The sequence below is a fragment of the Vibrio sp. J1-1 genome, assembly GCF_021728395.1.
Taxonomy (GTDB): Bacteria; Pseudomonadota; Gammaproteobacteria; order Enterobacterales; family Vibrionaceae; genus Vibrio.
This window is the reverse complement of the sequence record NZ_JAKKCM010000011.1, coordinates 57672-148142: the sequence shown is the minus strand read 5'-3', so window position 1 is coordinate 148142 and position 90471 is coordinate 57672. Positions and strand designations below refer to the sequence as shown.

The following is a 90471-nucleotide window of genomic DNA, read 5'->3' as shown; positions in this document are numbered from 1 at the left end:
TAATACTGCCAGAGAAGAGGAAGCGTAAAGCGTATCCAAGAGCAGTACTTAAGAAAGCCGCTAAATATCCCACGCGTTCGCGTTCAAGGAATAAAAACGCCACTCGCTCTTAAGCGAGTGGCGTTAAGTATGGCACTGAGCTTTTCGGTGTCCGACTAAAGAGCAACAGGTTAACGTTTGTTACGTAAGTAGCGTTTACGTCGCTCTTCTTTACGCTTGGCTTTTTCTTCTTCTTTACGCGCGGTTTCGATTTCCACTTCGATAAGCTCTTGCGTAATCATTTCTGGGCGCTCTAACGTGATCTGTCCTAATGTACCCTGACGCAGCTCATGAAGTAGAATCTCAGATACTTTATGTAGGTCAACACGGCCACCCGCTCGCAATGCGCCACGGCGACGACCAATCTCTTCCATAATTTCTATATCAGATTCTGGAAGCTCATCGATTTGATAACGTTGTTTCAGTTTTTCAGGATATTGAGCGGCTAGGTATTCGATGGTGTAAAATGCCACTTCATCATATTCCATCGCTGTGTCTTTCACTGCACCTGTCGCTGCAAGACGAAAGCCACTGTGCGGGTTTTCTACTTTTGGCCACAAAATTCCAGGAGTATCAGATAAAACAATGCCGTTTTGAAGATTGATGCGTTGTTGACGGCGTGTTACCGCAGGCTGGTTACCCGTTACTGCGATCGTACGGCCTGCGAGTGTATTGATGATGGTTGATTTCCCCACATTTGGGATACCCATGATCATGGTACGAATGTTTTTACCAATTTCTTCGCGGTGAGGCGCAAGCTTACGGCAAAGTTCCATAATTTTATGAACTTCCTGAGGTTCAGAGGTTGTGACAGCCATGGCTTTCACATTCTGTTCTTGCTCAAGATGATCAATCCAGAGTTGAGTCAGTTCTGGGTCAGCCAAATCGCGTTTGTTCAATACCTTGACGACCGGTTTTTCACCACGAATCTGGGAAATCAAAGGGTTTTCGCTACTAAAAGGAATACGGGCATCCAGTACTTCGATGATCACATCCACCTGTGGGATGGCTTCTTCGATCTCTTTACGTGCTTTGTGCATGTGGCCAGGAAACCACTGGATTGAGTTGTTAACCATTTGAGTTACTACCTTAAATTCTATTGCTCATAAGGGGTACGGTTACTAACCTGAATATTAGGCTACTCAATATGATGAGGCCAGCATACTGGTTATTCGAGGTATCTTTCCAATGTACCGCAGAGTTGAGCTTCATTCTGCTGTTAATCGTGTAGTTTATCACGTAATACTAATGAGCACCCAAGATGATGGAGAAAAACCGTTTACTCAGTATCAAGTGTCGAATATTTGAGCCTACGCTTGTACTATTTATCTTGCTCAAATATGTAGGGTGCAATGTAGTTAAGATGACTTGCTGAGGTGTTGAGCGCAAATAGAATGTAGTCAAAGGTGGAATAGTCTGTAGGAATGTGCCTACGGATTTTTTAATAAGTCAATAATATCAGTGCTTTATCAGCATCCTCATGGCTTCTTGATATTTGACTTTTGAGTCCTTCAGATTAGTCTGACTTCCCAATTAGAGGAAGTCTTTATGTTCAGCATTCTAAGAAAAAAATTCTTGTTATCCGTTATGCTTTTTAGTGTCGCGGTTTCTTTTGATGCATCAGCGGTAATTACTAGCAAAGAACAAAAAGAAACGGTCGTTGTTGGTGTGATTACTCAGCATAACGAAGAAAACTCAATACGCGACAATATTGGTCCCTTTTATGACATTAACCTTGATTACCTGACCAACATTTCAAAAGCGCTTAATCTCAAGCTTGAACTTCGTCCTTATAAGCATATTCCTCCTCTGTTAGCCGACGTAGAGAACGGTGTTATTGATGGTGCAGTAGGGTTTAGTAAAACAAGTGACAGAGAAAGTCGGTTCCTGTTTTCACAGCCATTCTTTTTCAGCACCATTGCTGTTTGGTACCAAGATGCCAACTTTAAGGGACGCGACCATCAAGACATCCATTGGATATGTGTTGAGGGCAGCTCATATTGTGACAACCTTAAAACTCAGGGGTTCGGCAACATCAGTTATGCGAAAACCCGTTCAGAGGCTTTTGATAAGGTTCGTTCCGGCAAAGCTAACGCGCTAATTTCTACTTATGTTGCGATCAACCAGTATCTCGATCAGCACAATATCGTCAAAGGGTTGGTAGACATACCAGAGTGGCTGAGTCATGAAGAGGTGAGCTTCATTACTTCGCATGATAATCAAAACCTGATTAATCAGTTCGATAAGATTCTGAAATGGGAAAAGAGTGGCAAAAATATTCGCTCTGTTGCTTCTCAAAACCTTTACCACATTAACGACAAGTTGTTAGCTGAGTATCGCAAACAGCTAGGCGCTGATCACAAGATTACTTACAGCAGCAGTGAAGAGGCGTATCCGTTTTTATTTAAGAATGCACACACTGATCGTTTGGACGGTTTTCTTCCGGATTTCATTGCGTTAGTTCAATCTCGAACAGGCTTATCCTTTGAATTTGTTAAGCCCAACCCTAGCTTAAGCAGTGGATTGACCGCGTTTAACTCTGACCTTGTGCCTGTTGCTTATGTTGATGAAGCACCAGTTTCAGACTGGTTATTAACTAAACCTTTTATGCGCAACGATTTCGTGTCTATTCGAACGGAAGAGCGCAATGTCGATGTAACCAAAAGTTCGAAGCTCGGCATTTTAATCAGTTTAAAAAAGCAAGGGTTAGTGCACTTAGATTCATGGCAGCATGAGCGATTTTCTCGCTACGATGATCCTAGGCAACTATTGATGGATCTGAAATCAGGTAAGTTGGATATCGCTTACGTCCCTGATGATATTGTCCACAGCCTGATTACAAAGGATCAGGTCGATGACTTAGTCATTAATGAACATGACGTACTGACATTCTCAATCGCCTTTGCTGTGTCTAACCATAATACACAGCTAAAAAATATGCTCGATAGTGTTATCGAAACGATTGACTCAAACGAGATAGAAAAACTGCTTCGTTCACACCGAAATTTCAACTTGGTCTATGGCTATAAAGACGAACACATTACAAGAATCGTAGTGTTGGGAGTGATTGCGTTTTTTGTGTTGTTAGTTGTGGTGTACTTTGTTTTGGCCCACTTGAAATTAAAAGTGAATCTGGCTGAGTTGAATGCCAACAACGAAGAAAAAGAAAAGCAGTGGCTCATGGAGATTATTCAGCAAATCAATAGCCTGGTATTTATCCATGACGAGAACAATCACTTGGAGATAAGTAACTGTGCGCAGCACAAACATGGCCAGTGCCAAGGTTGTAGTCTTCAGCGCGCTTCAACAGGGATACGTCTTGTCGATAACGAAGATGAGTTGAGCAAAATTATTGAAGGGGAACGAATTACAGAAGAAGTGGCGTCATCAGGCTGTAAATTAGGTATTAATCATCTTTACCGTGAGCGTAAGTCTATTTCATCGCCGAGTGGTAAGAAACAATTCGTACTCACCGTCATTCAAGACATTACGCATCAGAAAGATCGAGAACAAGCACTCATCGATGCGCAAGAGAAGGCACAAACGGCGGTACGTGCACGTGAAAACTTTTTGGCAACCATGAGCCATGAGTTGAGAACGCCTCTGTCCGCAGTGCACGGTATTCTCGACATACTCCAGCGCCAGATAGAGGATTCATCTAACTTAGAGCTTACCTCTCAGGCGATGCATGCACTTAATCATTTAAATACGCTTGTTGACGAAGTCCTCGATTTTTCCAAGTTGGAGGCAGGGCAGTTAACCGTTGTGCCCGAAAAAATAGACTTACTTTCAACGCTCTGTGGTGTTTTACGTAGCTTTGAGCCTAAAGCGCTGGATAAGGGCTTGGACTATAAGGTAACTGTGAAGCCTTTCAGACATCGTCTTGTTGAAATTGACTCGTTAAGGCTAATCCAGATCATCACTAACTTATTGTCTAATGCGGTTAAATTTACCTCTGAAGGTGAAATCGCGATTAGCGTGATTGTGCATGAGTCTCAACTGATTTTAAAAGTGGCAGACACTGGTATCGGGATGACAGAAAGCCAGCTAAAAGGTGTTTTAGACCCTTTTGTTCAGGCCGATGACACCATTACTCGCAAATACGGTGGAACAGGTTTAGGGCTCAGTATAGTCGACCGCTTAATCCAATGTATGGGTGGAAATCTCGCGATTGATTCCCAATATGGCCTCGGCACGACGATGGCAGTCAAGCTTCCAGTTACGCTGTGTGAACTCAGCGGCGAATACTTTCCAGAGCTGACATACAGTGACGCATTACCATTGAGTGTTCGTCAGTGGTGTGAAACCTGGAATATGAAAGCATCTAATGAAGCGAACACGGTAAACCTATTACCTAAACGAGATCGGGAAGGCCGTTGTAAAGGTGTGTTGTTTAGTCAGCATGATATCGCGCCAACTTATCTGTCATTACGTGAGGTCCAGTACCCTGACACCTTATTAAGTCTGTTTGACCAAAGCCATCAAAATGTGATTTCAACAGACTTAGAGCAAGAAACGCTCTCTTGGGTTGAGGGAACGGTTTTGATCGCAGAAGATAACCCGATCAACCAAAGCATCATTTTGATGCAGATGCGCGAGCTTGGTATTGAGCCAGTGATTGTCGATAACGGCCGTGAAGCATGGGAGTATCTGCAGCGAAATCAACAGGTCACTGCACTTCTAACGGACTTCCATATGCCAGAAATGGACGGTTTTGAGTTGGTTAAGCGCGTGCGTTCTTCACCGGTATTTGAAACGCTCCCGATAATCGGGGTTACGGCTGAAGACTCCCGCTTGGCAAGTGAGAAAGCGAACGAACTGGGGATGGATAATGTGCTTTATAAGCCGTATGACCTGGATAAATTGCAATCCATCTTGGTTCCTTTTCTAGGACATAAAGAAAAAGTTCCATCAATAAACTGGATTGATAAGTTTACCTCTCAAGATGCGAGAGAGATTGCCCAAGTGTTCAGTCAATCGATGGCAGCGGATGTGTCTAAGTTGAAGAAAGCAACCACTGACAAAGACAAAAAACGAGTGATTCACGGGATAAAAGGAGCGGTAGGTGCGATAGGCATTTCACTGTTAACCGATCTGTGCATTGAGGCAGAGAAGGTCAGTGCGACAGAATTGGATAAATTTGCAGCGGAACTCATTATACATATCGAAAAGGAGATCGAGAATGTAGCGAACTGGAAAGAAATACATGAACAGAACATTTAGCGCGATGGTGATCGACGATCATCCTCTTCAAACTACTTTACTGAACCATGCCTTACGCAAGCATGGTGCTTACGTCGCGCCATTCAATTGCGTAGATGAGGCCATTATGTGTGCAGAAACCACGCAATTTGACGTGATATTTTGCGATATCATGATGCCGGGGAGAGATGGCGTCGACATGATGGAGTTACTCGATCAGATCAATTTTCAAGGCAAAGTGGTGATAGTTAGCGCGATGGATCTCACCATTATTTCTGCGGTCAAAGCCATGTGTAGTGATTTTAGTTTCGAGGTGGTTGGTAAATTACAGAAACCTTACGACCAGATTGAAGTCTCTGATATCGTTGCAAAAATGCAGCAAGAGACACATAAGAAAGCGACATTTACTCAACCGATCGAAGTTGAAGACCACGAGTTTATTTGTGCGTTAGATGAAGGGCGCGTAAAAAACTACTATCAGCCGTTGGTTGGTACGAAAAGTGGAGAGGTGTTAGGTTATGAGGTACTGGCTCGCTGGTATCACCCAATACATGGTGTATTGTCGCCTTGCCACTTTTTGAACATTGTTGAGCGCTGTGGTCTATCGAAAGCTCTTTTTGATGCGGTATTCAGCAATGTTATCTATGACATCAAAAACCGTGGCTTAACGCAAAAAGTATCTATCAATGTTGATCACGCAAACCTACAAGATGCTCAGTTTGCCAGCCGATTTCTTCAAATGTGCCATGACAACGACATTGAGCCTGAACAAATCACTATAGAAATCACCGAGCGAGATACGTTTCAGGCTAGCGCTTCGATTTATAAAAACTTACTCAAGTTGCGAATGAATGGTGTCACGGTATCTATCGATGACTTTGGAACTGGCTCGTCGACGTTTGAAAAACTCGCGCAACTGCCTTTCAACGAACTCAAAATAGATCGTTCTTTTGTCCATGGTATCGAAAGTGATCCCAAAAAAAGAAATATCGTCGTTGCCATTCGTTCATTAGCGAAAAGTTTAAATATTCCTGTTGTCGCAGAAGGTGTTGAAGACGAAGCGACGATGAAAGTCATGCGTGAATACGGTATCGACCTTTGCCAGGGTTTTTACATCAATAAACCAATGCCCTTAGAAGCCATAACCATACTGAGCTAAAAAATGAATAAATTAAACTGCTTAATCTTTGACGATCATCCACTGGTTTGTGTTGCCATTAAATATCTTCTCGAAGAGTTAGGTGTCGCAAGTGAAGTGATTACAGCCACTTCTTCGAGAGCAGCACTGACAGCGATAAAAGAATGTGACATCGAATTATTAATATTAGATGTGAACTTATCCGACTGTGACGGCTTCGACTTCTATAAACGCATCAAGTCACACGGTTATTCAGGGAAAGTTATCTTTTTCTCTGCTGAAACAAGCCAAATGTACAGCCAAATGGCATTTCGGTCGGGCGCAGATGGTTATGTATGTAAATCTGAAAACCATGAAATACTCAAAGATGCCATAGAAGCGGTATCGAAAGGGTACTCATTCTTTAAATTTAAGCAGGTCGCAAGTGAAGCAAAGGCGGCACCGCAGCTTTCGAGCAGAGAGAGCGCGGTAATGAAGTATCTGTTACAAGGTAAATCGAATCGCGATATCGCAGAGGTATTATCCATCAGCGATAAAACCGTTAGCACGTATAAACGTCGTGTGTTAGACAAATTTAACGTTGACAATATTGTTGAGTTGACAAGGATTGCGGGCGATTTAAAGGACGTAATATGAACGTGAATCTAAGAAATATCTCTTGGTCACTCTTCATCGCTACCTTACTGTTTGTTACGTCGGTCGTTACTATTGGTGCGGTAGTTTTCTCATATGAGAACAAGCAGTTCCACTCATATGTAGAGCGGTTATCTAAGGTAAAACAACAAGTAATTCTGTTAGGCTTACTGACAGAATCTCAGCTTGATCAGCACCAGAATAGCAGCGCTGAAAGTATAGAATCGAAAACGAACTTGAGTTTTCGCGATGCAATATATTCTTTAGACTCCAGTAAAAAACTCAATTATGTTGAAGCAGTTGCACGTAAAGTGTTCCATGAGGCGGAAGAATATTTACTGAGTGTTTATAAAGATACTGAATCAGTATTGTATTTTCGTTCTTATACCGGAAATAAACTGATCGTTGAGCGTCCGGTTGAAGGGCTGGAAAATAATAAAAGTGCATTCGATGTAGAGGTGTGTAAAGAGAATATTTCTTGCGTTAAAGATGCATGGAAAGGCCAATTAACGGATCGTGTGCTGTTCTCTAAGCCGTTTAAGAGCAGCTCTACAGGTGAATATGCATTGTGCGTGATGAGTCCGGTTTATCATCATGGTGAATTGGTAGGGGAATTTTCTACTCAGATGTATTTGACTGCGCTTTACGAAGAAGGAAAAGCGGTAAAGTCGATCATCAACAATGGTAATAAGCAGCTGAACATCTACTTTCCGGATTATCCATGGGCGCATTTTGCCTATACCCAATCTTACATGGCAGATAACAATAACTTGGTCGTTTACCAATATCCTTTCAGCAAATTGCTCGTGGATTATAGCTATCTATACATCATCTTTTTTATTGTTGCGTTCGCCTACTTCTCCAAGGCTCACGAATCAAGTCAGAACAAAATGCAACTTGCTAACGCATTGACTGATGTAACAAAAGATGAACTTACCGGCTTATATAATCGAAGGCTGTTTAAGGATAGCACCTTTAAAAACCGCTTAGCTGAAGCTACTTACTCGGTGATGGCGATAGACGGCAACCGAATTAAGAAAATTAACGATTGCTACGGGCATCATGTTGGTGACGATGCTATCACTATCATTGCAGAGTCGATGAAGAAAGTATTCAGAAACAGCGATTATCTTGTACGCACTGGGGGAGATGAGTTTTTGGCTATTCTGCCTAGTTGCAGCCAAAGCCAGGCGTCTATGCTTGCCAAAAAATTACAGGGTGTCGTAAAGGACAATCGTCTAAAAGCGCTCGATATCGAAATTAGTGTTTCTACAGGATTAGCCACCAGCGAAGCGCATGAAGTGCTTGATGATGTGATTATACGTGCGGACGAAGAGCTGTATGAGATGAAAAAGCAACGAGATTAGTACAGCAGGGCAGGTGTTATATTGTGTGTAAAAGAACATACAAACAGTATGGTGACATAACCATTTGATAAATTTGACCAAACGAGAACTTTAGTCTTTTATATTAGAGCCGCCACTTGTAGAAAGTTGGCTGCCTTACTTTTTCTGCTAAAGAATATCCGACGTAAGTGGTGTCTCGTTTTGAATAAAGATCTCGATCTCAATCTCTTGAAAATTTTGGTTTTGCTAGAAAAGCATCGTCAGCTTAAACCGGTGGCTAAAGCATTAGGGAAAAGCGAAGCATCGATCAGTAAATATCTCGCCCGTTTACGAGAGCAGCTCAACGATGAGCTATTTATTCGCCATCCTCACCGTTTTGAGCCAACAGACTATTTAGTGCGCCAATTACCGCAAATTACTGAAGCGCTTGACCAATTGGAAACATGTTTACTGCATTCGGAGTTTCAGCCAGAAAACTACGAGAAAGATATCATCATCTCTTTGCCTCAAGTCGCACAGTACTCTTTCGGTCACCTGCTTGCGATGGAATTAATGTCGGTGTTTCCTAAAGCACATATTACGATAACGACCAATAACGAGCATACGGTTGAAGATATACTACTTGGCAAAGTAGATGTTCAACTGCATTATTTTAACGATGAGCTGCCAAAGTCCATATACCAGCACTTTGTTGGTTATGCACCGGCGGTTGTGGTAGTTGCAGAGGAATCGGGCATTACTACTTTGAGGGATGCTGCTCAATTACCTTTTGTGATGCATGGACTAGTTGGTTGGAAGGATCGTGAACAAATTGTTAAACGTGGAATGGAGGAGAAAGGCTTGACGATCAACAGGGTCGCAACCTTTGATAACGTAAGTGCGGTACTCAAACTCGTAAAAGAGATGGGCGCTGCAACGGTATTGCACGAATTTCAATCACCAATAGACGGTTATCGATTTATACGGGTTCCAGAATCCTATTATATAAATGGCTGGCCAAAAGTCGTTTTGCAGATGAAGCAAAGTCATCGCTATGATGCAATGCACCAGCTTTTAACTGGTGCAATTGCTAAATATATGGCGAATTAACCGAAAACCTGAGTGTTTTCTGACTGCGGAAGTGTATGCAGTAATTCTATCAACGAGGTCGCGTGGTACTTTTTCAAAATTCTTGTTTTATAAGTACTGATGGTTTTCGCACTCAGTGACAGCTGCTCAGAAATTCGTTTATTTGAGTAGCCCTGAGCTAAATAGTGGAACACCATTGCCTCCCTTTTCGATAGAGCAATGCTGTTTGAAGATTGTGTGTGTTTCAGTTTAAATATCGAATAACCACGAGAAACACCGACAATAGCGTCCATAATGGTTTGTTTGCTCTCGTTTTTGTTCAAAAAGCCATTCGCGCCAAGCTCATAAGCGGCTTTTGATAGGCTCGAATAGTCTTTTGAAGAGATAAAAAGAATCTTACCTTGGTACCCGGTCGCTAAAATATTCTTTGCTAAACGCATACCATCTCGATCGCCAACAACTACATCTAAGATAATTAAATCAATCCATTGATTTCGAACTAAGTCCATGACTTCTGCGCTGCTTGTCGACTGTTTTACGTCTGCAGTATTCATTACATTGTTTACAAGAGTCGCAAGTGCATCACTGTAAAGCGGTTGAGCATCAATAATAAGAACGTTTTTCACAGTGGACCTCATTTAATTAAAGTTAATTGTTTGCCCGCATATAACCTTATCGGATTGATTAGGATTGTAGGAAAATTCTTGATTAATTGAAGGAAAATGACATTTTCGAAAAACGAAATTCACACAAAAAATTGGTTTATCAAGGTTAAGACAAACCTTGTAATCGAGGCTCCTGGCGATAATTTTCTAATTACAACTCATTGATGTAATTACCTTTACAGGACCAAATGTCTGAAGGTACGAATCAGTATGCGAGTTAACTCTCACAATTAGTGAAGATGAAATACGAGTAAGTTTGCATAATAAGTTTCAGAACAATTGTCTTTGAGTTATAGAGCATGCATTGTGCTTCGGGAGTAGAAATGACAAAACATCGTGTTTGGGTAGAAAGTGGGGCTATTGTTAGTAAAAACAGCCCTAAACCATTAGCAATTTCCAAAGTCATCAGCATTTACGTTAAAGAGTACGATAGTAAAAGCAAAGTAAAGCGCGCTGCGCTTATAGCGGTTGTATTTAGTTTTGTCGTTGCTTTGCTACATCCAATACTGTGGGTCGTTGTATTTACGATTGTGTTTGGTTCAAGTTATGTCCTGACTAAGAAATATGAGCTTCGTGTTTCTGTTTACAATAATGAAGAGATAGGAGTCGTTGAGTCAGGGTTGTGTTTGAGTAATGATCGCGCGGAGTTTGATGAAGTCGTTACCCAGGTATCTGAGCTAAAAGCAGTACAGCAAGGAGCTTAAGTACAGGCAAGCACGTTAGACAGCTGTTTTGTTATTGAATCGCCGATTCACTCAACCAGATTACTCGGGGTTAATTGGGATAAATACGTTGTATTTTCATTTACTTTAATGAATGCTACACAAGGTTACGCGAACCACGTACGTAAGATACTTGGTGACGCTATCGTTGTCTCATTAAAAATAAGAATGGTCTCGATGGAATTCGATTCGATAAACTTGGTTGCGTTAGGTCTGATCTTTCTGGGTTCCTACGTTCAAACGGCAATTGGCTTTGGCTTAGCGATTGTTGCTGCTCCTTTGCTTATTATCTGGTCTCCAGAATACGTTCCTGCGCCTATCTGTTTAGTCGCTTTATTTATCTCTTTGCTGAATGCTTTTAAACACCGCAGTAGCGTTGAGATTGGTGGTTTGAAAATGGCATTGATTGGGCGTATTCCGGGCTCTATCGCCGGTGGAGTAATGCTGTTTTTTGTAACAACAGAAGCACTTACGCTGTGGATTGGTATTCTAGTACTGTTCGCCGTGATTGTGAGTGTTTTGCCGTTTAGAATTGAACCAACGCCAACGCGTATGACATTTGCGGGTTTCTTTTCTGGCTTGTTTGGTACCAGTTCAGCGATAGGAGGGCCGCCAATGGCACTCTTGCTGCAACATCAAGAGGCTAATCAGTTACGCGGTAACCTATCGGCTTTCTTCGTCGTCAGCTCTATCATTTCATTGATTGTTCAGATACCCGCTGGCTTTTTCACATGGAATCATTTACTTATCACTATTCCTCTGCTGCCTGCAGCGGCGCTTGGCTATTGGCTAGCGATTAAAACGACTCAGTCTTTACCAAAAGAAAAAATCCGAATTGGTGCACTGACACTTTGTTTTGTAAGCGGCTTTACGGCTATTGTACAGGGAGTGACTTTATAGGTTGTCTGAAGCTGCTTCGTGAATTAACTTTAGTGATAAAACGATAAATCAAAAGGAATGGATATGATTACGGCTCTCTACGCTTGTATTTTGACAGTACTACTGATTTGGCTGGCAATTCAGGTTATTAAACTGAGACGCAAGAATAAGGTCGCTTACGCAGATGGTGGGGTTGAAGCGCTTCAAATAGCGCGAAGTGCGCAAAGCAATGCGAGTGAATACATTCCCATTACATTGATACTAATGGCGCTATTGGAGTACAACGGCGCGCAACCAGTTTGGATACATCTCACCGGTATTATCTTCGTGATTGGGCGTATTATTCACGCGCGAGGTATTTTGCAAGAGAGATTCAAAGGGCGGGTTAAAGGGATGCAGCTGACTTTTCTAATCATGGCTGCGTTGGTTGTTTTGAATTTGATTTATCTACCTTACGACAAGATTTGGTAACAAGCCCAGCATGGATGTTGTCTGCCGGGCTTGTTACTTTGACTAATCTTTTTTAAGCACTTCTGCGAGCGAAGGGTAATCGAATGTGTCGACCAAACGCGTTAATCATCGCACCTGTGACGATTAACCCTGCACCAATGTACGTCCATACTGACGGTAGCTCACCAAAGACGACAATACCTATCAGGCCAGAAAAGACTATCTGAATATAAGAGTAGGCTGAGGCTTTGCCTGCTTCTTGAGTCTGCATCGCTTTCGTCATACCAAGTTGACCAATTTGCGTGAAAACACCAATTAAAACCAACATGATAGTCAGATAAAGATCAGGCACAACAAAGTTGTCTCCCATCAATATTATCGACGCTGGCAGGGCGACAAGAGGGAAGTAGAAAATAATGACTGAACTGTCTTCTGTCCGGCTCAATTTTCTGACGATTACATACGCGATAGAGCTACCAAACGCGCCTAACAATGCCATCATGACGCTAAATGGAGGCAGTGCATGTTCCGCTGATGCACCGGTTTCGGGGCGCACCATCACATAGATACCCAGTAAACATAAAGCGATACAAACCAATGTCGATGGTTGAATCCGCTCTTTTAAGAAAAATACCGCGAGCAAAGCGGTAAATGCTGGATGAATATATTGGAATATGGTCGCTTCTGCCAAAGGTAGTGTAGTGACCGAGTAGTAAACACAGACCAACGCAACGGTACCGACAGCGCCACGTAGGAGCAATAAAGGTTTGTTGTTTCCCCAGATAGAAATTCGTTTACGCTTCACGTCTAAGTAACTAATCACTAAGGAAACCAGAGCCCTTGCTGCGACGATCTCAAAAACGGGGATACCGTATAAACTGACGTGTTTAACCGTCGCGGACATCAGTGCGAAACCAAAGGCAGAAAGAACCATAAAGCGAACACCAATGGGAATCATGGCGCTTAAAGAATTAGACATGAGAATGCTCGATTGTTGCGTGAGATCTCACTTTAACATACTAAGTGGTTAAAATAAGCCACTAGATAAAATGAAATTTGCCGATAAAATGAGATTGCACTTTGATATCTATCCGCTTCGCCAATCAATAGCAATGCATCGATACATTACGTTTTATGGTTGGTATAAATTAGCCTAACTCACAAGGAAATAACATGATTCCAGTACAAGCAACCCACGTGTCAGGTGTCGTCATTTCTGAGATTGATGGCGTGATGAAAATGTTGCTCTTAAAACGCGTGAAAGGCGGCTACTGGTGCCACGTTGCAGGCGGCGTCGAAGAGGGGGAGTTAGGATGGCAAACCATCTTAAGAGAACTTAAAGAAGAAACACAGATAACCGATGTAGAGCTGCATACCGCCGACTTTCTGGAGCAGTTTTATGAAGCGAAAAAGAACCGAATCATGGTTATCCCTTGTTTTGTTATGTTCTGCCAGCCCAATCAAGGTGTCACGCTAAACAACGAGCATACTGAATATTGCTGGTGTACATTAGAAGAAGCGAAACAATTGGCGCCTTTTGCAAATCAACACAAACTTTATGAACACGTGTGGATGCATTATGTTGATAAGTCCAAACTGACTCCTTTCACACTCATAGAACAAGACTAAAGGAAGATAATGCTTCAAGCCGATGATTTACAACAACGCTTTGCGATATCTGACAGAGTATCGATGGAGCCGTTAGCGTCGAAACACACCTTAGAGCTGCTAGAAACCGTCAATGCCAATCGTGAAAGGCTAACGGTTTATTTACCCTGGCCTGAGTTTGTGACCAACAGACGAGAAGCTCGCCACTACATTTCACAAAGAGTGGATAGCAACGCAGTCGATGCGTATTGGTTTGCTATTTACTTTGACGACCGATTTTCCGGCGTGATTGGCTCAAAAGGGGTCGATCCAGAGACGCACGCGACCGAAATCGGTTATTGGCTTGCGGATTATGGCAGAGGTAATAAATTGATTGATCAGGCTCTTTCGGTTCTCATCCTTCATCTTAAAAAGAGAGGCAATGCTAAATCTGTCCAATTCCACTGCTTGGAAGAAAATATAGCGAGTATCAAAATTGCCGAGCGAACCGGGGCGAAATTGAAACACTATCTGGATCATGAGTTTGATATGTTGGATCGTTCTCAGCGGTTGGGAGTCTATGAGTTGCCTCTGAGATAAAGTATTTAAAAAAACCGCCTTAATGGGCGGTTTTTTGCTTTTCGAAAAGGCCTTCGCAAGACTTACCAAAGACCAAGTAATTTCCACCATGCGCCGCCCACGAAGATAAATACTGGGATAACGATGAGAGAGAAGATAAAGCCGATTTTCCACCAGCTTTGAAGGCTATGAAATCCTGCGCCAAATAGTATTGGTGCTGGGCCAGAAGAGTAGTGGGTCGTTGACATGTACAGGTTACTGAAAATACCTAAAACGATTGCAGCCAGCATTGGTGGTGCCCCCGCTGAAATAGCGATCGCCAGGAATGCAGAATACATTGCGCTAATATGTGCCATTGCACTTGCCATTAAGTAGTGGCTGTAATAGTAAACCAGCAGCAGTACAACAACCGTTGTAACCCAGCCAAATCCAGACAACGATTCGCTCATAGACTGACTGAACCAGCCGATAAAGCCCAGGCTGTTAAGTTGTGCCGCCATCATCACCAGAACGGCGAACCAAGTGATGGTATGCCAGGCTTCTTTTTCACCGAGTACCGCGTCCCAGGTAATGGTGCGTGTCATAAGCAAGAACACCAAGCCCAGTAGCGCAGTGACCGTTGAATGAATGCCTAACGTGGGGCCAAGAACCCAAAGTGACACCATACCAACGAAGGTGATACCAACCATGATTTCATCACGTGTCATCTTGCCCATTTCTGCCAATTTCTTACGAGCGATTTCGCGCATCTCTGGGGTTTTCTTTAACTCCGGCGGGAACACAAAGTACATCACAAGTGGAATCAGGAACAAACAAAGCAAGCCCGGTACAATTGCCGCAGTTGCCCAGCCAGCCCATGTAATTTCTACCCCTTGTTCTTTTGCGAAGTTCGCGGCCAGAGGGTTACCTGCCATTGAGGTCAGGAACATAGCACAAGTGATGGCATTACATTGGAAGATACACTGAACCAAGAAAGCGCCGATGCGGTTTTCTGTTCCTTTTTCTGGATCAGAATCGTATGCGCTGGCGACAGAACGGAATAAAGGAGAGATGATGCCGCCACAGCGTGCTGTTGTACTTGGCGTTGCTGGTGCAAACAGCAAATCTGTTAAAACAAGGCCGTAAGCAAGCCCAAGCGAGTTATGGCCTAATTTTGCAATAAACCAGTAACCCACGCGTCGTCCAAAACCGGTTGTGATAAAGCCACGCGAGATAAAAAACGCAGCGGCGATCATCCAGATTGTCGGGTGAGCAAAGCCAGTGAGTGCGGTTTTAATCGGTAACACACCAAGTAAAGTCGCCACAGTTAAAGCCGTTAAGGCCATTGCGCCAAGAGGTAAAGGGGCGAGAATCAAACTCAGTACAGTCGTGACAAAAATTGCCATCATTTGCCAAGCTTGGTCGGATAGTCCTTCAGGTGTTGGGATAAACCACAATATACAGCCTATCGCGACCAGCAATAGCATTTTCATTTTGGAATCATACATACATCCATCTCCAAGTTAAATTTTGCTCATAATAGGGTCTGGATCGTAAAGAAAACTGAGATAAATCAATTTGATGGGGAAGTTGTTTTTGCACTTATTTAACTTGGGTACTGAGGCAGGTTCGGGCTGCAAACTCATTGAGAATAAACTCATTAAATTAATAAAAATCATAAAATTTATCATTGAGATGTGAGTCAAGTTTTAGTGCGTATTGCTCAATCATTCGTTCAGACTTACGGTAAGCTTGGGCTAGGTAACTTTTAGGAAATCTGACGTGTCTCTCACCTCTTTTACCTTCACTAAACAACTGGCCGCTTTACTGAGTGGCGTGATGCTATTTGGTATGTTGAGCTGGTGGAGTTACAGTGCGTATCAATTGGATGAAATCCTCACACATCAAATCAGTTTGCGAGCACAAGTACAGTCTCAGCAGTTATCTCAGTTACCCAGCCTCGTTATCGCAGTTTCATCTGGTAAAGCCGAAGCTGTTTCAGAGATTATCACAGCAGTTCAGGCGGTAAGCGATGCGGATTTTATTACCGTTAGCGATAAAAACGGTATCAGGCTGGCACATCCCGTAGAGGAACGCATTGGTCTTCATGTCACTGGTGGCGATATTGAAAGAGCATTAAGCAGTGGAGAATCATACTTATCCTACGGTATTGGTTCATTAGGCCCTTCTATTCGTTATATTTCGCCAATTTTGCTAGACGATGGCAGCGTGATCGGCATGATTAAAGTCGGATATCTTATTGATACATTGGATTTATGGACCAGCGAACGCCTGTTACCTTTGATTGTTTTCGGACTTGGTGCTGTTTGCATTTGTATTTGGTTGTCTTGGAAGTTTTCACACTATGTCAGAAAACAGATGCAGGAGATGGAACCCTGGCAGCTTAGGCAAGCATTAAAAACGTATCAAGGCGTTTTGGAAGCGACTTATGAGGGATTGGTCGCGATAAACTCTAAAGGGCATTTATATCTTATTAATGATTCGGCTCGTTCGATGCTGAACTATAACAAAGAGCATGGTGACGAATTCATTGATGGTGTTGATGACCCAACCTGTTTTTCTCTCGATGGGGAAGACTACATCAATGGCTTAACTCGCGTGAACGGTAAAAACTTGGTGGTTAACCGAGTGACTTTACGTACCTCTGGCGGAGAGCCTTACGGCGCTGTGTTTAGCTTGCGTGACCAAAATGAGATGCACGTACTCTCGGAGAAAATCAGTCAGGTAAACCAGTACATGGAAAACATGAGAGTGACTCGGCACGAATATCAAAATAAACTCTCGACCATTTCGGGCTTACTTCAGATGGGGGCTTACGAAAAAGCATTAGCGGTGTGTTTATCGCAAGCGAAAGCTAGCCAGTCACAATTGGATTCATTGCGTGCTCTTCATAACCTGCCAGCCTTGTCTGCGTTGATTCTGGCTAAGGCAAGTAAAGCGAATGAGCTGGGTGTTGCGTTGAGTATTGATTGTCAAAGTGATTTGAGTCGGCTCTCTAAGCGTTTATCGGAAGAGCAGCTGTGTGGTTTGATAGGCAATTTGGCACAAAACTCGCTGGACGCAGTGAAAGGGAAAGAAACAGGTTATATCGATATTCATATCTCAGAATCTGACTGCGAGTACACTATCCAAATAGTGAACAATGGGCCTGTGATTGAAAGTGAACTCGAAACCTTGTGCGAGCTGGGTTTTACCAGTAAACAAAGCAAGTCGGAACATGGCGTAGGAATGCACATTGTACGTTCGATAGTTGAGCAAGGACTAGGCCATATAGAACTCGATAGCGACGAGTTAGAAACGGCATTCACCGTGTATTTTTCTAAGGAGATGGCATGATAAGCGTTGTGATTGTAGAAGATGACCCCAGCATTGCTGAGTTGCATCACCACTTTGTAGAACAAGTCGAAAAATATCAGGTGGTTGGCATTGCTGGTAACATCCATATCGCTCGCCAATTAGTAGAAAGAATCCAACCAGATTTAGTCATTGTCGACAACTATCTTCCCGACGGCCTGGGCGTTGATCTGGTTTATCAGTGGCTCAATAGTGAACATAAACCAGAGTGTATTTTGGTTACGGCGGCCAACGATGCCGATACGGTTCAAAAAGCTCACCGATTTGGCGCGTTTGATTACTTGGTTAAGCCAATGGATTATTCACGTCTTACCGAAAGTTTACAGCGATTCTCGAAAGTGAAAAATCACACAAGCAGCCAAGGCACATTTCGCCAATCGCAGTTAGATGATCTTTTTCATTCTGGTAAGTCTAACAAGGTTGAGCTGAGCCAGATCGAGTTAGCAGGTCTCGATCCTTTTATGTATCGACAGGTTATAGATCTTTTCACTAATGGCCATGTTGAACACACCGCCGCCAGCGTACCGGAACTATTGCCAATCAGTAAAAGTACATCTCGCCGCTATCTGGATAAAGCGGTAGAGCAGGGGGATTTGGTGGCATTTCTAGAGCATGGGAAGGTAGGTCGTCCAGCACGGGTTTATCGCAATAAACATGTTTCAGAAAGTTAAGTCATTTTGATAAAAAAGGCTCTTAACGAAGTTCGAAAAGAGCCTTTGTCGAGGTTTAGGGGAGCATCAATGTAGAACCTCACTACTGAACCTTAGGTATTTACAGTCGCTCATCAATTCTTTAAACGACTCTTTGTCTAGCTTGATCAATGTTTCATGGTCACCCGCTTCTAGATAGACATGATCCAGGTTTGCTAATCTTTCATCGCACACCGTTGCCATGTGATAAGGGCTACCAATTGGCGGAACTGCTCCATGTTCGCAGTCGGTAAAAAGTTGATAAACCATGCTTTCTTTAACTAAATGGAAAGAAGCGTTGAACTCATCGTTTAGTCTCGACAAGCTGATTTTATTGTTGGCTGGTAATACCGCCATCATATGATGACCTTCATGATCTTCAAGGATCACGGCTTTTGCCAAATTCATCAAAGGTATACCTGCAGATACACCACTTTGAAGCGAGCTATGACTGTGGCTGTGATTCACTGTTTGAAAGTGAATATTATGATCAGTCAGGTATTGATCTAATCGGGTTGCAATCGTCATAAAGCCTCCACGTGTATTCACCCTTAAAAAGTATAGGAGAGATGTGAAGCAAACGCTTATTTTCTCTATGTTCAATGACGCTTATACGCACCTGTCCTACGCTTACGTTAAATCCTGCGACACTGACAGGTGGTAACAGAACTGGAGGCAACATGAGTAAATCAATTATCGCCGATAACAAGCCAATCAAAGTCAACTTGGTGGAAGGGCAGGAATATTATTTCTGTCGTTGTGGTCGCTCTAAGAGCCAACCCTATTGTGATGGTTCACATTCAGGGACTGGCCTGAAGCCGATGAGTTTTGTCGCCGAAAAAGATGAAGAGGCTTACTTATGTCGCTGCAAACAGACTTCAAATGCTCCGTTTTGCGATGGTACCCATAAACAATTTACGGCAGATCAGGTAGGGCACGAAGCACCGGAAGTTAAGAAAGAGAAAAGCGGAAAACCTGCGGCTACGTCGACACAAGAAGAACCCACGCTGGAGTTTATTCACCAACTGGCGAGGGAAGGGTTATCTAAACGAGGGAATCATGGCCCCATGGCAGCAATGGGGGTACCAAGACACCTTCTACCACATTGGGACGCAATACAAATTATGGTTGCTCAGTTGGCCACGCAACCTTTGATGGAAGATGTGCCAGTAGCGACCGAGTTAATCGTTGGACCAAACGCACGTAAGCCTCTCAAGTTAGCGATCCCTTTATTAGTTTCGGACATGAGCTTTGGCGCACTATCGGAGGAGGCAAAAATTGCACTTGCTAAAGGCGCGGAATTAGCAGGAACAGGAATTTGCTCTGGTGAGGGGGGGATGCTGCCTGAAGAGCAAGCCGCAAACTCTCGTTATTTTTATGAGCTTGCTAGTGCACAATTTGGCTACGCTGAGTCAAAATTACATGGCGTACAGGCTTTCCATTTTAAAGGCGGACAGGGCGCGAAAACGGGAACTGGAGGACACCTGCCGGGAAGTAAAAACGTAGGTAGAATAGCGGAAATACGTGGCATTCCTGAGGGCGAGCCTGCGATATCGCCTCCGACATTTAAAGATCTCCATTCTGCACGTGATTTCAGGAAGTTCGCAGATAGAGTGCGTGCCATCACTGGAGGTATACCCATTGGTTTTAAGCTTAGCGCAAATCATATTGAACAAGATATTCAGTTTGCTTTGGATGCAAGTGCGGATTACATCATTCTAGATGGCCGTGGTGGTGGTACTGGTTCAGCACCATCAATGTTTCGTGACCACATTAGTGTTCCAACCATCCCTGCTTTAGCTCGTGCTCGTAAATATTTGGATCAAAAAGGTGTTAGTGACAATGTCACGCTGATTGTAACTGGTGGATTGAGAGTGCCAATGGACTTTGTTAAAGCCTTGGCATTAGGGGCGGATGGCGTAGCAATTGCAAATAGTGCAATGCAATCTATCGGGTGTGTCGCAGCACGAATTTGTAACACCAACAACTGTCCCGCGGGCATTGCCACGCAAAAATCCGATTTAAGGCAGCGTCTTGATATCGAAAAATCATCCAAACAATTGAAAAACTTTTTCGATGCGTCTGTAGAGCTGATGCAGGTTATGGCTAGGGCGTGCGGGCACGATGCCCTAAGTCAGTTCAACATAAATGATTTAGCGACATGGGATAGAAATATGGCGCAGTTATCTGGAGTGAAGTATGCGGGCGTGACGGATATTTACCGTTGATGGAAGTTAACGATAAATGGGTACATGTTTAGTTGCAAATACCCATTTCATACGTAACAAAATATTGACCAAAAAGTCATCAGCAATCTGGTGTATAGACTACGCTGTTATTAATGAATATTTTCTATTCATTTGATCAAGTGAACATTTTTATTAGCGGCTTATGTGCCCCTAACAAAGGAGTTTTTATGAGCAACACAAGCGGCGGTTCAGTAGGTAAATGTCCGGTTATGCATGGTGGGCAAACATCTACAGATAAGTCAGTGATGGACTGGTGGCCAAATGCGTTAAATTTAGACATCCTGCATCAGCATGACTCCAAAACAAATCCATATGGTAACGACTTCGATTACAAAGAAGAATTGAAAAAATTAGACGTTGATGCGCTTAAGAAAGATTTGAAAGACCTGATGACAGACAGTCAAGATTGGTGGCCAGCAGACTGGGGCCATTATGGCGGCTTAATGATTCGAATGGCATGGCATGCCGCTGGTAGTTACCGTATAGCAGATGGTCGTGGCGGTGGTTCTACTGGTAATCAACGTTTTGCACCTCTCAACTCGTGGCCAGATAACGCTAACCTCGACAAAGCAAGACGACTCCTTTGGCCAATTAAAAGAAAATACGGTAACAAACTAAGTTGGGCGGATTTGATTCTTCTTGCTGGTAACATGGCTTATGAATCGATGGGCTTCAAAACCTTCGGTTTTGGTTTCGGCCGTGAAGATATCTGGCATCCTGAAAAAGACACGTACTGGGGCTCGGAAAAAGAGTGGCTCGCACCGAGTGGTGGAGAAGGAACGCGTTACTCAGGTGAACGTGACTTGGAAAACCCACTTGCGGCAGTAATGATGGGCCTTATTTACGTTAACCCTGAAGGTGTGGATGGCAATCCTGATCCATTAAAAACCGCGGCAGACATGCGTGTTACTTTCTCGCGTATGGCGATGAATGATGAAGAAACTGTTGCACTTACGGCTGGTGGTCATACCGTCGGTAAATGTCACGGCAACGGTGATGCCGAAAATGTTGGCCCGGAACCAGAGGCTGCAGATCTTGAAGAACAAGGTCTTGGTTGGATGAATCACACTACGCGTGGTATCGGACGTGATGCAGTGACCAGTGGTTTAGAAGGCGCGTGGACCACGAACCCAACCCAGTGGGATAATGGATATTTCCACCTGTTGTTTAAGTATGACTGGGAACAGAAAATGAGCCCTGCTGGCGCTCATCAATGGGAGCCTGTCAATATCGATGAACAAGATAAACCCGTTGATGTTGAAGACAGCTCGAAACGATACAACCCAATCATGACCGATGCCGATATGGCACTGAAAATGGATCCTGAATATCGTAAAATTGCAGAGCGCTTCAAAAATGATCAAGCCGCTTTCGAAGACGCGTTTGCTCGTGCTTGGTTTAAGCTAACACACCGTGATCTAGGGCCGAAATCTTGCTACTTAGGGCCAGATGTCCCAGCGGAAGATCTGATTTGGCAAGATCCAACGCCTGCGGGTAGCACAGGTTATGATGTTGATTTGGTTAGAACCAAGATCGAAGCGAGTGGTCTAAGCATTGGTGAGCTGGTCAGCACGGCTTGGGATAGCGCACGTACATTCCGCGGTTCCGATCGTCGTGGTGGAGCAAACGGCGCTCGAATTCGCCTCGCCCCGCAAAAGGATTGGCAAGGTAACGAGCCACAACGTTTGAGTAAAGTGTTAACGGTTCTTGAAAAAATTGCTTCTGAATCAGGATGTAGTGTAGCAGATGCTATCGTTCTTGGTGGTAACGTTGGTGTTGAGCTAGCCGCACGTGCAGCAGGTTACAATGTCACGGTTCCGTTTTCACCTGGCCGTGGTGATGCGACTCAAGATATGACTGACGTTGAGTCTTTTGAGGTGCTTGAACCTTTGGCAGATGGATACCGAAACTGGCTGATGAAAGATTATGTCGTTAAACCAGAAGAATTGATGTTAGATCGCACTCAGTTAATGGGTCTGACTGCGCCAGAAATGACCGTGCTTGTCGGCGGTATGCGTGTAATGGGCACCAACTATGGTGGTAGCGCAGATGGCGTATTTACCGACCGCGTCGGCACCTTGTCTAATGACTTCTTCGTTAACTTAACCGACATGGCATACCAGTGGGTTCCGAAAGGTGAGAACCAATACGAAGTCGTCGATCGCAAATCGGGTGCAGTGAAATGGACAGCAACCAGAATTGACCTTGTTTTCGGTTCTAACTCCATTTTGCGCTCTTATGCGGAAGTGTATGCGCAAGATGATAATCAGGAAAAATTCGTTCATGATTTTATCGCTGCTTGGGCAAAAGTGATGGATGCTGATCGCTTTGATCTCTAGCGAAACAAGAGAATACGGTTATTAACTGGCTTACAATAAACACAGGCGGACATGATGTCCGCCTGTTTTTTATAAGTGATATCGGCGATCTCACCACGCAATCAAACCCGTTTTGGACGTTAACCATCTAGAAATCAAAGCAAGCGTAATGAATAGCAATTAAACTGCGTTGAACGGCCAACCTAAGTGCAGAATTATGACTCAAAATGCTATTCAAGAAAAAATCGCTAGCTTCTCTCGCATAGAAGAGGCCTTGAATTATTTCGAGATCGAGTTCGACAGCCAATTTATCGAGAGTAATCGCACCGAACTAGTAAAGCGATTTAACGGCTACTTAATTTTGACCAAACCCGATGATTGGTTTTCAGCACGTCGAGCACTCAAGAATGCGTACTGCAAAGTGCAACGCAGTTTGCTGGACAAAACTACCCGTTCAGCATGCCGCGGCTGTACTAGCTGTCAAAGACGCTAAGGCTGTTGTTCGCCGTTGAATGTCTACATACTGCAAACATAGATTACTCGCGACTTCCGCCAGAGTATTTGGCATATGCTAAATACACATTTTTAGACCGTGTAAAGTGCCACTATGCTAACAGATACTGAACATCATCAACCTCATCAGTCCCACGACCATTGCGCAGTGTGCGCACCAATTGCAAACAATCCCCACTCTTTATCCGTCCATTACCAACAGCTATCGGATCATTCCATTTTTGGCGAATTCGATGTGCTTAACCGTCATCAAGGTTACACAGGACTGTTGCATGGTGGTATCGCCAGTTCACTACTCGATGGCGCGATGACCAATTGCTTGTTGTCGATGGGTGTCGAAGCACTGACGGCTCAGCTCGATGTCCGCTATCACGCGCCTATTGCTTTAAATGAACATATTGAAATTACCGCGCATTGCGAAAGGGAAAAGCGGGGTGTTTATCAGTTAGTCGCTCAGCTAATAGTAGATGAAGAAGTCAGAGTGAGTGCAATAGGAAAATTTATTCGCCCTAAAAGTTAGCTAACCGTATACTCGTAGCTAATGACTATTCCATGGAGGGAATATGAAAGAATTTGATGAATTACTCTCAATTGCGACGAGGAAGTCAGAGTTTGATCTGACCAATACCTGGTTTAAAGGTGTCGAGACCTATCTGGTTGCAATTGGTAAAGAAGTGGAAGAGGTACGTGAAGAAATAGCCGAAGATCGTCTCTGTTATCTGGAAGACGAACTTGGCGATGTACTGTGGAATTATTTGAATGTGCTGAAAGCGTTGGAAAGAGAGAAAGGCATTGACCCTAAGAAAGTTCTGGATAGGGCTTGTAAGAAATACGAACAACGCGTGTCAGCTATCGAATCAGGCAGCAGTTGGGAAGACGTCAAATTGAAACAAAAAGAAGCGTTAAGTATCGAGTTGGCAGAACATCCAGAAAACAAGCGGAGCGTCATCTAACGATAGAGATACGTACCGGTCTATAAATGGCGTAAGTCTTACTATAAACAGACAAAACCAGATGCTAAACTACGCGTCTGTTTTACTTAGTGATTAAAGGTAATTTGATGAACCCGATTCTTGCAATGCTGAAAGAAAACAATATCAGTGATGCTCAGATTAATGAGCTATTTCAGGCGTTGACGCAAAACCCTCTTGCAGCAATGGCAACTATCAGCCAGTTGGGTCTACCTCAGGAGCAGCTTCAAGCATTGATGGCGCAAGTGATGCAAAATCCTGTGTTAATTAAAGAAGCTGTTGAAGAGTTAGGTTTGGACTTTTCAAAAGTTGTTGAAGCAAAAGAAAAACTTCAGCAATAACAAAGTAAACTCAAACAACGATAAAAAGCCGCTAAAACATTAAGTTGTTTTAGCGGCTTTATTTTTCAGCACTTTTTGTTCGCTTGTCAGCTAGCTCGGTTAACCATATGCAACACTAGGGAACCACAACACCAATTGTGGCCATACGACCAGACAGATTAATGCGACTAACTGGATAGCGATAAACGGCATCACGCCGCGATAGATATCCTTTAGGGAAACCCCTTCAGGGCAAACACCTTTTAAGTAGAACAAAGCGAAGCCAACTGGTGGTGTAAGGAAGCTGGTTTGCAGCGCCATTGCGACGAGCATAACAAACCATACCAGACTTGGGTTATCCACCACGCCATGACCGTCAAGTTCAATTCCTAAGCTTGCCACCACTGGTGCTAACAACGGCAGTGCGATAAGGGTGATTTCTATCCAGTCGAGGAAGAATCCAAGCAGGAATACGATCAACAGAATAAACGCGATAATGCCGTATTGACCGAAAGGTAAGCCACTCAGGAATGACTCAATCAGTTCGTCACCACCTAACTCCCTCAGAACCAAGGCAAAACAGGATGCACCCAAGAAGATCATGAATATGTAGGCGGTTGTCCCATAGGAAGAGAGCAGAACTTCTTTCAGAACTTTTAAGTTGAGCTTCTTGTTATAAGCCGCAAGTAGTGTCGCACCTAAAGCGCCTATGCCAGAAGCTTCTGTTGGTGTTGCAATACCTGCGAAAATTGAACCTAACACACAGAAAATTAGGATAACTGTCGGTGTGATAGCCTTGAATACTTGCAAGATTAGGCTCCAATCAACAGGTTCTACATTTTCTGGAATCGGCGCTTTGCTTGGTGTCATTTTACCAACGGTAAGGATATACATAATGTATAAGCTACCCAGTAACAGTCCCGGCATAATCGCGCCCATAAATAGGTCGCCAACCGACAACCCCAGTTGGTCTGCCATAATCACTAACATGATGGATGGCGGAAGCAGTATTCCCAATGTACCTGCTGATGCGACCGTTCCAAGTGCCAGAGGAAGATGATAGCCCTGACGCATCATGCTCGGCAGAGACATCACCGTTAACAGCACAACCGATGCACCAATGATGCCTGTAGAGGCGGCGAGTATGATACCAATCGCCATCACGGTAATGGCTAAGCCGCCGTGCACTTTACCGAATAGCGCCTGCATCGAGGTCATCAGTTTTTCGGCAATGCCGGACTTGTCGAGCATGTTGCCCATAAAGATAAACATCGGCAGGGCAACTAATATCCAGTTATCCATCACCTTATAAATACGGTTAACAACGAGACCGAGGGTGGTGTAATCGAGCCCGGTAAACGTGTCTAGATAAAGGTCGGCAAAATAACCGATTGCTGCGAAGACGATGCCAATCCCACCGAGCACGTACGCTACGGGAATACCAGTGAATAACAGCAGGATGAACGAGACAAACATGGCGATAACAATCCATTCATTCGCTTCCATGATTGTCTCCTTTAGTTAAGGTATCCAGATCGCGTAATAATTTCGCCACCATTGAGAGCAGCAGCAAGCTAAAGCTCAAAGGGATCACGGCTTTTATCATCCAGCGATAAGGCAAGCCGGAAGGTGCGGCTGAACTCTCATTGACTCGCCAAGCTTCATAAGCGAAGTCGTAGGAATGGAGAATAACGACAACGACGAATGGTGCCGCGAGAAACAGAATACCGAGTATGTCGACTAGGGCTTTTTTGCGAGCGGAGAACTTGTGATAAAACAGGTCAACTCGAACGTGCAAGTTGGTCACCTGTGCATAAGCGGTTCCGAACATGACTGCCGTGGCATAGAGGTGCCATTGCAGTTCTTCAAGCGCAATCTGCCCATTGGAAAAGACTTTGCGCATTACGACCTGAATAATGATCACCGCAATTAAAGCGAGGTTTGTCCAAGCTAACGCTTTACTCGCGGAAATAACCAGCCTCTCGATTTGAAAATAGAGTGGAATGGTTGGGGAAGAATATAGCACTTTGCTCATTGGCTACTCCTCAAGGCCAGCGAGAGACGCTGGCCTTGTATTAACATCGACTATTGGTTCTGTGTTTCACGAGGCAGGAAGCCGTTCGATGACCACAACGCGTAACCCTTACGGAAATTGTTCAGGTCGGTCCAAACTTTGTCGAAGAATGGGTCTTGTGCTTTTTTCTCTTCAACTACTTCCATCCAAGTGTTCTTGAATAGATCCAACATCTCTTGGTTCCAGTAACGAATCTCAACACCATTTTGTTTCGCTTTTTCCATCGCGGCGTATTGCATCGCTTCACCTTCTGCGATCGAGTAAGTCATTGCCGCCATACACGTGGTTTCGACTGCAGATTGCTGTGTGGAACTCATGCCATTCCAAGTGTCTTTGTTAATCAACAACTCAAACACCGTTGATTGTTGGTGCCAGCCAGGGAAGTAGTTGTACTTAGCTACTTTGTGGAAGCCTAAGCGGTCATCAACGGCAGGTTGAGAAAATTCAGAAGCGTCAATCGCCCCTTTCTCAAGCGCCCCAAAGATCTCGCCACCTGGGATCTGGACCGTACCCACACCGAGTTTTTCCATCACAGACGCCCCTAATCCGTAGAAGCGCATATTGAGACCTTTTAGATCCTCTGGTTTTTCAATAGGTTTTCGGAACCAACCTGATGTTTCAGGAGAGTTCATCGCACAAGGCATCACTTTGACATTAAAGCCACCTTGGTCATACATCTCTTGATAGAGCTTCAAGCCGTTACCAAAGAAAAGCCACGCCATAAACTCTGGGGCTTCTGGGCCAAAAGGAATAGACGAGAAAATTGCTGAGGCTGGAAGTTTACCTTGCCAGTAGCCGGAAATGGCATAGCCAGCGTTCACTTTACCCGTTGAGACCGCATCGAGAATCTCTGGTGGGTTGACCAACTTGCCCGGTTCGTAGATTTTCATTTTGATAGTGCCGCCGGACGTTTGTTCAATTCTATCTGCAAACCATTGGATAGGGGTGCCTAGAGCGGGAAGGTGGCTACCAAAGGCAATAGGGGTTTTTAGCAGTACCTTCTTATCAGCAGCCTGAGCACTAACAGAAAGACCAGAAGCGGTAAGCATTAACGCAGTAGCAATGGCAACTTTCTTAAGATTCATGGAGATCTCCTTGTTTGGGTATTCCTTGTTAATATTGCTAAATGTGAACAGAGCGTATTAATTGGTGTTAATGCAATGTTACATTGAGCTTTAGTTTAGGAAGGAGATTGGATGCTCTCCATTAGCAAAATTGCGCAAATTGAGTCGGTATTAAGTGCAATTTTGGATAAGAAGATTCAGTAAAACTACGTACAAGAACGGATTCGAAAAATGGGATTGGTTAGCAACCGCAGGCTTACAATAAACATCATATTACTTTCCATCGTTCCATTGATTGTGGTTGTGGTCATCGTTGCAAGTATCTTATTTAGTCAGGCAAAACAATTAGTTGATGACCAAGTTGCATTAACACGACTCAATGTCTTGTCGGTCAAAAAGCAAGAACTAAAGCAGTACGTAGAAATGGCAGTGAAAAGTATCAAGCCATACTACGAGGATGAGTCATTATCTCCCCAAGTCGCTAAGCAACTAGTGGCCGAAAAATTGAGCCAACTCACATATGGGGAAGACGGGTACTTTTTTGTCTACAGCTGGCAAGGTGATGCTTTAGTCCTGCCTTATCAACCAGAAAGGGTTGGTCGAAATTGGTGGGGCGTGGAAGATCTTACGGGCAAAAAGCTGCTTCAGGAGCTGATTCAAGCAGGGAGAGCGGGGGGCGGGTTTGTTAATTACCTCTGGCATAAACCATCGACAAAAGAACCACTACCCAAGTTGAGCTATGCTATTTCTCTTGATAAATGGCAATGGATGGTTGGAACTGGTGTCTACATAGACGATATCGAGAAACAAGTCGCTCAGATGGAAAATGGCTTCGATCAGAATATCGGGAAAACCAGCAGCGTGCTGTTCGTATTGATGTTTGTCGCGATTACAGTCATCGCAGGGCTGGGAGCTTCACTGAACCTTAACATGCGTCGTTTAGCTAATGAGCAGCTCAGTGTTTTAAACCAGCAGATTATTGACTCACAGGAAAACGAGCGGCATCGAGTCTCACGAGAATTACATGACGGAGTAAACCAACTGCTGGTGGCCGCCAAATATCGCTTGGATAATGTGATTAAAGAGCAAGATGATGAGAAGAAAGAGCTTGAGTTAGATGCGAGTAAAAATGCCATGGAACAGGCGATTGTAGAGGTTCGACGTATCTCAAAAGATTTACGACCCCCTCAGCTGGATGACTTAGGATTGGTTGCAGGTATAGAGGCCTATCTGAATGAGTTACGTGAGCGTACTCAATTAGAGGTGGTATTTGAACACGATATCGAAGGTGAAGAGTTTCTTCCTCAAGTAGAAACCACACTTTATCGAGTCGTACAGGAAGCGTTGCACAACGTAGAAAAGCACGCGAATGCGCAAGGTGTCGATATCATCATGCAGCGTGAAGGAAGGATGTTGATTTTGACCGTCAGCGATGATGGTGTCGGGATCCCTGTGAACCATCTCAAAGCGTATAAAAACAAGCAATCGACGTTAGAGCATATGGGCCTGCAAAATATGAAAGAACGAATTCAAGCTATTGGCGGCATGTTTGAGGTTAATAGCGAATCAGGACAAGGCACGGAAATTCGTGTGAGTTTAAACATGGAGTTTATATGATTAAGTTGGTACTGGCCGATGATCATAGGTTAATGCAAGACGGGCTTAAATCACGGTTAGAACGAGAAGATAACTTAGAGATCCTCGACTGCGTTGGAAATGGCAAGGATGCTTTGAAGAGTACAATGACCTTAAAACCGGATGTGTTGCTTCTTGATATCAATATGCCAAAGCTTAATGGGATTGAAGTGTTAGAGAAGCTGACAAAAAGCGCCAGTAAAACGGCAGTAATCATGCTCTCTATGCATGATAGTCGCGACTATGTTATGCGATCGATCAAAGCCGGCGCTAAGGGCTACGTATTAAAGGATGTTGGTTCAGAAGAGTTAGTTTTGGCAATAAACCAAGTCGCTGAAGGTCGTTCGTATCTATGCTCACAAGCGTCTGATCGTCTTCTCGAACAGATCAACCAAAAGCCTGAGCCGAGCGATAATACACTGTCAAAACGTGAGTCAGATGTGTTGAAAGCGATCACCAATGGTGCCTGCAACAAGGAAATAGCTGATTCGCTCCATATTAGTGTTCGTACGGTAGAAACGCACCGACTTCGGATTAAAAAGAAGCTCGGAGCTACGTCTACAGCGGCTTTGGTTAAGCTCGCACTGCAGAAAGGATTAGTAAGCTAATGGTCGCAAACTTACTGTCGAGCCGTCAGCCGATCTTAGATAAAATTGTGTTTTTCTGCGCGGTTGTTCGGTTAGGTTCCTTTCGTGAAGCCGCATTGCAGCAAGGGATCTCGCCAGCCGCGGGGAGCCGTTGGGTGAAAGAACTAGAAGAGTCGCTTTCTGTTGAGCTGATAAAACGAAGCACTCGCCAACTGGTGACCACACAAGCAGGCCAGCTTCTGTATGATAAATTCGCCCCTTTATTGCCTGATATTGCAAGTTTATGTGAAGAGGTACAAAATTTAGCTGAAGAACAGCAAGGTGAAATCAAACTCTCTTCCACGCCGCTATTCGCCCGGCAATATTTAACTAAGATCGTCGCTGAGTATATGACGCGCCATCCCCAGGTTAATTTCAGAATTTTTATAGAAGCGGGAGAGTTTAACCCTCTCAATGTCGACTTTGCGTTTCGTGCTAGTGCGAGTTATCAAGGTGAGCCGGAGCAAGACTCGCTGCTGGTTAGGCGTCGTTTGCTAAGGGAGCCTTTGTATCTGTGCGCATCCAAGTATTACTTGGCGCAGCATGGAACGCCCAAAAATCCGCAAGAACTCAGCCAGCATCGTTGCTTGTATGCTCGAACACTGGTAGGCGGAAATCGTTGGTGTTTCGAGTTTCAGGGTGACGTAGAAATTGTGACCATTTGTGACACCTTGGAGTGTGACAACAGTGAAATGCTTCTGGATCTTGCCCTGGAACACGCCGGGGTTGCCTATCTTCCGCACTCTCTGGTTACTGACTCAATTGAGCGTGGTGAACTGGTTCATATACTACAAGATCATCAATGTGCCAGTTTCGACATCAACATGTTTTACCGTCCACGGACCCCAATGCCAGAGCGTTGTAGTGGCTTCAAAGAATATCTCTATCGGCGAGTAGCCGAGTTATCTGATCATTCCTAATATGAAATTCTCAATCTCTATTTCTGCAATTAACATCTTGGCAACTTCGCACTAAGCTGAAAACCAATAAAGTACAGTAACTAAGGAAGGTTAATGTGGTTACTAAATTGACAGCAGAACAAGCGGCAGAGTGGATTGAAGATGGTGACGCGGTGTTACTTGGCGGTTTTATTGGTAGCGTAGTACCGGAAGCGATTGAGCGTGCGATAGGTGAACGTTTTAGAAAAACTCAGACGCCTAGAGATTTAACTTTGTTATTTGCAGCAGGGCAAGGTGACGGCCAAGGCAGGGCAATCAATCACTTAGCTGAGCAAGGGTTAGTGAAATGCGCCATTGGCGGTCACTGGGGGCTGGTTCCTAAACTTCAGCAATTAGTGGTAGATAACCTAATTCAAGGTTACAACTTACCTCAAGGTATCATCTCCCATTTACTTCGAGACACCGCAGCAGGTAAGTTAGGCACGGTGAGTAAAGTTGGCTTAGGTACGTTTGTTGACCCACGTTTAGAAGGTGGAAAAATCAATCAGGCTACGTCCGATGATTGGGTAGAACTGATTGAGCTCGGCGGTGAGGAGCATCTTTTTTATCACAAGCTACCAGTGACGGTTTCGATTCTTCGCGGTACGACCGCAGATGAAAATGGCAACATCACTATGGAAGACGAGTGTTTGATCGTCGAAAGCCTAGCAGCTGCACAAGCGGCACGTAACAACGGCGGCAAGGTCATTGTCCAAGTCAAACAAATAGTCCCAGCAGGAAATCTTGATCCTCATGCTGTTAAGATTCCAGGAATCTTCGTTGATGCGGTGGTGGTGTGTGACGATCCAAATGAACACATGCAAACGTTCGCGACCGTGATGAACTCAGAGTTTGTTGGTATTGAAAACTCTAGTGACAACGTCACACTAAGCTCATCCCCATCGACCCCATCAAAGCTTGAAGCAAAAAACATCATTGCCCGTCGTGCAGCAATGGAGCTTGAACCCAACTCCATTCTCAATTTGGGCATTGGTACCCCTGAATACATCGCTGAGGTCGCTAAACAAGCCGGAATACTCGATCAATTTACCTTAACGGTTGAACCCGGAGCCGTCGGTGGCACCCCGCAAAGCGGTTTAGATTTTGGCGCTTCGCGTTTACCGCAAGCGATTATCGGCCAAGATCAGATGTTTGATTTCTATGATGGTGGTGGTGTTGACCAAGCGTTTCTTGGCTTAGCCCAGAGTGATGTGACGGGAAATATTAATGTGTCGCGCTTTGGTAGCAAAATTGCCGGTTGTGGTGGGTTTATTAATATTACTCAGAACGCCAAAAAAGTTTACTTCTGTGGCACCTTCACCGCGCAAGGCGTAGCTGTGGAAGTGGACAATCAGGCTGTGAATATCGTCCAAGAAGGCAAGCAGAAAAAGTTCATCAAGCAGGTTGAGCAAATCACTTTCAGCGCAGCCCAAGCGTTAAGCAATAATAAACCCGTGATGTATATTACTGAGCGTGCTGTCTTCCAACTGTCTCACTCTGGATTAGAGCTGATTGAAATCGCCCCTGGTGTGGACTTAGAAAAAGATATCCTTCAGCAAATGGAATTCACACCTGTCATCAGTCCTTCACTGAAAGTAATGCCAAATGCCATCTTTCAGCCATCATTCGAATTTAAGCTATAAACGCTGGGTAACTATTTAATTTCTACTAAAGGATTAGGATATGTTTGAAAACAAAGTCTGCATCGTCACTGGCGCTGCACAGGGTATTGGCCGTGCCATTGCAGAACGATTTGCCAACAATGGTGCACAGTGTGTTTACGCCTTGGATGTGAACGCTCAAAGTCTACAAAGTGCGTTTAGCGCTCATGAAAATGTTAAACCAGTCGTCATTAATATCTGTGACAGACAGGCGATTCAAAATTTGGTTGAAAACATCAGAGAAGCGCATTCAAAAATTGATGTTTTAGTGAATAACGCCGGGGTTACCCGTGATGCATTATTGGAAAAAATGACGGAACAAGACTGGGATTTCGTGATCGATGTTAACCTCAAAGGTGTCTTTAATCTCACCCAAGCTGTCGCACCAATGATGATGGTAAACAACTATGGTTCCATCGTCACCATGTCTTCGGTGGTGGGGACTGATGGCAACATTGGTCAGACTAACTATGCAGCAACCAAAGGTGGTGTGATCGCGATGACGAAAGGCTGGGCAAAAGAATTCGCACGGAAAGGCGCTCAAGTTCGCGCTAACTGCGTTGCGCCGGGCTTTATTGAGACGCCGATGACAGCCGATTTACCAACCAAAGTCCTCGAATTAATGAAACATAAAACGCCACTTGGCAGAATGGGCACTGTAGAAGACATTACCAATGGTGTCGAGTTTTTGGCCAGTGACAAATCCAGTTTCATTACTGGGCAGGTGCTAAAGGTGGATGGCGGTTTAGTTTTGTAATTTTGCTTAGGGACAAATATAGAATGATGTGAGTATCTATGGTCCTCTTCACTATAGGGTAAGAGGTATTTAGCTCTCCCCATATTGGTGATTCATGCACGTAAAAGCGATTTGTTTATTCGTTATAGCGCGTATTCAGCAACGATATAAAAGTAGTTTTAAAATATCATCTTAATAATCAATAGATTATGTTTTTTAGGTTTGGGTGGTACAATCGTTGCAGTGATTTAGTTTTAATGTTTCATTTGCTTCTCTTTAGTCGAATAACACTTGGTAAGGTATGTTTCAACTGAGACAGTAAAGTTAGACATTTACATTAACGATGCGCTCTTTTATGGAGTGACCGGAAATAGCTAATGACAAACAACAATTCTTTAAGTGCACGTATTACTGAATATTACTCTTCACTGAGTGAAGGGAATAGACGCATCGCGGATTTTCTTCAGGTGAATCCTGAAAAAATATTGATGTTATCCACCAGTGAAATTGCCGAGGAATGTCTGGTATCTAAGACGAGTGTCAGTCGCTTTATCCGCAAACTGGGTTATGACGATCACGTGGCATTGCGAAATGAAATGATGTCTGAGCGTGATAAAGGCAACCCAGTGATCACTGGAGAACTGCAAGATACGGGTTTCTGTCAGGATGCTGTATCACTTGAAAAGTTGTGGATCCAGATAGCGGAAGGGAACACGGCGCACATTATTAGCAAGTTAGCGACGGCAAAGCGGATAAAGATTATTGGTTATCGAAATAGCTATCCGTTAGCGATGCATTTTCGTCAGCAGTTAGCTCAATGTCGTCAAGGTGTTGAGCTGTTGCCTCTTCCGGGACAAACCATTGGAGAAGACTTAGCAACAATAAATGAAGATGACTTCGTTATTTTGTTTGGGATTCGTCGTCGTGTGGCGAACTTTGAACAAATTGTTGAATTTCTTAAACCCTATGATTGTTTGTTGATCACCGATCAATCAGGCCAAAAGTATGCGTCGACGGTAAACGAGGTCTTCGTTTGTTACATGAATAATGAGCTGCCATTAGACAGTTATGCGGTTCCGATGAGCCTTATTCATTACTTTGTAAACGAAACTTTTCTGTTGCTAAAAGAGGAGGCTTCAAACCTCAGTCAAAAGATAAGCTCCAATTATCGTCAGTTAAGTGAATTGGAATAAATAGATTAACGACCTACACGCTTTCCTTAAAAATAGCTGTTGCTGAGTTAAGTAACAGCTATTTTTTTCTCCTCACATCACTCAAGAAACGACGATCTTTAGTTATTTGGCAAGGACGTTGTTCTGCACTGCTACATTGTGGTGTTTTATGCACCAAAAATGATCTTCGTTTTCGAATATTATAAGTATTTTATGGATGATCAAACTGAAAGTTATAAAAATTTCCTTTAAAAACAAAGTAATAAAAGATTTGTTTTAAATGGGTACGAACGTTGCAGTGTGCTAGAAAAGTGTTTCAATCGTATCTTACTTGTATAGGGAAATAGCCATGAAATTATCTAAATTAATGTCTTTAGTTGCCGTCGCAGCAGCGTTAGTCACCAATATTACGCCTGTATCTGCAAATCAGTTGGAAGTTATCAAAGAAAAGGCGCTACTTAAAGTTGCGGTTCCACAAGACTTTCCTCCTTTCGGTTCTGTAGGGACAGATTTAAAGCCTCAAGGTTACGACATTGATATGGCGAAATACCTGGCTAAAGAATTAAATGTAAAAGTGGAACTAGTACCCGTTACGAGTGCGAACCGTATTCCTTACCTACAAACTCAGAAAGTTGACTTAGTTATCTCAAGTATGGGTAAAAACCCAGAGCGTGAAAAAGCGATCGATTTCAGTGACGCATACGCTCCATTTTTCCTTGGCGTATTCGGTACTTCAGACGAAAAAGTGGCTGAAGCTGCAGATCTGGCTGACAAAACCATTGGTGTGACTCGTGGCTCTGTTGAAGATATTGAACTAAGCAAAATTGCGCCACAGAGTACAACGATCAAGCGTTTTGAAGACAACAACGCGACATTGTCATCATTCCTATCGGGTCAGATTGACCTCATTGCAACGGGTAACCTTGTGGTTACTGAGATCGCGACTCGATACCCAGCTAAAGCACCAGAAGCGAAGTTCATGCTGAAAAACTCGCCTTGTTATGTCGGTGTGATGAAGGGTGAAAGTGAACTCGTTGAAGAAGTGAACAAGCTCATTTCAAAAGCGAAAGCAGACGGAGTATTGGAAGAACTATCTCAAAAATGGCTAAAAGCGCCTTTCCCTAAAGATCTTGGCGCATAAGGAATAAGTTCAATGAGTTACCAGTTAGAATTTACTGGCTTGGCTCCCTACCTGCCACAGTTTGTGGCAGGTTTACGGACAACCGTCGAGTTAACCGTCCTTTCTACGGTTGCTGGGTTAGCCGTGGGAACCTTGTGCGCTGCAGGGCGTACAAGTAAGCAAGCATGGTTACGTTGGTTATGTGCCACCTATATAGAGTTAACACGTAATACACCGTTTATTGTTCAGTTATTTTTTATCTTTTTTGGTTTACCAGCACTGGGCGTTAAGTTAAGTGCGTGGGAAGCTGGCTTCATTGCTATGGTGTTTAACCTCGGCGCCTACAGCGCGGAGATCATCCGTGCGGGTATCGAAGCAACGCCTAAGGGCCAATGGGAAGCAGGTAAAACGCTAGGCTTAACCAGACGACAAATTTTCACTCGTATTGTATTGCCCCCTGCTTATCAGAAGGTTTATCCGGCGTTGGTCAGTCAGTGCATTATTGTCATGCTTGGCTCCGCCGTTGTTTCTCAGATCTCTGTTGAGGAGCTGACTTTTGCGGCTAACTTTGTGCAGTCCAGAACCTTTTTGAGTTTTGAGTCTTATGCTGTTACTGCACTGATTTATCTTGTCCTTGCGATCTTAATGCGTCAGTTCTTCGCGATGATTAAAGCTCGCGTATTCAAAAACCCAGCGCTGTAGGAGAAGACGATTATGATGCAATTTACAGACTGGGACATTCTGCGCAACTTACTACTTGCAGCGCGTTGGACCGTACTACTCTCCATGATTGCTTTCATAGGTGGTGGTCTGGTAGGGCTTAGTCTTACTTTACTCAGAAGTATGAAGAACATTCACCTTGGTAAAGGCATTCAACTGTACGTTGAACTCTTTCAGGGAACGCCACTTCTAATGCAGCTCTTTATGGCGTTTTTCGGTTTGTCTCTGTTGGGAATAGAGGTAAGTGCTTGGTCCGCAGCCGCGTTGGCGTTAACCCTATACAGCAGTGCCTATTTTCACGACATTTGGCGGGGTTGTATTGAGGCGTTACCTAAAGGTCAATGGGAAGCTTGTCGTACGTTGGGTCTTAATTACATTCAGAGCATGCGTAACGTCATTATTCCCCAAGCATACCGAATTGCCATTGCACCGACGATCGGCTTTTCCGTTCAAATCGTCAAAGGCACCGCGCTCGCTTCGATCATCGGTTTTGTTGAGTTAACTAAAGCAGGAACCATGCTCAATAACGCAACATTCCAACCATTTAAGGTATTTGCCATGGTCGCAGTGCTTTACTTTATTATCTGTTTCCCTCTGTCATTATTAGCTCGTCATTTGGAGAAAAAAACCTATGTCTCTCGTTAGTGTTGATCAAGTACATAAGTACTATGGTGAAAACCATGTTCTCAAAGGTGTGGACATGAAAGTTGAGGCAGGCGAAGTTGTCTCTATTATTGGCCGCAGTGGTTCTGGTAAGAGTACGTTGCTGCGTTGTATGAATGGTCTGGAAACCTATCAGGATGGCGCTATTGTCGTCGACCGCCAGGCCGTGGAAGATGATGATTACAAGTTGCGTCTACTTAGTCGAAGTGTTGGTATGGTATTCCAGAGCTTCAACCTTTTTCCTCATATGACAGTGGGTGAGAACGTGATGTTAGCGCCAAAACTGGTAATGAAAAAAGATGCAAAAGCTTGTGAAGCTCAGGCGAGGGAGCTACTTGAAAAGGTCGGCTTAGCGGATAAATTTGACGCCTACCCGGCTAACTTATCTGGTGGACAGCAACAGCGTGTTGCGATTGCACGATCTCTTGCGATGAACCCAAAAGTGTTGTTGTGTGATGAAATCACCTCTGCACTCGATCCGGAGCTGGTCGGTGAGGTACTAAAAGTGTTAGAGCAGCTAAAGAAAGAGGGAATGACGCTCATTCTGGTTACTCATGAAATGAACTTCGCACGTGAGGTTGGTGATAGAGTCGTGTTCATGAACCAAGGGAAAGTATGGGAAAGCGGTCCTAGCGAAGAAGTTTTCGATGCTCCTCAAACTGAAGAGTTGCGCAGCTTTTTATCTGCAGTGAAGTAAAAATAGTCTCTTAGCCATCTTACCCACCAAAATAGCGCATTTGGTGGGTTTCCTTCCTTCGAAAAATAGTCACAATCGCTGATACTTATTTTCATAATCTAACATTCTGATTTTCAAACTTATTTGTATGACTATCTTTAACGAAAGAAATGGGTTGAACAATAATTAAACAATTGAACGGTAATCACAAACAAAGTACTTTGATTTAAATCGAAATGTAATAGTATAACGTTACGTTTATTTCACTGCTCTTGTCGTGTACTACTTCCATCATCTTAAGCTAAAAAAATTGCTGCTCCTCGCGATGCTCTTACTCCCTTTGGGGTTGAGTGCGATTTCGCTTGTGCACTCGATGGAGATGGATAAAAACGTTCACGAACATCATACCTGTGAAGTGTATGAAGCCATTTGTCACGCTTTAAGCTCTTACTCTTCTATGTCTGTGCCGTCTGATGAGGCGCAATGCTATCAGATCTTCGATATCCAGTTCACGGCTCACGTTTCTTCAGAGCTTCCGCGAACGCGATCACCACCTCATTTCGTCTAATGCTATCTCCATTTAGGAGAACCCAACATTTTCATTTTTATACCCCATAACCTCGTCACGGCTTGGTATTTCGACGTTGGTCAGGCTTGTGCTTGTAAAAGATTCACAACGAGACAACTGTTACGTGCACTCGTCATTTGGGGAAAATAGCGTCTAAAAATACGTTAGGGATCGTTATGACCGAAATTTCTTATGCTTCTATTGCGAGAAAGAAGAAGCTTATTCGTGGCCTAGTTTTGGCTACTGTAGTCGTTGCAGCAGGCGCTGCTATCACATTAAATAATCAAGAAGCATCATCTGAGCAGCTTACGCCAAATAAGAGCAATACATTATCGATTAGTGGCCCTTGGGAGGTTTCCAGCGTAGACCCTTCCAAACAGGGCTATATGTTAACTCGCATGCAGGTCATAGAAACGCTGCTCAATGTTGATAATAAAGGGATTGTTACGTCAGGGTTGGCGAGTAAATGGCACAGCAGTGAAGATGGATTATCGTGGTATTTTACTCTGCGAGACAACGTAACGTTTCATGATGGCTCCAAATTAGACGCAGCAGCAGTTGTTCGCAGTCTTACTTTCGCACAGCGTAAACATGGCACACTCAACAAAGCAGAGGTTCGCAGCGTCTCAGCGGTGAGTGATAATGAGATAAAAATCGAATTGAGTAAACCTTACGCTGCATTTGCCTCACTGTTGACCAACTATTCTAACGCTATCTTGTCGCCTGCATCTTACGAGCCTAACGGAGCCGTAAAAACACTTTACGGTACGGGGCCATATCAAATGGAAAGCTTTGCACCGCCGCACAAGTTCTTGGTTAAAAAGTTTGATGGTTATTGGGGGGAAGAAGCAAAAATCGATTTCGCCACATACTTGACGGGCCATCGTGCAGAAAGTCGTTTGCTGCAGGCGAAGTCTGGCGAAGCAGATATCGTATTCAATCTTGAACCATCCATGCTAGGACAGCTAAAAACAGGAAACGAGGTTAACGTTCACAGCGACCTGATCCCACGAACCATGTTTGTAAAAGTGAATGCCGGTCATCCTTTCCTAGATGACGCGAGAGCTAGAAAGGCATTGAGTATGGCTATTGATCGCGCGTCGATTGCAAAAAATGTGCTTGGTGTTCCGGGCTCAGAAACCACGCAGATCATGCCAAGTTCAATGTCTCAATGGTTTATTGAAGACGTTAAAAATGATGATTTTAATCTACAACAGGCGAGTTCAACCTTGGCTGAGTTAGGTTGGGAACGTGGAGAAAGCGGTATCCTTGAACGTGATGGTGTGCCGTTTAAACTGACGATGATTACCTATGCAGACCGCCCTGAATTAACAACAGTCGCAACAGCTATTCAAGCTCAATGGGCCAAGCTAGGCGTTGATCTAAAAGTGGATGTTACAAACTCAAGTATGATCCCAGCTGGTCACCAAGATGGTTCTCTAGAAATGGCATTGATTGCACGTAACTTTGGTTTCAGTGCGGATCCGCTGCCGATCATCAGCTCTGATTTTACCAGCGGAGGTGGTGACTGGGGGACGATGAACTGGGAAAACGCAGAAGTGGACAGTACGATTGAGCGTTTACTTGCTAATCGTGATGCCACTCGCGCCTTTGAACTTAGCCAAAAAGTCGCGAAAGCGATCTATCAAGATTCTCCGGTCATCGCGGTATCAAGTTATAGCCAGCATACCTCAGTCAACAAACGCGTTAAAAACTTCAAGTTTGATCCGTTTGAGCGTAATTACTTCATCAATCAGATGGAAATTAACTGATGCTGTTAAGGATTTTAAGAAAGCGACTCTATCAGTTAATTCTGGTGGCTTGGGGCGTCGGTACACTCACCTTTTTGCTGATGCGAAGCCTGCCTGGAGACATGGCATATCGAATTGCGGCAAGTCGTTATGGTCAGGATAATGTGGACTCTGCTGCTGCTGACCTTGTGCGACAAGAACTCAATCTGGACCAGGGGTGGTTCAGTAGCTATGTAAGCTGGCTGGGTGATTTGTTGCAATTTAACTTAGGTAATTCTCTCGTTAGTGGTTTACCTGTTAGTGAAGTCGTCCTACACCAGCTTGGTCACTCTTTGCTTCTTGCTGGGTTTGGTATCGCGTTATCCATTTTGATTGCGCTTCCTCTTGGAACCTGGTCAGCAAACAAGGGTGGTCTGGTCAATTCTCTTATGGTTTGGTTTTCAACCTTTACCCGAGCAATGCCAGTATTTGTGCTTGGATTGGTGCTGATCCTTATTTTCGCAATCAATTGGAAATGGTTTCCTGTCGCGGGGTTTGGTACCTGGCAGCACTTGGTTTTGCCAAGCGTTACTTTAGCTGTCAGCTTGGCCGCAGTTTCTAACCGAGTTGTGCATAGCAGCGTTAGAAACGTTTTGCGATCTCCGTTTTACACATTCTCGCGAGTTAAGGGGTTAAGCGAAAGACAAACTTTCTACCGTCATGGTTTAAGAAATATGGCCGTACCCATTGTGGCGTTTGTCGGAATTCAGCTAGTCAGTGTGATCGAAGGGATCGTGATGATTGAGTCTCTGTTTTCTTGGCCGGGCGTTGGTCATGGTCTCGCACACGCGATTTTTGCGCGTGACATTCCCGTTATTCAAGGTTGTGCGCTGACAATGGGCATCCTATTTGTGTTCCTCAACAGTATTATTGATGTGCTGTGCTACTGGATTGATCCAAGAGGTCAGCAAGAAAAATGATGAAACAATTTACATTAAATCAAAAGCTCGGATTGGCACTGTTACTAGGGCTGTTTAGCTTTTCACTTTTTGTCGGGTGGCTGTCACCGTACTCCATTGATGAGCAAAATCTTTCTATTCGACTATTGCCACCAAGCGGTGAACACTGGTTTGGTACCGATCATTTTGGGCGAGATATGATGACGCGTCTCGCAAGCGCGATTGGCTTATCTTTTACCCTGAGTGTGTTGTGTGTCATTAGTTCTTCGATGTTGGGCGTTGCCTTTGGTGTTTGTTCAGCATGGGCAGGAGGCCGCGTCGAGCAGGGGCTGGATATTGTCGTCAACATCTTATTAGCGCTGCCGGGGTTAGTCTTAGTTCTTCTGTTGTCAGCCATTGCTCCGGGATCATTCTTGGTTATGTATCTGGCGATTTCATTGGTTCAGTGGGTTGAATACTACCGAGTGACACGCGCTATCACACGCACTGTCATTAACAGCCCAGAGCGACAAGTCTCTGTGATGATGGGATTCGGTAAATGGTATCAGTTCAAACGACATATCTGGCCTGCGCTCTCTTCTTCGATCTTTACGATGGCGGCTTTTGGCGGTGCAAATGCCATCTTGATGATGGCTTCTTTAGGCTTTGTTGCGGTCGGTATCCAGCCGCCTCTTGCCGAACTAGGATTGATGAGTGTCGAACTCTTCCCGTTCTACGTTGACGCCCCTTGGGTATTAGCTCAGCCATTACTGGTTGTCGCGTTGTTGGTATTGGGCTTTCATTTATTAGCAGGAGCGAGCCGTGAATCTCTTAATTCAACTGAATGATTTATCGATCAAAGCAAAAGACGTCGAGCTTCTCCAGCCGCTGTCATTGAAGCTTTATCAAGACAAGCCTGTCACCATTCTCGGTCAGACGGGATCAGGCAAAAGTTTGTTAGCGCAGGCCGTGATCGGTCTATTACCAAGCTCACTGTCACAATACGGAACCGTTGCAGTCTTTGGGAAAAAACAGGATCAACGCTCTCTGGTAAAACTGTGGGGAAGTGAAGTCACGATGCTCCCTCAGGAGCCTTGGCGCGCACTTGACCCATTAATGTCTGCATACAAACAAGTGGCTGAGGTTTATGAATGCGTCAAGGGGTTAGATGAAGAGACGTCTTTTCATCGAGCCATCGATGATTTGGATAACATAGGGCTTAAAAGTAGTGCGCATAAACGACCGGGCCAGCTGTCGGGCGGTATGGCTCAGCGCTTAGCGGTCACTGCGGCAACGTCGGGTGGCGCTAAGCTGATATTGGCTGATGAACCTACCAAAGGCCTGGATGTCAGCCGTCGAGATGACATCGTTCGTCTGCTGCTCCAAAGCGCTCAGGGTGGCGGTTTACTATCCATCACTCACGATATCGATGTTGCGCGCCAAATCGGTGGTAACATCATTGTGATGAAAGAAGGTGTCGTTGTTGAGCAAGGAACCGCAGAGCAAGTGTTGAATCACCCTCAGCATGAGTACACACAAGCGTTAATTAGTGCGGATCCAAAGCATTGGAATGAACGAGAGAAAAACTTATTTTCTAATGCACCAGTGCTGAAGGTGGACAACCTTTCGATTGGGCGCGGTAATACTGTGCTTTCTCAAAGAATCAATTTTACGATTCATGAAGGGGAAGTCATTGGCGTCGTCGGTGATAGTGGTTGCGGAAAAAGCACACTAGGAGACACCTTACTTGGCTTATTACCTGCGTTGGACGGTACAGTAACGAAGCTGGCACCTAACACTATGCCTTATCAATGGCTTAAGTTGTTTCAGGACCCACCCGCTGCGTTTACTTCTAGTGTGACGCTTGGTGTGCTATTGGAAGATTTGGTCAAGCTGCACAAGATAGACCGAAAACGCATTCCACCATTGATGGAGAAACTGAAACTTGCTCCCGAACTACTAGATAGAAACAGCACTGGGGTATCTGGAGGAGAATTACAGCGGTTTGCCATCCTTCGGGCTTTATTGCTGGATCCGGTATTTTTGTTCGCGGATGAGCCAACTTCAAGGCTTGATCCCATTATTGCTCAAGAGGTGACTGACTTGTTGGTTGACCTGGCAAAAGAGCAGGGATGTGCGTTGTTGCTAGTCAGCCATGATCCAAACCTGATTGAAAAGTGCTGCGATACCGTTATTAGTTTGAATTAAACATCGGCATACAGAAACAAAAACGCCTTTGGCAGCTAAAGCCAAAGGCTTTTTTTACTCCTTAACTCCCTCACATTATTTCGTTAAGTTGCTTGGTAACCGTTTAATAACAAGGTGCCATCACGAAGTTAAACTTCGTGATATTTACTTTAGGTCAGCATTTGGTGAAATACTCTTGATTAAGTCGGTTTAGACTATTTCTATCTCGATCATGGGTATAGAATTTAATGGATTACATTGGATGAATAAGAGCTAACCATTGAAGACGAAAATAAAAGCAAAAATCTTTGCCTTATCTGCTGCGGCATTGCTGCTTAACGGGTGTGCTAGCTACCGCATCACTGAACGAGATATGAATCAATATCTCCAAGACAAAGCGACGATTAATCAATCCGTTGGGGTTGAAAACGTCATGTATGCGCAAGTATCAGTAGATGACCTTGAGGTTAAAATTGGCCGAGTAGACAATGAACGTATTTCGGTGTTTGCTAACACAACGGCGGATATACAGTTTTTAACTCAACGAACGGTAGGCTTAGATCTCGATCTTGAATTTAGCGCGATTCCTAAATACGACCAAAAAACGGGTGAAGTGTTTCTGCAATCACTTCGTCTAGAGAAGTTTGAAGACAAAAGCAATTTGCTGACTCCGGAAATTAGCAATCTAATTAAACCGGCTGTTTCGATGATCGGCTATGCACTATCAAATCAGCCGGTTTACAAGCTAGAAAGTGATAAAGTGCAGTCCATTCTACTGAAGTCGGCAAGCCCTAACCTAGTTATTAAAAACAACCAATTGGTGATTGAGTTGTTTGATTAGGCACTCATTCAGTAGCAATCCGCCGTAGACTTGTCGGTTAAAGCCTCGGCGGAATGCAGAACAACAACTTCTATTCGCTCTTGCGTAAATTTGTGTCTAGTTCAAGACACAATACTCGCAACGCTTCAATACTCTCTGCCGACATGCTCGATCTCGATTCAAGCTTCGCGGTCAACTCCTGCGCATCTTCCTGTAACTGACTACCTTTTGGTGTCAGTGAAATGACTTTCTTACGTTCATCCAAATCAGAGACTTTTCGAGTCAATAGCCCTTTTAATTCCAAACGCTTAACGATTGGAGTCAGAGTCCCTGAATCCAAATGGGTATCCTGGGATAGATCTTTCAGACTAACGTCGTTTTTGCACCAAAGTGAGTGCATCACAATGTACTGAGGGTAGGTGAGGTCGTATTCGTCAAGCAGAGGTCGAAATGCACGCACCAAAGAATTGGTCGCTGTGTACAAAGCAAAGCATACGTTATCTGATAATTTTTCGGCCATGAATGAGTCCAGTTTTAAGCAAGGATGCAATATTAACAAATTCTAAGTAATTTAAAATACATTGTGCGCTAATTATTTTTGAGCAAAATAGTTGCATTCTTCATGCTCTCAAGTTAACTTACTCGCAAATAGTTTGTGCGCAAACTAAATTGTGACGCAATTAATATGATTATCTAAGAGGTGATAGCTGTTTATTACCAACAGTTAAACGCACATTGAAGCAAAAGTAAGAGAGAGCAATATGATCAGCCAGCAAATCCATTTAGCATCACGCCCAGTAGGTATGCCAACAAAAGAAAACTTCAAATCTGTTGAAGTAGAATTACCGGCAATTCAAGAAGGCGAAGTGTTAATTAAAAATACTTGGATGTCTGTTGACCCGTACATGCGCGGCCGTATGTACGAGAGAGAATCGTACATTCCACCATTTGAAATTGACCAAGTACTGGAAGGTGGCGCAGTTGGCGAAGTTATCGAATCAAAAAATGACAACTTCCCAGTAGGTTCAAAAGTCAGCAACATCAGCGGTTGGCGTACGACTTTTATCAGTGATGGTACCGATTTAACCTTGTTGCCATCGGTAGGTTTACCAGACCAACACTTCTTGGGTGTTATTGGTATGCCTGGTTTAACAGGTTGGGTAGGGCTATTTAAAGTCGCTCAGCTTAAGCCGACGGATACCGTTTTTGTCTCTGCAGCATCTGGTGCGGTAGGCAGCGTGGTTTGTCAGCTTGCCAAACTGCATGGCTGTAAAGTGATTGGTTCAGTAGGGTCAGATGAGAAAGCTGAAATGGTGAAAGCAATGGGCGCAGATGCGGTTATTAACTACAAAAAAGTTGATGACTTGACGCAGGCGCTACGCGAAGCAGCACCAGAAGGCATTGATGTGTATTTTGAAAACGTCGGCGGTGCGCATCTAGAAGCGGCGCTTGAAGTTATCAACCCATACGGTCGTATTCCTGTATGTGGCATGATTGCAGACTACAATGCAGACAAGCCTCAACCGGGACCAAGCAACCTACTGCAAATCAACACGAAGAAGTTGACGATGCAAGGCTTCATTGTAATGGATTACTGGGATCTCGCGGGTGAGTTTGTTGAACAAATGGGTCAGTGGATCAAACAAGGCAAAGTGAAGTCTGAAGAGACGGTATACGAAGGTCTAGCAAATGCTGCTGAAGCGTTCATCGGTCTATTCGAAGGCAAAAACAAAGGTAAGATGCTGGTTAAGATGTAACAATCTTAACAAGAAGCAAAGTCAATTTTCAAAGCCAGTCAGTTAATCTGACTGGCTTTTTTACATTCGATATTTTTTGCTTGGACCAATGGCTAGCCACTTGTCGCTTAAATAGCACAAACTACATGAAAAGCTTACAAAGTCACGATATCCTAGCAGAACAATAAAGTAGCCTGTGCTCAGGTTCCGACAGCCCCATAGGCATACTAGAAAGTTATGGCAAAAAGTGAATTCGAATGAAGTTTATCCATACCTCAGATTGGCATCTAGGCCGACAGTTCCACAACGTTTCATTACTCGATGATCAGCAAGCGGTTCTCGACCAATTGATCTCATACATTGAAGACAACCCAGTCGATGCGGTCGTAGTGGCAGGGGATGTGTACGACCGATCTGTGCCGCCAACCGTTGCCATCGAATTATTAAATCGTGTGGTAAAGCGAATTTGTACTGAGCTTAAAACACCGATGATTTTTATTTCTGGTAATCACGATGGTGCCGAGCGCTTGGGATTCGGCTCTGAACAGATGAAAAACTCGGGTTTACATATCATCAGTAACTTTGAAGATATGCTTTCGCCTGTGGTGATTACGACCAAGTCAGCTGGTGAAGTCGCGCTCTATGGTATGCCATATAACGATCCTGAACAGGTCAGGTTTGCTTATAAAGAAGCGGTTTCTACCCATGATGAAGCGCACAAACTATTGGTGGAAAAAATTACTGAGCAGTTTCAGCCACAACAGATAAAGGTGCTTATCAGCCACTGTTTTGTTGATGGGGCAATTGAGTCGGATTCGGAGCGACCACTTTCTATTGGAGGTTCTGACCGCGTAAGTCATGAGCACTTTCTGGATTTCGACTATGTCGCTCTTGGTCATTTGCATCAGCCTCAGAAGAAGGGGGAGGAGTACATTCGCTACTCCGGCTCTTTGATGAAATACAGTTTCGGTGAGCAGAACCAAAAGAAAGGCTTCACGCTGGTGGAAATCAATCAGAGTGGTTTTGCTTCTGCTGAGCATATTGAGCTTGTTGCCCCCCATGAGATGCGAATTATCGAAGGTGAATTAGAACAGGTCATTGAGAAAGGAAAAACAGATCCGAAGAGTGAGGACTATCTACTCGTTCGTTTGATGGACAAGCACGCTATTTTGAATCCGATGGAAAAACTGCGCGCGGTCTACCCAAACGTTTTGCATTTAGAGAAACCGGGTATGTTGATCGGTGTGGAGCAGGAGATGGCACAAGCCAAACTTGCTCGCAGTGAAATCGATATGTTCCGTGACTTCTTTAGTGAAGCGCAGGACAGCCAGTTATCACAAGAACAAGAACGAGCCGTCAACGATATTATCAAGCAATTGTCACAGCTGTAAGGACCATAAATGAAGCCTATCAAACTCACAATGCAAGCTTTTGGTCCCTTTGCAAAAACGGAAACCATCAATTTCGAGAAGCTTGGTAACAACCCTCTATTTTTAATTAATGGACCAACGGGGTCAGGAAAAACGTCGATCCTCGATGCGATTTGTTTCGCGCTTTATGGTGAAACTACGGGCAATGAGCGGCAGGGTATTCAGATGCGGTGTGATTTGGCCAGTGCCGATCTACCAACCGAAGTTACCCTGGACTTTTCACTGCACGGAAAGGTTTACCGAGTTACTCGCGCCCCGGAACAAGAAGCGCCGAAAGCTCGCGGTGATGGTATGACGGTGAGAAAGCACACTGCATCTCTGTATGAACTAGGCGATAGCGAGAAACTGATTACTAGCAAAACCACGCAAGTTAAGAGCGAAATTATCAACATTATTGGCTTATCAGAAACGCAGTTTCGCCAAGTGATGGTACTTCCTCAGGGGAAGTTTCGTGAGTTACTCCTGGCGAGCTCCAAAGAGCGGGAAGAAATTTTCGGCCAGCTGTTCCAGACAGACATTTACAAGAAAATTGAGTACGCACTGAAAGATAAAGCAAGCGCGATCAGTAAAGCGAAAAATGAGTTTGATAATCAGATTCGCGGTGCGTTGCAAGTTGCAGGAGTGAGTTCAGAAGAGGAATTGCTTGAACAGAAAGAACTAGTCTCTGAGCAACTAGAGCAAGAGAAAAAGAGTGAACAAGCTTGTCTAGAGAAGCTAAACAGTATTAAGTCCCAGTTACAAAAAGCGCAAGCATTATCTGCAGAGTTCACTCGCCAAGAGCAAGCCGAGGCATCGTTAAAGTTACATTCAGAAAAAGCAAAAGTAATAAGTGCACGTCAGGAACGATTAGAAAAAGCGAAAAGCGCAAGTAAAATCGAGTTGCAGTATGTTGCTTTACAGAACGCTAAGACGCAATCACAACAGCTAGCCCAGAAGATTACCTCACTTAGCGATAACTTAACTGAAGCTGCGAACGTGGTGACGGGAAAAGAAGCGGAGCTAAAAACCGCAAAGCAAAGTGCTGAACAAGTGCCTCAATTGACGCAATTGCAGTTTAATCTCGAAGGAATGAAAGAAAAGCTGATTGAAAAAGTAGACTTGGAAGCAAAAATCGCGAACGGGTTACAAGAGAAACAGCAATTTGAATCAAAACTGCAGCAATACATCGCTCTAAAAGACAAACTGACTCTAGACGCACAACAAGGGCAGAAGCACTTGGATCAAGCCCGTCTCGATGTTGCTTTAGTTGGTAGTATTGATGCCGAAATCAAGCAAAAGCAACGGCTTTTACAAGATGTTCAAAAACTGTCAGGTTTGAAGCAAGAGCAGGCTAAGCATGATGCTTCAACCAACACCAAGCAACAAAAGCTTGAACAAGCCAAACAAGCCTATGTGACGGAGCAACAGTCAGCTGATCGTTTAGAGCTAAAATGGCACAACGCGCAAGCGGCAGTTTTAGCCCAAAGGTTGCAAACGGGTGAGGCGTGTCCAGTTTGTGGTAGTTGTGAGCATCCTCATCCAGCACAGTTTACTGAAGAAGAGGTAACGAAAGAGCAAGTTCAAACAGCTCGCGCTCAGGAGCGTGCCGCACAAACGTCTTACAATCAGCTTAGTAACCAACTGGAACAACATTATGTTGTCGCTCGACAGTATCAAAAACAAGTGGATGAGCTCTCAGAAGAGCTTGGTGAACATGCTACAACTGAAGCAGTAGAAATTCAGGCGGAACTTAAGTCCGCTAATGAAAAGCTACAGCGTTTGACTGCCATTGATATCGCTCAGTTGGAAAAAAATGTCGAACAGCTTAACCAGCGATGTGTTGTTGGAGAAACAAAGATTAACGAGCTGCAAAATCAAATGGCAGCCAATGAATCTACGATTAAGGCTAATCAGGATCAACTAAATAAATTGCTGGAGAACTTTGAACCGAAATACCGTTCGGTAGAAGTACTTGAGCACGAAATTACTCAAACTAAAGAGCAGGTTAAGCGTCTTAACGAAAGTCTGGATAGTGCACAGACACAACTTCAACAAGCGATATTAGCCAAGTCTAATATTGAAAGTCAGCTAACAACGAACAAGCAATGGTTCGCGGAGTCTGACCAGAAGCTAAACGAAGCACAAACGAACTGGCAAAAGGCACTGAATGAAAGCCGTTTTGAGGATGAAGAAAGTTATCTTCAAAACAAAGCGACGGAAGAAGAGCTGCAATCCTGGCAGCAAGAAATTGATGAGTTTAAGCAAACTCAAATCAAGCTAGAGCAAACATTAAGTGATCTTAAATTAGCCTTACAAGATCTTGAAAAGCCGGATATTGAAGCCATTAACGTTATCTTAAACACTCAACAGCAACATTATGTTGAATCGAGAAACAAGCTCGATTCTGTCCGGTCGATTTTTGAACGACTGGAAAAAGTGCGCAGTGACATAGCGAGTTTGCATGACAAGAACAGCAAGCTAGAAGATGAGTACAAAGTCTTTGGTACGCTTTATGATGTGGCGAGTGGTAAAACAGGCAGTCGTATCAGTTTACATCGTTTTGTCCTAGGTGTGCTTTTAGATGATGTTTTAATCCAATCCTCGCAACGATTAAGTTTGATGAGCAAGGGCAGATACATTCTGGCGCGTAAAACGGAAGGGTTTAAGGGCGCAGCAGGCCGAGGGCTTGATCTCGTCGTTGAAGATGGCTATACCGGTAAAATGCGAGACGTTGCGACGCTTTCTGGTGGTGAATCATTCATGGCGGCACTGGCTTTAGCGCTTGGTCTGTCTGATGTTGTGCAGTCCTATAGCGGTGGTATTCGCTTAGATACATTGTTTATTGACGAAGGTTTTGGAAGTTTGGATCCTGAGTCTTTGGATCTAGCGATCCAAACCTTAGTCGATTTACAGCAAACGGGACGTATGATTGGTGTGATTTCTCACGTATCGGAGCTTAAAGAGCAGATGGCACAGCGAATTGATGTTGAACCGTCGCGTATTGGCTCAACCGTTTCAGTTAAGTCTCAAATGGCGTTAGCTGACTAATCATTATCTCAACCTAATGTACAAGTGCTTTGCTGCTGCGATAGTTAACAAGCAGCAAAGCATCTCTTCTCAAGCATTTTCTTATTCGTACAACATCTACTGGTTCATTTGAGCCGTCTTATCTTTCGTGGTTAATTTAATCACTTAACGACTTGATTGATAAAAATATAAATAAAATGCAGTCAAAACGTTGTTCTGGTCATGATCTCAAGCTATATATTATACGTGTTTCATAGCACATAACTTTCCCGATTAAGTAGTCAGATTCGGGTTCATATTTCGCCTGAAAAGGAGCGTAATTATGGCCATCGGCGACGAACTATCCAGCATAGATTTCGAATCTATGATAGGCGGCCCACTCAATGCAGTGGTTCGCGCGCAAGCCCAGTCAGCACAAACATCCGTAGACTTTATCAAGTCTGTCGGCTTTGAAGCTGAGAGCAATGAACCAACCATGATCACCTTCAGTTATATGAAGGCTGTTGAGGTCAGGAACGAACAAGGAGAAGTCACAGGCACAGAGCCTAAAAAGTACGACCTGACCGTTCCCATTTTAACGATGTTACCTATTCCATTTATCCGCGTGGAAGAAACAACGATTGCATTTAACGCCAAAATTAATTCAGTACAGCAATCAACGACATCTTCTTCACATGACCTTAATACGAAGCTATCAGTAAAAGCGGGTTGGGGACCTGTTTCGGCCAAGCTTAGTGCGAGTTATTCGTATAAGAAATCCACATCTAGCTCATCCAAAATTGAACGGACTTACAGTATGTCCGTGAATGTGCGGGCTGTTCAAGATGAATTACCTGCAGGCACTGAGAAGTTGCTCGGTATTCTTGAAAACTCCATAACTGAAGTTGAGTCAGAGGCTTAAAGCAGTCGATAACACATAAGGAGGTTGTATGTCTGAGTTAAGTGAAGTCTTAGGCGCGTTGATGATCAGTCTGGTTCATGCGCGCAGGCTTGCCGATGAAGAAACCGCAGCGGTTGCCGAATACTATAAGGATCATCCTCTGCTTGAAGGAATGAGTCTCCCGCGAGTGCGGGTTCCAGAGCTAACCATTGATATGCCGTTAACCATCGATAAACAGATCCCTGCGAAAGTCGCAGAGCTCGATAGTCCGCGTGTTTTGCACCAAGCGCTGATGGCTCAGCTAACTAAGTCACTAGACGACGAAGACATACTTAGCCGAACTAAAACCTTTCAAAACAACTTCGACAAAGAGCTGAAACTCGCTCTGGAAAATGTAGCCGAGCGTCAGCGCAGTGGTGACGTTCGGATTACTAAAGAGAGTCTGGTGCGTGCAGTCGATGACGCATTTCAAAAAGCGCTCAAAAAGACGAGCTCTACGCAGGAGATTCCTTTTGACAGGCTTGAATCGGTGAGCAAGCAATTACGTCATCGTATATCTGCGATAGCGTTAAAATCACAATCTATCCCTCCCGCATTAAAGACCACTGTAGTCAGTTCTGAAGTCAAAGAAAGCGCAACGCCACTTAACGCAATTCGCTTAAACATCACAATACGTGAAGAGGGGCTGGAGTGGGCGACCAGCATTGAAAATGGACGAACCAAAAGCAAGCTCATGCCGGAGTGATTATGGAGTCGGTACTAAAAGAAACCATCATTGCAAGGCTAATGTTGCTGCCGCAACTCAGTGACAAATACCTCGCGCAAGCCCCTAGTTATGTTTTAGATGTGGCACTTTGGTTGAAACAAACCGAGCAAAAGCTTGAGCCACTGCGCTGTCCGCTTGTTTCAACTCTTGCATCATTACGCGGACTGTTAGAAGCCTGCGACGATGGTTATCAAGACGATAGGGTCATCAATTCAAGCAGGAGTAAGCGTAAAGGTAAGCGTGCATTGGCCGCGTCGTTATTAACTCGGGCCGATACGATTCTAAACGCGGAGTTGCAACGTATAGACAACAACTTTGCAGAAGTGAATGAGAAACTGGCGCAGCTTATTGCCTTAGTATTTGCAAAACAGCCTTTGCCTATCGTGCAAAATATTACCTCTGCTTACCTTGATTCAATCTGGAAAACACTTGGTGAGCATCAGGAAACCAAATCCATGTACTTGTATCTGCAAGCGCGCATGAGTGCGACCGACAGACGTTACCTGCTAAGTCATTTGCTAATCAACATGATCCCCGAAACCGATTAGAGCTTTAATGAATGGTGCCTTTCTGCGAGTGAGCTTATCGGTTTTTTATTAACGCTATTTTTCATATCAAGAGTTGAGGTAAACATTCATGGCGAGCAACAAAGTTATTAATTTGTTTCTGTATAGCCGCTCACTTATGTAATTCTATGGTTTATAGAGAAAAACGCCGTCTATATGGATAAATTGGCTACAACTATATATTTGATAAATGGACACATGTTCAATTAGTCCGAGTTTGTTATATCTAAAATTGCACTCCAATTGGAGGCATAACGTGAAATAGCATAAAGGACTAACTAATGAACACTACTAAAAAAATGGTTTTAGCTGCCTTAATTTGTATACCAACGTTGGGTACTCCAGCCATGGCTAAAGAACTCGATATCGTTAACATTCCCAAAATTGGTGGTATGCCTTGGTTTAACCGGATGGGCGAAGGTGTAACCGAAGCGGGACAGGAATATAAGATAAATGCCTATCAAGTAGGACCTTCAAGCACTGACGCAACAGCCCAAGTGAAAATTATTGAAGATCTCATCGCAAAGAAAGTGGATGCGATCACCATTGTTCCAAATGACGCTGAAGTATTAGAGCCAGTCTTCCAGAAAGCTCGAAGTGCGGGCATTGCCATTGTAACGAACGAATCTCCAGGACAGCCAAGTGCTAACTGGGAAGTTTCCATTATCGATGATGAGAAGTTCGCGCAAGACTATCTTGAAAAAGTGGCAGAGTTCACCGGTGGTAAAGGTGGTTACGTTATTTATGTTGGCGGACTAACCGTACCACAGCATAACTTATGGGCGGATTACTTCGTTAAATACCAAAAAGAAAAATACCCAGATATGTATGAAGTTACCTCTCGTATGCCTGTAGCGGAAAACATTGACGATTCTCGTCGTACTACTTTGGAATTGATGCGTGCACATAAAGATCTGAAAGCGGTTATTTCATTCGGTTCACAAGGCCCTATCGGTGCGGGCCGTGCCGTTCAGGAGCGCCGTGCCAAGAAAAACGTTGGCGTGTTCGGTATGATGATTCCTTCACAAGCGGCTTCTTTGATTCGTAATGGTAATATCACGATGGGTATTACTTACGATCCTGCAACAGGTGGCTACGCTACAACGAAAGTAGCTGCTGATGTGATTAATGGCGTAGATATCGAACCGGGTTATACGATTAAAAACTTCGGTGCTGCGGAAGTCCGTAAAGACGAAAAATTGATTAAGTTCCACAAAGTTCTGTTTGTTACCAAAGATAATATTGACCAGCTTTATTAAACGATTGCCATGATCAATATCAGCCCCGTACTCAGCGGGGCTGAACAGAATGTTAGTGAGGAAAAATCAATGAAGCCATATCTTAAACTCACCAATATCAGCAAAAATTTTAACGGTTTTTACGCCCTACAGGGAATCGACTTCGATATCTATCCGGGTGAGGTGCACTGTATTGCTGGACAAAATGGCTGCGGGAAATCAACCATTATAAAAGTGATATCGGGAGTTCATCAGCCTGATGCTGGCGGTAAAATTGAAATTGACGGTAAGACGTTTAATGCTTTAACGCCGATTAAGTCTGTACGCGAAGGTATCCAGGTTATCTATCAGGATCTGTCTCTGTTTCCTAATTTAACGGTTGCAGAAAATATTATGATCAACACATATCATCATGATGTATTGCGAAACTCTTCCGAGATGATGCGCCGTGCAAAGGAAGTACTAGATGAAATGCAAGCCTCGATCTGTCCCACTGATTTAGTGGAAGATTTGACGATTTCTAAATGCCAATTGGTTGCGATTGCCAGAGCGTTAGCTGAGAACGCTAAACTGATTATTATGGATGAACCAACAGCCTCTTTGACGCACAATGAAGTAAAACACCTCCTTACTTACGTTAAGTTACTAAAGCAGAAGGGAATTGCTGTTATTTTTGTTAGCCACAAACTTGATGAAGTGATGGAGATTTCAGACCGGTTTACGGTACTAAAAGATGGAAAACATATTGCGACACGGCCAGCCAGCGAGATGACAACTCAGATTTTAGGCGAGTTGATGACTGGACAGAATATCACTTTCACGCCGTTGGCTACCCACTATAGCGACGAAATTATTCTTGAGTGTCGTCATCTCACCAAACATAAACAGTTTGCAGATATTAGTTTTAAGCTACATCGCGGAGAGGTGATAGCAATAACTGGGTTGCTGGGGTCCGGAAGGACAGAGCTGTGTCTGTCACTCTTTGGACTCAACGCACCAGATTCGGGAGAAGTATTACTGGAAGGGCACCCTGTAAGATTCGACAGTAACAGGGACGCGATTGAAGCTGGAATTGGCTATGTGTCTGAGGACAGAATGGGGACAGGATTAGTGATGGAGCAACCCATTGAAGACAATATAAGCAGCACGCAGTTTCGCGCTCTTCAGCCACGGTTTGGATTATTTGAACAGAGTAAAGCCATCAATCTTGTTAATCATTTAATCGAACGACTACGAATCAAAATTGGTTCAGCTTCGGATGCAGTAAATACGTTGTCTGGTGGTAATGCACAGCGTGTGTCTATTGCCAAATGGCTCGCGATTAACCCGAAAGTACTGATTCTCGATTCGCCGACCGTAGGTGTGGACATTGCCAACAAGTCGGGGATTTATCACATAATTGAGGAACTTTCTCAGGCTGGAGTTGCGGTCATTATCGTTACTGATGAAGTGGAAGAAGCATACAACAATAGCCATACCATCGTTGTTGTAGCAGAAGGAAAGGTTAAACAGCAAATGATTACTTCTCAGACGTCACCTGAACATCTTGCGGAGGTGATTAATGGGTAATATCAAACTAGAAAAACTCCTGAAGAAGAACGAATTTCTACTGTTTGCACTCATAGTTGTAATTGCGGCCTTAATTGCATCAATGACACCTGAGTTTCTCACGATTGGTAATGTATACGACCTTCTGAACAACTACGCCATGTTAACCATATTGGCTTGTGGCTTATTTATTGTGTTGATTTCGGGCGGCATTGATATCTCGTTTCCTGCAACCACGATCATCAGCCAATATATTATGGTTTTGGTCATCAACATGATGACTGCCAATTTCGTACTGGCGTTTGTGATATCAGGAACGATAGGTTTGTTGTTAGGGATGGTTAATGCCGTACTGGTTAATAAACTCAGAGTACCTTCAATTATTGTTACCATTTCGACACTCAACGTGTTTTACGGATTGCTATTATTCCTTTCCAAGGGGGAATGGTTGTACAAATACCCGAGGTGGTTTGAAGAAGGCATTACTCTATTCAAGTTCACCGCAGCGGATGGTTATGATTACGGATTAACTTTACCGATGGTCGTTACGTTGATCGTGGTTTCACTTACCTCGTTTATCATGAGCAAGACCAGTATAGGACGACAGACCTATGCTATTGGTGGGAATCACGAAGCAGCATCTCGTGTGGGCTTTAGTACTTTAAAAGTCCAGCTGTTCGCTTATGGCTATTTAGGTTTATTGGCTGGTATTGCAGGTGTGATTCAGTCATATACCATTCTAACCGTTGCACCGGACTCTTTGCTAGGGTACGAACTCACCGTGCTGGCAGCAGTGGTATTAGGTGGTACCAGCATCATTGGTGGGCGAGGGTCTTTGCTGGGAACGGTTCTGGGAGTGGTGCTTATTGCTCTTATTCAGAATGGGTTGAATCTATTGGGGGTTTCTTCCTACTGGCATACGGTGATCACCGGTGGCGTTATTTTAGTCAGTATCAGTACGACAGCTTGGCGTCAAAGAAAACAAGGGGGCACACATGGCTTCAGCGCAGTCTAAGGGAAATTTAGAAAAGTACCTGTTGGTATTACTGGTTCCGATGTGTATCTACTTCAGTATCACTATTCCGGATTTATTCTGGTCTTGGAACAACTTTCTGTCGATATCAGCTCAGATCCCCTTACTGGGTTTTCTGACGTTCGCTATGGCGATTACTATGCTAACAGGAGGGATCAATTTATCGATAATCCCTGTTACCAATTCGTGTGCGTTGGTGATGGCATGGATTGCGGTTAGCTTACCTCCTTCGGTGATGTACTTACCTTTAGTACTTCTTGGAGGGGTTGCTGTAGGTGTATTAACTGGTTTACTCAATGGATTGTTGATTGCGAAAGTACGTGTGTCTCCGATACTGGCAACTTTAGGCACAATGACCTTTATTAATGGCGTGAACATTCTAATCTCTGGTGGTAAAGCGGTGTCTAATTTCCCTGACTATATCCTCAATATTGAGAAGATTCAGGTTTTGGGTGTTCCGTTCCCGATGTTGATGTTCATCGTGACAGCTGTCATTCTGTGGGTAATGTTAGAAAAAACATCGTTTGGTAAGTCTGTTTATATGTTGGGTTCTAACGAAAAGGCGACGTACTACTCGGGCATTAATACCAACAAAATTCTTGTCATTACTTATATCGTGTCATCACTACTGTGTGTCCTAGCCGCTTTAATCATGATGTCGAAATACAATTCAGCGAAGTCGTCTTATGGGGAGTCTTTTCTTTTGGTTACGATTTTAGCTTCTGTATTAGGTGGCTTAAATCCTGACGGAGGTTTTGGTAAAACGTTAGGTATCGTATTGGCACTGGTTTTATTACAGGCAATGGAAAGCGGGTTCAATATGATAGGAATCAGTAACTTCCTGACCATGGCGGTTTGGGGGGCGACTTTAATTCTGTTTATATTTTTACGTAACCAGGACGATAATATATCGCGTTACTTTTCCCGTCTGATGAATAAGAGCAGTGCTCGTTCCGAACGACAGAAAGTATAGTGTTATAGTGTGTGCAGCTTAACTATGCGTTAAATTACATTGTAAAGTTAAAGTTTAACGCTCAAGACTACTAAATCCCCAGCTTTTAAGCTGGGGATTTTTGTTAGAAACAGATTATTTGTTTGCTTTGGACTCATCATATTGTTGTTGCGCGTTCAAAATATCGCCTAAGTTTGACTCAATCCAGTCCACCAATTGTTCAACCTTGTGTGCGACTTCCGTTCCTTTGTCTGTCAGACAATATTCAACGTGTGGTGGAACGACTGGGTGCGCCATACGCAATACAAATCCATCTGCCTCTAATGCTTGTAAGGCTTGCGAAAGCATTTTTTCACTGACACCAGTGATCTTTTTTCGTAGTTCACTGAATCGGTGTGTCCCTCCGAGTAAAGCGAACAACACAAGGACACCCCAGCGACTGGTCACATCTTGCAATATACTGCGAGAAGGGCACTCCTTCGCCAGGACATTTCCTCGGCTAAACTTTTCTGAAAACAAGCTACCCATGTTTTCGCTCATATTTTCAATCCTCTTTCCCGGAAATGACACGATAATCGATACTTACCAAAAAGTACGTACTTACAAAAAGTAAGCTACTATGGCAGATTGTACATAAAAGAGCTCTTCATTAATAGACGAGGAAAAGTACAATGATCGTAGTTACAGGCGCTACCGGCCAATTAGGCCAATTGGTTATCAAACACTTACTGAACAAAATTGAACCTGATCAAATAGTCGCTTTAGTTCGAAGCTTGGACAAAGCAGCTCCGCTCACTTCCTTAGGTGTTCAGGTTCGTCAGGCTGATTACTCAAAACCTGAGACTTTAGAATCTGCATTCGACGGCGTGGCTAAATTACTCCTGATTTCATCGAGCGAAGTAGGTCAGCGTGCCGTCCAACATCAAAACGTTATTAATGCTGCGAAGCAAGCGGGCGTGGAGCTACTTGCGTACACCAGTCTTCTGCATGCTGACTCTTCTCCACTGGCTTTGGCAGAAGAGCACGTCGCAACAGAAGCGTATCTTAAACAGGCCGATGTTCCTCATGTGCTTTTGCGTAATGGCTGGTATACAGAGAACTACTTAGCTAGCGTTGCACCAGCACTGGCCAACGGCGGTTTTATTGGGTGTGCTAAAGATGGAAAAATCAGTTCAGCGGCTCGTGAAGATTATGCCGAAGCAGCGGTGGCGGTGTTGACGAGTGAAGAACCGCAAAGTGGTAAAGTATATGAACTATCAGGTGACGATGCGTATACACTGAGCGAACTGAGCGCGTTAATCAGCAAGAAGTCGGGAAAAGAGATTCCTTACATTAATATGGAAGAAGCGGATTTTGCAAAAGCGTTAGAAGGTGCAGGGTTACCTGGTCCATTAGCTGCTGTTTTAGCGAACTCTGATACTGGAGCATCTCAAGGTGCTTTGTACGACGATAGTAAAACGCTCAGCTCGTTGATTGGTCATCCAACCAAGTCATTAGAGCAATTGGTCGATGATTATCTATAAATAGAGTAATCTTAAAAGCCTAAAAAGCCCCTGAGTAGGGGCTTTCAATGTTTGAAATCACTGTTCGCAGAATTTTCCTTCGTGTGGTGATTGTGTAATAGAGTAGTCACCATCGAGGTTGCGATAAACAATCGTGTTCCAAATCACACCATCATCCATTTCACACTCAATCGCGTAATTCACGCCGCTGACGATTTGTGCATGAACATTGAGAATTTGTTTGAATGATGAAGGCGTATCCATTTCTGTCAGAACAAAAGCCATTGCCTTTTGAACGTCGGGTGTCGACTTAAACATTTTCCACCCACCTGGCATATTTCCCTGACTACTGCATACGTCTGCCGAGGCTGTTATTTCTGTCGTCTCTTCTTCGGGATTGTTTTGTTGGCAACCAACAAGCAATACCAAAAGTGCACAAGCTGACATTGTCTTAAACTTCACAACAATAACCTCAATTTATATCGAAGCGTATTATAAAAGGCTCCTAAGAATAGAAATGTCTATGTTGTGCAAACTTTCGATAGGTAGAGAGTTAATTCGCGGAATAAATAACTGAATTTGTAGGAATGTTTGTAGGAACGATACTTTAACAATAAAAAATATATGTACGATAAGGGATACGCCATGGTACATAAACTAGTAAGGATTTATGATCTGTTTTAGAACTTATGCAGTAAAATCAGTCACTAACTTATATAGGAACTTGTAATGAAAGTAATAAAGTCGCTTCTGTTGCTGTCTGTCGCTGTTTTATTTGGTTGTACCTCGAAGCCTGAAGGTGTTGATCCAGTTCAGAATTTTGAACTGAAACCTTATTTGGGGAAATGGTTTGAAATTGCGAGGTTAGACCATTCTTTTGAGCGCGGATTATCCAATGTAACGGCTGAATATGAACTGCGTGAAGACGGCGGTGTGACGGTAATAAATCGTGGCTACTCACAAGAAGAACAAAATTGGAAGCAAGCAGAAGGTAAAGCGTATTTTGTTGACGACCCGTCAACGGGCCATTTAAAAGTCTCTTTCTTTGGCCCATTTTATTCGTCGTATATCATCTTTGAGCTTGGTGAAAACTATGACTACGCATTCATTTCTGGCTACAATCGAGACTATCTTTGGTTAGTATCACGTCAGCCAGACGTGGACCCAGCAACTCTTGAAAGGTTTAAACAAGTTGCCCAAGAAAAAGGCTTTGACGTTGACGAGCTAATTCTTGTTGAGCAGACTCAATAGCTAAGAGAGTCGATAGAATAATCCCCCGTAATTGGGGGATATGATAGGGCTGTTTAACGCTATTTAATCAGGCGCACCAGTAATGACCCCGCTGCTCGGATAGATTCGACATTGTGGCTAATTATCGTCCCTGAAGTCGGAGCGGTGTAGCGCTTCAATTCGTCACCAAATCCATCATATTGGATTGCAATCAGTTGCCCTTGCTCTACAGTTTCTAAGATACTGACTTGTGGCAGAACAAAACCGCCAAGCTCTGCCCGAACGTTTACAATTTCACAACCTTCCACACAAGAATTAACCGACTCTGGATCACCAGAGAGCAATTCGAACTGTTTAAGAATATTGAAGATACCTGTTACCGTGCGATTGATAAGGGGTTGGTCGGTATAGCGACCCGTACCGACTTCCACGGTGATTGCAGGTACACCCACGTTGTTCCATGCCGTTTCTAATACGCCACTTTCACCTGGATCATCCAAAATGACATCAGGGTTAATATGGCGTGCCATTTTTAACGAGTCTTCAATACGGAAATCTGCAAAGACATAAAGTGGGTAGGCTGCACCACTGGTTTGGGTGTGTAAGTCTATCGCTAAGTCCGCATTAGGCTTTAATAAGTTATTCCATAGTGTGTGCAAGTAGCGGTTCGCTTCATTACCAAACTCGTTGCCGGGGAAGAAACGGTTTAGGTTTGCACGAGCGGCGTCTGGGTCAGGGGAACAAAAGTCTCGGCTTTTATTTAACATGCCGCTTAGGTTGATTCCCGGTACGATGGTTACTGTACCAGCAAGATCAGCGCCAATTAGTTCTCTTGCTGTTTTTTGCGCTGCCAAAACCCCATTGTATTCGTCGCCATGCACACCAGCGGTAATCATCACATTTTTACCTGGTGTTTGACCTTTAAACACGAGTACAGGTAGATGCTGCCATTGCGAAATCGCATTGGTTGCAATACGAAACCAGAACTTATGTTCACCGGATGGGAGGTCTTCGACATCTAAAGCTTGTATTACTTTATGCCCTTGCATTACGTCATCGGAATATATTGTTGCCATTTAAGGTGATCACTCCAAAAAGCATTTGTATTGATGCTTGCTTACTGAATTGGATTCTAATAACCGATAGGGTAAAGAGTACTAGGGGAAAGTACCAGCAGAATTTTTTGCTTGTGCGCCTCGTGCTCGATGTGGCGAGTAGGGGTAAAGTGTGATGAATATCAATTGGTTAGTTGTTCAGCGTAAAACGCAGCCACGTCTCGAAGATCGTCATCATTCAGCATTTTTAATTGGCTTGCCATCATTTCCGCTAAGGGGCCTTGGCGATCACTGTTTTGATAGGATTTCATTGCGTTAAATAGATACTGAGCGTCCTGACCTGCGAGGTTAGGGTAAGCTTCATTTACACTGATGCCAGTCGCACCGTGACAATAGACACAACTGGGTGACTTTATCTTACCTTTGGCTGCGTCACCAGAAGGGTTTGCCATTGTGACGGGAGCAAAGACAACAGAAATAAACAACAGGAATTTTAACATTAGCGAGCTCTTTATGGTGCGAATACTCGCTATAGATTAAAGCTTCCCCTAAGGGGAAGCTCAATGATCAAAATCAAGTTAAAGAAGAGATTTTAAGGTCGATAAGAACCTGGCAATATCTTGTTCTGAAATGTCTTTATGGGTCACAAATCGGACAGGGTTTCCTGGCGTGATAATGATGCCTTGCTGTTTTAGTGTCTCAGCAATGCTCGCGATATCCACTTGAGGCTCTAACTTAGCAAACACAATGTTGGTTTGGACCAAATCAGGATTGACTGAGAACCCAGGGAGTTCTGCTAATCCTTGAGCTAGCGTTTTAGCATTAATATGATCTTGCTTTAGTTGGATAACTTGCTCGGTAATCGCGAGTTTACCTGCAGCCGCTAAGATACCTGCTTGGCGCATTCCGCCGCCAACCATCTTTCTTAGGCGTCGTGCTTTTGCAATGTACTCTTTGCTGCCGAGAAGGAGAGAACCAACAGGTGCGCTGAGTCCTTTTGAAAGACAAATAGTCATTGAATCAAAATACTGCGCAATTTCTTTAACTGGTACATCAAGCGCCACTGCTGCATTAAACACGCGTGCTCCGTCAAGGTGTAACTTGAGGTTGTGCTTGTTAACAAAATTACGAGCTTCTGCAAGGTAGGTAAGTGGTAGAACTTTACCATTTATGGTGTTCTCAAGGCTCAATAAACGCGTTCGAGCGAAGTGCATATCATCTGGCTTGATTGCAGCTGCGAGTTTATCAAAAGGTAAAGTACCGTCGGGATTATTCTCGATAGGTTGAGGTTGAATAGATCCTAAAACCGCCGCACCACCCGCTTCATATTTGTAGTTGTGCGCTTGTTGGCCACAAAGGTACTCGTCTCCGCGATCACAGTGAGCCATCAAACCTAACAAGTTAGCTTGAGTGCCGGATGTGGTAAAAAGAGCGGCCTCAAAGCCAGCCAATTCTGCAGCGTATTGCTCCAGCGTATTAACTGTTGGATCATCACCGTATACATCATCCCCAACAGGCGCTGTAAACATGGCTTCGCGCATGGCTTGAGTAGGTTGAGTTACTGTGTCAGATCGAAAGTCCATGAATATCTCCTTGGTTTAAATATACCCGCAAAGGCGAGCTTTGCTTAAGCAAGCGATGGTTTTAGCATCGGTAATCGTGCCATCGATAATTTTTTCTTCTAACTGCTTAAGTGACAGCGTCACTACTTCAATTACTTCATCATCATCGCATTCATAGCGATTAGTTTCGGTTAGATCCTGTGCGATAAATAAGTATTGGATTTCATCACAGAAGCCAGCTAATGGCGTGACCTGACCGAGTGAAATAAATTTGTCTGCGCTAAAGCCCGTTTCTTCTTCAAGCTCTCTCTTTGCACATGACAAGGGGTCTTCAACACCTTCACGCGTTCCTGCCGGAAGTTCAAGCAACCACTTGTTGAGCGAAGGACGAAACTGATTAACAAGTACGATTTTATCGTTCTCTGTTATAGGCAAGATAACTGCCGCGCCGGGATGATGAATAGTGGTGTGTGTAATTACCTGACCCGTTGGTAGTTCAACGTCTTCTTCTACCAGTGCGATTTGCTTCCATTTATGAATGGTTTTAGTCATGAAGTGATAATCCAAACTATTAAGGCTTGCATGAACATTAACGACAATCGTCGACAAACAAAAGAAAAAGTATGTTTACACCTCAATAACTTGGAAAGAGCAAGCAATTCTGCTGTGTCATTTCCCAGAACTTGTGTTAGTGAGAACTCTTTGCGTTTCGTGTCTGAAACTCATTCTGGAACAACACAGGTTTGCATGCAATCAGTGATGAGCGTCTCATTAATGGGAACTTTGATTGCTAAGCAGTATGGCGAGTAAGCATCTGTTATAAGAGGGGTTAGAATAAATTACACTTGTAACAAAGTGATAACAAATGTATAAAAATGTATATACTGCATCAGTTCAATAGCCGGAGCACTCATGATACAACCCTCTTTTGCATCTAATGCCGATAAAGCACTCCTTTCCGAGCGTATCAATAAGTTGGCAAAAGCGTTGACTGATGGTGTTTACGAACGTGAACATACCATCAAACTTTGCCTTCTAGCAGCCCTTGCTGGTGAAAGCGTTTTTCTTCTTGGCCCCCCTGGTATTGCGAAAAGCTTAATTGCTAAGCGCTTAATTCAAGCGTTTGATAACAGCAGCTATTTTGAATACTTGATGACTCGTTTCTCGACTCCAGAAGAGGTGTTTGGCCCGCTTAGTATCCAAGAGTTGAAAGACAACGGCCGTTATGTCCGCTTGACTGAAGGCTACCTCCCAACGGCTCAAGTCGTTTTCTTAGATGAAATTTGGAAAGCTGGCCCTGCAATCCTGAATACCCTGCTTACAGTAGTGAACGAGAAAACATTTAAAAATGGCAGTGATATAGAGCGTGTACCAATGCGTTTGTTGGTGTCGGCTTCGAATGAACTACCAGATGAAGACAGTGGGTTAGACGCATTATATGACCGTATGTTGGTACGTGTGTTTGTTAACCGTATTCAGAATAAACAGAATTTTAAGTCAATGCTAACCGTGGGTACTTCTCAGGAAGCAAAAATACCAGAAGGCCTGGCGATTACTGACGAAGAATACCACCAGTGGCAACAACAGTTTGATAAGTTGTCGCTGACAGACAATGCCTTCGAAAAGCTGTTCCAGCTCAAGACCATGTTAGAAAGCAAGGTTGAAGCCGAGTTTGGTGATGTCGCGAATACGGACATGTATGTTTCTGACCGACGCTGGAAAAAGGCGGTGAAGCTTCTCAAAGCAAGCGCGTTCTTTAATGGCCGAGATGAGATAAATCCACTCGATCTTTTACTTCTGCAAGATTGTTTGTGGAATAGTCCTGAATCGCGTGATGTTGTGCGTGATGTTGTTCAAGAGTTTGCGCTCAAGCATGCTTTCGATCAGCAAGATGCCGAGCAAGAAATCGAATACTGCCGAGAGTCACTTGTCGATGTACAACACGAGCTCGAAGATACTTATCGTATGACTCTGACATCAGAAGCTCCAACGGGTATTTTGCGTAAAGAAACCATGCGCTTTGATACTTCTCAAGCGAAAAGCTACAAAGTCGGCGAGGCGGTGAACTTAGTGAAACTGGTCATTTTGCAGAGCAACATGTCAGTGTCTGAATCTGAGAAAGGTGATAGCCGCTGGGTGTACGTTCCGAAAGACGAACTAGACCGAGTGATTAAAGACGGCCACGGTGACGTGTACGGTTACGTGAACCAAAACACCAATATGTGCCGCTTGCGCTTTGATATTGATGCAGAAAGCAACTTGGTGATTCGTGACATTGCTAATCGAGGCGTTCTTGTCGGCTTAGTGACGCAAGAAGGCTTAGACATGGAGCGCTACCAAAATTGGCTTGCTCAAAGTGAAAAAGCAGTGAGTCAGTTAAGTGAAGCAGAACATCACATGCGTAAGGTAAAAGCTAACTTTCACGATGCTCTTCCGCACAGTTTTGTCGATCCAGAATTACCGCGTTTAATGGAATCGAGTCTGCAACAGGTCAGCCAAAGGCTTGAATCTATCCAAGCAGAAAGCGAGAAAATTGTTCAGCGCTTTAAGAACTTACAACAGTTTTTCTCGTAAGGAGGCTTCATGTTAGGAGCAGATGGATTCAACTTGGCATTGATGATAGCAGACTCGGGTATCATCGACAGTGCAGTTAACGATCTCATGGCGCGCTCTCAAGTTATGATGATGGCTGAAAACCGAGGGGTAAAATCCTCCGTGAAAAGTCATCTGTTAAAATGGCGTGGCAATGTTAAGAAGCGTATTACTAAGGTATGTGAAACAGAGCGATTTCAACAAGAACTCGCCTTGTACCAAGAGGTGATTCACTGGAGTGAAGATGAGTTTTTTGATCGCATGGAAGACGTAATCAAAAAGCTCGAATGGCACTCTGCGTTTTACATGCAAGCACGCCGCATGATGGAGAAGAACAAAGGGGTCAATAACCCGATGTTCCCGCACTACTTTTGCGACCAGTGGTACCAGAGCTTGGCGGATGCCATCAAACAGGCTCAGATGAGTGAACTGGAAGCGAATAAAGAAAAAGTGCTCAATGATCTTTATCAGCGTATGGAAACCATGCGTAATATGGATAAAGTGACAGAATCCGGTGATGCGGAAAGTGTTGGTCGATTATGGGATATGGCGTCTGCCAAGCTGAGTAAGACTGACCTTACGGTAATGAAGCGTCATGCCGAGTTTTTGAAAAAGCATAAAGGTTTACAAGAGATCGCTGAGCAACTTGGTCGCATGGCAGGGCAGGTGAATGATCCTGATCTGAATCGCGCTCCGACTGAAGAGTTGCAAATGGTTGAGGAAAAAAGTGACGAAGCGACCGATGATATTGTTGGTATTCACGAAAGTGACGATTTAAATAAACTCCTCCCTAATGAAACCATGTTTTTGGCCTATCCAGAGCTTGAGGTGGTGTTCTATAAACACCTCGTCGACAAGCGTTTAATGAACTATCGAACTCAGGGCAAATCCCGTACGCTACGAAAAGTGAAAGCGCATCGCCCTGATAACAAAGCGGTTGATATCGAAAAAGGTCCGTTTATTGTCTGTGTAGACGCTTCCGGGTCGATGAGTGGTTTTCCAGAACAATGTGCCAAGGCAATGGCGTACGCGCTAATGCAAATTGCATTGGCAGAGCAACGTGACTGCTATGTCATCATATTTTCTACCGAGCACATTACTTACGAACTCACTAAGCAGGATGGATTGCGTGAAGCGGCTGATTTCCTGACCTATAGCTTTCATGGCGGCACCGATTTGGAACCGACATTGATCAAGTCGATCGATCTAATGAGTGGTGATAAGTACAAAAACGCCGATATGGTCGTGATTTCCGACTTTATTGCGCCAAAACAGCAGGATGAGCTACTAGAAAAAGTGAATGCGCTTAAAGCGAAGAAAAACCGTTTCCATGCAATTAGTTTGTCTAAGTATGGGAACCCGGCGTTAATGTCGATGTTTGATCATGTGTGGTCTTATCATCCTAATGTTGTCGGTCGCCTGCTCAAAAGAGTAAGTAGCAATTAGGTTTGATCGAATCTTCACCTAACTGATTTAAAAGGAAGCAAACAAACAGGAAATAATAGATTTATGTTTGACTATCTTTTCTGAATCCGTAAAGTAGCAACCAACGTAACGGGGGAGACCTCTTAACGCGTTAATGTGACGGCGCCTTGGCAGAGTGGCTATGCAGCGGATTGCAAATCCGTGGACCTCGGTTCGACTCCGGGAGGCGCCTCCATAACATATTATTCAGATGTGGCTCCATACTTTTGAAAAATTAGTATTAGCGATATCTCGATGCTCAAAGCATCAACAATAAGCCAGCGAAAGCTGGTTTTTTTGTATCTGCCGTTTAGGTGGTACGATTATTGTGACTCTACTTTCAGCACCTGAAACGTAATCCGCCTACAATACGCTCTTCTAAAGGATTGAATGAAGCAGCATGAGAAACACCGACGATTACATCATCTTTTATCACTTGGTCGAACAAGGCTCGTTCAGTGGTGCGGCCAAGCAAATGGAATTGACCAAATCTGTGGTCAGTAAACGCATTGCTAAGCTCGAGCAAGATCTCGGTGTTCAGCTGCTTTATCGCACAACACGCACAATAACCCTGAGTGAAGCGGGTCAGTATTTCTTTGAGCACGCGAAAGCCATATATCAGGCTGTTGCTACAGCGGAAGAATCGATTGTTGGGTTAGGTAAGGATTTATCCGGCAACATCAAAATTACCGTTCCTACCATTTCTGGTGAATTGATTCTGCCTGGCGTCATTGCTGAATTTAATAACAAATACCCTGACATTAAGATCGATATGGAGCTCGATAATCGTTTCGTCGATATTGTCAATGAGCGTTTTGATCTGGCGATAAGAACGGGCGTGTTACCAGACTCTAGTCTGATAGCCAGAAAGCTTGTCGATGCGAATTGGATAGTGTGCGCCTCACCACAATACCTTGCCAGACACGGTATCCCGAAGCAGCCAACTGAGTTAGAAAAACACAACTGTCTGGTTTATTCCTACCAAGAAACCGGCGCACGGGAATGGGCTTTCAAAGAGGGTGAAGACGTTTATCAAGTGACGGTAGATGGCAATCTGTGTATTAATAACTCGTCGGTTCTGAGAAATGTCGCTCTTTTAGGGCAAGGCTTAATCTACGTTCCCCGCGTTTTGGTTTATGACGATTTAAAGCAAGGCCGGTTAATCCAACTGTTCAAAGAGGAGACGGCAAAGTGTCTCGGTATTTACGCCGTATATCCTTATACAAGGCAGCAGCCAGAAAAGGTTAAAATCTTTATTGACCACTTATACGCCAGCTTTCAAAGCCAGAGCCACCGCTTTTGATTTCTCTATTTTGGAACATAAACGCAACATTCCCAGCGAGTTAAATGGTGTGTTTATGTTCCATTTACATAATCTAAATTTCTTTCCTATTTAGCAAGTTACGTGACTCAGCCAAATTATTCACGAATCTGATAACTTGATACTGCGCACACATGTTAACGATTGGTTTTGTTATTGTTTCTTTTGGGAAACAATCTGTTTCTTTCGTTAAATTTTACGTTAGCAATGCTTAACCTATTGAAAATTATAGACTTAGTCGTAATTGTTTGTCATCAGGCTTTGACAGTTCCTATTACACCGATAGACGCAGCAAAATGGACTGCTTATAGTGAGCCAAACTCAATCAACCCAGCTTGAGCGAGTGAAGCAAAATAACTAGAGATACGGATATGAAACAAAAGCAGCTGATAGAAGAATTTAAAACGATCGTCGGTGAAGAAAACGTCCTGACCGATCAAGTTAAAACAAAGTATTACCGTTCCGGTTTTCGCTCTGGTAGCGGTACAGCGCTTGCCGTCGTGTTTCCTAACACATTATTAGAACAGTGGAACATCATCAAACAGTGTGTCGAGGTTAACTGCATCATCATCATGCAAGCAGCTAAGACTGGTCTTACTGAGGGTTCTGCCCCAAGTGGTAATGATTACGACCGAGATGTCGTCGTTATCAATATTACAAAAATTAAGAAGATTCACTTACTCGATGGGGGCAAGCAGGCGGTTTGTCTGCCAGGTGCTAGCTTACATTCACTAGAAAAATCGCTTAAAGCCGTTAACCGTGCACCGCACTCCATTATTGGTTCCTCTTCGTTAGGTGCGACTGTGGTGGGCGGTATTGCCAATAACTCTGGTGGTGCGTTAGTTAAGCGCGGCCCGGCATACACTGAATTAGCCATTTATGCTCAGGTAGATAAGCAGGGTAATCTAAACCTTGTGAACCATCTTGGCATTGAAGGACTGGGTGACACACCGGAAGAGATCCTGACAAACTTGCAGGAAGGTAACTTCGATCCTGCCAAGATCATTCATGATGATCGTATGGCTTCGGATAAAGAGTACGATGAGCGTGTTCGTGATGTTAGCTCTGATATTCCATCTCGTTTTAACGCCGATGAACGCCGACTATTCGAAGCCAGTGGTTGCGCAGGTAAACTTGGTGTGTTTGCGGTTCGTGTCGACAGTTACCCAGTGCCTGACAAAGAACAGGTCTTTTACCTTGGCACCAATGATCCAGCAAAATTGACGAAGCTAAGAAAAGATATATTATCGACGTTCGAAAACCTGCCAGAAATGGGCGAATACCTACATCGCGATATCTTCAACATGGCAGAAAAGTACGGCAAGGATGTTTTTCTTTCCATCGACAAATTGGGTACGGACAGATTACCTAAAATGTTCGCTCTAAAAGCGAAAGTAGAAAACTTTTTAGAGCGTGTACCTTTTGTTAGTAAATATCTGCCAGATTCAATTTTGTATTACGCAAGTAAGCTGTTCCCGCAACACTTACCTGAACGCATGCTGGATTATCGTGATAAGTACGAACATCACTTGATACTGAAAATGAGCGATGGCGGTATAGCAGAAGCTCAAAAGTATCTGAAAGAAGTATGGGCTGTTGAAAGCGATTGTGATTTCTTCGAATGCACACCAGACGAAGGTAAAAAGGCGTTCTTACACCGTTTCGCGGCGGCAGGTGCTGCGATTCGTTATGAGACGATTCATCGTAAAGATGTGGAAGATATTGTCGCGTTAGATATTGCGCTGCGTCGTAATGATGAGGAATGGCTGGAAACTTTGCCAGAAGAGGTTAGTGAGAACTTGGTTCAGTCGCTCTACTATGGTCACTTTATGTGTTATGTCTTCCATCAGGATTACGTGTTCAAAAAGGGCACAGATACCAAGCTGATGAAGAAGCTAATGCTAGAACACCTAAATAGTCGTGGTGCGAAATACCCAGCTGAGCACAACGTGGGGCATTTGTATGAAGCTGAAAACTCGTTGCAGACGTTTTATCATCAGTTAGATCCTACCAACACGTTCAACCCAGGTATTGGTAAGATGGATAAATACAAGCGCAACTGTAACTGCTGCGCCTAATCCATTACGCGTTTAAGCGAGCACATATAAAAACTTAAGCCCTTCCACGTGTTATCGTAGAGGGGCTTTTTGTTTGGGACGCTTAGGAAATAAGTATGGTTGCGTTAAATAGCCCGTACAGCAGCTGCGGCGATTATGCCAGCCGCGATAGCTGGTAGTGGTTTTTTGACGATGAACATCACTACGGCAGTAGAAAGCAGTGCCATGCGTGCGCCGATGTCACCTTCAACGGCAAGTGGTGCCAATAGCGCAACTAATACTGAGCCTGACATGGCAGTGATAAAGCGTTGCACGCGCTCACTGATAGGAATAAATGACATCACAAATACGCCACCCCAGCGAGTAGCCAGTGTTACAAGACCCATGGCGAAGATGATAACAAGCGTACCGCCAAAACTCGTTTCTATACTCATGCTTTTTCCTCCTTCCAACATGCCCCAAGTATTCCTCCCGCGACAGCGCCAACCACCACGTGGCTGTTTTCAGGTAGGTACCAGTAAGCCAGTAATGAAGAGCCTGCAGCAACTCCCCAAATGGCAAATATACGCAAGTTTTTAGGTCCAACGACAACCATAGACAGTAAGAAGCAGCCCATCACCATATCCAGACCAAGGCTTACCGGATCTTTTATTGCGCCACCGAAATATATGCCCATCCACGTACCGACAATCCAGAAGCCCCATAGCGCTAGACCACCTCCTACCAGCAAGCCCAGTCCGGGTTCTTTTTTAGCAAATGCATTCATTGCCATTGCCCAGTTCGCGTCTGACGCAACCAACATGACACCGTAACGTTTGGCTGGCGGCAACTGGCGCAACCAAGGGTAAAGTGTTGCTCCCATGAGCAGGTGACGTGCGTTGATAGCGAATACGGTGATCAGTACTGGAATCAGTGGGACTTCGGCTCCCCACATTTCCAGCGTCGCAAATTGAGAAGCGCCCGCAAATACGAGTCCACTCATCAGTAATGTGGGGAAAGCGTCTAAGCCAGTTTGTACTGCCGCCACACCGAACGCGAGACCGAATATGACCACGAACATGGAAAGGGGCAGTAGTTGTGTAAACCCGCTCCATACATCTAAACGGGTAAACTCGTGCAGTCCTTTAGAAGGAGGATAGAGTTGTTGTTGATTTTCTGTCATAGAGATACCTAGCTAACCGGAATAGGGAGTATTCCAAATAAGGTTGTTGTTATATTTTTGTAAACAGTATCTCTATCATCTATTACGTGTGTTTTCAAATACAACTAAGAAATAATGGCGAACAGATAAATGTTGAAACACCGGAAGGATAGGAGATGAATGATTGTCGATAACAACAACCAACCAGTGCGAAAAGCGATGAAACAGTACAGTACTGTGACTTATTCGGTGTTTCAATGCGGCTTGTTTAAAGCATAATGATGTAAACAACGAGTAATCTAGTGAGCAATTCATGTTCGTATTGAACGCCAATTATACTCTCTGGCTTGCTTTTTAATCATTCAAATCAAAAAGATAAAATTTATTGTTGACCAGATAATTTAATCGGTTAAAGTACGCCTCGTTCTCACGGCAAAGCCCTGAAGAGCCATGCGACACTAGCTCAGTTGGTAGAGCGCAACCTTGCCAAGGTTGAGGTCACGCTTTTTTATTTATGAGTAAGGGAACCTCGTGTGTCGCTCCAAATTAAAAGGATAACGCAGAAGCGTTATCAAAGATGGTGTTTATCGTACTAAACGGCATCGCAAAGAATTGCGTGCCCTGGTGGTGGAATTGGTAGACACAAGGGATTTAAAATCCCTCGGCGTTCGCGCTGTGCCGGTTCAAGTCCGGCCCGGGGCACCATCTAATACCTTTTAAAAAATAATTCAAAAAGGCGCCTTGGCAGAGTGGCTATGCAGCGGATTGCAAATCCGTGGACCTCGGTTCGATTCCGGGAGGCGCCTCCATTATTTCAAAAGCCAGTCTTAGGACTGGCTTTTTTCGTTTTCTGACGATCTAATACCAACTGCATTTCTATCGTTCCGTTCTTTAGGGTTCTTGCATTCCCATCTTAATATCGGCGGGACTTATGTTTGGTCGCTGTAAAAAACATGCACTTATTTTCAATATAAAGCACGCAAATTTTAATAAAAGCATATGGTTAATCAATGTGTTGTTTGATATTTATTAGGTTAATGCGTAACCTTTATCTGAACAAAATTTAGAGGAATGTAAGAATGGAATCTTTTGCTGATGTATTGGTGGTTGCTATTGTGTTCGGTTCTTTGTTTGGCGGCGGGATAGTGAAACTTGTCTTGAACCATAAAAAGGAATTACGAGCTTTGGAGGTGTCTGAGCGCAATGCCATGAGCCAAGAAGATCAAGACAGTCTCAAAAAGCAAGTGATTGAATTAAAACGACGCGTTGAAGTATTGGAAAAAATCGTCACTGACAGTAAGTATCAACTGGATAAAGAAATCGCATCTTTGTAATCCAAATATTGTCTAAAAGCCGATTGAGTTCGGCTATTTCATGCCGTGGCTAATACCTTTCTAATAGTTGCCTCCCAGTATCAAAAACATCTGTTTCTTTCTCATCCCTAAAATGAATGCATTCTTAATGCGATCCAAACGTTTTCCACTATGACATTGCCGGAATGTGCAGCCTTCTTAATATCCAGAGTGACGGATAGTTTTGAGCCATAGAAAAACGTGTTTTTAGTTGAATAGCTATAGGTTTCGTCGATTAACTTATTGATTGTTATTGATGATATGCTCAATTTATTTTTACAATTTGTTACATGTCAGGCTTTTTTCTTTGTTTGTTATGTTATAACATCCATTCGAATTGAATGATGTTATAACATAACAATACAGGGAATAATGTAGTGAATAAGAAGTTGGTCTCTTTGGCGGTTGGTAGTTTGTTTATCTCCCCGGTTTTTGCCGATACGCTTTCGAATCCTCAGATTGGCGTGATACTGGATGGATACTATCAAGACGGTGAGCGCAACAATTCTGAGCGAGAAGAAGGTTTTGGCCTCGGGCATACTGAGCTAAACTTGTCGGCAAATATTGATGACAAGTTTTATGGTGCATTAACGGTGGTTCTTGAAAGTCATAGTGATGAAACTGAACTGTTACTAGAAGAAGCATTCATTGAAACTTTGGCCCTGCCATACGGCTTGAATGTACGTGCTGGTCGATTCCTGTCTGATTTCGGTTACCTAAACAACCAACACATGCATAGTGACAGCTTCGTAGAGCGACCAATTGCTTACCGCACTTTCTTGGGTTCGCATTACTACGATGACGGCATACGTACCAACATCGTGTTGCCAACCGATCTATATGTAAAACTTGCTGTAGAAGCACTGAGTGGCGACAAGATGTCTTCAGTTGAAGATGGTTCAGAAGTGGGCGTATATACCACGACGTTAAAGCTGGGTAATGACTTTTCTGAATCATCAAGCTGGCAGTTTGGCTTGAGCTATTTACGCAATGAAAACGGCAAAGTAAAAGAGTTCGAAGACTATGATCACGGCGCTGAAGAAGAACACGATCACGATCATAGCCATGGCGCAGTCGTAACCGGTTCTAATCTCTACGGTGCTGACCTTGTGTGGAAATGGGCTCCGGATGGTAACTACAAGTACCGCAACTTTACTCTAGCGGCTGAATATATGTTGCTGGACGGAATAGTCGACAGTAAATATAAAGATGATGCTGAATCTCCAGATGACCTAAGTGCTTATTACATATCGGGTGTTTACCGCTTCAACCCAAACTGGTCGGCGGGTGTGCGTTACGGAGAAGCTGAAAGTTATGATGGTCATGCCCATGGGGATCACATGCACTTCACGGCACTTGAAGACAAAGAATTCGACGCAATGATAGCTTGGGATTCTTCTCATTTCGGTACTGTCCGTGCCCAATACTCTCGGGTTGAGAATCAAAACAGCGAAACAGACAATGTATTCACTGTGCAATACGTCATGACATTCGGAGCGCACGGTGCTCATGCGTTCTAAGCTGATTTTTACTAAGCATTGTTTAGCAATGATGGCGGCGGGTGCTGCTGTCATTGCTTCACCCGCTATGGCACTGAATATTTTTGTTTGCGAGCCTGAGTGGAAAGCGTTCCTGGAAAGTCATGCGCCAGATGCGATGATATATTCCGCGACCACAGCGAAACAAGACCCGCATTACGTACAAGCGAGACCATCTTTGATTGCTAAGATGCGTCAAGCGGATATAGCAATGTGTTCAGGGGCTGAATTGGAAGTGGGCTGGCTACCAATGTTGCAAACTCGCAGCAGTAACGTTGCAGTACAAAATGGTGCGCCGAGCATGATTTATGCGTCCGATTTCGTTGGTATGTTAGACACTCATGATCATGTCGACCGCAGCATGGGTGATATACACGCACACGGAAATCCGCATGTGCAATTTGCGGCTAATTATATGATCCCACTATCACATGCGGTAACAGAGCGCTTGAAAATCGTTGATCCAGACAACGCTCATAGTTACCAGTTCAACGGCATTAAATTCCGCGCGCTTTGGCGTAAAAAACTCAATGAGTGGAATGAAAAAGCTGCACCTTTGCAAGGTAAGCGAGTTGTGGGGTATCACGAAACTTATCGTTATTTGTACGAGTGGTTAGGAATACAGCAAATCGCAGACCTTGAGCCTAAACCAGGCATTTCACCTACCACATCACATCTACAATCTATAACCAAGTTGGATGCGGGTACCTTCGATGCGATTGTTTACTCGCCTCATCAAGATCAACGTCCAGTCGATTGGCTACAGCAACATACGGGTAAGCCTGTTATTGAACTGCCGTTTACGGTGACTGATGGACAGAGCCTTGACGTAATGTATGACCAAGTGGTTGACAATTTGCTTGATGTCTTAGATACCGCTGTTCCTGAGAAGTTCTAACAAATGGCGGATTATGAGTGGCTACTGCCCGTTGTTTTATGTGGCTTGATTGCTTTGGTTGGTAACGTGGTACTTGGCCAGCACGTGCTCAAAAGGCAGATCATTTTCATCGACTTGGCTGTGGCACAAGTGGCCGCATTAGGTGCGGCCTTAAGTCACTATTGGTTAAGCCAATACACGTTATTCTCTGATTCGTTTTTTGGAGAAATGGTTGGGCCTTGGGTGATGTCCTTGTTGCTATGTGGCTTGATTGCTTTGATGGAAAAACGTTACCGAGAGCAATTAGAACCAATGATTGGTAGCTTGTTCGTGGTGTCGGCATCACTTGCCATTTTACTGGTGAGTAAAGACCCGCATGGTGCTGACTTTATTAAAGGCATCCTGAACGGACAGTTACTTTGGTCAACATGGAATGATGTTTGGCCATTAGCGCTGATAACTGCTGCTATGTTAATTTTGGTCTGGCTTAAACCTGAATTCATGCTGGGCGGTGGTTTTTATCCTATTTTTGCCCTCTTAATGCCGATCACGGTGAAGCTGACCGGGATTTACTTGGAGTTTGCCTTATTGGTGATTCCAGCTCTGTGCGCCGCTTCATTGAAGGGAATTCGATTTTTCGTTGCCAGTATCAGCATTGGAATCGTAGGGATTTTAGCGGGGGTTGTCGTGTCCGCTTATTACGATTTACCAAGCGGTGCGAGTATTGTGATTACCTTATTTATCGCAGGTATTTTGTTCAATCTATTTCTTCAGCCCCTAATGACAGGCACTAAAGCAGGTCGTCTTCCTTCGACAACCGCTTAAAAATAAGATGTTGGATAGTAATCTCTGCCCGAGTTTGTTGGTTGTACGTATTGCTACCTTTCATCAAAAAAGTCTTTATTGCGAATATACTTGCTCATCAAGTGATAAGAGAACGGGCGTAATAACCAACTGATCAACGAACGCCCTAAGCGGATCATCGTCGGAGTGTTCTCATAAATCCTACCATTATATAACCACAGCATTTTACCGACGTGCCAGTAGAGAAAGGGTACAGGTGGCATGAAAGTCACTATGTCGATATCACAACAGATACGATAGGTTTTATGTCCTAATTGATACCGTTTTTTAAATGTCCAATCACCAATAGCCGGTTGGCCAAATGTGACAACACGCTTAATGCTTTTCGGGTACTTGCTCTCTATATAATCGGCAAAGACGCTACCAATAGCGCCGCCAGAAGAGTGCCCGGTAATGGTAATGCGTTTACCTTGTAAAATAAGAGGGACGATGGTGTCTTCAAGGCGTTCGATGACACTTAAGCCTAAGTTGTCCTCATTTCTGCTTGGCATACTTTCCTGGAAGAGTAAGTGGTAAAAGCCAGCGTGAATACGATAGTTAAGACCTAATCGACGACAACTTCTGGTCCACATTGCAAAGTTTAGTAACCAATCAGAAAGGCTATGAGAACCTTTAATGACCACAACGACCTCTTCTCGTTCTTTACTCCAGAGGACACGAATCATAATTTTGCCGTGTTCGTTTTTAATGACTCTCTGACCGTTGGGATCGAATCCGTAACGAGTTTGCTTAAAGACGCGAGGATACGCCAGATTACATAACACGGCGTAACGTTCGTATTGGTATCGTTTTAATGGTTTCACGTTATCTTACTTAGTCTTGCCCAAGACAACACTTTAGAGCGAGATTATGAAGAATACGTGAAAAAGCCATGTCTATAGATAGAGACTCAAACTCCGCAGGACGTTAGATTGGTTAAACGCGATAAAGATCCAAAGCGGATGATTCCTTAATGAATTGATTGAACTGCTGTATATGACTCACGAGGGCCTGACGAGATTGATTATGTTGGCTTTTTATTTCTTTAATCAGCGCTTTCAATGCTTTTCGATCTGCTTTGTGTTTGGTCGAAGTCTTTCGCAGATGAGAGAAAAAAGTGATTTGTGTGGAGGTATCGTTAAATTCTCCGAGCTTATCTTGCAGCAACTTGAGGTGTTTAACATTATCTTTGTGCTGATCTTTCGAATAGAGCGCAGAAAAGCATTCAAGAAGATAGCGTAGCGATTTGCATTTAATTCTCAATGCGTGAATATCGTTGTCCTCACTCGTGTCAGAAATCTTGTTGATTGACTTACTCACTTGGCGAAACTGGGTCACAATCTTATTGTTTGCAAAACTTAGTGGATTAACGGGCTCGGATTGATGTTCGCTTTGTAGAGCACGGTGGAGGCTATTTTCAATCAAAATTGACGTGCTAAGGTATGGTCTGCTTTTCAACCAATCAGCCACGTGCTGATGCTCTTTGATCTGGTGGTCCTCTATCGTGGAAAAAATACGTTCTAACGATGCCTTATGGTCAGGGAGCATGGATAAATAACGTGCTTTATCCATGACGAATACATCCAGATCGCGCAGCAAATTGGTTTTTTTCATCACCAATTTCAAGTTTGGTTTGAGGAGCTTTCGTTCAAATGAAGGTAAGAGTTCTTTTAACAAAAGGCTTAGTGAGCGCATGCGTCTCAAAGTGACACGGTATTGATGGTTAAACTCGGGATCTCGACCAAGGATGACCTCTTTTTCTAAGGATCTTGCATAGACAAACTCGCTGATAAGAAAATTAGGAAGGATAAAGTTAATGTCAGAATCAAAATACAACGGCAAACGAGACGGTGGCTTTTTAGACATAGTCAGAAACTCCCAAACGCAGACGCTTTAGATGTTTAATGGTATACCTAAATACTCAATTCTTCGAGAGTGGGAAGGCCAACTAGCCGAAAAGCTTTCCGATTAACTTTGCTCGTGTTTTACCCTAACTCTTGCATATAGTCATGATAAATGATGACTTGGTTTCTACCCTGATGTTTAGCGTTGTACAACGCTTTGTCAGCTTCTTCAAGCAACGCTTCAAAGTTGTCTTGCTGATTAAACGATGCGATGCCAATACTAACGGTTAAATTGATCAGTTTACCATGAGAAACACAGGGGCTTTTTTCGATCAATGCTCGAATTCTGTTCGCAACTTCTTGCGCCTTCTTAGCATCGGTCAAAGGCAAAAGAACGGCAAATTCTTCGCCACCTATTCGCCCCAAGATATCTGCCTTTCTCAATCCAGTACGGCACACTTGAGTAAAATGTGTCAACGCTTTATCACCGACACTATGTCCAAACTGGTCATTGATGTTTTTAAAATAGTCGAGGTCCAAAACCAAAACGGAAAGTTGTTTTTCTGCTAGTAGGCGGCAGGTATTAAATTCGTTGACACCCATCATCATAAAATAGCGTCGGTTCTTAACTTTTGTTAAAGAGTCTGTCGTTGCTTCCTCAAACAACTGACCCTCATATTCTTCGCGGCTGACTTGCTCTTTTTTCAAGATATACATAGTCACCGCCGTAATAAGGAAGGCAAACAAGATCGTTATGAGCGTGATTGTCGGGATGATCGCTTTACTTGGAACGCGAGGCTGCCAAGACAGGCTGCCAACGACACTACCGGAAGGGGAGTAGAGCGTCATGAAACTTGTTAGCCCATTGGGGGTGTCAACCAGATTGAGGCCGAATAGTTGATAATCGTTTTCAAGTTTACTGAGATAGTCGGTATCAATACGTTTTCCCAACGCTAGGTATGTCCCTTTGCGTGGTTGTTGATCCTGCTCACTGATAAAAGGTCCACCAACGATGTGATATACATCTTGGTCAATACGGAACACGCCATTGGTGAGCTTCTTCTCGGTATTCAGTTGCTCGGAGACAGCCATCAGCTCAAGAAGTGGCTGTTTTAAATCGTTATAGTTGATGGTTTGAGCATCGACGCTTTTAATTAGGTAGACTTCTTGATCTCCGCGAGTAACTGCGACACTGAAATCAAAGTCGTACTTATCCATGAGGTAATCACCAGAGTTAGCTGCAACCCAATCTAAGTCACGCTCGATCTCTATTTTTTGGTATGCCTCGTCCCAGAATGAATACTCTTCGAGCGAGTCCCTTGCTGTGCGCTGCTCAAGCTTTATCGTTAAGTGAACTCTTTGAGCTAATTCATCGGCTGCAAGGTCATCTAATGAATTCAAAAAAAATACAAGACAACCGAACACAGAAACCACCATGACACACAACAGCCAAGTTATCGTGTGCATCAATGACCTAGTGGGTAAGAATGTCCGTTTTTGCAGTTTCGTCATGTTTATTGAAGTAATCGTGGGCTGGAGGCGAGCAATCAAAAGTCGCTACATTAGCACAGCATGATGTTTATTTGCCATATTAATCGCAAGTGTATTGATCATTACTTTCTATGATGCATACCATTGGCAATGGTACAGGTGTAACCTTAGATAGAGTATCTTCTCAGGGGCGGTCTGCCTAATAAAGGGCATTTAAGAAGGTAAGGACAATTAAGTGCTCTCGATTGTGTTATGCATCATGTTTATTTTCCAAGTGTGATACAAACGAGAAACACCAAGCACGCGATGATTAACAGAGTAAGTTCTTTATTGCGTAATGTCATAACGGTTCTTCCCTATATAACATAAAAAGATTAATAAACGATGAATAATTTAGGTATATAAACGCTTTTATTCTTTCTACTTTAAAATCTTCAATCTCTATAATTAATATAATACTAATACCTTGTGTTGTTCTCGCAATCGACGATAATATTGAGCTGAATCAAGCGACTAGCAAGTAAAACTCAAACCAAATAGCTAATGGGTCAATCTAATTTTTCGAAATAAACTCTGAGTTGTAGTGGTTTTAAGCAATATGGTTTTAGTGAAGATAAAAACTTAAAACTTACCTTAAAAGAAATCGAACGGAGTCTTATTTATGGTACAGGAATAGTATCATATTGATTTATATGTAGATGCTAGTAAATAGGCTATTTGATTCCGGTTACTTGATCATACAGTCTGGCTCCCAAAGAATCGACAAAGGGGAGCAAGTCAAATAAAATAAACTTTATAAAAACATAATGATGAATCTAACTATATTTTATCTATTCTGAGTGCGTTGACACTAAATGTGAAAATGATTCTCTAACAGTAATCGCGAACCTGAAGTCAGCCTTCATCCATACTTGGCAATATAGTCATATTGAGTTGATGGATAGAAAACTAGAGTGCACTCAGTAAATTAATGCATTCTCATCCGAGAATACCATGCCAACCTATTCAGTAGTCGATATTTTACTAAACATATTTTAAATGCCTTCTACTATAAATTATCGCATTCCTCATCTATATCATTATAAGTCGCCAAAATTCAGTAACTTCAAGCAGTCGTATCAGTAAGTGTCCACACCTGTAAATATTATAAATAGTAGAAGTTAAGGATTTTCAATCGTTTGCATTTACAAGTGTAACACTGTGTAACACTTGTGCTTTATTTGGTACACAATTTGGGCTTTTTTACTAATAAATTATTAACTTTTTCAATAACATAAATCTTGGCTCACTTCGTGCTTTGTCCTTGGTGCTTTGTTAGCTGTGTTGAAAATGCATAGCGATGTTTGCAAGGGTTCTAATCACGGGGTAATTGGGTGCCGTTGCAACCTGATCCCAAATGTCTTCTGCCTGATGCAGATGAGGAGTTAAGATGGATTTTGCAACAAGATATACATGGAAAACTTTACTCAACGCCACATTGGTGTTCTGTATAAGCTTATTTACGGCGGTTGGTGCTATAGCTACACCATCCGATGGTATTTTTGAGTTAGAAGCAAGCGCTAACTTTTGGGATGATAGTGAAGTCGCAGGTGACGACTGGGGCACCCCTCCTCTAGACGGCGATGCAAAAGTGTATACCAATATAGATGATACTGATTTGCCAGATGACGTTTATGGTGGGGGTAAAAAAAATACCTTTGATATTCCAGATTTAAGCTGGGTGAACGGTAGTATTCTGGATAAAGGTAATATCCTGCACGCCTATGCCGCTGCTTATGAAGAATCTGGAGACTTAATCATTAATTTCGCAGCACTTAGGGAAGGTACTAACGGTGACGCGTTCATGGGTTTCTGGTTCTATCAGGATGATGTTTCAACTAATGCAGACGGCTCTTTCGAAGGAGAACATATGAATGGGGATGTTCTCATCCAGGTCAATTATCTGCAATCTGCTAACCTCGGTCCAGAAATATTAGTACTGGAATGGGATGATACTTGTACGAAACAATTTATAGACAAAAAAGGTGGAGAAGATGACTGTGTAGCCGAAAATCTACGACTCAAAAAACAAGAAAATGCTCTATGTAATCCGGGATCTAATCAGTTATTGTGTGCGTCAACTAATACTGTTGTCGATCCAATTGATGGTTTCCCAATCGAGTCTTTCTTTGAAGGCGGTATTAACCTGACTCAGGTTCTGGATACTAAAGCCTGCTTCAGTGCTTTTGCTGCTGAAACCCGTGCATCAAGTAGTATTACTGCACAGTTGAAAGACTTTGCTATGGATTCCTTTGAACTATGTAGTATTGATGTCACCAAAGAATGTTCACAAGGTCGGGTAAATGATACCGAAACGGGTTATGAATATGACTTCAGCGGTAAAGTAATCAATGACGGTGTAGGTACTTTATATAATGTCGTTGTTATTGATACTGAAGATCCTGTTTATAAACAAGATCAAATCGACGAAACCGATAACTACGTACCAATTGCTGTCGCTGATATTCTGCTTCCTGGTGCAGAGGTCTCATATTCAGGCACTATTGAATCAACTGCATATGGCCTTGATAATACCGTTATTGTCATGGCAGCCCCTGTTGATACTGACGGCGCAGAAAAAACTGTCACCGATATGGCAACAGATGACTGTCAAGGAGCTGATCTCAACGCATCACTATCAGTAAATAAAGACTGTACTAGTAAATTTATACCTAACTATGAGAACTCAGGTGTTATTGCGATTGGGGTAGGCTTCTCAGGGCAAGTCTGTAATACGCATAAGACATTGACCATGGTTTTGGATACGATATTTGATGACAAAACAGACACTATTTATAAAGATGCAGATATGCAGACTGCATTTCCTAACAGCGGCATCGATTTAGAATTAGCTCCTGCTGGTGATGAAGCTGTAGGTGAATGTGTATCGTACTACGGTAGCTATACCCCTGATGATTTTGATACTGTTGCAACAAATGGCTTCAGAGACACAGTTACTGCTAAAGGTCACCTGAAAGTTAAACCAGATGTAACCGATACTGTACAAGATACTGCAGACTGTTCTATCTGTGAAGATGAGTGCCCTGATTGTGGCACTGATTAATAACATATAATCTACACTCGCTAATAAGCCCGACAGAAAAAATGCCGGGCTTATTTTTCATTATAAGTCCGTTAATTTTTAGGGGGTTTACCAGTGGTTTTTATTGATTCTAGGTTTATTTCAACAGTGGCTGTTGAGTTGCTGCTCCCATCAGAAATTGTGTAGGTAAAACTATCGCTGCTTCGGAATTTTTTACCCGGAGTATAAAGCACACTACCATCATTCAATATTTCAGCACTTCCCCATTTCGGAGCAGATACTCCTAACACGGTTGTGTTGTCACTCAGTGTATCGTTGCCCAGTACATCAATCGTAACCGCTTCTTTGGTTGTTATTGTCACGACATCATCACTAGCCGTTATCAGTGGTTCAGACACAACTTGCTCTTCTATCTGATACACAACTTCATCTGTTGCACTGTATTCAGAGTCTGATTCCATCGTTGCTGTCACTGGTATTGAATAAATTCCGGCTACGCTGTCTGACGCAGAAGTAATACTGATCAATAACTCATCAGATTGACCAGCAGACAAGCTTAAGGCAGCAACATCAGCCTGCCAGCCTGCATCTACAGCAGCCTGGATTTGGTAACTGGCTGAATCACACTCGATAGAATTATTGTTAGTCACCTGAACAAGATATTGTAATGCCTCTCCTGGCAGAGATGTCTGTTCAGACACAGCAGATACGGTTATTGACGGAACCACTAACTGACACTGATCAATTGGTAAAGTTGGCTGCGAGCTTCCGAATTGAACACTAATATCAGCCTTTACGCCATCGGCAGAAATAAAGTCTATGGTGATACCAGTCTCAGGGTCTGTAAAGCTTTCCCCCGCAGGAAGAGAAGGATCTTCCCAATCATTAGAACCTAACACCTGCTTAAAATACGAGTTAGGCTTCATATGAAGAAGGCGACTGCTCTTCCCGTTACCATCTGTTGCAATACGAACGACAATGCCATCTGTCACATCTTCGCGCCAAAAAGTGTATGACCGACTTTCCAAAAAGTTGTCATGTGCCAATGACTGACGATACTCAATATAGAACCAACGCATTTCGCCAGTATCAGGGTCAACACCGCGAGGGATTTTTAAGGCTACTGGCAGACCTGCATTCTCTTCATATGCGCCAATAGTATATAAACCATCTTGCTCTGCAACAGTAATATCTGGGGATATAGCTGAAGACATCCAGCCTAAACGTTCTTTCTGAAAAGTATTGAAATACCCCATATCATAGTTACCCATCGTATCGTAACTGTCACCGTATTCTATGACCGAACAGTCTTCCCCAATACTATAGCCATCGCACTCCAAAGCTTTAGAATGACGTAAGCCAAAACTATGACCTAACTCGTGTGCTACAATACGCGGTTCAAAATTACCATTAATCGTCGCTTCTGAAGGAGATCCACCTATAGTAGAGGAACCATTTGTTCCACAGGCAGTATGTGTTGTCAGGTAAAGGTAATGGTCGAATTGAACGATGGGGATACCTGCTTCGGTAGCCTGGGCATTAACCGCATCGGCAACCGCTACAGCGCTAGGGCAGGATTGGTTGGAAAATGGTGCAGTAAATACTCCTGCGACTTCACCAACAAGCGACATCTGACCATAAGATGCCGTTTGATAATATTCGTTAATGGTACCAAAAACGAGATCATGAGCCTCATTAGTTGTCATCGGCATTTCATTAGGGTTTTCCTGAAAGTTAACCAAAAATACCAGAGTATTATGCTCACCAGTCACCGGGGCTATTTCTTCTGCGGCTGCAGAAAACGCCAACGGGTATGATAGAAGAGCTGTAACTGAAAATTTAAAAATGCCAGAGGCAAAAGACTTGGGTTGAGTTGGGAAATTAAACATACGTAAAAAAGTTACCTAAATACTACATCCACGATTAAAAAGTTAAGACCAAATATCCTTCAGCCTGTGATTAATTTGAAAGCATGCTAATCGATGAATTGATTATTTTTTTACGCAATGACCGGATGATATGCGACATTTTCGACAAAACCCATTAACATATATTTCAATAGTGATGCCAGTACTCAATTCGTTATCTGATAAGGCATAGATCAAATAAAGGCTGTGGATAATACCTCGCTATTGTTCATTTTATCAACAGAGAAAGGTGATTTAAATTTCAGAAGTTTGTCAGAAACATTCAGGGTGTTATACAAACCAAATATCACGACTTTAATTTTCAGTACCTTACTGAGCTGCTCGCTAAAAATGAAGGGCTGTTCATCAAACGTGAGACGTTAAGAGCCTAGGCGTATGATACTATCCCTCATGTAAAACTCTCCAAAACGGTGTCGAAGCCAGAACATAAAGTATCTATAAATCATGGAGTCCTTTAGCCTCATCCTGAAAATGGAAGGAGTATCGCGATTGTGGATAATGTAACCACTAAGAAGCATGCCGAGCTTTTCCATTTGTAACTACAGAGGGCTGCATGAAAGTTATGAATGCATATTTAGATCAGCGATCGATACTTAAGTCGCTCTATGCCGATAAAGCAGACATTTATGGTGGCGCTAAACGCTGTACTTCAATTAAATGCAGTGGGCTTGTAAAGAGTTCGAGGTAGAAATCAGTTTTGCCAACTCTTCTCTGAGAAAAGGACTTGCCTAGCGCGCTTTAGACTCTGATGGGGGGAGTACAAAAAAGAGCATGTAACTCCTGGCTAGTGTTTATTCATTGTGCGAAATGTTTACCTATTAATCTCTGCGGAACGGATTTTAACCATTTGAATCAAAAAGATAACTTTTTTGTTGACGGGTAATCTCAATAGGTTAAAGTACGCCTCGTTCTCACGGCGAAGGTCGTTGAGAGGGTGGTGTTACCATCGCATGATTGCGTTGCCCTGGTGGTGGAATTGGTAGACACAAGGGATTTAAAATCCCTCGGCGTTCGCGCTGTGCCGGTTCAAGTCCGGCCCGGGGCACCATCAAAAAATCTAAAAAGGCGCCTTGGCAGAGTGGCTATGCAGCGGATTGCAAATCCGTGGACCTCGGTTCGACTCCGGGAGGCGCCTCCAAAATTCTTAGAACCAGTCTTTATGACTGGTTTTTTTGTACCTGCTGTTTTATGCAGGTGTGCAATTATCGAGTAATGACTATCTCAACTTGTCAGTAAGTTAAGTGAGCTCGATAAATGCGACGCCATTCTTGCCATTCTTCTTAATCTCATACATGGCAGCATCGGCTTTTTGATATATCTCTTCGAAGTTACCCGTACTTGCCTGGAAAATACACACACCAATACTTAATCCAACGTTCAGTGCGTTTTCAGAGTCTAGATTTATGATGGACTGCATGGTGGAAGGCACGCAGGTTAACAGTCGATCACACAACTCACCCAGTTCTTTTCTAGAGGACTCTTTACATAGGATTACGAACTCGTCACCACCGATCCGAGCAATTTGTGCGTCAGTTGGTGTGAGTTCTTTGAGACTATTCGAAATACTAATCAATAAACTATCACCCGCGTGGTGACCCAGTTCGTCGTTGACGGTTTTAAAATTATCCACATCGAAAAATATGAGAGAGCGTTTAATTGATTGGCAAAGGTCCGCATTTTCTTTGAAGCATTTTTCCATGGCACTTCGGTTTAGTAGCCCGGTAAGCGGATCGCTATTGGCAAGTTTTGCCAGTTGCTGCTCATAGCGTTTTTCATTAGTAATGTCGATGTGGGTGCCCATCATGCGAAGTGGGGAGCCATCATCTGCGTACTCTACAATCCGGCCTCTGTCGGAAACCCAGCTGTCAGTCCCGTCTTTATGAATCATGCGGTGTACAACTTGGTAAAGGTCGGTCTTTCCTGCCAGATGATCCTCAAATGCACCGACCGCGAGGTCGTAATCTTCTGGATGAAGGTTGTTTTTCCAGGTTTCGACCGTTGCGGTCAGTTCGTTAGGCTGATAGCCCAACATTTTGCCCCACTGCATATTGAATATCGTTAATGTGCCAGAGGGGATATGTTGCTCCCACAGACAAAGTCCATTGCTGTCGAGTGCGGCGTTCAGCTTTTCTTGCAGGCGAGCATTTTGACGTTTGAGTTGTTCGTTCTCTTTTTCTAATTGCTCTATTCGCTTTAAATACGCTTCCATGTTCCAGCTATGACGGTTATCGATGCATTCAATATACGAAACATAGTGAAAGTTTTCTATTCCGTATCATTGAATTAAGAGGAAATATTAGCGAATGGCTTAGAACATGCCTCTAAAAGGGCTCAGGAAAGTGGGCAGGCAGGAGAGGCGCTCCTGGTGCAAAGTTATTGACGTTCCTTTGCACCGGGACAACTGAGGCTAGCGAGTTAGGGCACCACTTTGCTCAGATTGATAGGTAACATTGACTATCTCAATGGTTTTCGTTTGTTTATTTGGCATTGGCCAGTCGAGTTTTTGCCCGATAGAGAGACCGATTAACGCGCTACCTACTGGAGCGAAAATCGAAATATCGTCACTGCTTTTCAGATCTTGCGGGTAGACAAGCGTTCTAGTTAGCACTTTCTCGTCACCAGAGAACTTAAATTCTACGGTGGAGTTCATGCGAACCACGTTGTCTGGCATTTCTTCTGGTTCAAGAACGATTGCTCTATCAAGTTCTTCTTCCAGTTTGACGAGTTCAGCTGCGACACTTGGCATCTTGTCCAGCATCGCTGTGATTCTATTGATATCTATATTTGATATATAGATAGGGTTGCTTCCTGACATTTTATGACTCCAAAAAACAAAAGACCGTCTCATAAATATGGGACGGCTTTTATATGTCGAATAGGGGTTATATCATATGAATTAAGCACATGAGTTCTGATTTTAGTCTCTATACAACCTATTAGCTAGTAAAAGATTTTTATTGATAAGATTGATTTTTATATAGAAATCAAAAGGTTTACAAGTGTGAAGGGACGTACAAACTAATGAAGTAAATTATACTTAATGTTGTTTTTAATGGTCATTTTAATGTTTCTAAATTACGGTATTTTGTTGAAACTCCGCGACAAATAAAGGCATCTACCCCTTTAGGGTAGTTTGAAATTGTAATTGATTTACATCATGTATTAATTTTCTTACACAAATGACAATGAGCTCAGTGATAAAAACCTAACCCTTAGGAATTATAATGAGCAAGTTGAAGCTAGTAGTCATCGGTAACGGTATGGTAGGGCATCGTTACATTGAAGACTTAGTCGAGAAAGCGGATGTCTCTGAGCTAGATATCACCGTTTTCTGCGAAGAACCTCGTGTCGCATACGATCGTGTGCACCTTTCCTCTTACTTTTCACATCACACTGCCGACGAACTTTCTCTGGTAAAAGAAGGCTTCTACCAGAAACACGGCATCAACATGCTGATAGGCGAACGTGCTATCAACGTTAACCGTGAAAACCGTATTGTTTATTCAAATACAGGTCGTGAAGTTCAATACGACAAGTTGATTCTAGCGACTGGCTCATTTCCTTTTGTTCCACCTATCAAAGGCCATGAAAGTAAAGATTGCTTTGTTTATCGTACTATCGAAGATCTAAAAGCGATCGAAGCGTGTGCGAAGAATAGCAAATCAGGTGTGGTCATCGGTGGTGGCCTGCTAGGTCTTGAAGCAGCAGGTGCGTTAAAAGCACTTGGTGTGGAAACTCACGTCGTTGAATTCGCTCCAAAGCTAATGGCAGAACAGCTGGACCTTGCGGGTGGCAATCAACTTCGTCAAAAGATTGAGCGCATGGGTGTGAATGTTCACACCAGCAAAAACACACTCGAGATTGCGCCGGAAGGTAACAGTGCGCGTAACGTGATGCGCTTTGCCGATGGCACTGAGCTAGAAACGGACTTCATTGTCTTTTCAGCAGGTATTCGCCCGCAAGACAAACTCGCTCGTCAAATGGAACTTGAAGTGGGTACACGCGGCGGTATTGCAGTTAATGATCACTGCCAAACGTCAGATGAACACATTTACGCAATCGGTGAATGTGCCTCGTGGAACGGCATGTTCTATGGTCTTGTGGCGCCAGGCTATAAGATGGCAACCGTCGCTGTTGATCACCTATTGGGTAACACAGAAAGTAAATTCCAGGGCGCAGACATGTCTGCGAAACTTAAACTGCTGGGTGTAAAAGTAGGCTCAATCGGCGATGCAAATGGCCGCACTGAAGGCTGTAAGAGCTACGTTTACCAAAACGAAGAGCAAGAAGTATACAAACGCCTGATTGTCTCTGCAGATAACAAGAAATTGCTTGGTGCAGTATTAGTCGGTGATACATCTGACTACGGTGATTTGTTGCAGCTTATGTTGAACGAAATCGACCTGCCAGATCACCCTGATGCGCTAATCCTCCCTGCACACGCAGGTGCTGAGAAACCTGCATTAGGTGCGGATGCGCTGCCAGAAAGCGCCGTGATCTGTTCATGTTTCGACGTAACAAAAGGCAAGATAGCCCAAGCTGTTGCTGACGGTAACCACACGCTAGCAGACATTAAAGCAGTAACAGGCGCGGGTACAGGTTGCGGCGGTTGTATTCCTCTCGTGACTTCAGTATTGAACTCTGAGCTTGCTAAGTCTGGTATTGAAGTGAAGAACGACGTATGTGAACACTTTGCGTACTCTCGTCAAGAGCTGTTCCACCTTATTCGTATTGAAGAAATTAAAACGTTCGATGAGCTACTAGAGAAGTACGGCAAAGGCTACGGATGTGAAGTGTGTAAGCCACTTGCCGGTTCTATTCTGGCGTCTTGCTGGGGTGAACATATTCTTAAACCACAACTGGTTAAGTTACACGATACCAACGATAACTTCCTGGGTAACATTCAAAAAGATGGTACTTACTCTGTGATTCCACGTATGGCTGGCGGTGAAGTAACACCTCAAGCCTTAGGCTCGCTAGCAGCTGTCGCAGAAGAGTACAACTTATACACCAAAGTGACGGGCGCTCAACGTATTGGTTTGTTTGGTGCTCAAAAAGATGATCTTCCAGAGATCTGGCGCAAGCTAATCGATGCGGGCTTCGAAACCGGTCAAGCGTACGCAAAAGCACTTCGTATGGCGAAGACGTGTGTGGGTTCAACGTGGTGTCGTTACGGTGTTCAAGATTCGGTTGGCCTAGGCTCATTCATCGAAAACCGCTACAAAGGCATTCGTACTCCGCACAAGATGAAGTTTGGCGTGTCTGGTTGTACTCGTGAGTGTGCTGAAGCGCAAGGTAAAGACCTAGGCATCATCGCAACAGATGCTGGTTGGAACATGTACGTGTGTGGTAATGGCGGTATGAAGCCTCGCCACGCTGATCTGTTAGCGAGTGATCTGGATAAAGAAACGTTAATTAAGTACATCGACCGCTTTATGATGTTTTACATCCGTACTGCTGCGCCACTTCAACGCACATCAGTTTGGATGGAAAACATGGAAGGTGGGGTGGACTACCTACGTGAAGTGATCGTGAACGACAAACTTGGTATCAATGCTCAATTGGAAAGCGACGTCGCGAAGCTTGTTGATGAGTACGAGTGTGAGTGGACAGCAACCATCAATGACGAATCGCAACTGACTCGCTTTGCACACTTTATTAACTCAGATAAACGCGATGAAAACGTTGTGTTTATTCCTGAGCGCGAACAACACCGCCCGGCGACCTTCACGGAGAAACACCCTGAAGTGAAAGGCGACATCCTACACGTAGCCATGACTGAAGCATAAGGGAAGGTGGATTATGTCATTTGAAAAGATCTGTCACATCAACGATATCGTACCGGGCACTGGTGTTTGTGCACTGATTAATGGCCAGCAAGTTGCGGTATTTCGTCCGACTCAAGCTGAAGAAGTATTGGCTATCAGCAATACAGACCCGTTCTTTCAATCAAACGTGTTATCGCGCGGCCTGATTTGTCAGCACCAAGGCGAGCTTTGGGTGGCAAGCCCACTTAAAAAGCAACGCTTTAATCTAACAACGGGTGTTTGCATGGAAGACGAAGGTTTTAGTGTGGAAGCGTACAAAACGCGTGTTACCAACGGAGAGGTTGAGATCCAAGCGTAGCTGTTACTCCCTCCTCTGCGGAGGAGGGAGTTTACTGGGGTCAACAGCCCCTAATTACTTAGATTTAATAGGCAAAGGTTTTCTAGGGTTATTTCTGGAAGAACACTTAGCAAATAACGACGATAATCGCGAGTCGTAATTGGGAAGTCTTTCTCTATTCAATTTCTAACTTTTAACTTTCATTTTTGGATAAGGACACGTTCATGTCTACAGACTTTAAACCAGCTGAGTTCGTGCAAACTATGATCAACGTTGGTGAAG

General features: G+C 43.7%; 80 protein-coding genes, 6 tRNA genes and 1 pseudogene (1 of these 87 cut by a window edge). 64 read left to right on the top strand and 23 right to left on the bottom strand.

Annotated features, from left to right (window positions below; translation table 11 throughout):
- Positions 1 to 170: 170 nt before the first annotated feature.
- Positions 171 to 1115 carry a ribosome biogenesis GTPase YlqF gene (gene ylqF, locus L3V31_RS17325; protein WP_237317782.1) on the bottom strand — a complete coding sequence of 315 codons (945 nt, stop codon included), beginning with the start codon at positions 1113 to 1115 and terminating at the stop codon, positions 171 to 173.
- Positions 1116 to 1587: 472 nt separating this feature from the next.
- Between ylqF and L3V31_RS17320 the strand changes: the two genes are divergently transcribed.
- The 5 genes from L3V31_RS17320 to L3V31_RS17300 all read left to right on the top strand — a co-directional run bounded on the left by L3V31_RS17320 (position 1588) and on the right by L3V31_RS17300 (position 9447).
- Entirely contained in the window at positions 1588 to 5262 is a 3675-nt protein-coding gene (locus L3V31_RS17320; RefSeq protein ID WP_237317780.1) for a transporter substrate-binding domain-containing protein, read from the top strand.
- Positions 5246 to 6400, top strand: coding sequence for an EAL domain-containing response regulator (locus tag L3V31_RS17315; RefSeq protein ID WP_237317778.1), 1155 nt, complete (start codon positions 5246 to 5248; stop codon positions 6398 to 6400). The genes L3V31_RS17320 and L3V31_RS17315 overlap by 17 nt, the downstream gene beginning before the upstream one ends.
- A gap of 3 nt (positions 6401 to 6403) precedes the next feature.
- A complete protein-coding gene (locus tag L3V31_RS17310; protein ID WP_237317776.1) occupies positions 6404 to 7015 on the top strand; it encodes a response regulator transcription factor in 612 nt (203 codons plus the stop codon).
- 2 nt (positions 7016 to 7017) lie between these two features.
- Complete coding sequence (locus tag L3V31_RS17305) at positions 7018 to 8379, top strand: GGDEF domain-containing protein (RefSeq protein WP_237317788.1); 1362 nt, start codon at positions 7018 to 7020, stop codon at positions 8377 to 8379.
- A gap of 180 nt (positions 8380 to 8559) precedes the next feature.
- On the top strand, positions 8560 to 9447 hold the full coding sequence (locus L3V31_RS17300) for a LysR family transcriptional regulator (protein WP_237317775.1): 888 nt from the start codon (positions 8560 to 8562) through the stop codon (positions 9445 to 9447).
- Here L3V31_RS17300 and L3V31_RS17295 read toward each other — a convergent pair.
- A complete protein-coding gene (locus L3V31_RS17295) occupies positions 9444 to 10052 on the bottom strand; it encodes a response regulator transcription factor (RefSeq protein ID WP_237317773.1) in 609 nt (202 codons plus the stop codon). The two genes, L3V31_RS17300 and L3V31_RS17295, sit on opposite strands and share 4 nt — an antisense overlap.
- 362 nt (positions 10053 to 10414) lie before the next feature.
- Between L3V31_RS17295 and L3V31_RS17290 the strand changes: the two genes are divergently transcribed.
- The 3 genes from L3V31_RS17290 to L3V31_RS17280 all read left to right on the top strand — a co-directional run bounded on the left by L3V31_RS17290 (position 10415) and on the right by L3V31_RS17280 (position 12163).
- A complete protein-coding gene (locus L3V31_RS17290; RefSeq protein ID WP_237317771.1) occupies positions 10415 to 10795 on the top strand; it encodes a hypothetical protein in 381 nt (126 codons plus the stop codon).
- A 195-nt stretch (positions 10796 to 10990) separates the two neighbouring features.
- Positions 10991 to 11713, top strand: coding sequence for a sulfite exporter TauE/SafE family protein (locus L3V31_RS17285; protein ID WP_237317786.1), 723 nt, complete (start codon positions 10991 to 10993; stop codon positions 11711 to 11713).
- A gap of 63 nt (positions 11714 to 11776) precedes the next feature.
- Entirely contained in the window at positions 11777 to 12163 is a 387-nt protein-coding gene (locus tag L3V31_RS17280) for an MAPEG family protein (RefSeq protein ID WP_020334771.1), read from the top strand.
- Between the two features lie 52 nt (positions 12164 to 12215).
- Here the strand turns inward: L3V31_RS17280 and L3V31_RS17275 are convergent, their stop codons facing one another.
- Entirely contained in the window at positions 12216 to 13121 is a 906-nt protein-coding gene (locus tag L3V31_RS17275) for a DMT family transporter (RefSeq protein WP_237317769.1), read from the bottom strand.
- 194 nt (positions 13122 to 13315) lie between these two features.
- Between L3V31_RS17275 and L3V31_RS17270 the strand changes: the two genes are divergently transcribed.
- Both L3V31_RS17270 and L3V31_RS17265 read left to right on the top strand, forming a co-directional pair.
- Positions 13316 to 13771, top strand: a complete 456-nt coding sequence (locus L3V31_RS17270; RefSeq protein WP_237317767.1) for an NUDIX domain-containing protein — start codon at positions 13316 to 13318, stop codon at positions 13769 to 13771.
- 9 nt (positions 13772 to 13780) lie between these two features.
- Positions 13781 to 14329 (top strand): GNAT family N-acetyltransferase, encoded by a 549-nt coding sequence (locus tag L3V31_RS17265; protein ID WP_237317766.1) that lies wholly within the window; start codon positions 13781 to 13783, stop codon positions 14327 to 14329.
- Positions 14330 to 14391: 62 nt separating this feature from the next.
- Here the strand turns inward: L3V31_RS17265 and L3V31_RS17260 are convergent, their stop codons facing one another.
- On the bottom strand, positions 14392 to 15795 hold the full coding sequence (locus L3V31_RS17260; protein WP_237317763.1) for an anion permease: 1404 nt from the start codon (positions 15793 to 15795) through the stop codon (positions 14392 to 14394).
- A 274-nt stretch (positions 15796 to 16069) separates the two neighbouring features.
- Here L3V31_RS17260 and L3V31_RS17255 point away from each other — a divergent pair, with 274 nt between their 5' ends.
- Together L3V31_RS17255 and L3V31_RS17250 are read left to right on the top strand one after the other, a co-directional pair.
- Positions 16070 to 17644, top strand: coding sequence for a sensor histidine kinase (locus L3V31_RS17255; RefSeq protein ID WP_237317761.1), 1575 nt, complete (start codon positions 16070 to 16072; stop codon positions 17642 to 17644).
- Positions 17641 to 18333, top strand: coding sequence for a response regulator (locus tag L3V31_RS17250; protein WP_237317760.1), 693 nt, complete (start codon positions 17641 to 17643; stop codon positions 18331 to 18333). Before L3V31_RS17255 ends, L3V31_RS17250 begins: the two co-directional genes overlap by 4 nt.
- Before the next feature lie 66 nt (positions 18334 to 18399).
- On the opposite strand, the gene L3V31_RS17245 is transcribed toward L3V31_RS17250, so the two are convergent.
- Complete coding sequence (locus L3V31_RS17245) at positions 18400 to 18879, bottom strand: YbaK/EbsC family protein (protein WP_237317758.1); 480 nt, start codon at positions 18877 to 18879, stop codon at positions 18400 to 18402.
- A gap of 152 nt (positions 18880 to 19031) precedes the next feature.
- Here L3V31_RS17245 and L3V31_RS17240 point away from each other — a divergent pair, with 152 nt between their 5' ends.
- The 6 genes from L3V31_RS17240 (at position 19032) to L3V31_RS17215 (ending at position 24743) form a co-directional block, all read left to right on the top strand.
- Positions 19032 to 20579: a glutamate synthase-related protein gene (locus L3V31_RS17240; RefSeq protein WP_237317756.1), complete on the top strand. Its 1548-nt coding sequence runs from the start codon at positions 19032 to 19034 to the stop codon at positions 20577 to 20579.
- Between the two features lie 188 nt (positions 20580 to 20767).
- Positions 20768 to 22939 carry a catalase/peroxidase HPI gene (gene katG / locus L3V31_RS17235; protein ID WP_237317754.1) on the top strand — a complete coding sequence of 724 codons (2172 nt, stop codon included), beginning with the start codon at positions 20768 to 20770 and terminating at the stop codon, positions 22937 to 22939.
- 196 nt (positions 22940 to 23135) lie between these two features.
- Positions 23136 to 23411 (top strand): nitrogenase-stabilizing/protective protein NifW, encoded by a 276-nt coding sequence (locus L3V31_RS17230; RefSeq protein ID WP_237317752.1) that lies wholly within the window; start codon positions 23136 to 23138, stop codon positions 23409 to 23411.
- Positions 23412 to 23525: 114 nt separating this feature from the next.
- On the top strand, positions 23526 to 23951 hold the full coding sequence (locus tag L3V31_RS17225; RefSeq protein ID WP_237317750.1) for a PaaI family thioesterase: 426 nt from the start codon (positions 23526 to 23528) through the stop codon (positions 23949 to 23951).
- Between the two features lie 43 nt (positions 23952 to 23994).
- Positions 23995 to 24384, top strand: coding sequence for a MazG nucleotide pyrophosphohydrolase domain-containing protein (locus L3V31_RS17220; RefSeq protein WP_237317749.1), 390 nt, complete (start codon positions 23995 to 23997; stop codon positions 24382 to 24384).
- 107 nt (positions 24385 to 24491) lie between these two features.
- A complete protein-coding gene (locus tag L3V31_RS17215; RefSeq protein WP_014234113.1) occupies positions 24492 to 24743 on the top strand; it encodes a DUF2999 family protein in 252 nt (83 codons plus the stop codon).
- Positions 24744 to 24842: 99 nt separating this feature from the next.
- Here the strand turns inward: L3V31_RS17215 and L3V31_RS17210 are convergent, their stop codons facing one another.
- From L3V31_RS17210 to L3V31_RS17200, 3 genes are read right to left on the bottom strand one after another with little or no spacing between them, the layout of a single operon-like run.
- Positions 24843 to 26228 carry a TRAP transporter large permease subunit gene (locus L3V31_RS17210; RefSeq protein WP_237317747.1) on the bottom strand — a complete coding sequence of 462 codons (1386 nt, stop codon included), beginning with the start codon at positions 26226 to 26228 and terminating at the stop codon, positions 24843 to 24845.
- Positions 26215 to 26757, bottom strand: coding sequence for a TRAP transporter small permease subunit (locus L3V31_RS17205; RefSeq protein ID WP_237317745.1), 543 nt, complete (start codon positions 26755 to 26757; stop codon positions 26215 to 26217). Before L3V31_RS17205 ends, L3V31_RS17210 begins: the two co-directional genes overlap by 14 nt.
- A 50-nt stretch (positions 26758 to 26807) precedes the next feature.
- Entirely contained in the window at positions 26808 to 27881 is a 1074-nt protein-coding gene (locus tag L3V31_RS17200) for a TRAP transporter substrate-binding protein (RefSeq protein ID WP_237317744.1), read from the bottom strand.
- A 210-nt stretch (positions 27882 to 28091) separates the two neighbouring features.
- On the opposite strand from L3V31_RS17200, the gene L3V31_RS17195 reads away from it, so the two are divergent.
- The 15 genes from L3V31_RS17195 (at position 28092) to L3V31_RS17125 (ending at position 44071) form a co-directional block, all read left to right on the top strand.
- Positions 28092 to 29477 (top strand): cache domain-containing protein, encoded by a 1386-nt coding sequence (locus L3V31_RS17195; protein ID WP_237317742.1) that lies wholly within the window; start codon positions 28092 to 28094, stop codon positions 29475 to 29477.
- Positions 29474 to 30103, top strand: a complete 630-nt coding sequence (locus tag L3V31_RS17190; RefSeq protein WP_237317740.1) for a response regulator transcription factor — start codon at positions 29474 to 29476, stop codon at positions 30101 to 30103. Before L3V31_RS17195 ends, L3V31_RS17190 begins: the two co-directional genes overlap by 4 nt.
- Positions 30103 to 31041 carry a LysR family transcriptional regulator gene (locus L3V31_RS17185; protein WP_237317738.1) on the top strand — a complete coding sequence of 313 codons (939 nt, stop codon included), beginning with the start codon at positions 30103 to 30105 and terminating at the stop codon, positions 31039 to 31041. Before L3V31_RS17190 ends, L3V31_RS17185 begins: the two co-directional genes overlap by 1 nt.
- Before the next feature lie 95 nt (positions 31042 to 31136).
- Positions 31137 to 32702, top strand: coding sequence for a CoA-transferase (locus L3V31_RS17180; protein ID WP_237317736.1), 1566 nt, complete (start codon positions 31137 to 31139; stop codon positions 32700 to 32702).
- Positions 32703 to 32742: 40 nt separating this feature from the next.
- Entirely contained in the window at positions 32743 to 33477 is a 735-nt protein-coding gene (locus L3V31_RS17175; RefSeq protein WP_237317735.1) for a beta-ketoacyl-ACP reductase, read from the top strand.
- A gap of 356 nt (positions 33478 to 33833) precedes the next feature.
- Positions 33834 to 34649: a MurR/RpiR family transcriptional regulator gene (locus L3V31_RS17170; protein ID WP_237317732.1), complete on the top strand. Its 816-nt coding sequence runs from the start codon at positions 33834 to 33836 to the stop codon at positions 34647 to 34649.
- Positions 34650 to 34977: 328 nt separating this feature from the next.
- Positions 34978 to 35769, top strand: coding sequence for a transporter substrate-binding domain-containing protein (locus tag L3V31_RS17165; RefSeq protein ID WP_237317731.1), 792 nt, complete (start codon positions 34978 to 34980; stop codon positions 35767 to 35769).
- A 12-nt stretch (positions 35770 to 35781) separates the two neighbouring features.
- Positions 35782 to 36450, top strand: a complete 669-nt coding sequence (locus L3V31_RS17160) for an amino acid ABC transporter permease (RefSeq protein ID WP_237317729.1) — start codon at positions 35782 to 35784, stop codon at positions 36448 to 36450.
- Between the two features lie 12 nt (positions 36451 to 36462).
- Positions 36463 to 37113: an amino acid ABC transporter permease gene (locus L3V31_RS17155; protein ID WP_237317727.1), complete on the top strand. Its 651-nt coding sequence runs from the start codon at positions 36463 to 36465 to the stop codon at positions 37111 to 37113.
- Positions 37100 to 37828, top strand: coding sequence for an amino acid ABC transporter ATP-binding protein (locus tag L3V31_RS17150; RefSeq protein WP_237317725.1), 729 nt, complete (start codon positions 37100 to 37102; stop codon positions 37826 to 37828). The genes L3V31_RS17155 and L3V31_RS17150 overlap by 14 nt, the downstream gene beginning before the upstream one ends.
- A gap of 723 nt (positions 37829 to 38551) precedes the next feature.
- The gene (locus L3V31_RS17145) at positions 38552 to 40147 is read left to right on the top strand and encodes an ABC transporter substrate-binding protein (RefSeq protein WP_237317723.1); all 1596 of its coding nucleotides are present in this window, start codon (positions 38552 to 38554) and stop codon (positions 40145 to 40147) included.
- 2 nt (positions 40148 to 40149) lie between these two features.
- Positions 40150 to 41085 (top strand): ABC transporter permease, encoded by a 936-nt coding sequence (locus tag L3V31_RS17140; protein WP_237317784.1) that lies wholly within the window; start codon positions 40150 to 40152, stop codon positions 41083 to 41085.
- Positions 41082 to 41891 carry an ABC transporter permease gene (locus L3V31_RS17135; protein WP_237317721.1) on the top strand — a complete coding sequence of 270 codons (810 nt, stop codon included), beginning with the start codon at positions 41082 to 41084 and terminating at the stop codon, positions 41889 to 41891. Before L3V31_RS17140 ends, L3V31_RS17135 begins: the two co-directional genes overlap by 4 nt.
- A complete protein-coding gene (locus L3V31_RS17130; RefSeq protein ID WP_237317719.1) occupies positions 41866 to 43251 on the top strand; it encodes an ATP-binding cassette domain-containing protein in 1386 nt (461 codons plus the stop codon). The genes L3V31_RS17135 and L3V31_RS17130 overlap by 26 nt, the downstream gene beginning before the upstream one ends.
- A gap of 259 nt (positions 43252 to 43510) precedes the next feature.
- Positions 43511 to 44071: a DUF1439 domain-containing protein gene (locus L3V31_RS17125; RefSeq protein WP_237317717.1), complete on the top strand. Its 561-nt coding sequence runs from the start codon at positions 43511 to 43513 to the stop codon at positions 44069 to 44071.
- A gap of 70 nt (positions 44072 to 44141) precedes the next feature.
- On the opposite strand, the gene L3V31_RS17120 is transcribed toward L3V31_RS17125, so the two are convergent.
- Positions 44142 to 44570 carry a MarR family transcriptional regulator gene (locus tag L3V31_RS17120; protein ID WP_237317716.1) on the bottom strand — a complete coding sequence of 143 codons (429 nt, stop codon included), beginning with the start codon at positions 44568 to 44570 and terminating at the stop codon, positions 44142 to 44144.
- A 241-nt stretch (positions 44571 to 44811) separates the two neighbouring features.
- On the opposite strand from L3V31_RS17120, the gene L3V31_RS17115 reads away from it, so the two are divergent.
- From L3V31_RS17115 to L3V31_RS17070, 10 genes are all read left to right on the top strand, one after another.
- Positions 44812 to 45807 carry an NADP-dependent oxidoreductase gene (locus tag L3V31_RS17115; protein WP_237317714.1) on the top strand — a complete coding sequence of 332 codons (996 nt, stop codon included), beginning with the start codon at positions 44812 to 44814 and terminating at the stop codon, positions 45805 to 45807.
- A gap of 236 nt (positions 45808 to 46043) precedes the next feature.
- Positions 46044 to 47177 carry an exonuclease SbcCD subunit D gene (locus L3V31_RS17110; RefSeq protein WP_237317712.1) on the top strand — a complete coding sequence of 378 codons (1134 nt, stop codon included), beginning with the start codon at positions 46044 to 46046 and terminating at the stop codon, positions 47175 to 47177.
- A gap of 9 nt (positions 47178 to 47186) precedes the next feature.
- Complete coding sequence (locus L3V31_RS17105; RefSeq protein ID WP_237317710.1) at positions 47187 to 50243, top strand: SMC family ATPase; 3057 nt, start codon at positions 47187 to 47189, stop codon at positions 50241 to 50243.
- 301 nt (positions 50244 to 50544) lie between these two features.
- A complete protein-coding gene (locus L3V31_RS17100) occupies positions 50545 to 51123 on the top strand; it encodes a DUF2589 domain-containing protein (protein WP_237317709.1) in 579 nt (192 codons plus the stop codon).
- 28 nt (positions 51124 to 51151) lie between these two features.
- Complete coding sequence (locus tag L3V31_RS17095; protein ID WP_237317707.1) at positions 51152 to 51847, top strand: amidase; 696 nt, start codon at positions 51152 to 51154, stop codon at positions 51845 to 51847.
- Positions 51848 to 51849: 2 nt separating this feature from the next.
- Positions 51850 to 52416, top strand: a complete 567-nt coding sequence (locus L3V31_RS17090) for a hypothetical protein (RefSeq protein ID WP_237317705.1) — start codon at positions 51850 to 51852, stop codon at positions 52414 to 52416.
- A 299-nt stretch (positions 52417 to 52715) separates the two neighbouring features.
- Positions 52716 to 53693: a substrate-binding domain-containing protein gene (locus tag L3V31_RS17085; RefSeq protein WP_237317703.1), complete on the top strand. Its 978-nt coding sequence runs from the start codon at positions 52716 to 52718 to the stop codon at positions 53691 to 53693.
- Between the two features lie 69 nt (positions 53694 to 53762).
- The gene (locus L3V31_RS17080) at positions 53763 to 55241 is read left to right on the top strand and encodes a sugar ABC transporter ATP-binding protein (protein ID WP_237317701.1); all 1479 of its coding nucleotides are present in this window, start codon (positions 53763 to 53765) and stop codon (positions 55239 to 55241) included.
- On the top strand, positions 55234 to 56235 hold the full coding sequence (locus L3V31_RS17075; protein WP_237317699.1) for an ABC transporter permease: 1002 nt from the start codon (positions 55234 to 55236) through the stop codon (positions 56233 to 56235). The genes L3V31_RS17080 and L3V31_RS17075 overlap by 8 nt, the downstream gene beginning before the upstream one ends.
- Positions 56216 to 57226 carry an ABC transporter permease gene (locus L3V31_RS17070; protein ID WP_237317698.1) on the top strand — a complete coding sequence of 337 codons (1011 nt, stop codon included), beginning with the start codon at positions 56216 to 56218 and terminating at the stop codon, positions 57224 to 57226. Before L3V31_RS17075 ends, L3V31_RS17070 begins: the two co-directional genes overlap by 20 nt.
- A 114-nt stretch (positions 57227 to 57340) precedes the next feature.
- On the opposite strand, the gene L3V31_RS17065 is transcribed toward L3V31_RS17070, so the two are convergent.
- Positions 57341 to 57745, bottom strand: a complete 405-nt coding sequence (locus tag L3V31_RS17065; protein WP_237317696.1) for a helix-turn-helix domain-containing protein — start codon at positions 57743 to 57745, stop codon at positions 57341 to 57343.
- A 131-nt stretch (positions 57746 to 57876) separates the two neighbouring features.
- Here L3V31_RS17065 and L3V31_RS17060 point away from each other — a divergent pair, with 131 nt between their 5' ends.
- Positions 57877 to 58728, top strand: a complete 852-nt coding sequence (locus L3V31_RS17060) for an SDR family oxidoreductase (RefSeq protein WP_237317694.1) — start codon at positions 57877 to 57879, stop codon at positions 58726 to 58728.
- Positions 58729 to 58785: 57 nt separating this feature from the next.
- Here the strand turns inward: L3V31_RS17060 and L3V31_RS17055 are convergent, their stop codons facing one another.
- Positions 58786 to 59169, bottom strand: coding sequence for a cystatin domain-containing protein (locus L3V31_RS17055; RefSeq protein WP_237317692.1), 384 nt, complete (start codon positions 59167 to 59169; stop codon positions 58786 to 58788).
- Positions 59170 to 59436: 267 nt separating this feature from the next.
- Between L3V31_RS17055 and L3V31_RS17050 the strand changes: the two genes are divergently transcribed.
- A complete protein-coding gene (locus tag L3V31_RS17050; protein WP_237317690.1) occupies positions 59437 to 59958 on the top strand; it encodes a lipocalin family protein in 522 nt (173 codons plus the stop codon).
- Positions 59959 to 60017: 59 nt separating this feature from the next.
- Here L3V31_RS17050 and L3V31_RS17045 read toward each other — a convergent pair whose 3' ends face one another.
- From L3V31_RS17045 to L3V31_RS17030, 4 genes are all read right to left on the bottom strand, one after another.
- Positions 60018 to 61013, bottom strand: coding sequence for a succinylglutamate desuccinylase/aspartoacylase family protein (locus tag L3V31_RS17045; RefSeq protein WP_237317689.1), 996 nt, complete (start codon positions 61011 to 61013; stop codon positions 60018 to 60020).
- A gap of 161 nt (positions 61014 to 61174) precedes the next feature.
- Positions 61175 to 61492, bottom strand: a complete 318-nt coding sequence (locus tag L3V31_RS17040) for a cytochrome c (RefSeq protein WP_237317687.1) — start codon at positions 61490 to 61492, stop codon at positions 61175 to 61177.
- A gap of 78 nt (positions 61493 to 61570) precedes the next feature.
- Positions 61571 to 62575, bottom strand: a complete 1005-nt coding sequence (ltaE, locus tag L3V31_RS17035; RefSeq protein ID WP_237317686.1) for a low-specificity L-threonine aldolase — start codon at positions 62573 to 62575, stop codon at positions 61571 to 61573.
- 15 nt (positions 62576 to 62590) lie between these two features.
- Positions 62591 to 63106: an NUDIX hydrolase gene (locus L3V31_RS17030; protein ID WP_237317684.1), complete on the bottom strand. Its 516-nt coding sequence runs from the start codon at positions 63104 to 63106 to the stop codon at positions 62591 to 62593.
- Between the two features lie 360 nt (positions 63107 to 63466).
- Between L3V31_RS17030 and L3V31_RS17025 the strand changes: the two genes are divergently transcribed.
- The 5 genes from L3V31_RS17025 (at position 63467) to dld (ending at position 70009) form a co-directional block, all read left to right on the top strand.
- A complete protein-coding gene (locus tag L3V31_RS17025; protein WP_237317682.1) occupies positions 63467 to 65128 on the top strand; it encodes an ATPase RavA domain-containing protein in 1662 nt (553 codons plus the stop codon).
- 9 nt (positions 65129 to 65137) lie between these two features.
- Positions 65138 to 66592, top strand: coding sequence for an ATPase RavA stimulator ViaA (gene viaA, locus L3V31_RS17020; RefSeq protein WP_237317680.1), 1455 nt, complete (start codon positions 65138 to 65140; stop codon positions 66590 to 66592).
- Positions 66593 to 66732: 140 nt separating this feature from the next.
- Positions 66733 to 66806: transfer RNA gene (locus L3V31_RS17015), tRNA-Cys, on the top strand.
- 204 nt (positions 66807 to 67010) lie between these two features.
- A complete protein-coding gene (locus L3V31_RS17010; protein WP_237317678.1) occupies positions 67011 to 67913 on the top strand; it encodes a LysR family transcriptional regulator in 903 nt (300 codons plus the stop codon).
- Positions 67914 to 68302: 389 nt separating this feature from the next.
- Positions 68303 to 70009 carry a D-lactate dehydrogenase gene (gene dld / locus L3V31_RS17005; protein WP_237317676.1) on the top strand — a complete coding sequence of 569 codons (1707 nt, stop codon included), beginning with the start codon at positions 68303 to 68305 and terminating at the stop codon, positions 70007 to 70009.
- Between the two features lie 104 nt (positions 70010 to 70113).
- On the opposite strand, the gene L3V31_RS17000 is transcribed toward dld, so the two are convergent.
- Together L3V31_RS17000 and L3V31_RS16995 are read right to left on the bottom strand one after the other, a co-directional pair.
- On the bottom strand, positions 70114 to 70422 hold the full coding sequence (locus tag L3V31_RS17000; protein WP_237317674.1) for an AzlD domain-containing protein: 309 nt from the start codon (positions 70420 to 70422) through the stop codon (positions 70114 to 70116).
- On the bottom strand, positions 70419 to 71150 hold the full coding sequence (locus L3V31_RS16995; RefSeq protein WP_237317672.1) for an AzlC family ABC transporter permease: 732 nt from the start codon (positions 71148 to 71150) through the stop codon (positions 70419 to 70421). Before L3V31_RS16995 ends, L3V31_RS17000 begins: the two co-directional genes overlap by 4 nt.
- 431 nt (positions 71151 to 71581) lie before the next feature.
- On the opposite strand from L3V31_RS16995, the gene L3V31_RS16990 reads away from it, so the two are divergent.
- From L3V31_RS16990 to L3V31_RS16960, 7 genes are all read left to right on the top strand, one after another.
- Positions 71582 to 71673: transfer RNA gene (locus tag L3V31_RS16990), tRNA-Gly, on the top strand.
- 74 nt (positions 71674 to 71747) lie between these two features.
- A tRNA-Leu gene (locus L3V31_RS16985) sits at positions 71748 to 71834 on the top strand.
- Positions 71835 to 71864: 30 nt separating this feature from the next.
- Positions 71865 to 71938 (top strand) — tRNA-Cys (locus tag L3V31_RS16980).
- A 270-nt stretch (positions 71939 to 72208) separates the two neighbouring features.
- Positions 72209 to 72463 carry a nitrite reductase gene (locus L3V31_RS16975; RefSeq protein ID WP_237317670.1) on the top strand — a complete coding sequence of 85 codons (255 nt, stop codon included), beginning with the start codon at positions 72209 to 72211 and terminating at the stop codon, positions 72461 to 72463.
- A 395-nt stretch (positions 72464 to 72858) separates the two neighbouring features.
- Positions 72859 to 74001, top strand: coding sequence for a hypothetical protein (locus tag L3V31_RS16970; protein ID WP_237317668.1), 1143 nt, complete (start codon positions 72859 to 72861; stop codon positions 73999 to 74001).
- Positions 73991 to 74917, top strand: coding sequence for a zinc ABC transporter substrate-binding protein (locus tag L3V31_RS16965; RefSeq protein WP_237317666.1), 927 nt, complete (start codon positions 73991 to 73993; stop codon positions 74915 to 74917). Before L3V31_RS16970 ends, L3V31_RS16965 begins: the two co-directional genes overlap by 11 nt.
- Before the next feature lie 3 nt (positions 74918 to 74920).
- On the top strand, positions 74921 to 75721 hold the full coding sequence (locus tag L3V31_RS16960) for a metal ABC transporter permease (protein WP_237317664.1): 801 nt from the start codon (positions 74921 to 74923) through the stop codon (positions 75719 to 75721).
- A 53-nt stretch (positions 75722 to 75774) separates the two neighbouring features.
- Here L3V31_RS16960 and L3V31_RS16955 read toward each other — a convergent pair whose 3' ends face one another.
- The 3 genes from L3V31_RS16955 to L3V31_RS16945 form a co-directional block, all read right to left on the bottom strand.
- The gene (locus tag L3V31_RS16955; protein WP_237317662.1) at positions 75775 to 76563 is read right to left on the bottom strand and encodes a lipase; all 789 of its coding nucleotides are present in this window, start codon (positions 76561 to 76563) and stop codon (positions 75775 to 75777) included.
- 112 nt (positions 76564 to 76675) lie between these two features.
- Positions 76676 to 77605 (bottom strand): CHAD domain-containing protein, encoded by a 930-nt coding sequence (locus L3V31_RS16950; protein WP_237317660.1) that lies wholly within the window; start codon positions 77603 to 77605, stop codon positions 76676 to 76678.
- 119 nt (positions 77606 to 77724) lie between these two features.
- Positions 77725 to 79050, bottom strand: a complete 1326-nt coding sequence (locus L3V31_RS16945; protein WP_237317658.1) for a diguanylate cyclase — start codon at positions 79048 to 79050, stop codon at positions 77725 to 77727.
- 1453 nt (positions 79051 to 80503) lie between these two features.
- On the opposite strand from L3V31_RS16945, the gene L3V31_RS16940 reads away from it, so the two are divergent.
- Positions 80504 to 82177 carry a DUF11 domain-containing protein gene (locus L3V31_RS16940; RefSeq protein ID WP_237317656.1) on the top strand — a complete coding sequence of 558 codons (1674 nt, stop codon included), beginning with the start codon at positions 80504 to 80506 and terminating at the stop codon, positions 82175 to 82177.
- A 71-nt stretch (positions 82178 to 82248) separates the two neighbouring features.
- Here the strand turns inward: L3V31_RS16940 and L3V31_RS16935 are convergent, their stop codons facing one another.
- Positions 82249 to 84045, bottom strand: a complete 1797-nt coding sequence (locus L3V31_RS16935; protein ID WP_237317653.1) for an Ig-like domain-containing protein — start codon at positions 84043 to 84045, stop codon at positions 82249 to 82251.
- A gap of 308 nt (positions 84046 to 84353) precedes the next feature.
- Between L3V31_RS16935 and L3V31_RS16930 the strand changes: the two are divergent.
- The 3 genes and pseudogenes from L3V31_RS16930 to L3V31_RS16920 all read left to right on the top strand — a co-directional run.
- A pseudogene (locus tag L3V31_RS16930) lies at positions 84354 to 84738 on the top strand (ISNCY family transposase); the annotation flags it as partial.
- A gap of 307 nt (positions 84739 to 85045) precedes the next feature.
- Positions 85046 to 85132: transfer RNA gene (locus tag L3V31_RS16925), tRNA-Leu, on the top strand.
- A gap of 16 nt (positions 85133 to 85148) precedes the next feature.
- Positions 85149 to 85222: transfer RNA gene (locus L3V31_RS16920), tRNA-Cys, on the top strand.
- 99 nt (positions 85223 to 85321) lie between these two features.
- On the opposite strand, the gene L3V31_RS16915 is transcribed toward L3V31_RS16920, so the two are convergent.
- On the bottom strand, positions 85322 to 86293 hold the full coding sequence (locus L3V31_RS16915) for a sensor domain-containing diguanylate cyclase (protein ID WP_237317651.1): 972 nt from the start codon (positions 86291 to 86293) through the stop codon (positions 85322 to 85324).
- Between the two features lie 198 nt (positions 86294 to 86491).
- The gene (gene rnk / locus L3V31_RS16910) at positions 86492 to 86899 is read right to left on the bottom strand and encodes a nucleoside diphosphate kinase regulator (RefSeq protein ID WP_237317649.1); all 408 of its coding nucleotides are present in this window, start codon (positions 86897 to 86899) and stop codon (positions 86492 to 86494) included.
- 409 nt (positions 86900 to 87308) lie between these two features.
- Between rnk and nirB the strand changes: the two genes are divergently transcribed.
- The 3 genes from nirB to L3V31_RS16895 form a co-directional block, all read left to right on the top strand.
- Positions 87309 to 89873: a nitrite reductase large subunit NirB gene (nirB, locus tag L3V31_RS16905; protein ID WP_237317647.1), complete on the top strand. Its 2565-nt coding sequence runs from the start codon at positions 87309 to 87311 to the stop codon at positions 89871 to 89873.
- Between the two features lie 13 nt (positions 89874 to 89886).
- The gene (gene nirD, locus L3V31_RS16900) at positions 89887 to 90210 is read left to right on the top strand and encodes a nitrite reductase small subunit NirD (protein ID WP_237317645.1); all 324 of its coding nucleotides are present in this window, start codon (positions 89887 to 89889) and stop codon (positions 90208 to 90210) included.
- 203 nt (positions 90211 to 90413) lie between these two features.
- Positions 90414 to 90471 carry the 5' end (the start) of a formate/nitrite transporter family protein gene (locus L3V31_RS16895; RefSeq protein ID WP_237317643.1) on the top strand. 791 nt of this gene lie beyond the right edge of the window, so the window shows 58 of its 849 coding nt (coding positions 1-58); it begins with the start codon at positions 90414 to 90416; the stop codon falls past the right edge of the window.

What these genes read in the sequence shown, in the direction of transcription:
- ylqF (WP_237317782.1), bottom strand. Translation starts at nt 1,115, where the DNA reads ATGGTTAACAACTCAATCCAGTGGTTTCCTGGCCACATGCACAAAGCA.
- L3V31_RS17320 (WP_237317780.1), top strand. Translation starts at nt 1,588, where the DNA reads ATGTTCAGCATTCTAAGAAAAAAATTCTTGTTATCCGTTATGCTTTTT.
- L3V31_RS17315 (WP_237317778.1), top strand. Translation starts at nt 5,246, where the DNA reads ATGAACAGAACATTTAGCGCGATGGTGATCGACGATCATCCTCTTCAA.
- L3V31_RS17310 (WP_237317776.1), top strand. Translation starts at nt 6,404, where the DNA reads ATGAATAAATTAAACTGCTTAATCTTTGACGATCATCCACTGGTTTGT.
- L3V31_RS17290 (WP_237317771.1), top strand. Translation starts at nt 10,415, where the DNA reads ATGACAAAACATCGTGTTTGGGTAGAAAGTGGGGCTATTGTTAGTAAA.
- L3V31_RS17285 (WP_237317786.1), top strand. Translation starts at nt 10,991, where the DNA reads ATGGAATTCGATTCGATAAACTTGGTTGCGTTAGGTCTGATCTTTCTG.
- L3V31_RS17280 (WP_020334771.1), top strand. Translation starts at nt 11,777, where the DNA reads ATGATTACGGCTCTCTACGCTTGTATTTTGACAGTACTACTGATTTGG.
- L3V31_RS17275 (WP_237317769.1), bottom strand. Translation starts at nt 13,121, where the DNA reads ATGTCTAATTCTTTAAGCGCCATGATTCCCATTGGTGTTCGCTTTATG.
- L3V31_RS17270 (WP_237317767.1), top strand. Translation starts at nt 13,316, where the DNA reads ATGATTCCAGTACAAGCAACCCACGTGTCAGGTGTCGTCATTTCTGAG.
- L3V31_RS17265 (WP_237317766.1), top strand. Translation starts at nt 13,781, where the DNA reads ATGCTTCAAGCCGATGATTTACAACAACGCTTTGCGATATCTGACAGA.
- L3V31_RS17260 (WP_237317763.1), bottom strand. Translation starts at nt 15,795, where the DNA reads ATGTATGATTCCAAAATGAAAATGCTATTGCTGGTCGCGATAGGCTGT.
- L3V31_RS17250 (WP_237317760.1), top strand. Translation starts at nt 17,641, where the DNA reads ATGATAAGCGTTGTGATTGTAGAAGATGACCCCAGCATTGCTGAGTTG.
- L3V31_RS17245 (WP_237317758.1), bottom strand. Translation starts at nt 18,879, where the DNA reads ATGACGATTGCAACCCGATTAGATCAATACCTGACTGATCATAATATT.
- L3V31_RS17240 (WP_237317756.1), top strand. Translation starts at nt 19,032, where the DNA reads ATGAGTAAATCAATTATCGCCGATAACAAGCCAATCAAAGTCAACTTG.
- katG (WP_237317754.1), top strand. Translation starts at nt 20,768, where the DNA reads ATGAGCAACACAAGCGGCGGTTCAGTAGGTAAATGTCCGGTTATGCAT.
- L3V31_RS17230 (WP_237317752.1), top strand. Translation starts at nt 23,136, where the DNA reads ATGACTCAAAATGCTATTCAAGAAAAAATCGCTAGCTTCTCTCGCATA.
- L3V31_RS17225 (WP_237317750.1), top strand. Translation starts at nt 23,526, where the DNA reads ATGCTAACAGATACTGAACATCATCAACCTCATCAGTCCCACGACCAT.
- L3V31_RS17220 (WP_237317749.1), top strand. Translation starts at nt 23,995, where the DNA reads ATGAAAGAATTTGATGAATTACTCTCAATTGCGACGAGGAAGTCAGAG.
- L3V31_RS17215 (WP_014234113.1), top strand. Translation starts at nt 24,492, where the DNA reads ATGAACCCGATTCTTGCAATGCTGAAAGAAAACAATATCAGTGATGCT.
- L3V31_RS17210 (WP_237317747.1), bottom strand. Translation starts at nt 26,228, where the DNA reads ATGGAAGCGAATGAATGGATTGTTATCGCCATGTTTGTCTCGTTCATC.
- L3V31_RS17205 (WP_237317745.1), bottom strand. Translation starts at nt 26,757, where the DNA reads ATGAGCAAAGTGCTATATTCTTCCCCAACCATTCCACTCTATTTTCAA.
- L3V31_RS17200 (WP_237317744.1), bottom strand. Translation starts at nt 27,881, where the DNA reads ATGAATCTTAAGAAAGTTGCCATTGCTACTGCGTTAATGCTTACCGCT.
- L3V31_RS17195 (WP_237317742.1), top strand. Translation starts at nt 28,092, where the DNA reads ATGGGATTGGTTAGCAACCGCAGGCTTACAATAAACATCATATTACTT.
- L3V31_RS17190 (WP_237317740.1), top strand. Translation starts at nt 29,474, where the DNA reads ATGATTAAGTTGGTACTGGCCGATGATCATAGGTTAATGCAAGACGGG.
- L3V31_RS17185 (WP_237317738.1), top strand. Translation starts at nt 30,103, where the DNA reads ATGGTCGCAAACTTACTGTCGAGCCGTCAGCCGATCTTAGATAAAATT.
- L3V31_RS17175 (WP_237317735.1), top strand. Translation starts at nt 32,743, where the DNA reads ATGTTTGAAAACAAAGTCTGCATCGTCACTGGCGCTGCACAGGGTATT.
- L3V31_RS17170 (WP_237317732.1), top strand. Translation starts at nt 33,834, where the DNA reads ATGACAAACAACAATTCTTTAAGTGCACGTATTACTGAATATTACTCT.
- L3V31_RS17165 (WP_237317731.1), top strand. Translation starts at nt 34,978, where the DNA reads ATGAAATTATCTAAATTAATGTCTTTAGTTGCCGTCGCAGCAGCGTTA.
- L3V31_RS17160 (WP_237317729.1), top strand. Translation starts at nt 35,782, where the DNA reads ATGAGTTACCAGTTAGAATTTACTGGCTTGGCTCCCTACCTGCCACAG.
- L3V31_RS17155 (WP_237317727.1), top strand. Translation starts at nt 36,463, where the DNA reads ATGATGCAATTTACAGACTGGGACATTCTGCGCAACTTACTACTTGCA.
- L3V31_RS17150 (WP_237317725.1), top strand. Translation starts at nt 37,100, where the DNA reads ATGTCTCTCGTTAGTGTTGATCAAGTACATAAGTACTATGGTGAAAAC.
- L3V31_RS17145 (WP_237317723.1), top strand. Translation starts at nt 38,552, where the DNA reads ATGACCGAAATTTCTTATGCTTCTATTGCGAGAAAGAAGAAGCTTATT.
- L3V31_RS17135 (WP_237317721.1), top strand. Translation starts at nt 41,082, where the DNA reads ATGATGAAACAATTTACATTAAATCAAAAGCTCGGATTGGCACTGTTA.
- L3V31_RS17120 (WP_237317716.1), bottom strand. Translation starts at nt 44,570, where the DNA reads ATGGCCGAAAAATTATCAGATAACGTATGCTTTGCTTTGTACACAGCG.
- L3V31_RS17115 (WP_237317714.1), top strand. Translation starts at nt 44,812, where the DNA reads ATGATCAGCCAGCAAATCCATTTAGCATCACGCCCAGTAGGTATGCCA.
- L3V31_RS17110 (WP_237317712.1), top strand. Translation starts at nt 46,044, where the DNA reads ATGAAGTTTATCCATACCTCAGATTGGCATCTAGGCCGACAGTTCCAC.
- L3V31_RS17105 (WP_237317710.1), top strand. Translation starts at nt 47,187, where the DNA reads ATGAAGCCTATCAAACTCACAATGCAAGCTTTTGGTCCCTTTGCAAAA.
- L3V31_RS17100 (WP_237317709.1), top strand. Translation starts at nt 50,545, where the DNA reads ATGGCCATCGGCGACGAACTATCCAGCATAGATTTCGAATCTATGATA.
- L3V31_RS17095 (WP_237317707.1), top strand. Translation starts at nt 51,152, where the DNA reads ATGTCTGAGTTAAGTGAAGTCTTAGGCGCGTTGATGATCAGTCTGGTT.
- L3V31_RS17090 (WP_237317705.1), top strand. Translation starts at nt 51,850, where the DNA reads ATGGAGTCGGTACTAAAAGAAACCATCATTGCAAGGCTAATGTTGCTG.
- L3V31_RS17085 (WP_237317703.1), top strand. Translation starts at nt 52,716, where the DNA reads ATGAACACTACTAAAAAAATGGTTTTAGCTGCCTTAATTTGTATACCA.
- L3V31_RS17080 (WP_237317701.1), top strand. Translation starts at nt 53,763, where the DNA reads ATGAAGCCATATCTTAAACTCACCAATATCAGCAAAAATTTTAACGGT.
- L3V31_RS17075 (WP_237317699.1), top strand. Translation starts at nt 55,234, where the DNA reads ATGGGTAATATCAAACTAGAAAAACTCCTGAAGAAGAACGAATTTCTA.
- L3V31_RS17070 (WP_237317698.1), top strand. Translation starts at nt 56,216, where the DNA reads ATGGCTTCAGCGCAGTCTAAGGGAAATTTAGAAAAGTACCTGTTGGTA.
- L3V31_RS17065 (WP_237317696.1), bottom strand. Translation starts at nt 57,745, where the DNA reads ATGAGCGAAAACATGGGTAGCTTGTTTTCAGAAAAGTTTAGCCGAGGA.
- L3V31_RS17060 (WP_237317694.1), top strand. Translation starts at nt 57,877, where the DNA reads ATGATCGTAGTTACAGGCGCTACCGGCCAATTAGGCCAATTGGTTATC.
- L3V31_RS17050 (WP_237317690.1), top strand. Translation starts at nt 59,437, where the DNA reads ATGAAAGTAATAAAGTCGCTTCTGTTGCTGTCTGTCGCTGTTTTATTT.
- L3V31_RS17045 (WP_237317689.1), bottom strand. Translation starts at nt 61,013, where the DNA reads ATGGCAACAATATATTCCGATGACGTAATGCAAGGGCATAAAGTAATA.
- L3V31_RS17040 (WP_237317687.1), bottom strand. Translation starts at nt 61,492, where the DNA reads ATGTTAAAATTCCTGTTGTTTATTTCTGTTGTCTTTGCTCCCGTCACA.
- ltaE (WP_237317686.1), bottom strand. Translation starts at nt 62,575, where the DNA reads ATGGACTTTCGATCTGACACAGTAACTCAACCTACTCAAGCCATGCGC.
- L3V31_RS17030 (WP_237317684.1), bottom strand. Translation starts at nt 63,106, where the DNA reads ATGACTAAAACCATTCATAAATGGAAGCAAATCGCACTGGTAGAAGAA.
- L3V31_RS17025 (WP_237317682.1), top strand. Translation starts at nt 63,467, where the DNA reads ATGATACAACCCTCTTTTGCATCTAATGCCGATAAAGCACTCCTTTCC.
- viaA (WP_237317680.1), top strand. Translation starts at nt 65,138, where the DNA reads ATGTTAGGAGCAGATGGATTCAACTTGGCATTGATGATAGCAGACTCG.
- L3V31_RS17010 (WP_237317678.1), top strand. Translation starts at nt 67,011, where the DNA reads ATGAGAAACACCGACGATTACATCATCTTTTATCACTTGGTCGAACAA.
- dld (WP_237317676.1), top strand. Translation starts at nt 68,303, where the DNA reads ATGAAACAAAAGCAGCTGATAGAAGAATTTAAAACGATCGTCGGTGAA.
- L3V31_RS17000 (WP_237317674.1), bottom strand. Translation starts at nt 70,422, where the DNA reads ATGAGTATAGAAACGAGTTTTGGCGGTACGCTTGTTATCATCTTCGCC.
- L3V31_RS16995 (WP_237317672.1), bottom strand. Translation starts at nt 71,150, where the DNA reads ATGACAGAAAATCAACAACAACTCTATCCTCCTTCTAAAGGACTGCAC.
- L3V31_RS16975 (WP_237317670.1), top strand. Translation starts at nt 72,209, where the DNA reads ATGGAATCTTTTGCTGATGTATTGGTGGTTGCTATTGTGTTCGGTTCT.
- L3V31_RS16965 (WP_237317666.1), top strand. Translation starts at nt 73,991, where the DNA reads ATGCGTTCTAAGCTGATTTTTACTAAGCATTGTTTAGCAATGATGGCG.
- L3V31_RS16960 (WP_237317664.1), top strand. Translation starts at nt 74,921, where the DNA reads ATGGCGGATTATGAGTGGCTACTGCCCGTTGTTTTATGTGGCTTGATT.
- L3V31_RS16950 (WP_237317660.1), bottom strand. Translation starts at nt 77,605, where the DNA reads ATGTCTAAAAAGCCACCGTCTCGTTTGCCGTTGTATTTTGATTCTGAC.
- L3V31_RS16945 (WP_237317658.1), bottom strand. Translation starts at nt 79,050, where the DNA reads ATGCACACGATAACTTGGCTGTTGTGTGTCATGGTGGTTTCTGTGTTC.
- L3V31_RS16940 (WP_237317656.1), top strand. Translation starts at nt 80,504, where the DNA reads ATGGATTTTGCAACAAGATATACATGGAAAACTTTACTCAACGCCACA.
- L3V31_RS16935 (WP_237317653.1), bottom strand. Translation starts at nt 84,045, where the DNA reads ATGTTTAATTTCCCAACTCAACCCAAGTCTTTTGCCTCTGGCATTTTT.
- L3V31_RS16915 (WP_237317651.1), bottom strand. Translation starts at nt 86,293, where the DNA reads ATGGAAGCGTATTTAAAGCGAATAGAGCAATTAGAAAAAGAGAACGAA.
- rnk (WP_237317649.1), bottom strand. Translation starts at nt 86,899, where the DNA reads ATGTCAGGAAGCAACCCTATCTATATATCAAATATAGATATCAATAGA.
- nirB (WP_237317647.1), top strand. Translation starts at nt 87,309, where the DNA reads ATGAGCAAGTTGAAGCTAGTAGTCATCGGTAACGGTATGGTAGGGCAT.
- nirD (WP_237317645.1), top strand. Translation starts at nt 89,887, where the DNA reads ATGTCATTTGAAAAGATCTGTCACATCAACGATATCGTACCGGGCACT.